The sequence below is a fragment of the Phocaeicola barnesiae DSM 18169 = JCM 13652 genome (assembly GCF_000374585.1).
In the GTDB taxonomy this organism is placed as follows: Bacteria; Bacteroidota; Bacteroidia; order Bacteroidales; family Bacteroidaceae; genus Phocaeicola; species Phocaeicola barnesiae.
Genome location: NZ_KB894643.1, coordinates 26,773 through 142,115, shown reverse-complemented (window position 1 = coordinate 142,115; position 115,343 = coordinate 26,773). Strand labels below are relative to the sequence as shown.

The window sequence follows — 115,343 nt, the reverse complement described above, 5'->3', positions numbered from 1 at the left end:
TTCAGCTCGAATTTATCTATACTTTTTATATCATAGCCTAAATTTTGGTGGGAAACATCCTCCGGATTTCTGTCTTGGCCTGTTTCATAATTCATTGCAACTTGCATTGCGATTTCTTCCACTTCCTCATCACGTGTCATGTGGAAATGTTGTTTGTATTCCATTTGTGTCAGTGGAACGACATAAGCACAGCCTATGATTTCAGGTTCTTTAGGTGATATCTCCATCATTTGTTCCATGTCGGCAATCCGTTCTTCACGTCTTTGCATCAGTTCAGCTTTACGTACCATCTTGTACGATAATTTTTCTTGTAGTTTTACATCGCCCATGAAGACCTTCATCTGCATATCATTGATGGCGATATCCAAGTCCATAATGATCTGGCTGAAAGCTGTTTGCAAATATTCTTTCCGCTTGGCTACATCTTCTTCTACTTTTACTTTGGTTTCCTCGAATAATGGAAGGGTAATATGTTCGAAAGCCCAACCCATTACTTCCTGACTTTGAATGGTAGCAGGTGGAAGTATTTCCTTGGCAAATTGCGATGGAGCATGAAGGTCTAGGAATTTGGCAGGAGAAGTATTGTGATAAGTTCCATCAGCTGTCTGAAAAATGAAACTCAACTGCTCGTTGGCAATGCTATCATCTCCTTTATTAGGACGATTATCGGTAATTTGGTTCTTTACGAAAAATGCAAAGTACTCTTCCGTATCTTCCGGTGAAACCAATATCGTCCCTTTCAGCATTTCTTCTTTGAAGTCTTTACGCACGCAATCTGTCAGAGCGTCGAACAATGCATTACCAGGATTTATGTAATGTACTTTTCCTAAAATAGCGGCTGTATTCTGGTAATCAAGAAATATTTGTTTGTCGAAACAAAATAAGAGTTGATTCAGATTATCGGCAAGTATATTATAGTTTTCTTTTAACTGCTTGCTAAGAATCTCAGGGATGGTTGTAATTTTATAAATTCCTTTCTGTACATTTTCGTAACGTCCTCCTAAATATTTGAATGTCCGTTCAAAGAATAATTGAATGTAGATAGGTTGCAGACGCTTTTCATCAGAGTCTTCTTTTAAAAGTCTGGCATTCTTATAATCTACCGGACTATGGGCAATAGCTTTTTGTTGTGCTTCAATCTGACATTTGAACTCTTTTTCAATCTCTTGGTTGTTTTGAGCCAGGAAGCGATCTAAGTCTGATTCTTTTCCGTCAAATACAGAGGCAATGATTGCTTCCAGACTGACATCTTTCAGCACATCTTGAATGACATCGTAAACGCGGTCATCCCCCATGCTTTCCCGAATGATATCCAGTTTATTGAGTAGTTTGGCTAATACTTGTCCTTCGCGGGTATTGTCTGCTACCAAGTTGAAGACAAGCACATCTTCTTTTTGACCGTAACGATGAATACGTCCCATTCGTTGCTCTAATCTGTTCGGGTTCCAGGGGATATCCCAGTTAATGAGTAGTCGGCAGAACTGCAGATTAATACCTTCACCTGCAGCATCGGTCGCAATCAAAATTTGAGTTTCTGGAGACATAAATTCCCATTGGGCAGCCCGGCGTTCGTCCACCGACAGGCCACCGTGAATGACAGACACTTTATATCCATTATTGGTTAGTCGTTCTTGTAGATAGGTAAGAGTATCTTTATGTTCAGTAAAAATCACCAGTTTCTGTCCATTAATCACTCCTTGGCTTTTAAGTAATTCTTTGAGTTGAATGTACTTCTTTTCTTCTTGATTCTGATTATAAAGGTGGTTGGCAATGTCGTACAGGCGTTTAACTTCTTGTGCTTCATTGGCTATTTCTGCGAGACTTTTGGATGTCGTGAATAATTTAAACTTCTTCGGATCGGAAAGGATGTTATCGAGTGCATCTTTTTCGTCATCTTCCAAATCATCATATTGGTCTATATTGTCTACATCAATCAGTTCTAGTTTCTGACGCTGTTTCCATATGTTAGGATTCTTATTTACTTCATCAACAATACCTTGTAAGGCATTCCAACGTTTGTACAGCGTGTTTTTAATGGCATAAATGGAGCTGACCAAACGGCGTTGCATGACGGCTAATGCTAAACTGACATGAATATTTTTTTCTTCAGTAGCTTCTTCTTTTCGTCTGGTCAGATAGTTAGTCACCTGGTCGTAAAGGTATTTCTCTTCAGGTGTAAGTTGGTAGGAAATGGTCTTTGTAAAACGGTTTTTGTATAATGGATGGCCATTCCAATCTTTCATGTCTTCTTTTAAACGCCGGATGAAGAATTTATTCAACCCTTCTTTACTTAATTCTTTGACTCTGTCGGAAGCTACATCATCTGTAGCAAAAATATCTTCATCCAATAATTGCAGTAACTTTTTAAACGTATCTGTTCTTCCACGATGAGGAGTCGCTGTTAATAAAAGTAAGTGTTCGCATTGTTGCGACAAGACATAAGCTGCCTCATAACGTTTGGATTTGTATGTTTTTTGTCCGTATTCGTATGCTGATAATTTATGGGCTTCATCAAAAATGACCATATCCCAACTTGTATTGCTGACCACAGACAAGATATCTTCACGGCTTATGAAATCAATCGATGTGACGACTTTATTGGCCGTACGGAAAATATTAGGATCTGCTGTAAACAGACTGCGGTTGACTAAGGTAAAAGGTATGTTGAATTTGACTCCCATTTCATCTTCTTGCCATTGTTTAGTCAAGCCACCCGGGGTTACAATCAGAATGCGTTCAATGATACCGCGCATAATCAGCTCTTTCAGTAAAAGTCCTGTCATGATGGTTTTTCCGGCACCTGTATCATCAGCCAAAAGAAAACGAATTTTGGGCTGAGGTAATAAGTATTTGTAAACCGCTTCAACTTGATGAGGAAGAGGGTCGACCACACTGCAGTTAATGGCAAATAATGGGTCAAACTGATAAGCCGAATGGATACGTTCCGCTTCTGCAAACATGACAAACTTCTCTGGATCTCCCTTAAAATTAAATTCGCCTTCTGCAGTCAATACCTCCAAAGACTCAAATTGGGCTTTACTAATTACTTTGGTACTAGTCTTGTGAGTATTTACTCCTGTGTATTTAATGGAATACATATTCCCAAGAGGCTGTAACTTGATGATAGTGACAGGTTCCGTAGGAATTAAGTTCTTGATTATTTGATTTATTTCTATCATTGATTACTTCTTTATTTCTTGATTATTAATAAATTTTTCGTTTCAACATCCAATAAAGAAGCAATTTTATATAGCAATTCTATCCTTGGTTGTCGACGGTTACATACATACGCATTAGTTTGGCTGAAACTTTTACTTGTTTTCTCAGCTAGCCAGATTTGCGTGATTTCCTTTTTTCAAGTATCTCTTTGATACGATTCATGATAAAAGGGAATGTTTATGTATAATTGCAAATATATGAAATATTATGCGATATAAAAAAGACTGTAGAACAATTCCTCGGAACCGTATAGAAATAATTATAGATGATATTTTATATTGTAAAAGAATAAATGAATCTCTTGAACTTCGGATGGTGATTCTGATTCGGAGAACCATATCCTATTGATGTATGACCTAAGTCATATAAACATCTAAGGTATATAGTTCGTCCGGTTCGAATCAGCGTTTCTTCTGATACAGTTTGTCTATCAGGTCATTTCGTCCCATGCGCTTCAGTTCGCTGATGATGTTGCGGCGTTCCTCAGGCTTGTACCAGAAGAAGAACATGCGTTGAGCCAGTTTCTCTTTCTGTGTCTTGGCCGAGAAGACCGGTTCCAGTGTGTAGGGGTGGAATCCCGTGTACCAGGCTTCTGTGGCTACGGTCATCGGGGTAGGGGTGAAGTCCTGAACCTGTTCCAGGTGGAAGTCCAGGTTCTTGGTGATGACTGCCAGTTCGGCCATGTCTTCTTCCGTGCATCCCGGATGGCTGCTGATGAAATAGGGGATAAGCTGCTGGCGCAGGTTCAGTTCCTGGTTCAGCTTGTCGAAGATGCGCTTGAAGCGGTAGAACTGTTCGAAAGGCGGTTTCCGCATCAGGTACAGTACCCGGTCGCTGGTATGTTCGGGGGCCACTTTCAGCCGTCCGCTTACGTGGCGGGTAATCAGTTCGCGTGTGTAGGCCGCCGTACTCTGGTTTACCGCCGCATCCTTGCTTTCGTGCAGCAACAGGTCGTATCGTACCCCACTGCCGATGAAGCTCTTCTTGATACCGGGCAAGGCATCTACGGCATGGTAGATGTCCAGCAACGGACGATGGTCGGTATTCAGGTTCGGGCATACCTTCGGGTGGATGCACGACGGGCGCTTGCAGCGCTTGCAGAGGGTCTCGTCTTTTCCGTGCATGCTGTACATGTTGGCCGACGGTCCTCCCAGGTCACTCAGGTAGCCTTTGAAGTCCGGCATTTCCGTGATGGCTTTTACTTCCTTCAGGATGCTTTCCTTGCTTCGGCTGACGATGAACTTTCCCTGATGGGCCGAGATGGTGCAGAAGGCGCAGCCGCCGAAACAGCCGCGGTGAATGTTCACCGAGAACTTGATCATCTCGTACGCCGGAATACGTTTGTTCTTGTATTTGGGATGAGGCAGGCGTGTGTAGGGCAGGTCGAACGACAGGTCCAGTTCTCCCTGGCTCATCGGCGGATAAGGCGGATTGACTACTACTACCTGTTTGCCGGTCTGCTGATAGATGCGTGCGGCCTGGTACTTGTTCGATTCCTCTTCGATGTGCCGGAAGTTTTCTGCCTGCTTCCGTTTGTCTTTCAGGCAGTCCTCGTGCGAATGAAGCTGCAGGTCGCCTTCCTGAGGCTGGAACTCGTTTGCCAGGCAGAGGTAAGCCGTCTGCGGCAAGTCCTTCGGCAGCTGGTTCGTTTCCTTCAACCGTTGGCACAGGTCTGTAATCGGCTTTTCTCCCATACCGTAGATGAGCAGGTCGGCTCCCGAATCCAGCAGGATGGAAGGGCGTACCTTATCCTGCCAATAGTCGTAATGCGTCAGTCGGCGGAGGGATGCTTCGATGCCTCCCAGTACGACCGGTACGTCGGGGTACAACTGTTTCAGTATCTGGGTATAGACGATGCTCGGATATTCCGGTCGCATGTCGTGACGTCCGTCGGGTGTATAGGCATCTTCGCTGCGCAGGCGCTTGTTGGCGGTGTATTTGTTCACCATGCTGTCCATACAGCCGGCCGATATACCGAAGAAGAGACGGGGACGTCCCAGTTTCTTGAAGTCGCGCAGGTCATCCCGCCAGTTGGGCTGGGGGACAATGGCTACTTTCAGTCCTTGTGATTCCAGCATCCGGCCGATGACGGCGGCACCGAATGAGGGATGGTCTACGTACGCGTCACCACTGAACAGGATGACGTCCAGCTCATCCCATCCTCTCAGTTCCACTTCCTTCTTGGTTGTGGGTAACCAGTCTGTCAGGTTATAGTTTTTCAATCTGTTTTCTGTTGTTAGGGTTATCTTTTATTACTTTTTCTTTTTGGCGTCAAAAAGAAAAAGGTAACAAAAAGAAAAAACGCCGGCTTCCGTTTTGAGGCGGCTACGAATCGGTTCCCGCCGGAAGCGCAGGAACTCGCTTCGCTCAGACAGCCTGCGCTTCTTTTCGTCGGGAACCGTTTCTCCGCTTTTTCGCCTCAAAACTAAGGCCGGAATTTGTTCTGGTATTGTTTTTTTGTTCTGTCTTTCTTCGTTGCCACAGAGTAGACTGATAACCAATAAATGGTCAAACTTGTACTATTCGGGTGGGCCGCCCCCATCCTATGTTTATTCGCTTATGCCATCAATCTAATCCGTGGTTGTAAGATATGCGGAAACTCCGTTTTATGCTTCTTCTTCCGTTTCTTCTTCGATGTTTCCTTTTTCGCGTTCCCACTTGATGTACAGCATGATGAGCTGGTGCAGACCGAAAGCTTTCATGTTGTCGTGATAGATGACGTCCAGGCAAAGGTCCAGCAGGTCCTTGGTATCGCCGTCGATGGAAGTCAGCAGCGAGCGGATGTTCAGTTTCAGCTTGTCCAGTACCGATTCGTCGATGATTCCGGTGCTGTCAATGAGTTGCTGGAAGAGGGCATATTTTTCGATGGTATTCAGATGTTCTTCTGAGATTTGCATGCTTCGTGTACCGGAAGCGTTTGTCTGTATGGTATACATAGTCTTTATTTATTTTAGTTTGCACAGACAAAGTTAGCCGTTTTTCTGGAATATCCTTGTGTTTTGGAGGTTTTATGCTTTGGTGGGGATGAAATTATTTGGTGTTATTTTATTCTCCAATGTATCTATGGTTTTATTTTAACCTTTCATCGTTTGTTGTTACTTGCAAAGTTTAGGAAACATTGAAGTATACAGTTGTTTACCTCTGATTGAACAGAATATTCTAAAGCAATGGCTGATGGTGGTTTTATAATTTTTTAGAATTATTGTTTGGATTTCATTGGCAGGACTCCTATAAATTCTCCAACAATTCGGAATTCATCTGCATTTTCTTCTTCAATGATGATAGGAGAATAATTTGAATTTTTAGGTTGAAGAACAATCTCTTCGTGAGCCCAATTTCCTTCTGGGTCGAAGATTTTTTTACTGGTATACGTTTTTATGGAGTAACTACCCATATAGTCAGAATCGTAATAATTGTGATGTTCTGTGAGTACGACTTTTCCTTGTCGGCTACCTGCCGGATTAGCCCTGAACACACAGTAATCTCCATCCTGGATGAGAGGTTCCATAGAATGTCCTACAGCTTGAACGATGAACATGTTGCGGTTGAGTTTTCCCATACCTTCAACTTTCATCCAGCCACTTTCATCAACCAATTCTCCTTCTCCGAAGTAACCACATGCAGCTCGAATTGAGTATAAAGGTAGAAAGTCAATATATTTCACTTCATCATTCACTTCTGGCTCTATTCTGTTTTCAGGAATTGATTCATACAGAGGCTCTAACTGAGCAGAAAGGTACTCTGCCAGCGGTTTATCACAGCAATAAACGTAACAGCCTTTCATTCCTCGTGTGAGTAATGTACGGTAGGTGTTTTTTATAATCTCATCTGCATCTTGTAAGGCTTTGTATCTATTTTGAGAAAGGAGATGTTTAAATCCTTTCACAGATTGGTCATTGCCAGAACGTTTAGTGACATCTGTAATGATTTGTCCGTTTTCATAACGCATATCAGATCCAATAATTACGCCTACATAATCTAACTCCAATCCTTGGCACGTATGTATACAACCTATTTCTTCGATAGATTTGTTGCCGATAATCCATAAATTTTTATCTGTATTCAGATTCCAGCGTTTTTGGAAATGGAATTCTGGTATGATAATATCGTAACTATTTGGGTCTTTTTTGCTGTTCCAATCCCAGCAATATCCGGCCACAACACGCGCCTTGTTGTTTATTCGGTTTTTTTCTTTGATTGTTTCGAAAAGTTGGTTAGGGTCAGAAAATATCCGAAAATCATAATCCTCCGAAGACAAATGGATATTGGCTGTTTCTCTGATTTTTAAAGCGTTATCTAACCAACTTAAATAACCGTCAGAACCATTGCATCGGAATTGAGAACTTAATTTGGCAGTGTGTACAATTGCTCCACAGGATTCTGCAAATTTTTGTATGGAAGCTTTGGATCCTATATCCTTGATGTGAACTCTTTGGCGATCATCAACAAAGAAAACTGAAAATCTGGAAGCTCTTATAATTTCAAGAATCTGATTCTCTCCCAAATTGCTGTATAGACCGCTTTTCAGATTAAGTCTGTGAGCTTCGTCTACGATTAGTGCTCCAAAAGTATTTTGTGGAGTATCAATGAAACTGCCACTACCTACAAACAAGTTGTTAATGTAGCCTTTTCTGAAACTTCCTGATAGCTTTGCTGTATATACATCGCGTGGGGCTGCATTCTTGGATACATATTGAGCAACTACTCCTTCTTTGGTCAGTTCAACTAGAAGGTTTACAGCAACGACACTTTTTCCCGTGCCTGGCCCACCTTCCACAATAAGAACTTGTTTAGAACCATTGGCTGCTTCTCGTGCTAGACTTAATGCGGTTTCATATACTATTTTCTGGTCATCCAGCAATACGAATTCTCTGTTTCCATGTAACATGGAATTTAATGCATCAGCCAGTTGCTTGGATGGACGCAATTTACCTTTATCTATAAGCCATACAATGTCTTCTTTGGCACCGTATTTGATATGTCTTTTTATAAAATCTTGTAATTTCCTTGCATCTGATTTCAGAAAGAGAGGCGCTTTGTCAATGTACTCTGTATAGCATTGGTGAGAAATAATGTGATCTTCCTGATAGTTATGTAAGAATGCACATGGCAAGAGTTGTATATTTTGTTCACGTACAGTCTCATTATAATTTTGCAACATGTAGGCATACGACCAAGCTTGATAGGAAGGATGTGCTGTCTCACTTTCACCATGCTGAAAGCGTGTTTGTATAATTCCGGATTTTTGAGAAAGTTTTGCCTGTTCCCATTGTTTTAGTTCAATAATGATTATGTTGGAATGTCGGTTGTCATCCACTCCAGAAATAATAAAGTCAATTCGTTTGGACGTGAGTGGTATTTGATATTCAATGGCAATAGATGAACTATCCGGAATTTCCGGAGTGTTGATGACTTTATACATGTGCATCATGGAATTTTTCCATGATAATTTTTCGTTGGGAGAAGTATGCCTTCCTAAATGGAGTAAAAAAGCGTGATCTATGTCATCAGCGATAGTACCGTTGAAGACGTCATGAATGAAACCTTTCTTACTGGCGTGGTATACAATCATAATTCGGTATATTTTTTTGCATTTCCTCTTGACTTGTCAATCGGGTATTTTACTGCGTTTTGGGCTAATTTTGAAAGTATGATTTCTTTTATATCTAGATTATATTTATCAGCAATCAGAAATGCATAGTTCAGTATGTCTGCTAATTCTTCTTTAATCTTATCAACATTTACATCTTCCGGTTGTTTCCAAAGAAATACTTCGTTTAATTCAGAGGCTTCTATTGACAAGGCTAAAGCTAAATCTTTTCCGTTGTGAAATTGATCCCAGTCTCTGTCTTGAGTAAACTGGACAATTTGTTGCATAATTTCTTTTATGTCTGAATTTGATGAATTCATTGTTTTTCTTTTTAATTGACTTAGGCAAAGGTATATGTACTTTTTCTAATTTCAAAATGACTTGGTTTTTTACTTGTTAATATAGATCTTCTACATAATATATTGGGGACAGTGACAGTTGAAAAAACAAACGGACGTTCTGATTAAAACGTCCGTTTGTTTTCAACAGTTCGTCTAATCGTTTTCATTAAAACGTCTAGGCGTTTTTGGAAGCAGATACAGATTCCAAAATCGGTTACTGTATACACATATTTTCTGTATACCCTGATCAATGAAAAAATCGGTACAGTCGCAATATTGCAGGCCGGTAAATAGACCGGTTATATTTTTGACCGCATCCGTTTGAAAGCGTGGCGCTTATATTTCAGTTTCATTCTGATTTTCCTTTCTTTTTCAAGTTGTCCAATATCTTGATAGAGTCAAGATAGTCCTGTTCTACGTCACTGATTGTACGCTGTTTATACTTGCGGTATTCATTCGTAGCATGTTCCATTGCTCTTGCATGTGAAACACTACCGGAATCTTGTAATAGCTGTTCCCCCGACATGGTAAGAATTCTATCCAGGTAGTTAGCCCAATCATTCATGGTCATGGGTTGTTCACGTTCAGCCTGGCGTTCTGCAAAATCCAGGTAACCGGAAACCAATTGTCCCATCGCACGCAGTTCCTTTTCATCCAAATAATTTTTTGCTGTTTTTGCTTCTATCAATGTAGGTTGAGTACCCTTAAAGGTCAACAAGCCCATAAAATCCTTTTCGGCATCGGCACGTTCCACAATCAGCTCGGCTGCCGTATGTCCATGAATGGCATAGTGTATCTTGTTCTGTACTTTCTTGAAGAATTCCTGCGATACAGAGGCTCTGGGGTCATAGTCAATGCTTGTGGCATATATTTCCAATACCTGACGATAAAACACTTTTTCTGTGGCACGGATATCCCGGATGCGTTCCAGCAGTTCTTTCCAGTACCCACCTCCTCCTAACTTTTTCAATCGGTCGTCATCCAGTGTAAAACCTTTAATCATGTATTCTTTCAGCCGTTGGGTGGCCCATTGGCGGAAATGGGTGGCTATACGTGATTTGATTCTGTATCCCAATGAAATGATCATATCCAGGTTATAGAAGGGCAGCTCTCGTTCCACCTGCCTGGTACCTTCGGTACGAACCTGTCGGAAATTCTGACAAGTTGAATTTTCTTCGAGTTCCTTCTCTTCATAAATATGCTTGATATGTTCCACTACATTGGTTCTCGATGTTTGAAATAATTCGGCAATCTGTTGCTGTGTAAGCCACAAGGTTTCATCTTCCAGTCTGACGTCTATTTGGGTTTGTCCGTCGCTGGATGTATAAATAATGACCTTTTTTTCTTCCATATCTCATCAGATAACATTGATATTCTTTATTGCTTTTTTATTCGCTCCAGCCCAACAACTGTTTCAGGGTTTCGAACACATTGATTTTTGTATCGTCACGAGAGAAACGACAGTCACGGAACAATACACGCGACGGTTGTTTGTCAGCCTCGTTTTTACGATATTTTCTGTAAGATCCTCTGTAAAACACGGACACCTGACTGTATGGGAACAGGTGTCCGTGTTAAACGATAGGGTAAAGTTACGGTTTCGAGATTCACCGGATAATCAGCTCGTCCAGATAGACCCGTGAAGGTTGTCCCGGCCGTACATGGTCTGCCGGACAGTTGGACGGGGCTTCGAAGGTGAAACGTATGTAGCGTGCCCGTGCATGGTCTACGTCTATTGTCAGGTTTTCGATGAAGTTTCCTTCGCGGAAGATTTCATCGTCGGTGAAAGTCAGTTTTCCGGCCTCCTTGAAATGAAGGTTGTCGTCAGACAGTTCGACAGTCATTGATTTCGGCTTGTGTACTGCCATGCCGTAATTGGTGATACAGCCTGCCGTACAGCTCCGGATGTCTTCGGGTTGCTGGAGGTCGACAGTTACGCTCATGGCTCCGGTATACCATTCGAAGTCGGTTTGTTTCAGGCTTCCGCGCAGGCCGTTGACCAGTACTTCCATACCTGAGGCTGCGTTTACCAACGGTTTGGCAGTGGCCTTGTTCCATTCAACCGGCAGTATCAGCGTTTTTCCTTGCTGCTCGTTGCCGGCAAAGGTCGCTGCTTTTACCGTGACATTCTCTTTTAGTGTCAGCGCTTGGGTGTAGCGGGGAGAGGTGGCGGTCGGTTCGGTACCGTCCAAGGTATAATGGATGTCTACGTCAGGCCGTTCGCATTCCAGAGTGAGGGTCAGTGCTCCGTTGTCGTTGGGGATAATCCGGTGCTGGATGTTGAACATGGAGCGTGCGTACACTACATCCTTCTGTTCCAGGTGTGCCGTATAGTTGTCCAGCCCTTTCAGGAATACGTTCCAGTCCTTCTGGTTCTTCGGTACCCAGGAGATTTCGGCCAGGGCAGCCAGTCGGGGGAAAACCAGATAGAACACATCCTCCGGTTTGTTACAGAATTCCGTCCACATGCTGGCCTGTACACCCATCAGCAGCTTTTCGTATTCCGGTTTCCATCCTTCCTGTACAGGTTCATAGTCGAAGAGTCCTTTCAGGGTGTTGTTTCCGAAGTAGGTAAGTGGTTCAACCCACTGTGGCCCCTGGTAGCGGATGAGGTATGCCACTCTTGCCGGTGTCATGACAAACCGGTGTCCCTGTTCTGCCGCTTTCAGGGCCGCATTGCCGAATCCCTGCCAGCCGAAGATGATGGCATCTTCCGGCAGTTTGCTGTTGGTCAGTTCGTCCCAACCCATGACTTCCTTGCCTTTGCTGCGTACATAGTCGCTCATGCGCCCCATAAAGTATCCCTGCAGGGATTCCTCGTCTGCCAGGTGTTCCTCTCGGATACGGGCCTGACAGAGCGGACATTTCTTCCAGTTGGTCTTGGTCGCTTCGTCGCCTCCCAGGTGGATATACCGTGACGGGAACAGCGCGATGACTTCATCCAGTACATCCTGCAGGAATTCGTAAGTCTTTTCATTGCCTCCGCAGAAGATGATTTCCGCGTTTTTCCCGCCCAGTCCGGGAATGACACCGATGAAGTCTTTCACTACCGGACAGGCATATTCCGGATAGGAGGCCAGCGCGGCGTTCGAGTGGGCCGGAATGTCTATCTCCGGAATGATTTCTATCTGGCGGTCGGCGGCATACGCGATGATTTCCTTCATGTCTGCCTGGGTATAGTAACCACCTACGGTAGCGGGTTCACCGCGTTTCGGGTTCCGTCGTTCGGGGAAGGGCAGGTGCTGGCGGTCCACTTTCCAGGCACCGACTTCGGTCAGTTTCGGATATTTCTTGATTTCCAGCCGCCAGCCGTTATCGTCCGTAAGGTGCAGGTGCAGGCGGTTCAGCTTCAGCAGGGCCATGCAGTCTATCATCCGAAGCAATTCCTCTTTCGGGAGGAAATAGCGGGATACGTCCAGCATGAATCCCCGGTAGCCGAATCGGGGGGCATCCTTCACGGTCATTTCCGGAACGGTCCATTCTACGGTATCTTGTGCGGTACTGCTTTCGATGGCCGGAGGCAACAGCAGGCGCAGATTCTGTAGTCCATAGAAGAGTCCTTTCGAATCGGAGGCCTTCACCCGGATTTGTCCTGAAGAAACCTGCATTTCGTAGGCGTCTTCCGGGAGATTCTTGTCCAGTTCCAGGCAGACATCGCCTTCTGTCCCTACCTGTACCTTTGGGGTGAATCCGGCAGAACGGGTAAACAGACTGGCGAACAGCCCGGCTACAGGTTTCTGTTCTTCGGTGGGTACGGTGATGACCGTGTTCGGGCCAAAAGTGAATGAACCTGTACCTTTTTCCATGGATAAAGGGGTAGGTACGATGGCTACATCTCTTTGCGTTTTTACGGAACTGCATCCGGATAACCCCAGCATCAGGCTGACTACACAGGCTATCATTTCAGTTTTAGGTAGTATGTTCATATCAGTATTTGGATTATGTGGGTTATAGAAAGGTTTTATTTCGCTTCGAAGAATCCCAGTATCGCCTTCATGATGTGGGCACGTTCGGCAGCTCCCCGGATGCTCTCGAAGGGGAAACCGAGCGCAAAGGTCCGGTAATTGCCCCGATAAGCAGTTCCGGCTGCATAATTTCCGTCGTCGTAGGCGAAGGCTGCGAAGGAGCCACCGGTAGGCAGGAGGCATTCCGGAGTCGGTACAGCGTAGCTTTCCGCATTGGCCGAACGGGGAATGGAGAAGCGGAAGCCTGTACCGGTCAGGCTACCGGAACCTCCGGCCGGAAGACTGCCTCCAGGAGCAAACTTCAGCAGATTACGCAGGTCGGCGCTACTTTCGGAGGTACCGCTGGAAGTGTTCGAAATCAGGTATGAACCGCTGATGAGTATTCTTCCGCCGTGTGCGCAGTAATCAGTCAGTTTCCGGCTGACGGCAGTAGGAATAGACTTGTTGTCGCCTCCGTAAATCAGATCTACCATGAAATATTCGTTCAGTTTTATGGAATTGCTTTCGAAGGCTTCGTCACTGCAGGATACGAACGAGTAGCGTCCGGCAGCCTGAATGGCTTTACCATGGACGAACGGGTAGTCGAAAGTATTTCCGGCTATCAGCATTCCTTCCAGGCTGGCATCGGTATAGCCCAGTCCGTCGGCAGTTTCTTTGCCGGCTTTCGTACGGTCGAAGTTTTGCTGGTAACCGCAGAAGGCCGGTGACTGGATATAAGGGATACCCGGGTGTTGCCGGAGGTCGAATCCCTGTTGGGTTGACGTGTTGACGGTAGCAGGTCCGCAGGTGCGGTCGAAGGCGTTTACCAGAAGGATGGTGCCTTTGCTCCGTTTGGCCTGGTAAGCCGCCAGGATTTCGGAAGGGAAGCTCTCACCGCCGCGGTTGACGGCAGTAACCTTGAAGCTGTACACCAGCCCCGGCTCTACATCTTCTACGGTATAGTTGGGTCGTTTCACATACACGCCGTTGTCCCAGCCACCATAGCCGATGCGGGTGTAGACGATATAGCCTTGTGGGGTAGCGGTAGGCTCCAGGGCGTCCTCTACGGGCAGCCAACTTAGTTCGAAGGTATGCTTTTTTTTGCCTTCGCGGATGGCAAAGTGGTTAACTGGCAATGGTTGTACGGTATAGTCCGTGCCGTGCATATTGGCCAGGTATTTCAGGATGGACTTATAGACGGAGCGGCCTACCGTAAACTGGAAGGTCGGGTCGAAGCCCAGGGTAAGGTCCGCAAAATTCTGGTGGGAGAGGGATTCGATGATGACGGACGGGATGGCGGGCAGGCGGGTTTCGCTGTAGTTCCGGTTCCACAGGCTCCGGCGTGCCCAGGGGATACCGAAACGGGCGCTGATGTCCTGACGCAATCCGGTCAGTACCATGTCTGCCAGGTCGCGTGAAGCGTAGCGGGAGATACCGCTGTTCAGCTTTCCGTCGTTCGTGTCGGTGGTATAGATACCCAGGGTGCCTACCAAAGCATTGTCGTCCTTGTAGCCGGCATCGCTGTGCAGGGCCAGGGCCAGTTCGAACGGTACTTTCAGTCCGGGTTCGGAGGGATTGTATATGGAACCGCCACTCAGGTAGTTGGTCATGAGCGAGCGGGTGTTGATGTCGTCGTTGTAGTCATTGGCTCCGTTGCTCTTGCTGTAGACCGAGTACGGCATGCCTGCCCATTGTGCCCAGTAGCGGGCTCCTTCCAGGTAGCGGGGCAGGCCGCTGGTGCCGTTTCCGCGCACAATGTTGCCCATACCACCGCCGAAACGGACCGCGTCGGCACAGACCACGCCTTTCTGTTTGCTTTCGTTGCTCAATACGACCATGCCGTAGTCATTGGCGCCTTTGTCAAATTCGAAGGTGCCCAGGTAGACCCAGGTACCGCCTCCTATCTGCTGGTTGACTTTGAACTCGGTGACTCCACCGTTGTGGAAGACCAGGTACTTGGCATCGGTTACGCTTTCCGGAAGGGTCTGGTAGCTGACATATACGGCGTAGCGGCCTTTCTCGGGGATATTCGGAATCCATTCGGCAAAGGCTTTTTCCGGTTTGGGTTGTGTCCGGATAAAACGGGCGGTCCCGTCGGTGAACGGATTGTTTCCGTCCCGATAGGTCAGGTATTTTTGGGCGAATCCCGGCTTGTCCGTCGGTTGCCACTTGTCTTTCTTGTAGTTGATTTCCAGATATTTGCTTCCCGGGGTGCAGGTGTTGTTGTCGACGATGACTTCCTGCCGTTGCCAGTCCCTTTCGCGGGGTGTGAACACTACGGCGCCGGCATTCTCCAGCATCGGAATCAGGTAGGGTACTACGATGGATTGGGTAAAGAGGTCTTCGGCGGTTCCGAACAGGCGCGGTCGCTGCCAGACCCATTGCTTCTTGTCGTTCTTGTAATAACGGCCGTGGCTCTGCCAGACGGTCAGGTGACGGTTCTGAAGTCCTCTTGTAATCTCAAAAGGACGGGAAGTGTTGGCTACCCACGGATCTCCTTTGTAGTCGATTTTCCCGTATTGGCGGCTTTTGTCTTCCTTCTTGGAGCGGAAGGCGTTCGGTACCAGGTTCTCGATGGGCTGTCCGTCGGCATAGACGGTCAGGTCGTAATAGTTGACCGGTCCCGGAAGGAGCTGTTTCAGGCTGCGGTAGATGGCGGTAGTGTTTTCTTCAGTGAACGGCTGGTAGCCGAAATTCTTGTTGGCGTATATATCCAGCCGTTTCTTGTTGTGGTCCACGACGAATTTGTCCAGTCTGGATTTTCCGATGTTGGCGTAACTTGTCTCGTAGTTCGTGAAGAATTCCCGGAGTCTGTCTTCAATATTTATCTCGAGGCTCTGTGCCTGCAGGATGCCTATTGCCCAAGACAGGCAGATGAATAGTGTCAAGTAAAGTCGTTTCATGGATGAGTGGATAATGATGATGAAAAGATACGGCCGTTATCACAACTCGGATAACAGCCGTATCTCAGGTCACAGGTCTCCCAGAACAAATTTTTCCGGGTGTTTTCCTTTGAAGTCCTTGAAGTACAGCTTTATTTCCCGCATATCCTTGTCGATGTCTCCTGTAGGGCGAAGGTACTTGGTAGCGGTGATGCATTTCTTCTGATAGTCGATACCGATGAGGACTATCGGAAGTTCAGCTCCTAAAGCAATGTAGTAGAACCCTTTTTTCCAGTCCGGATTGGCCGAGCGTGTCCCCTCCGGGGTAATGGCCAGGTGGAACTCCTCTGCCTGTTTGGCCTTTTCGATGAGCTGGTCTACCATGGAGGTACGTTTGCTCCGGTAGACGGGAATACCTCCCATGGCACGGAAGATAGGTCCCAACGGGAAAAAGAACCATTCCTTCTTCATCAGGAAACCGGACTTTCGTCCGACGGCATTGATGAAGAGCTTTCCTAAAAAGAGGTCCCAGTTACTGGTGTGAGGAGCCGCGCAGATGATGCATTTCTTGAAATCGGGTACAGTGACCTCTTCTTTCCAGCCTAGTATCCGGTGGTAAATGAAGCGGCAGACCGACTGTATCATCCCTTAATCAGCGTTTCTAACTGGTTGCATATTGCCTCTGTACCGTTGTTGAAGTCTTCTCTCAGCTTCTTGTAGAACAGCTTGACACTGCCCGGTTCGGTATGGCTGATGCGTCGCAGCGCTTCTCTGCGTACGTTATGTGCCTGCCGGATGAGCTGGTCGATGGTTTCTCTTGTTCCTTTTTTCTCGAGACCGGTCATGATACACAGTCCGACAGTGAAGTCGGAGATATAATTGATGTCTTTTTTCAAACTTCTTCTACTTGCCATAATCGTTTGTTTTAAAGGTTAATAAAATAGAATTTCGGGTAAAGATACGATTTTTATGGAAATAATCTGCATTTTGTGGCAGATAATCCTTTTCTCTTTTGGTTTATTTGGATTTTGCGGGTGAGAATCGGAAGAATTGTCCGGGAGTATTGAATTTTTATGAGCTTAGGTTTTCATATTTCCGAAAAAAGAACGAAATTTGCATCAGCGAGATTTATTATAACACCTTATATAATTAATTTATCATGACTAAAAGTTCATTACAAATTGCAAGAGCTGCTTATCAGCCGAAACTGCCTAAAGCATTGAAAGGTGCTGTTGTAGCTAAAATGGGTGAAGCTACTCAGTCTGTAGCCGACCAGGAAGCTATCCAGAAATTGTTCCCGAATACCTATGGTATGCCGTTGATTCAGTTCGTAGAAGGCGAAGCTAAGGAATTCGCTCCTATGAATGTGGGTGTCATCTTGTCTGGTGGTCAGGCTCCGGGCGGACACAATGTAATCTCTGGTCTGTTTGACGGTATCAAGAAATTGAACCCGGCTAACAAGCTGTACGGATTCATCCTGGGTCCTGGTGGTTTGGTTGATCACAATTATAAAGAACTGACAGCCGACATCATCGATGAATACCGTAACACTGGTGGTTTCGATATCATCGGTTCTGGCCGTACAAAACTGGAAAAGGAAGACCAGTTCGAAAAAGGTTATGAAATCTTGAAGGAATTGGGCATCAAGGCATTGGTTATCATCGGTGGTGATGACTCTAATACCAACGCCTGCGTATTGGCCGAATACTATGCTGCCAAGAACTACGGTATCCAGGTAATCGGTTGCCCGAAGACAATCGACGGTGACTTGAAGAACGACATGATTGAAACTTCATTCGGTTTCGATACTGCCTGCAAGACTTATTCAGAAGTTATCGGTAACATCGAACGTGACTGTAACTCTGCCCGCAAATACTGGCACTTCATCAAACTGATGGGACGTTCTGCTTCTCACATCGCTTTGGAATGTGCTTTGCAGACTCAGCCGAACGTATGTATCATCTCGGAAGAAGTAGAAGCTAAGAACATGTCTCTGGACGATGTAGTGACTTATATCGCTCAGGTAGTAGCTGATCGTGCTGCTGACGGTAACAACTTCGGTACTGTATTGATTCCGGAAGGTCTGATCGAATTCATCCCGGCTATGAAACGTCTGATTGCCGAACTGAACGACTTCCTGGCTGCAAACGGTGAAGAATTCAACGCTATCCCGGCTAACGAACAGCGTGCATACATCATCAGCAAACTGTCTGCTGAAAACTCAGCTATCTATGCTTCTCTGCCGGAAGGTGTTGCCCGTCAGTTGTCTTTGGACCGTGACCCGCACGGAAACGTACAGGTTTCTCTGATTGAAACTGAAAAGCTGTTGTCTGAAATGGTAGGCAAGAAGTTGGCTGCTTGGAAGAAGGAAGGCAAGTACAACGGTAAGTTCTCTGCTCAGCACCACTTTTTCGGTTACGAAGGACGTTGCGCTGCTCCGTCTAACTTCGATGCTGACTACTGCTACTCTTTGGGTTACACTGCTTCTATGCTGATTGCCAACGGTAAGACTGGTTACATGTCATCTGTACGTAACACAACTGCTCCGGCTGCCGAATGGATTGCTGGTGGTGTGCCTATCACTATGATGATGAACATGGAACGTCGTCACGGCGAAATGAAACCGGTTATCCAGAAAGCACTGGTGAAACTGGACGGTGCTCCGTTCAAGGCTTTCGCTGCTCAGCGTGCTGCTTGGGCAAAGGAAACTGCCTACGTTTATCCGGGTCCTATCCAGTACTTCGGTCCTTCTGAAGTTTGCGACGAACCGACCAAGACCCTGCAGTTGGAACAGGCTAAATAATTGAACAGAAGTTATTTCTTCTGATAACCTGATTTTACAATTCACCACAGATTGCTCCGACAGGGGAAACTCTGTGGTGAATTTCTTTTGAACTCTTGACTCTATAAACCGAACGCTATGGCAAAAGAACCGCCCATCCTGGTGGTAAACAAGACTGATAGACCGACCGCTGCATCCAGACGGAAACGTACTGCTTCTGCCGGTTCTGCTCCTCGCAAGAGCCGGAAACCTTCCGGCAAGAAGAAGCGGAAAGGAGAACGCCGTCTTCCGGGATGGCTCCTGTGGATTCTAGGCGGACTGTCGGCTATCGTTTTCCTTTCGGCATTCTATTACTTCTTTATCCGTCCTTATGCGTATCGTTGGAAACCTTGTTCCGGGCTGAAGGCTTATGGAGTTTGTCTTCCCTACGGTTTCAAGGTACATGGTTTCGATATATCCCATCATCAGGGAAAAATCAACTGGGATGAACTGTCAAAAGCACAATATACCCCTTTCCCGGTTCGTTTCGTATTCATGAAAGCCTCCGAGGGCGGAGATTTCAGTGATACGACTTTTATCCATAACTTTGCCGAGGCCCGTAAACACGGTTTCATCCGGGGAGCTTATCATTTCTATAACCCGAAAACGGATGCCAACCGTCAGGCCGATTTCTTTATCCGCTCAGTGGAGCTGGAACCGGGTGATTTACCTCCTGTGCTCGATATCGAGACCCGGAGTGATGACATGGATAAACTACGCAAGGATTTACTTATCTGGTTGCATCGGATAGAAGCGTTCTATCGGGTGAAGCCTATTCTTTATACCTCTTATAAATACAAGACCCGTTTCCTGAATGATTCGATATTCAATACGTATCCGTATTGGATTGCTCATTATTATGTAGACTCGGTGGAGTATCAGGGACCTTGGAAATTCTGGCAACATACGGATGTGGGTACATTGCCTGGCATTCAGGAACGGGTGGATTTGAATGTGTTCAATGGAACACTGGAGGAATTGCAGCAGATGACGATTCCTGCCAAAGACGAAGAGTAGTTTTTTCCCACTTGTTTTCTCTCTGTTCATTTTGTTAACTGTTTGGCCCGTTTTGTCTGGAAGCTTAAGAGGCAAGTTTACCTGCCGAAGTATCACATTTTATGTAACAGATTCTGGGTTTTCTGTATTTTATTGTGAATAAATACCTATATTTGAAAAATGATTGGTATATCTGTCGTTTGATTGATATATTTTTAGGTATCTTTACTGTAAAAACCGAAATATTTTCGGGCTGTAGAGAAATATAGATAGATTATCCACTAAAATAAAGAACACATGAAAAACGTATCGAATTATGTAGCAGCTTGTATGATGATGGCTTTGCCGCTGACCGGAATGGCACAGCAGTCTTCAGATCGCTATGTGAAACATGTCGTTTTCCCGGAGGGAGCGACTTTAGATGAGAAGGTATCTATGGCAGCTAGGTTGGTACCTACACCACAACAGTTGGAGTGGCAGAAGATGGAATTGACCGCTTTTCTGCATTTTGGTATCAATACCTTTACAGACAGGGAATGGGGCGATGGAACTGAAGATCCGAAACTATTTAATCCTACAAATCTGGATGCGGACCAATGGGTACGTACGTTGAAGGAGGCCGGTTTCCAGATGGTGATTCTGACAGCTAAGCACCATGATGGTTTCTGCTTGTGGCCAAGCCGTTATACCACCCATTCTGTAGCTTCTTCCAACTGGAAGGACGGTAAAGGAGACGTGGTGCGTGAAGTGCGTGATGCCTGTACCAAGTATGGAATGAAGTTCGGTGTATATCTTTCTCCATGGGATCGTAATGCTCCTTGTTACGGAGATTCTCCGAAATATAACCAGTATTTCATTGACCAGCTGACTGAATTGCTGACCAACTATGGCGAAGTGCATGAGGTATGGTTCGACGGGGCCAACGGAGAAGGACCGAACGGAAAGAAACAGGAATATGACTGGGACCGTTTCTATGAAACCATCCAGCGTCTGCAACCAAAGGCAGTAATGGCTATCATGGGCGATGATGTACGTTGGGTTGGTAATGAGAAAGGTTTGGGACGTGAGACTGAGTGGAGTGCTACTGTTCTGACTCCGGGTATCTATGGACGTTCGGAAGTGAATAACAATAAGTTGGGAATTTCTAACATGTCGGCCGACTTAGGAAGCCGTGCCATGCTGGAAAAGGCTAGTGAGTTATTCTGGTATCCGTCGGAAGTAGATGTCTCTATCCGTCCGGGATGGTTCTATCATACCTATGAAGACAGCAAAGTGAAGAGCGTCAAGCAGCTGATGGATATCTATTGCCAATCTGTAGGATATAATTCCGTATTGTTGTTGAATATTCCTCCTGATAGGGAAGGGCGTATCAATGCGGCAGATGCCCAACGTCTGAAAGAATTTGCTGAATTCCGGAAGAAGGCGTTTGCTGACAACCGGGTAGTTGCGGGTGATACTCCGTGGAATACTGCAACTGTTTCCAGTCGTTCGTATGCCTTGAAGCCGGCTTCTACTGTTAACCTGGTGATGGTTCAGGAAGACATCGCTCAGGGACAACGCATCGAGAAATTTACGATAGATGCCTATACTCAAGGGGCATGGAAGACTATGGGTGAAGGTACTACTGTAGGATATAAACGTATGTTACGTTTCCCGGATATACAGGCTGATTCATTGCGCTTGACCATCAATGAATCTCGTCTGGACGGAAATGTCATCCAGCTGGCAGCTTATCATGTTCCGGAAGTGGAGGAAACGGCTACCCAAGGTTCCTGGAATGATTTGGACCGTTCTACTTGGAAATTGGTTAAGGAAAATCCGGTGACGGTTGATTTGGGAAAGACGGTTTCTTTGAAAGCATTCACATACGCTCCGTTGAATGGTGAAACCAAACCGACACTGGCCTTCCGTTACGATTTCTATGTCAGCAAGGACGGTAAGAAATGGAAGAAAGTCATCACAAAAGGTGAATTCAGTAACATTGTGAACAACCCGTTACCGCAGACTAAGCAGCTTCCTGCAACAGAAGAGGCACGTTATATCCGTCTGCAGGCTACGACTGTAGATGGGAAATCGGCTCAGGTGGTATTGGAGGAACTGGGAGTCAGTCTGGCTAAATAAATGGGTATATAACGAACTTTCCATTTTATGAAGAAATATTTCATGATGTTCTTGTGCTGCATAGCCGGTATGCTGCAGACTTTGCAGGCACAGGTCCATTTCGAAGCAGATGTGTTGTATACGGTTTCTCCGGCAGCACATGGAAAGCAGGTTATCGGCTTTACCGAGGGGGCTACATCAGCTTCCTTGGTAAGCCGACAGGCTTCCGACAAGTTACAGCAATGGCGGATTTCGCATCTTTCAGGGAGTTTCCGCCTGGTCAATCCGTTTGAGGATAAATCTCTACATGCCCGTGCGGACAAAGTGTTGGGAGTGACAGAGACCAACGGTTCGGATGAATCACAGCTTTGGCTGGTGAGAAAAATCGGGAAATTCGTACAGCTTGTTCCGGCTAATATGCCGGATTTGATACTACGGTGTACATCTGATGGAAAACTGGTGCTGGCCGACCTCAAAACTGCCGGAAAAAGTGCTGAGACTCATTTCCTGATTCAGAAAAGTGATATGGAACTCCCGGCGGAACTGAAGAATGCGGTGGCAGAACGTCCGAAAGTGTATTGGGAAGATGAAACCCGGTTTGAAGAAAACAAAGAACCGGGACATGCTACTTACATGCCATACGCTTCGGAAAAAGAGATGACGGCCGATGCGAAGTTTTACGCCAAACCTTGGAACGACTCACACAGTTCTTTGCAGTGTTCGCTGAATGGTGACTGGGCTTTCAATCTGGTATCAGAACCTTCACAGCGTCCGGTAGACTTCTATAAAGAAGACTTCGATGTTTCCGGTTGGAAAACCATTCCGGTTCCTTCTAACTGGGAAATGCAGGGGTATGACCATCCTATTTATGCCAACGTGGAATATCCGCACGCCAATACGCCTCCTTACATCAATCCGCGTAAGGGATTCAACGACGGTGGAAAAAATTATGGTATCAATCCGGTGGGTTCGTATGTACGGTTCTTCGATTTGCCGCAAGGATGGGAGAAACAGCGTACATTCATTCACTTCGGTGGTATCTACAGTGCCGCTTTGGTATATCTGAACGGAAAGTATGTAGGCTATTCGCAGGGAGCGAACAATGTAGCCGAGTTTGATCTGACACCCTATTTGCGGACCGGAAAGAACCGGCTGGCTGTGCAGGTATTCCGCTGGAGTGACGGTTCTTACCTGGAATGTCAGGACATGTTCCGTATGAGCGGTATATTCCGCGATGTGTATCTCTATAATGTGCCGACGGTCAGTGTGAGAGACCATTATCTGGTTGCTATACTGGATCCGGCAGTAGGGTATAAGGATGGAATCTTGAATGTTTCGCTTACACTGGATAACCGTGACCGGGAAGAGGGGGTGAAAGAGCTGATTGTAAGGTTACTGGATCCGCAAGGGAATGCCGTGACAGAAAGTATGCAACAGGTTTCTTACCGGTCGGTACAGACACAGTGTGAACTGAATGTTTCTTTTGACCTGAAAAATCTGCAGTTGTGGACGGCCGAGACTCCGACGCTGTATACACTTCATGTGGTACAACGGGAGAACGGTAAGGAGGAGATGGCCTTTTCTACCAAGTACGGATTCCGGGATATTGCTATAAAGAATGCACTGGTCTATATCAACGGGCAACGTGTTTTCTTCAAGGGAACCAACCGGCATGATACACATCCACTGTATGGACGTGCCGTACCGGTGGAATCAATGTTGCGGGATGTGTTGCTGATGAAGCAGAACAACATCAATACCATCCGCACATCGCATTATCCGAATTCGGAACGTATGTATGCGATGTTCGATTATTACGGGCTGTATACGATGGATGAGGCTGACCTGGAAGACCATGCCAACCAGTCCATCAGTGATATGCCTTCCTGGATTCCGTCATTTGTAGACCGGATAGACCGAATGGTACTCCGTGACCGGAATCATCCGAGTGTCATTTTCTGGAGTTTGGGTAATGAGGCCGGTGGCGGAAGTAATTTCCAGGCCTGTTACGATGCCGCCCGCAAACTGGATTCGCGTCCTATCCATTACGAAGGTACCCGCGACGGGAAGCCGTACGGAGGAAACCGTTTCAGTGACCTGTATTCGAAGATGTATCCGGGCATGAAATGGATGGATACGTATGTCAGTTCGTTCGACAAACCGATGTTCATCTGTGAGTATGCTCATGCCATGGGGAATGCCATCGGTAACCTGAAAGAATACTGGAACAGCATCGAGAACAGTACTTCTACTATCGGTGGAGCCATCTGGGACTGGGTAGATCAAGCCATCTATGATCCGCAGGAGATCAAGCAGGGTATTTACCGGCTGCATACCGGATACGATTATCCGGGCCCGCATCAGGGTAATTTCTGTTCGAATGGTATCATTCCTCCAAGTCGTAACGAATCGCCCAAACTGAAAGAGGTGAAGGCGGCGTATCAGTATATAGCCTTCCGGTTAGGGGAAAATGGAGGTAAGTCCGATCAGGTGACTGTTTCTGTGAGAAACAAGTATGCGTTCCTCCCGCTGTCTGATTTCGACCTGCTGTGGCAGGTGGTACAGAACGGCAGTGTGGTTTCTACCGACAGTATGCAACTGGCTACCGTTGTACCGGGAGACTCTGTAGCGTTTACATTGCCGTTGAAGCATGTACGTCTGGACAAGGCTGCCAAGGCCGGTGATGAAATTCTGTTGAATCTCTTTGTCCGTCTGAGAGAGAACCAGCCATGGGCTGAGGCCGGTCATCCGGTGGCTCAGCAGCAGTTCGAACTGGTGAAACGAGGACCGCTTCCGGAACGGAAAGCCGGCAAATCCGGTGGTAAGCTGAAAGTTACCCAGGCTGATGGCAAGCTGACTGTACAGAACGAGGTCTTGACGGCTGTCTTCACTCAGTCAACCGGACAGTTGGATGAGCTTGTATTGAATGGCCGACAAGTCATTGTTCCGGGGCAAGGTTTCCTATATGACAACCACCGTTGGATAGAGAACGATACTTTCCGGAAAACCGAAAACGGTCTGGAAGAGACAGGTACTTGTGAGGTGACCGAAGAAAAAGGTAAGAAGGTGACTGTGTGCACCTCACGCGACGGTTCGTTGTGTGGCACTACGTTGGTCTATACGTTTACAGCCGACGGCGTTGTTACCTTGAAGGCCGATTTCCAGCCTAAGACAGCCGATCTCCGTCGCTGCGGATTGGTCTGCGGAATTGAACCCGGCCTGAATCAAGTGGATTATTATGCCTACGGACCGTGGGAAAACTACAATGACCGGAAAGACGGTTGTATGGTAGGACGTTATTCTGCAACCGTAAAGGACATGGCGGAAGAATATGTGAAACCTCAGTCGATGGGTAACCGGGAAGGATTGCGTAACTTGCGCCTGACCGATGCGTCCGGAAAAGGTATCGAGATAGAAACAGAAGGGAATGTATCTTTCTCCTTGCAGCCATATACCGATGAAGACCTGATGCTGGCCAAGCATACCTGGGAACTTCAGGAGCGTCCATACCTGGTGTTGCACTTGGATGCAGCACTTCGGGGTGTCGGAAATGCCAGCTGTGGAAGCGATGTCGATACATTGCCGATGTACCGCGTTTCTCAGCAGCCGATGAGCTATACCTTGCGTATCACGGCTGTAGAATAAATTGTTATCTGCAAGGTTCCACTTTCAGGAACCTTGCAGATAATCTTAATATGCTTTTGTATTGTCTGTACGGAAGGCTTTCCATTGATTGTTGGGCTGGTTGGGAAGGTGTAACAGACATTGTACCGTAGGGGTTGGCCGGTTTTTGTAGAAGAAGTTAAAAGATTTTTATCCTGCGCGCAAACTGATTACATTCGTCTATGTATGTTTTGCCTTGCCTGTTGTCAGGTTGTTTTGCATGAATAGTCCCATAAAAATGATGTTTTTCGTTGAATTATCCTTTCAATTTTCGTAGATTGTTTTGCTGTATAATAGCTAAATACATATATTTGCCTAGAGTTTTTGTGTGTATGAATTTCAGGAACGTATCAATGCAGAGACTTATGCATACCAAATGTCCAAGAGTGCAAACGCTTTGTTTTTATTCATGGTAGTCTGGCTATTTATATAAACACATTCATAGGCCGTAATGTTCATTCATGCGCTGATTATTTGTTCAAGAACAACTTGAGTAGATTTATCTCTACGGTTCAGAGTGTACTCCCCTTGTCATTATATGCCAGAGAAATTGACTCCTGCCATGTATGGACAGAAAGTCTGTATTGTAGGAGGAACGCTGGAGAATTACGAAGGTTGTCTGCTGGCTGTCGGTATAGAAATCAGTCCTGAATACATCCAGTTATTGTAACTAACATAGTAACACCTATTTTTATTATGCTCGACACATTAAAGAACATAGCAAACTCTTATACTGAGGGGTATGTAACAATGCCATCTATCCTGTGCATTTGTCTATAGAGGCTTTACATAAGGAAGTAGGATTGGTGTATTTCACGAAGATGTATGTGATGGTTTACAAGGGAAAAGGGATGTCTGTCAACAATCGGCTGATAGGTGATTCCTGTTACATGTACAAAGATGAGTTTAAGGAGGGTGATAAGATTGTTGTGAAATCGTATAGGGAATACAGATCTTGTCTATAAAGAGGATCCGGTCCTGTAAGGTCGGTATATGATTTCAAGTAATAAACTGAAGTAAGATGAAAATCTATAGATGTATATTTTTATACCTTTTCGGTATTTGGGGAATTGTCGGGAATATATACGGACAATCCGAGCGTATTGTCTTTACTCCACAATGGACTCCTCAGAGTCAGTTCGCTGGATATTATGTGGCCCAGGCGAAAGGCTTCTATCAGGAGGAAGGACTGGAGGTGGTGTTTGACCATCCGTCGGCCTCATCTTCTGCATTGAACCGGCTGGAAGAAGGAAGCAGCCATATCATCGGTTTACAGCTCATACAGGCCATCAAGTTGATAGGCGATGGAGTACCTCTGGTAAATATTCTGCAGACTTCGCAGCGTAACTCGCTGATGATTGTACCGCGGTACAATGACATCCGTTCGCTGGAGGATTTGCGTGGAAAGAAGGTCGGAGTCTGGAAAGCCGGGTTTTGCGAATTGGCCTATATGTTAGACCGGAGAGAGAAACTGAACATCGAGTGGATTCCTTTCATCAACTATGTAAACCTGTTCGTTTCAGGGGCCATCGATGCGACCGTTGCCATGAGCTTTAATGAGTATCTGCAGATTCTGGCATGCGGCATCCAGCCCCAGCATGTCTTTTATTTTTCGGACTTTGGCTATGATATTCCTGAAGACGGGTTGTATGTTACTGCCGATTACTACCGTACACATCAGAAGGCAGTACAGGCATTTGCAAGGGCTTCGGTGAAGGGATGGAAATGGGCTGCCCAGCATCCGCAGGAAACCCTTGATATTGTGATGCGCCTGGTCCGTAAATACCATGTGGCTACCAATCGCCTGCAACAGCAACGGATGTTGGAGAACGTGCTGGAGTTACAATGCGAACGCCATACTACTACCAGACCTTTCAGACTACAGCCTGAACATGTAGAGAAAGCGTCTGCCTTATTGTTGGACGATGGATATATCCATCGTCCTGTAACTTATCAGGAAATTACCGGTGCCTTATGAAATTCACTGTTACCCGTTCTTTTTCTACCCGGATAAGTATCTATATCCTTCTGGTTACAGGGGCTATTTTATGTGCTACTTTTCTGGTTTTTTACCGTTCTGCGCGTAAACAGGTGCAGATAGAGGCGGAAACCCGTGCTTCTGTCAGTCTGGACAATACCGTTTTACGTATTGATGAAGTATTGCATTCGGTCGAGGTGGCTCTGACCAATAATGCGTGGCAAGTCGACCGGTATATCCATTGCCCGGATTCCATGTTTAGCATTGCGCGCAGGTTATTGGAAAGCAATTCCATCATTATAGGCAGTGCCATTGCTTTCGAACCGGATTATTATCCCGAGAAAGGTCATTTCTTCTCTCCTTATGCTTACCGGAACGGTGACAGTATCGCTTGTAAACAGTTGGGAGTAGAAAGCTATGATTATCATTACATGGATTGGTATCAGATACCTAAACTGCTCGACAGACCTTATTGGAGTGAGCCTTATTTTGATACCGGCGGTGGGGAGAAAATCATGACTACGTACTCTTTACCGCTTCATGACGGCAATGGTAAGTTGTATGCCGTTTTTACGGCCGATTTGTCTTTGGAGTGGCTGGCACAGAAGGTGGGCTCTCTGAAACTGTATCCGGATTCTTACAACCTGGTTATCGGTCGAAGCGGAACGTATCTGGTACATCCTTATCCGGAACGGATTCTTACGGAAACCATCTTTACAGCTACTTATGACATGAAGGATACCACTGTAGTCGGAATCGGTCACCGCATGATAGCCGGTGAAAAGGGATTCGCTACGATACAGAATGATAGCCTTTCCACGTCGTATATCTTTTATGCTCCGGTAGAGCGTACCGGTTGGTCGGTAGCCGTCGCTTGTACGTATGATGATATTTTTGCAGGGGTCGACCGCATCCGTAACCGCATTGTTATCATAGCTGCGGCAGGACTACTGCTCTTGTTGGTCTTTTGCTTGTATACCATCCGCCAACTGGTGCATCCGTTGACCCGTCTGGCTAATTCTATCCGTAACATAGCTCAAGGAGACTTGATGACTCCGCTTCCTCCATTAGGGAAAAGGCACGATGAAATGGGGATGCTTTATGACTCGTTCGGATTTATGCAGCATTCGTTGTCGGAGTACATGAAGGAACTTGCCGCTACGACGGCCAATAAGGAGCGTATCGAAAGCGAACTGCGTATCGCCAGTGAAATCCAGATGGAGATGATTCCCAAGATTTTCCCTCCTTTCCCGGAACGGAAGGACATCGACCTTTTTGCTACGATTCTTCCAGCCAAGGCAGTAGGAGGGGACTTGTACGATTTCTTTGTAGAGAATGATTGTCTGTTCTTTACGGTGGCCGATGTCTCCGGTAAAGGGATACCTGCTTCTTTGCTGATGGTTGTTACCCGCAGTCTTTTCCGTACCATGGCTTCGCACCTGAAGACACCAGCAGCTATCCTGTCTTCGTTGAATGATGCGCTTTCGGAATCCAATGAATCGGGTATGTTTGTAACAATGTTCTTGGGGGTGCTTCACTTGAAGACGGGTGTCCTGGCCTATTGCAATGCCGGTCATAATCCTCCAGTCTTTTTTACGCAACAGGAACAGGCGCATTTCCTTCAGGTTACTCCCAACATTCCGCTCGGATTGTTTCATGGCTTCAGCTATACGGAACAGGAACTGACTCTCAAGGCCGATGCTTCGCTCTTCCTTTATACCGATGGGGTGACCGAGGCAGAGAGCCCCGACAAGCAGCTCTTTTCTGAAGAGCGGTTGCTGAAGGAACTGGACCGTTTGTCCGATGGTACTCCGACTTTTATCGTGAATCAGATGATGGAGGCTATACACAGACATGCGGCAGGAGCCGAGCAGAGTGACGATATTACCATGCTTTGTTTACATTATTTACCTCAATGAATATGAAAGAAATAAAGACTGAATTGATGCTTCAGAATGATATTTCTGAAATTTCCAAGCTCGAGCCTTTCATCGGTAACATCGGTGAAGAACTGGAACTTCCGCCCGATGTAGTTTATAATCTGAATCTGGCGCTTGAAGAGGCTGTATCGAACATTGTGCTTTATGCTTATCCAGGAAAGACCGGGCAGGATATCAGGATACAGGCTCATACTGAAGGGCATAGTCTGTTGCTGACACTGACGGATTCCGGTATTCCTTTTGACCCTACGAAAGTGAAAAGCGCGGATGTAACTCTTCCGGCAGAAGAACGTCCGATTGGTGGACTGGGTATTTTTCTGATAAAGAGTCTGATGACTGAAATGAGGTATCAGTACAAAGAGGGGAAAAATATCCTTACACTCGTGAAGACCATCGGTTAATTTCCCGGGGAGATAAGGGATTGGATTCAAAATGACGGAAAACTAATAATAGACAGTATATGGAAATCAAGATTGAAAACACTGGCGACAGAATTGTCGTATCTCTGATAGGTCGGCTGGATACAATCACGGTCGGCGAGTTGGAACAACAGGTCTTGCCTTTGCTGAAGGCAGGAACGGATATGCTTTTCGACTGTAACGGGTTGGAATACATCAGTAGTTCGGGCTTGCGTCTCATCCTGCTGGCGCATAAGAAACTGAGTGCTTCAGAAGGTCGTCTGGCCTTGTCGAATGTAGCACCGTCTATCAAATCTATTTTTGATATGACTGGGTTTACTTCATTGTTGAACTTTGAATGAAACAGTACTGAGGAGAATCTTGCGAAAGACAGATTCTCCCGGTGATATCCTGTCTGTCGGTTAGGCAGCAACGGATAAGATTCGTCCCGGCTTGGAGCTTTCTTCAGGCCGGGACTAATCTTATATTTCAGGGACATTGATGGGGAAGGTTTGAATCAGCCTTATTCCATCACCAGCTTTACGGCTGCCCAGTTGTGCTTCTCGCGGTGGTGTACAAAGCGCATCCCCAGACTTTCACCTTTTTCGCGGATGGCGGGAATATCTTCTACGTAAAATCCGCTCATATAGATTTCCGAACCGCTGTGCATACAGGCGGCATAAGCGGGGAGGTCGTTCAGCAGAATGTTCCGGTTGATGTTGGCAATGATGACATCAAACGGTTTACGTCCTTCCAGCAGTGAGGCGTCGCCTAGCTCTACGGTGATGTTGTCGATGTGGTTGAGGGCGATGTTGTCGCGTGAATTGTTTACACACCAGTCATCGATGTCGATGGCTGTTACCGGGTCGGCTCCCCGCATGCTGGCCAGAATAGCCAGAATGGATGTTCCACATCCCATGTCGAGTACCGATTTACCTTTCAGGTCGGCATCCAGCAGCTCGCCCAGGATGGAACTGGTGGTTTCATGGTGACCGGTTCCGAAGGCCATCTGCGGATTGATGACAATGTCGTATTCGGCTTTCGGATAGTCTTTGTGGAAGGTACTGTGGATGACGCAACGGTCATCGATGACAATCGGTTGGAAAAAGTTCTTCTCCCATTCCTCGTTCCAGTCTTTGTCTTCCGGTTCTGCCAGGGTGTATGTGATGGCTATGTCCGGTAACGGGAAATCAGCCAGAACCGCCTTCAAAGCCTCTTCATCGAACTGTGACTGTTGGATGTAGGCCTGCATGCCTCCTTCAACGGGGACAAAACTTTCGAAACCGATTTCGGCTGTCAATGCTGCCAGCACATCTGTTACAATTTCTGTGCATGGCCGTGCAGTAAATGTTACTTCAACATATTTCATAGATACAAGGGTTTGATTTCGGAGACAAAGATAATACCTGCCGTTTGTTTTACCCAATTTTCAGGAGCAAAATCCAGCCATGTGGAAAACAAACGTCCGTCTTGGATAAAACGTCCGTTCGTTTGAGTCGGAATCTGCTCGCCTTTTCGTGAAAACGAACGGACGTTTCTATCAAAAGGCGAGCAGGTTTTCATGCGAAGCGAATGTTTGTTCGGACAGTGTGGTTTAGAATTCGTTAACGGATTATATTTCATTATGTTTAGGAATGTGTGTAACATTACTGATATTTACCTGAATGCAGTCTGAAGTCCGGCGGTTTCGGTAAAGGGTGAAATGGAATACTATGATTATAAATTTTTTGGCATGAAGAAGTTAATGTTAGGCCTGCTTTTTTTGCTGGTGGCAGCAGGCGCAGGGGGACAGAATGTAAAGAAGTTTACCGTGTTGCAGTGGAACGTCTGGCAAGAAGGTACGGTCGTTCCGGGCGGTTATGAAGCCATTGTGAACGAGATAGCGCGTCTGGAACCGGATTTCGTGACGTTCAGTGAAGTGCGTAATTACAACGGTACCCGTTTCTGTGACCGTATTGTTTCTTCCCTGAAGGAAAAGGGGAAATGCTATTATTCCTTTTACAGCTATGATTCAGGTCTGTTGAGCAAGTATCCTATCAAGGATTCGTTGACGGTCTTTCCGGAGAAGGATGACCATGGCAGCATCTATAAGCTGGTTGCCGATTTCGAAGGGATAGAGGTGGCTGTGTATACCGCTCATCTGGATTACCAGAACGATGCCTATTACAATGTGCGTGGTTACGACGGCTCTACCTGGAAGGAGATAGATGTGCCGCAGACCGTAAGCGAAGTGCTGGAGGTGAACGACCGTTCGCAGCGTGACGATGCCATCCGGTGTTTTGTAGCCGAGGCTCGGAAAGACCTGGAGGCTGGGAGACTGGTATTGTTGGGAGGCGATTTCAACGAACCTTCCCATCTGGACTGGATTCGGGAAACGAAAGATTTGTATGACCATAACGGGCTGATTGTTCCGTGGACTGTTACATTGATGCTGGATAATGCCGGGTTCATAGACGCTTACCGGGAGTTTTATCCCGATGTCCTGGATTATCCCGGTTTTACGTTCCCGGCAGACAACCCGTTGATACCGACGGAGAAACTGACATGGGCACCGAAATCGGACGAACGGGAGCGTATCGATTATATCTTCTATCATCCGTACCCTGGTCTGGAATTGACTGATGTCGTGATTTTCGGACCGCAGGGAAGCATCCTGAAAAATCAGCGGGTCGAGGAGCAGACATCCGATAAGTTTCTGCCTCCGCTAGGTGTGTGGCCTACCGACCATAAAGGTGTTCTGGCTACCTTCTGTCTGAAATTCTGAGAATGGTGAAATAGGGAAATCCCTACCGGGAAATAGGGAATTTCTACTTGCAGGGTAAAAAAGAGTCGTTACATTTGTAACGTAAATAACTAGGTACAATAACTTCAAACAAGTAAAGTCATGATAAAGAGTAAAGTATTTGCTTCGTTGCTGTTGGCTTGTCTGCCAGGACTCTCAATGGCTCAGAGTGGGGATGACCTCTACTTCGTTCCGAAAAAGGAACAGAAGAAAGAGGTGGTAAAGGTTGTTCCGGAGCAGACTACGACTACAACTGTCCATACGGCTCCGGAAGCGGCAGCTATCGTGGTGAAAGATGTCAAGGGAAATGTACGCGATGTGGATGAATATAACCGTCGGTATACTTCGCGTGAGAATACTTTCTCCATGCAGAATGATACCTTGTACATCGAGGAAAAGCCATACGGTGAACGAGGAGAATGGGTAAACGGTTTTGAAGGCTCTCAAAGTGATTACGAATATGCCATGCGTATCGTACGTTTCCGCAGTCCGGGTTATGCTATTCCGATAAGCAGTCCGCTGTATTGGGATGTGGTGTATGGCGCATTGCCGTCATGGGACTGGAATGTATTCGATGACGGAATGTATGCCTATGTCTTCCCGACTTCTACCAATCCGGTATGGTGGAACTGGCGTTTCTCATGGGGAACATTCGGGCCTCGTTTCGGTTGGAGTTTCGGATATCCTTGGTATTATAATCCTTGGTACAGCGGTTTCTCTCCCTACTGGTACGGTGGTTACTATGCCGGTTATTGGGGTGGCTACTGGGGAGGCTACTGGGGCGGTTATTGGGGTCCCGGATGGTATCCGTATTACGGACATTGGGCTCCTAGTACTTATTATTCCTATAATAATCGTCGTGGAGAAATGGGACTTTCACATTCTAATTATGGTTCTAGTGTACGTCCTTCTGGAAATAGAGGAACTTCTTATCGAAATGTATCTCAAGCATATGACCGCAAGGGACGTACGGGTGGTCGAGTGGTTTCTGGAAGGGAAAATTCAAATGCTTCTGTGAGAAATACTGGGGTAAGAGTAGGAAATCGCAATTCTGCGACATATTCTCGTGAGAGCCAGATTCAAAGAGGTGGATCTACTTATACACGACCAAGTAGTACACGGGTAAATTCTTATCAACGTTCAGATGCTTTCAACCGATTGAACAATAATGGTTCTTCTCGTCAAAATATAAATAGAAACGTGAATACCAATCAGAATAGAAGTAGTTATTCTACGGGTTCTTCTTCACGTAATAGTTTTGGTGGAAGTAGTTATCGTTCTAGTGGAGGCGGTACCAGTCGAGGTAGCATGAGTACTGGCGGTGGAGCACGGCGTAGGTAAATTATAGGATTATTAGATGCTGTTTTATAGACGGGATTTAATGAATAAGTAATATTCTTGAATAGTGTAGATATGAAAAATAGAGTATTGTTAATATTGAGTTTAGCTTCTTGTGTACTGGGCGTTAATGCTCAGACACAATATGAAGCAGCTCGTTTCTCTGAAAATGAATTAAATGGAACCGCCCGCTTTGTTGGTATGGGAGGAGCTATGGGTGCTTTAGGAGCGGATATTTCAGTCATTGGGATAAATCCTGCTGGTATTGGCTTATATCGGAGTCATGATGTTTCAACTTCTTTTGGGTTTAATGCAACTAAAACAGCAAGTGAGTTTGGAGGAACCCAAATGAAAGATAAGAATCTGCGGGCTTCATTTGATCAGATAGGCTTTGTTTACTCGAATAAAATTGGGAATCGAACAACACTCCGTTATGTAAACTTTGGTTTTAATTATCATAAAAGTAAAAACTTCAATCGTTATTTCCAATCTGGAGGTATGCTTGAAGGATTGTCCCAAACGCAGCAAATGGCTAATATGGTGAATGGATCTATTGGCAGCATAAATGAAATGGATAATATTTATAATTATGATGGTAAAACGGGTGTAAACCCATACTCTCCTACAGCTTCAAATTATCCCTATCTTGGTGTGATGGGTATTCGTACTGAATTAGTGGGGGTTGGTACGTTTGAAGATAGTCAAGGGCAGTATCAAGCTCCTATTGGATGGTATGGAGATGCCTCTGGGTATCAAAGTCGTGAAGAAGGTGGCATTCATGAATACGACTTTAATATATCTACCAATATTGAGGATAGAATTTATTTAGGCTTGACTTTAGGTGTGTATGATATTAATTATCATAGCAGTACATATTATACTGAAGACATTTATGATGGTGGTCATAGTGGGTATTATGAATTGAGAAATGATTATCGTGTTGATGGAAGTGGGTTAGATTTGAAGTTTGGAGCTATATTTAGGCCTGTACTTGAATCTCCTTTCCGTTTTGGAGTTGCTATCCATACTCCAATTTGGTATAACTTGACAGAAACTTATGCCTCAGAAATGTATTCTAATTTGGTATATGAAGATGGAAGTACATTTGAGGCGAATGAGTATACACCAGATTATACAGGAGGAAAAACTTTGCGTGATTATCAGTTGAGGACTCCATGGCGTTTTAACTTGAATTTAGGAACTGTCTTTGGGGGAATAATGGCTGTTGGTGCTGAGTATGAGTATGCAGATTATTCTTCTTCGAAGCTTAGATACGCTGATGGGTATGAAATGGCAAATCAAACTAGTTATATTGCTGAAGATTTAAAGGGCGTACATACCATTCGTTTAGGGATGGAAACTTGTATAACTCCTGCATTCAGTCTCCGTGCTGGATATAATTATAGCACTTCTGCCTATAAAGAAACAGCATACAAGGCTTTAGATTACAATGATATGCGTGCTGATACTGAATATAGGAATTCTTTTGGACATCATACTGCTACTGTTGGCTTAGGATATAGATGGAATTATTTTTATGCGGATTTGGCGTATAAATATGATACGAACAAATCTGATTTTTATGCATTTAGTGCAGAGGATTTGAAAGCAACAAAAGTAACAGATGACCGCCATCAGTTACTCCTGACATTGGGAGTTAAGTTCTAGCTCATTGTATATAGTTTTTAAGATAAACCCTGAAGGTGTAGTTGTCCGTTAAGGCTTCTGCACCTTTTTTATTTGCTTTGTTGGTGGCGGTATTCTTTCTTTTTCCAGAAATTGAATCCTGCGTATACACGGAGGCTGCCGAATGAGTTGGTCATCGAGAAATTGTCTTTCCTGTAGTCATAGGTATGGAGTACAAGCGATGCTCCCACGTAATACTTCCCGTTGTTCCAGGTAAGTCCGGCACGGGTTATCAGGTCGAAATTGATATCTTTTACCCACCCCAGCCAGTTGTTTTGGTTATTGGGAAGGGCATCGTCGATACGTGCTTTCTTGTAGGCGATAGCCGGTAATAATGAAAGGTTGAGCAGACAGTTTTTGGCAAATACCCAGTTGTAGCCGTAGCCCACACTCAAGTTATAGTCGTTGTATTTTACTTTCTCAAAAGTCAGTGAAGGACGCAACTGCTCCTGTATCTCGGAAGGCAACATTGTATGGTCGAACGTTATGTTATGTTGCGAATACGAGAATCCCGCCAGAATGGAACCGCAGCTTTTACGTTGGTTGGTAGACTGGCTATAGGCTGCCGGATAGGAGAAGTGTTTGTAGTTGAATATCCAGTACGCATTCAGTCCCTTGATACTGCTCTGCAATCCATTGAATTTGATGCCTTCGTATCGGTTCTGGGTAGGTATGTTGCTGTATGAACTGAGCTTGAAATTGCTTCCGGTTTTCCGGTAATACAAGTCCACTCCGAAACGGGAACTGTACAGGTTGAATACGATTTCCTTTCTGGGAGCTTCGTCTTTGGCCTTTCCCAACAGTTTCTTGATATCGAACGAGAGGCCGAGAAAAATCCAGCGCCATCCGAAGTAAATACCGATTTTTGTATTGGCGGTAGGAGCGAAATTCAAGCTTTGATTACCGTCGTTACCGTTGCTTCCCAGCCGGTAATGCTCGAACCATGTACTCTGTTCAAGCATGAAGGCCAGGTTGTAGAGATTCGGGGAAATATAGGTGGTGTCAATGTCGTTCAGGCTCTTCCCGACTTTGGTCAGTTCCCGCTTGGAAATCTGGTAAGCGCTCCGGACGCCGCTGGCCAACAAATGCAGCGGAGTCCGTTCTTCTGTGACAGGTACCGGCGCAACGGAGAGACTATCCTGTGTTTCCGTTTGTGCATGTATGGAGGTAAGCGGTAACCCTGAGATAGTAACGAATAATCCATATAGAATGCTTCGTCGGTATGCCATAAGAGATGGCTTAAAGTTTGTTTAGGATACGGTCCATGACCCAGTTGGTGGGGGTTGCACTGATGCCGTCACAGGTGCAGATGGCTTTCCCTTGCAGGTGCTCTACTATCGTCTGGATGAGCGGAAGCTGTACGTGTGGCGGATTCGGTGGCAGGATTTCTTCTCTTCCCCGTTCGGTGTGCAGGCCGATAGGTTCGTAGGTGAATACGGAGAAGCAGATCATTCCTTTGTCACCGATGATTTCGATACGGTCTTCTTTGGCCGATTCGTGGGCCACGAAACACCATGAGCCTGAGCCGGGCAGCCCGGATTCGAATTTGAAACAGGCACTGATGGTGTCTTCGGCTTCGTAAAGTCCGCCCCGGTTGCTTTTATATCCTTCGGCTTCGAGGATACAGCCGAACATATCCTGGAGCAAATCCAGCTGATGAGGAGCCAGGTCATAGAAATAGCCGCCTCCTGCAATGTCGGGTTGCACGCGCCAGGGCAGGTTCTTGCTGTTATAGTCCAGGTTACGTGGAGGTTGTGCAAAACGTATCTGTACGTTGATGACATTTCCGATTTCTCCTTCTTCCACCAGTTGGCGTACTTTCTGGAAATACGGTAAATACCGACGGTAGTAAGCCACAAAACAGGGCACTCCGGTTTCCTGTGAAATACGGTTAATGCGGGCACAGTCCTCGTAACTGGCGGCCATCGGTTTTTCGATATAAACCGGTTTCCCGGCTTTCATGGCCATAATGGCAAAAGTTGCGTGTGAAGAGGGAGGGGTAGCGATGTAAATGGCATTTACGTTTTCATCGCCGATAAGCTCTTGGGCATCGGTATACCAGTTCGGTATGTTATGACGGATAGCATACGATTTGACTTTTTCTTCGTCACGGCTCATGACGGCTACTACCTTGGAGCCTTCAATCATATTGAAGGCGGGACCACTTTTTTTCTCGGTGACTTCACCGCAACCGATGAATCCCCACCGTACTTCTTTCAGTTTCATCATCGTTCAGGGATTATTTAGTTGAAATATTTTTTATAGAGTTTCTGATAGCTTTTGGTTTTCAGGTATTGCTCCAACCATACATTCAAGGTATCGCGTAAGTCTGGAGAGTGCTTGCCGATACCCCACGCATAGAATTGCGTAAAGCTGATGCTTTTGCTGATGTCAAGGTTGGGATAATCTTTCACAGAGGCTTTGGCCAGGCTCTCATCGCAGACGGCATAGTCTATCTCGCCTTCAGATACCATGGCTAACAGTTGTTCTGGACCGTATTTGTCGATTTCACGGACATAAATGGTGTCGGCTATCTCGTTGATGAGGTTGTGGATACGGATTAGCGCCGGCGAATGACTGACCAGGTGGAGGGTCTTATGAGCCAGTTCCAGCTGGTTGCCGATGTACAGGCTGTCTTTCCCTTCTTCCTTTTTCCGCTGTACCAATACTTGTTTGCTGAGTAGCAGCGGGTGGGTGAAAAGCAGTGAGTCTTTCAGGCTGCTGGTTACAACGGTACCCGTGGCTATCAGGTCGTAGCGGCCTTCCTGCAATCCTTTTATTCTTTTTTCATAGCTCATTTCGGGGGTGACTTCCAGCTTCAACCCCTTTTCTTGTGCGAATTTCTGGAGGAGTTCCAAATCGAATCCTGTCAGTGTATCTTTCCCTGCATGAAAGCTGAGCCGGTTGTATTCGGTTACCGCACGCAGGGTTCCTGACTCCCGGATTTCGGTGTAATCGCGGGGGGTAAAGGAAGGAGAAACAACTGTAGGTCCTCGATGGGTGTTGACTCCGATCAGAATCGCTACAAGGGCAATACTTCCCAACAAATAATGAAATCTTTTCCGTTTCATGACTTTAATCAAAGAAATTCCAGGAGATTCCGAGCTTCAGGATACGTGGGTTTAACGGATAGTGTGGAGCCAGGAAGTAGCTCTTTTCTCCGGTCCCTTGAATCAGGTTATACATCTGTACAAAGATGCGGGTACGTTTCAGATGCAGGTTGATGTAACCGTTCACAAGCGGATAGCCTCCCAGTTTATAGCGTGTCTCCGGATTCTGTACATAGAATTGTCCGATGGCCGGAGCATAGTCGGGAGCATAGTATTGGGTGAAATAACGTACGTCAGCACCCATCTCGATGTTCAAGACTTTTTTAGCCAGCGCAAACTCCAGATAAAGGTTATGATACAGTACCAGCTCCGGTAGGGGGAGTACGTTATTGTCACTCGATTTCTGGTAAGTCACTTCATTGTCCAGATGCAGGATGCCCAGTTTGAAATCCTGTTTCAGTGTAGCGCTGAATACCTGAATATTATCCGATTGTTGTCTGACTACTACATTGTTCTTATAGGTAGCAGGTGTTGTCTCCGTCGCTTCTGTAGCTATTACAGAGGCATTGTCGAGGTATGTGTAGTTCTTGATGTTTTCTACCCCGGCAGATAATTGGGTTTTCCAACGGTCGATGGTCAGTTTTCCTTGTACGCGGGTTCGCATAATCTTGGAAAGGTCGTTGTTGTCCCACCAATAGTGTTTCGAATGGAAATGGCGGAAATAGAATATCGGCTGTTCATTCTTGATATAGGCGTTTGCATCCAGTCGGACGGTATCATTGAACAGGCGGAAGTTGAGGTCGCCTTTTCCTTCTATCGTGAACTGGCCGATGTCTTCACCTACCAAAGCTATTTCTCCCAATACGTTATAGTGCAACATACGTCCTTGTTCCTTGATGAGTTGTCCTCCTACGGAAAGTACGTTTTCCTTGTAGTCAATCGGCATCCGTGCTTCCGGTTGACCGGGAACGGTGTCTGTCAGTGTAAAACGTCTGTGTTCGAACGTAGCAAAAGCGGTCAGACCGGCTTTGGCCCATTTGTTGAATCCCTCTCTCAATGAAATACCTACAGTATTTTTGATGGACAGGTATTGGGTAACATCCGTCGAATCGGTCCCTAAATAATTGTTGAGAAAATAGTCTTGGTTTTGGGCGTCATCATACGAAATGTATTTTCTGCGGTTGTGGTCAATTTTGATGGTATGGATGAAACTGGTTACAGGGACGAAAACTTTCTTGCTGATGGTATCGTTTTCTTCCTGTACGTCTTCATAGAATCCTAAGTTGTATCGTTGGGTCAGGAACGCATGATAACCCGTATTGTGATTCCAGATATCACTCAAGTTGGTCGGCATGTCGTAGGTATTGTATGATTTCTTGCCTTCGTTCATATCCAATGGGTGGGTTACATAACGGTCATCGGACAGACCACCGTTTTCGGCTACTTTCAGGTTGTCGTTAATGAAGTTAAAGTACATGTTATACTTGTCTCCCTGATAATAGGCGAACAGATTGCCGTTGAACAGGGCTGTGGACTGGTTGGCGTACTTTCCACGGCCATACGTATAGTCGATGTCGAAGCCGAAACCTAAGCGCTTGTTCACATTTACGGCGAAATAGGCCTTAAAACGTTCTTCTCCATATCGTCCGTCGCCTTGTTTGTAATACGTCAGGTTGGTAAAAGGAGATTTGGTGTTGGTATATACTACGTCACTGGCACCTTTTACTGTAAAGTCGTACGGGTCGGTGAAGAACTCTTGTGAAGCACTTTTACGCTCGAAGAATACATGCGAAATACGTGGGGCACCCAAGTTACCCAGATAGGTGTAATGTCCTGTCGGTCCTCCGGTATCGTTGGTGTTCTGGAACGCATGTGTAATGGTATCGATTGGGGTCTCAGTGATGTTTCCCAATCGCTCGTCTACTTTCCAAGAATACAATCCGATGGGAATTGTACTTGCATCGTTTACGGCCGTTGTGTCTATCGGATTCCCGTTCCGGTCGTAACGGTTGGAGTCTGCTCCGGAAGCAGAAGTCCCGAATTGGCTTATCGTGTTCTGTCCGAATGTATGGTTGCACAGAACTATCAGTAGAGTCAGTATAAAAATCTTTCGTATCATGGAAGCAAAGATACAACAATAAACGAGACGAAATGCAGATTGGGAAAAGAATGTTGCAGATTAATGGCTTCAGACGGCCGGTAACCCCTTCACATAGAGGGGATGAGTGTAAAATAAATCCCGACAGGAAAGTTTCCTGCCGGGATGAAAAAGTGAGTTGGAAGTCTGTATCAGATTTCTTTGATGATTTCCATACCGATTTTGATGGCTTCTTCGTTCATCGGAATCAGGTGATGATGGCGTTCCGGTAAAGTCTTGCGCAATGCCTTGACAACGCTTTCAATGGAAACGATGGGACGAATCTTCAAAAGGCCACCTAATACAATCATGTTGAAGGTCTTGGCCATTTTCCGTTCGTTGGCTTCGTCCATGGCATCGATACGGTATATCTTGATGTCTGTCCGGGTAGGCGGATTGATGATACCGTATCCGTCGTATATCAGGACACCTCCTGGCTTGATTTTACTCTCGAATTTAGCCAGTGAAGGTTGGTTCAGGATGATGGCGGTATCGTATTTGCTCAGAATCGGAGAAGAGATGCGTTCATCACTTACGATGACAGTCACATTGGCTGTACCGCCGCGCTGTTCCGGTCCGTATGCTGGCATCCAGGTCACTTCTTTTCCTTCCATCAGTCCGGAATACGCCAGAATCTTACCCATAGACAGGACTCCTTGTCCGCCGAATCCGGCTATAATAATTTCTTCTTTCATACGCTATAGGAGTTAGGTTGCTTATTTGATGTCTGTTGTGTCCTTCAAATCGCCCAACGGGTAGAAAGGAAACATGTTTTCTTCCATCCATTTGTTCGCCTTTTCCGGGGTCATTTTCCATCCGGAGCTACAGGTGGAAACGATTTCTACCAGGCTGGAGCCTTTTTGCTGCATGGAACATTCGAAAGCTTTGCGGATGGCTTTCTTGGCCTTGCGGATAGAAGCTACGTTCTGTACAGACTGACGGGTAACGTAGCAGGTGCCCTGCAGGGTAGCGGCGATTTCGGTCATTTTCAGCGGATATCCGTGGATTTCCGGAATACGTCCGTACGGACAGGTCGCGGTTTTCATGCCCAGTAGGGTGGTAGGGGCCATCTGTCCACCGGTCATACCGTAAATGGCATTGTTGATGAAGATGATGGTGATGTTTTCTCCGCGGTTCAAGGCATGGATGGATTCGGCTGTACCGATACAAGCCAAGTCTCCGTCACCTTGGTAAGTGAATACCAACCGGTCCGGCCACAGACGTTTGATGGCTGATGCCAAGGCAGGAGCACGTCCGTGTGCTGCTTCCTGGCAGTCAATATCCAGGTAGTTGTACATGAATACGGCACATCCTACCGGACTGATACCGATAGCTTTCTCGGTCAGACCCATTTCATCGATGACTTCGGCTATCAGTTTGTGCACCACGCCGTGACTGCATCCCGGACAGTAGTGCATCGAATTATCGTTCATAAGGCGAGGTTTCTGGTATACCAGATTCTCGGGCTTCATGATATCTTCTTTCGTCATAAATTATTTCCTCCTGTTTTAACGTATAAAGAAGCGGAAGACAAATTCCATCATTTTCAGAAAAAGTGAGGCACCACATACATAGAAAAAGAGGGTTTTGTCATCGCCTACCGTAAAATAAAGAATCACGGAAATGAAGGCCCCAATCATGAACAGTACGTTCAGGACGGTTCTTATGCGGTCTATCTGGTCCATGGTTCCGGTTTATTTAATCAGTTTCTCCTTGATGGCTTCGATCACTTCATCCGGATCGGGTACGATTCCTCCCAGACGTCCGAAGTGCTCTACCGGAATCTGACAGTTGACAGCCAGACGGACATCTTCAATCATTTGTCCGCTGTTCAATTCTACGGTGAGGATACCTTTCACTTGTGAAGCACGTTCCTTTAAGGCTTTCGACGGGAACGGCCAAAGGGTAATCGGGCGGAAAAGTCCCACCTTGATACCTTCTTCGCGGGCATGTTCCATGGCTTTCTGTGAAATACGTGCACAGGAACCGAAAGCTACAATCAGGTATTCGGCATCTTCGCAGCACAGTTCTTCGTAACGGCATTCCTTTTCCTGGATTTCTGCGTATTTCTGTTGCAGATGGATGTTACGTTGTTCCATGATGCTCGGATCGAGTTCCAGCGATGTGATGACATTCGGCTTACGTCCTTTCCGGCCGGTAGCGGCCCATGGACATTGTGCAATGATTTCTTCTTCCGTACGGCGCGGACGGGGAGCCGGCAATACTACTTTTTCCATCATCTGTCCAATGACACCGTCTGCCAGAATGATGGCCGGATTTCTGTATTTGAAGGCCAGTTGGAATCCCAGGTCTACAAAGTCTGCCATTTCCTGTACGGAAGCGGGAGCCAATGCTATCAGGTGATAGTCACCGTGTCCGCCGCCTTTGGTTGTCTGGAAATAATCGGCCTGACTGGGCTGGATAGTTCCCAGACCAGGACCTCCACGCATGACATTTACAATCAGACAGGGGAGTTCTGCTCCTGCGATGTACGAAATACCTTCCTGCTTCAGGCTGACACCCGGGCTGGAAGAGGAGGTCATGACCATTTTACCGGTACCTGCACCTCCATATACCATATTAATTGCTGCAACTTCGCTTTCGGCCTGAAGCACCACCATACCGGTAGTCTCCCATGGCTTCTGTTCGGCAAGCGTTTCCAATACTTCAGATTGGGGAGTGATAGGATAACCGAAATAACCGTCTACACCGATACGGATAGCCGTATGGGCAATGGCTTCGTTACCTTTCATTAGAACGACTTCTTCTGCCATAGTTTGTCTATTTATAGCTGTTAAGCATTTGTTTTTATTCTTCACATTTTGCTCTGTACACGGTCAGACATGCATCCGGGCACACAATGGCGCACGATGTACATCCGTTGCACGTATCTTCTACGACCTGCTGTACATAGTTATATCCTTTCTGGTTTACTTTCGGGGTAAGAGCCAATACGTGTAGCGGACAAGCTACTACGCATAAGTTGCAACCTTTGCACCGCTCTGTATTCACTACAACCACACCTTTCATTTTAGCCATAGTCCTTATATTTTCTTTATTGATTAAACATGTCTTTGTTATAAAAATTGAGGATATCCATTACCATCCGGTAGGCTTCTTGAGCGGGGCTTTCAGGGTTCAGGCAGATTGCTTCCTGATAATTGTTGAGTGCATACTGCCAGTTACCTTCCTTGCGGTACGCATTGCCGAGCAGATAATAGGCTTCGGCGGCTGTATCTGGGTCCAAAGAAATTAGTTTATTTAATTGGAGGATAGCTTCTTGAGTATGTCCTTCCTTTATTAAATCTCTGACTGCCTCAAATCTATTGTTCATGGGTATAGGTATCTCGTTTCTATCATTGCAAAGATACTTTTTATTTCATACCAAAATCTTTTTTTTCGGATAAATAGCAATTTAAAAACGAAAATAATTTTTCTTTACATTTATAATGCTTTGTATGACAACTTGTTATCTATAGAATTGTATTGTTTCATTTGAAAACGTTGTTTTTGCAATTATTTGCTGTTTTAGAGAAGCCGACAGGTCTTGAACCGGTAAAGATAGGGAGGCTGTCAGGACAATAAGATAAGGTAAGCTGCTTTTTGTTTTGCATTTGAGTGAATTTATTCTACCTTTGCCGAATTAACGGAATGAAAATGATTGTTAAATAGAGAGAATAACTAACTATCGTGATAGAAAATGAATAAAATTATTTCAAAAGAACATTTTTCAGAGAAGGTTTTCAAACTGGTCATTGAAGCTCCTCTGATTGCCAAATCGCGCAAAGCGGGACATTTCGTTATTGTGCGTGTAGGCGAGAAAGGTGAACGTATGCCGCTCACTATTGCTGCGGCAGACCCTGTTAAGGGAACTATTACATTGGTAGTGCAGGAAGTGGGACTTTCATCTACCCGCTTGTGTGAGTTGAACGAAGGCGATTACATTACTGATGTGGTCGGTCCGTTGGGTAAAGCTACCCATATTGAGAATTTCGGAACGGTAGTTTGTGCCGGTGGGGGTGTAGGTGTAGCTCCGATGCTTCCTATCGTACAGGCGTTGAAGGCTGCCGGTAACCGGGTGATTACCGTATTGGCCGGCCGTACCAAGGACCTGATTATCCTTGAAAAGGAAATGCGTGAAAGTTCGGATGAAGTAATTATCATGACCGATGACGGTTCTTACGGTAAGAAGGGGTTGGTGACAGAAGGTGTCGAAGAGGTAATCAAGCGTGAGAAGGTGGATAAATGTTTTGCCATCGGTCCGGCTATCATGATGAAGTTCGTTTGCCTGCTGACCAAGAAATATGAAATTCCGACTGATGTTTCATTGAATACCATTATGGTGGACGGTACCGGTATGTGTGGTGCTTGCCGTATTACAGTAGGCGGTAAGACTCGTTTCGTATGTGTGGACGGACCGGAGTTCGACGGCCATCAGGTAGATTTCGATGAGATGTTGAAGCGTATGGGAGCTTTCAAGGATATCGAACGTGAAGAGATACATAAACTGGATGAGAAACCGGATACATGCGAGGCTGTCAAGACATCCGATGACCGTAATGCGGCTTGGCGTGAAGAATTGCGCAAGAGCATGAAGGCGAAGGAACGTACGGCCATTCCGCGTGTAAAGATGAATGAACTGGATCCGGAATACCGTTCACACAGCCGTAAGGAAGAAGTGAATCTGGGACTCAACGAGGAACAGGCGTTGACGGAAGCCAAGCGCTGTCTGGACTGTGCCAATCCTTCTTGTATGGAAGGTTGTCCGGTAGGTATCCATATCCCTACTTTCATCAAAAATATCGAACGTGGCGAGTTCCTCGAAGCAGCCAGAGTCTTGAAGCAGACCAGTGCGTTGCCCGCTGTCTGTGGTCGTGTCTGCCCGCAGGAAAAGCAGTGTGAATCGAAATGTATTCACCTGAAGATGGGTCACGAAGCAGTGGCAATCGGGTATCTGGAGCGTTTTGCTGCCGACTACGAACGTGAAAGCGGACAGATTTCTGTTCCGGAAATAGCAGAAAAGAACGGTATCAAGGTAGCTGTTGTAGGTTCAGGTCCTGCAGGACTTTCGTTTGCCGGCGATATGGCTAAATTGGGATATAGCGTGACTGTTTTCGAAGCTTTGCATGAAATCGGTGGTGTATTGAAATATGGTATTCCTGAATTCCGTCTACCCAACAAGATTGTAGATGTAGAAATTGAAAATCTTTCGAAGATGGGCGTGGAGTTTGTGAAGGACTGTATTATCGGAAAGACCATCAGCGTAGACGATTTGAAAGCGGAAGGCTATCAGGGTATTTTCGTTGCGTCGGGTGCCGGTCTGCCTAACTTCATGAACATTCCGGGTGAGAACTCCATCAACATCATGTCTTCCAACGAATATCTGACTCGTGTGAACCTGATGGATGCTGCCAGTGAAGATTCGGATACACCGGTAACTTTCGGTAAGCGTGTGGCTGTCATCGGTGGTGGTAATACAGCGATGGACTCTGTCCGTACTGCCCGCCGTCTGGGCGCTGAAAAGGCGATGATCATCTACCGTCGTTCAGAAGCAGAAATGCCTGCCCGTCTGGAAGAAGTGAAACATGCCAAGGAGGAAGGTATCGAATTCCTGACATTGCACAACCCGATTGAATATATTGCCGATGAGAAAGGTCGCGTAAAACAGGTGGTGTTGCAGAAAATGGAACTGGGTGAGCCTGATGCTTCAGGCCGTCGTAGTCCGGTACCTATTCCGGGAGCTATCGAAACCATTGATATCGATATGGCGATTGTCAGTGTAGGCGTTTCGCCGAATCCGATTGTTCCGCATTCTATCGAAGGGCTGGAATTGGGACGTAAGGGTACGATTGCCGTGAATGATGACATGCAGTCGTCTATTCCGACCATTTATGCCGGTGGTGATATCGTACGTGGTGGTGCTACGGTGATTCTGGCTATGGGCGACGGTCGTCGGGCTGCCGCTGCCATGGACAAGCAGTTGCGTGGATAAAATGCTGGATTGATTTCAGATGTTACTATACAGGGCTGCTTCCTTTTGACGGGAAGTAGCCCTTTTATTTGTGGGTTTGCCTTGTTCCGATGAAGGGGATAAAAAAAGAACCCATGCTTCTGAAGCATAGGTTCTTTTTCTTTCATATTCGTTGATTCTGTTTTTATCTCATCTGAATCCGGAGGATTTCGCCGATATACAAGGTGTAGTTCTTTGATGAATCAGCCGATTGGTTCAGTGTTTTCAGTTCTTCGGCAGTCATCTTCTGGGCAGTGACTTTTTTGCATTCGATGACGATACTTGGTTGTGTTTGTCCTGTCAGATAGAATGAAATAGTATAGTTATCAGAATGTTCCATTACGGTGCTGATTGCGATACGTGACTGGTCTACCAGTGTGTAAGTGACATCTTTGGTAAACAACTTTCCGAAACCTCCCCAGTTTTCTGCTTTCATATCGATTTCTTCATCGTTGGCTGTAACAGTAATTCGTCCGGCTGCGGCCAACTCGCTTAAATTCATAGGGAGTTTGTCTATCGTAACGGTATGCAGTTCTTTTGAAGTATCAGGCTGTGCAATTGGTTGTGCAGGAACCAGTGGAGTGGCTGGTATCTCTTCGCGTACATGCGATGTTCCCAGTGTATTGGCTATTTCTGTAAAGAGCTTATCTTTCAGGTCAATGGTCCCTTTCCGGAATTTTCCGCAGATAGGTGCCAATTTAGTCTGCTTTTTGTTCAAGGCCATTTCATCGGTAATCCATTCTTCTGCATCATACCGTTGTCCTCCATCTCGGTTTTCATCATACCAGTACCGGATGCGTGACATAGTAAGGTCGCATTTCCCGTTTTGTATTTCAAAATACAGTTGATAGTAGATTCGTGTCCGGTCAAGTGATAAGGCACTGGAAGAAAAAACGATGTATTCTTCTCCCATGGCTACAATTTCACCTTTGTCTTGATTGGTATATACTACCCGATGTTGTGGAAGTTTTTCGTTGGGCTTAAAATACTGGTCTGACCAATTTAGAAGTAGATTATACAACTGTTCTTTGGACAGAGATGGAGCTTCCAGTGTCTGTTTGAAGGTGACTTTACCGTCTACCATTGTAATGGCGTTCTTCAGATACTTTGGATCTGTATTATCCTTTTTTTCATTGGCTGTCAATGCCAGTGGGAAGCATAGCAATAGGATGAGTAAAAATTTGTTCATGGCTTTTAGATTAGTTTTTTCTAGGCAAATATAAACTAAAAAAGAGAAGCTTTATGGTAAAACTTCTCTTTTTTATTGCTTGGCCTGTTTATTTTACAGGAATTTTATCAATACGTCTTTGGTGACGTCCTCCTTCAAAATCTGTATTGAAGAATTCGGTCATGATTTTATCTGCCATATCCGTGTCAATATATCGTCCCGGCATAACTAGTACGTTGGCATCGTTATGTAATCTTGACATATGAGCTATTTCCGGTATCCAGCAAAGTGCAGCACGTATACCCTGGTGTTTGTTTAAGGTCATTCCGATGCCTTCGCCGCTTCCACAGATAGCAATTCCCGGATAACATTCTCCGTTTTCTACGGCTACTGCCAACGGGTGTGCATAATCCGGATAATCACAGCTGTCTGTGGTGTATGTGCCGAAATCCTTGTATTCCCATCCTTTAGCTTCCAGCCATTTCTTTACATACTGTTTCAATTCAAATCCTGCATGGTCGGACGCTATTCCTATTATTTTCATTCGAACATTGATTTTACTTGGTTATAGACATTTTCTGCTGTGAATCCCAATTTCTCATCCAGTACTTTGTATGGAGCCGAGAAACCGAAGGATTCCAGTCCCCAGATTTTACCGTGGGTTCCTACGAGCCCCAACAGGTTGATAGGAAGTCCGGCTGTCAGACCGAATTTCTTGATACCGGCCGGAACGACGCTGTCCTGATATTCTCTGCTCTGGTTGCGGAACAGGCCTTCGGAAGGAATTGATACTACACGGGTCTTGATACCGTCTTTCTTCAAGAGTTCGGCACCTGCAACCAGGGTAGAAACTTCAGAACCGTTTGCTACAAGGATGACATCCGGATTTTCCTGAGAACCGGCTACAATATATCCGCCTTTTTCAGCCTGGCTATAGTCGGTTCCTTCAGGCAGCATATTGACATTCTGGCGTGACAGAATCAAGGCGGTAGGAGTATCGGTGTTTTCCATGGCCATCTTCCAGCAGACGGTTGTTTCTTCTACATCGGCCGGACGCAAAACGAGCATTGAGTTCTTTCCGTGATGATTCTTCAGTTTTTCCATCAGTCGGATTTGTGCTTCCTGTTCTACCGGTTCGTGTGTAGGTCCGTCTTCTCCTACGCGGAACGCATCGTGCGACCAGATGAATTTCACCGGAAGTTCCATCAGGGCTGCCATACGGATAGCCGGTTTCATGTAGTCGGAGAATACGAAGAAGGTTCCACATGCAGTGATGACACCGCCGTGTAATGCCATACCGATGCAGCAGCAAGCCATGGTCAATTCCGCAACACCGGCCTGGAAGAATGCACCGCTGAAGTCTCCGTTCGTAAAGGCATGTGTCTTTTTCAGGAATCCGTCGGTCTTGTCCGAATTTGACAAGTCGGCCGATGCGCAGACCATGTTCGGAACCTGTTCTGCCAGGACTCCCAGTACTGTAGCCGATGCGTTACGGGTCGGTTCATTGGCTTTCTGTTGGATGGAAGACCAGTCAATCTTCGGAGCTGCACCGCTGAACCATTCATCCTGCATGGCTGCCTTTTCCGGATTGGCTTCTGCCCAGGCTTTTTCTTCGGCGTAACGGGCTGCTACAATGTCTTTCAGTTCTTCAGCTCGTTTAGTATAGATTTCCTTTACATCGTCAAAGATTGTAAACGGGTCATTCTGGTCTGCTCCCAGATTAATCATCGTGTTCTTGTAAGCTTCAGCGCCTAATGGAGCACCGTGAGTCTTGCAGCTGTGTTCGTATGATGTATTGTCTCCTTTACGTGCTCCCTTACCCATGATGCATTTACCGATAATCAGGGTCGGGCGTTTGTCTTCAGCTTTGGCGGCAGTAAGTGCTTCACGGATTTGGTCACAGTCATTACCGTCTATTTCAATGACTTTCCATCCCCATGCACGGTATTTCATGGCTGTATCTTCTGAAATTACCTCTTTGGTTTCTGTAGAAAGCTGGATGTCATTGGAGTCGAAGAACATGATCAGGTTGTTCAGTCCCAGATGACCTGCTACACGGCCTGCACCCTGAGAGATTTCTTCCTGGATGCCGCCGTCTGAAATATAAGTATAGATAGTTTCTTTGTCGAAGGTAGGGTTACCTGTGCGGGCTGCAAGGAACTTGGCAGCCATGGCGGCACCTACAGCATATACATGTCCTTGTCCGAGCGGGCCTGAGCTGTTTTCGATACCACGCATAACGTCTACTTCCGGATGTCCCGGAGTAGGTGAACCCCATTGGCGCAATTGTTTCAATTCATCGATAGAGAATTTGCCGATCAGAGCCAGCTGTGCGTACAGCATCGGAGCCATGTGTCCCGGATCCAGGAAGAAACGGTCACGGCCTACCCATTTCGGGTTCTGCGGGTCGTACTGCAGGAATTCAGAGTACAGAACGTTGATGAAGTCAGCTCCACCCATGGCACCACCCGGATGTCCTGATTTCGCTTTTTCTACCATTGAAGCAGCCAGAATACGGATATTGTCGGCTGCATGATTCATTGCTTGTTTGCTGTTCATGTTAAGTAAGAATTGGTTTGAATGCAACAAAAGCAGGTCGTCTGCTAGCGTTAGTTTTTAAATTATTGGCAAAATTACTCTTTTATACGTAATTTTCCATATACTTAGCGCTCTTTTCTTGTTTTTTCTCGGTGGGTTTCAATAAAAAAGTAGTGTATATGAGGTTTTCCCGGTTTGTTTTGAAGTTTATTGCGGTATTCCTGAAAATCCTTCCGTATGCAGGGAATATGATGGGGTGGAAGCTTGTAGGGTAGTAGGGGCTGGTAGTTGTATAACAGAAACGGAGAGATACAAATATACCTCTCCGTCAGCTTTTTTCATCCTGAAAACATCATTTCCTTTTTTGTGCACTCTTCAACAGTTCCCGATGGAATTTCATTTCGGCCTTCTGTATCTGATAAATTTTCTTGGCCGAGAGGAATTGTTTGTATTTGCGGGCATATTCCAGTTCCAGCTGGTCGATGGTGATGCGTGTCTGGAGTACGTCTTCTATGATTCTGTCGTATTCAGCTTCTGTAGTACCGGCTTCTTTCCCTTTTCTGAGTTTCTGCCATGCTTCTTTGTTGTAGGAACGTTTCTTGTCTTGCAGTTCGAAATAGAGGGGGAAGAAGTTCTTGGCTTCTTCTGGTGTCAGTCCGGCGCGTTCGGTCAGGAACATCTGTTGCTGTTTCCGGAACTCTTCCTGGCTCATCATCTTTTTCTGTGCCTGTATGGGAGTCATGCAGAAACAGATTATCAGGGTCAAAAAACAAATGATTCTTTTCATGTACATATTTTTATTTATAGATTTCCATATCGGCATCTGTCAGATACTGATACAGGGTATAGTCATCCATCATGGTCTGGTCTACTATCGGGTCGATGTATTCGTCCGGTAAAGTGGAACTGAACAGCTGCAGGCTTGAAGCAGATTCCTCTTGAGTGGTTTCTGTATCGTGCAGGAACAGACGTGCGCCGAACATGAGTCCGCAGAACATGGCAGCCATATACATCCATGGGCGTATGCGGTGCCAGAGTGTCGTTTCCGGAACAGCTTGGATTTCTTTTTCAGGAAGTTGTTCCATGATATTCCGCGTAAAGTTCTCGAAGTATCCTTCCGGAGTCTTGAAAGGATTTTCCTTGCCGCATTTTTCTATCAGATATTTTTCTTCCTTCATACTTCATTGATTTTATTCATTTGACAAAATAACCGGCGAATGGTTTAATCGGTTTCTTCAAAAAAAGCCGCGATTTTTTTGACCGCATGGTGATAGGATGCTTTTAGGGCTCCTACGCTGGTTCCCAGAATCTCGGAGATGTTTTCGTACTTCATTTCCTTGAAATATTTCAGGTTGAAGATGATCCGCTGCTTTTCGGGTAATTGCAGCAGCGCTTTCTGGAATTCCTTCTGGATTTCATCGCCGTCGAAGTAGGGGTCGCTTTCCAGTTTCCCCAAGAGTGTGGTATCTACATCGTCCAGTGAAAGCTGGTTCTGTGCCCGTTGCTTGTTCAGGAAGTTCAGGCATTCGTTCAGGGCAATGCGGTACAGCCAGGTAGAGAGTTTGGCTTCACCGCGGAAGTAATCCAGGTTGCTCCAGGCCTTGATGAACGTATTCTGCAGGATGTCGTTGGCATCTTCGTGCGAAAGTACCATGCGCCGGATTTGCCAGTATAGCTGTTGGCTGTATTGCTTCACCACTTCTTCGAACGCTTTCCGTTGCGTCGTCGGGTCTTGCAGCTGCTGGGTTATTTCGTCTTCGTTATAATTCTCCATGGCATTCTTGTCATTCGTAGCTTTTTCTAAGACTGTTTCGGGTGTCGTGAGGTTTAAGTGGGTTGATGAATTTTAACAACTAGAGTTCTATTTTCAGGTTCTCCTGAGCCAAGGTGGTGTTCGGGAAAACAGCCGAGGCTTCCTCCAGCAGGATGCTTTCGTCCTCGTAACGGGCCGAGTAATGTCCGATGACCAGACGTTTCACTTCCGCGTCCTTCGCTATCTGTGCGGCCTGACTGGCGGTGGAGTGCATGGTCTCTTTGGCACGGGCTGCTTCGGTCTGTGCGAAGGTAGCTTCGTGGAAAAGCAGATCCACTCCTTTTATCTGTTCGATGATGCGTGGCAGATAGGAAGTGTCCGAACAATAGGCGTAGGCACGTGGAGGGTCGGCAGGAGTCGTCAGGCGTCCGTTAGGGATGACGGTTCCGTCCTCGGTCACGAAATCTTCTCCGTTCTTGATGCGGTTTATCAGGTAGACGGGTACTTCGTAGAAATCTATCATATCCCGCAGGATGTGGTTGGGCAGCGGTTTCTCGCGGAACAGAAAGCCGCAGGTAGGGAGTCGGTGTTTCAACGGGATGGTTTCCACCGTGATGGAACGGTCATCGTAGATGATGGTCCGCTCCTTCGGGTCGAACGGATGGAAAACCACTTGGAAAGGCATCCCTTTGCAGAAGAAAGCCAGTTGGGGTTCCATCAGCCGTTGCAGTTCCGGATGGCTGTAGATGTGGAGGTCGGCAGTCCGGTTGGTCATGGCGAAGGTGGAAATCAGTCCGATGAGGCCGAAACAGTGGTCACCGTGCAGATGAGAGATGAAGATATGGTTCAGCCGGCTGAACTTCAACCGTGACCGGCGCAACTGTATCTGTGTGCCCTCTCCGCAATCTATCATGAAGAGTTTCTCACGGATGTTCAGTACCTGCGAGGTAGCCAGATGCCGGGTGGTAGGTAAGGCCGAACCGCATCCCAGAATATGTATATCGAAGTTTCCCATATAGGGCAAAGGTACAAAAAATCTGAAACGGTTGTAACGGTTGCGGAAAGATTGATGGAAAATCTATCGATTTTGCTTTTCGGAAAATGAGGAATTACGTTTTGTCATTTTGATAATCCGGAAGGGTGAGAATCGCGAGTTTCCGGCTCTTGTCTGGGATGACAAGGAAAATGCGGTTCTCAGAAGAAGTGTTGTTGTCGAAAAGATTCTCAAATTTGTTTGTTTCGGTCATTTGGTTGTTGTTTCGTTTGTGTTGATTTGCTTCTGTTATAAGAGGCTTGTTGTCTCTTTCTTTTTGTTGGACTGAAATCTGCCTGTTCTTGTATCAACTGGCATTTGCAGGCCTTGAAAAAGGCGTTTATACAGGCACTTTTTAAGATGACCGGTCATCTTCCTTCACTTTCCTAGGTGTTTTCATCGGTTTGACTAGGCGAAACTATTTTTTATCCTCACGTTTTTGCTGTTTTTCCGGTTTCCGAACAGGCGGTTTTTAAGGGTATTTTGCATATTGGTTGTATGTATATGCGTATTTTCAGACTTTATTGCTTCCAGATTTGAAAGGTAATAGATATGCTCTGTTAGTAAATCGATGAAAATAAGTTTGAAATGATAATTGAATATAGAAAGTGGTGTCATTTTGTTTTTGCGCTGAATAGCTTTACACTATTCAATATCTGGCCAGATTTCCTCAATCATCTTTTGCGTGTTGCTGGTCTAAAGGAAAAGTGTACAGTTAAAGCCTCAATTTCTAATCAGAATAGGTATGTATACAGTAATGATATTTTCGTGGTTGTGTTTTTATGGATTTAAATCATGCAAATTGAAACGTAATAAAAATCACTAATATATGATGATTTATGGCTTATTTTATATTTTTGTAACTTAATGTTGATAATGTATCTGAACATATAAAAACTCTTGTTGCTTGTATAGACGGTGAAGTTGATAGGGAGACGCTACAATCAACATTCGGAATTAGGCATCGGACATATTTTCGTAATACATATCTTAAAACGTCTATGGATGAAGGCTATATAGAGTTTACTTTACCTAATGAGAAGCAAAGTAAGTTGCAAAAATATCGTCTTACGGCAAAAGGTTTGGCATTGAAGGAGAGTTTGAAAAATAGCAAATAACGATTTAGTTAATAAAAATGAACGAAGAAAATAAAATAATCCTATATCAGGACGATAACGAAATAACTCGTGTATCGGTTCGCTTTGCTGACGAAGATTTATGGCTGACACAGAGCCAGCTAGCAGAGATATACCAAACTAGTAAATCAAATGTAAGCGAACATATTAAGCATATATTTGAAGATGGAGAGCTTGATAAAAATGTGGTTGTTCGGAATTTCCGAATAACCACTCAACATGGAGCAATAGAAGGGAAGACACAATCACGAGATGTTGCTCATTACAACCTCGATATGGTCATAGCTTTGGGATATCGTGTCCAGTCTCAAATAGCCACACGTTTCCGGCGTTGGGCGACACAACGTTTGCATGAATATATTCAGAAAGGTTTTGCGATGGATGATGAACGGCTGAAACAGGGAGGAAACCGCTATTTCCGAGAATTATTGCAACGTATCAGGGATATTCGTAGTAGTGAACGAAATTTTTACCAGCAGGTTACGGACATATATGCTACAGCTACGGACTATGATCCTCGCAGTGAAATGACTAAAACTTTTTTCGCCACCGTGCAGAATAAACTGCATTATGCGGTTCATGAGAATACAGCTGCTGAGGTAATATACAACCGTGTTGCCAATGAAAAGCCGTTTGTCGGAATGACCAATTTCAAAGGTAATTACGTAACCAAAGATGATGTAAAAATAGCGAAAAACTATTTGTCAGAAATAGAGTTGCAACGACTGAATCTGTTAGTTTCAGGATTTCTCGATTTTGCAGAATTCCAGGCATTGGAAATGAACCCTATGTCTATGAAGGACTGGATAGAAGCTCTTGACAATCAGATTATAGCTCACAAACGAAAAATCTTGGTCGGCAAAGGCAATATTTCACATAAACAAGCCATAGAAAAAGCTGAAAAGGAATTTGAAATATACCGCAAGCGAGAAATGGATATGCTTGAAAGTGACTTCGACAAAGAGGTTAAAAGATTAAACAAAAAATAAAGTGACTAAAGTTTTGCAAGGTAAACATTCAACCCCGAGAGATAGAGCAGTAGACCCATACAGTCTTTTTTGACACAAAACAACTTTTAATTCAGATTAAATTGATAGCTTTGTTGGATAAACCCCTATTCAGTTATTATGAAAAATAGACATTATCACAAATCATTAATGGTAGGAGCGATATGCGCACTGGCATGCGGCAACCTCTTCGCTCAAGAAACTGAGTTCGATTTATCGTCACAGAGACTGGAAATCCAACAAGTATTGCCTGTTCCCGGAGAGAAGATAGACCACCATGGAATTATTATCAATCCGACTCCTCACGAATTGACCGTCAACGGAAACGGGGTGCTGGATATTACAGACGGAGTGGTCCTGAAGGACAAACAGCATAAGTTTTCGGAGAACCTGGACTTTCTCACATTGGCGAAGAAAGGGGTAAAGCTGACCCTTGACTTTGGAAAGAAAGCCGCACGCAAGCAAGGCATAAAGGAAGTTTCCGGAGCTTATGCCATGCACATTGATAAAGCAGGAATATCCATCGTGGGTTACGATGAACGAGGAGCCTTTTATGGCATCCAGACATTACGCCAGCTTTTGGAAAGTCCCGTTGCTCAGAACGGGGAATTGCCTTATCTGGATATTAACGACTATCCGGACTTGCCCAATCGGGGTGTAGTAGAGGGCTTTTACGGTACACCGTGGTCGCATCAGGTGCGTATGTCGCTGATTGATTTCTATGGGAAATTCAAAATGAATACTTACCTGTACGGTCCCAAAGACGACCCGTATCACAGTTGTCCGAACTGGAGGCTGCCGTATCCCGAAAAAGAGGCTCAAAACATCAGGGAACTGGTGCAGGCCTGCAAACGGAACCGGGTGGATTTTGTATGGGCCATTCATCCGGGACAGGACATCAAATGGAACGAAGAAGACTATCAGAACCTGGTCAACAAATTCAACTGGATGTACGACCTGGGGGTAAGGGATTTCGCCATCTTCTTCGATGATATTTCCGGTGAAGGCACCAATCCGCTGAAACAGACGGAACTCTTGAACCGGCTGACGGATGATTTTGTGAAGGCCAAAGGAGATGTGTCTCCGTTGACTGTCTGTCCTACCGACTATTCCAAGCTTTGGGCAAATCCTACTCCGCAAGGAAGTCTGGCTATTTATGGAAATAGTCTGAATCCGGATATTAAAGTGTTCTGGACTGGAGATGTGGTATGTAGTGACATGACTCCCGAAACCATGGAATGGATAAATTCACGCATCAAAAGACCTGCATATTACTGGTGGAATTATCCGGTAACCGATTATGTCCGTAACTTCATTCTACAGGGGCCTGTATATGGTCTGGATACCTCGCTTACACAAAATGAGGTCTGTGGCGTCATCAGCAATCCCATGGAACACGGTGAGGCATCTAAACTTGCCTTATATGGTGTTGCGGACTATGCATGGAACATCGCCAACTATAACCCTATCGACAACTGGGAAAGAGGATTGGTGGAACTGGCTCCCAAAGCCAAAGATGCTTACCGTACGTTTGCGATACATTCCAGCGATACGGAAAACGGTTACCGTCGCGATGAATCCTGGGAGACCAAGACTTTCCGGATGGCGGATTGGAACGACGATGAGGCCCGGTTGCTCAAAGCTGAATTTGAGAAGGTGGAAAAGGTTCCGGCTGAAATGGAAAAGTCCTGTGAGAATAAGGCCTTGCTACAGGAGCTTCGTCCGTGGCTGATTGAGTTCGGCAAACTGGGTACGAGGGGAAAGCGTGCCATAGAGCTGGCTCAAATCTATCGTGCCGGGAACAATGATGCTGATTTCTGGAGCAAGTATATACAGAACCTGATGAGCAAGGAAGACCGCAAGAATTATGAGGCTCATAAGTCGGGGACGCTGAAATTGCAGCCTTTCTACGAAAACGCAATGGATGACATGGCGCACGGATTCCTGAAAAAGTTACTTGGCACGACACCTAAAGACTATAAAGGAATCGGTTCTTTCGGAAGCTCGGGAACAATCCTTACCAAACTGATGTTCGACAATGATTCGACGACGTTTTATACTTCCGGTATCGGACAAAAGGACGGCGATTGGATTGGAGTGGACTTGAGGGATGTTCGTGATGTAACGGAAGTTTCCATTCTGCAAGGAAGGAACTCTGTGGATGATGTAGACTATTTCGACCATGCGGCTTTGGAATGTTCTGTCGACGGCCGGACATGGGTTCCTCTGATTGGAGAACTGACCAAGCAGTATGTTATCCATTGGCAGGGAGAACCTGTAAAGGCACGTTATGTACGCCTGAAAAGACTTGAATCCGACCGCAAGAACTATGCTTCCGTCCGTACCTTCGATGTCAATCCGGTTCGCATCGATAACTTGGGATTCAAACTGGAGATGGAACAACCGCAACAGGGAGTTTATGCTTTCGATCAGAATCCGGGAACATCCTGCCGAGTGACTCAAAGCCTGTCTTTTGAGGTTCCTCAAGGTGTCAAGGGGTATACGCTTCTGATGGGAGAACTTTCCGCTCCTTTGACGTTCAAACAGTTCGGCAAAAAAGGTGAGCTGGTTTCAGAGACGAGCATTTCTTCCTCCTTCTTTAAAACAGAACTGGCAAACGATGAGGTCAGTAAAGTGACTATTGAAGGAGATGCCGAAATCTTTGAAATTATTGCCCAACCGATGTCCGTCACCGGCGGAAGATGACGAATAGAGGAGCCGCTTCGAGTCCTTCCCGTTGAGTTGATTTTATCCATCCCGCCAGCCTCCTGGAAAATTCAGGAGTTTGGCGGGATTTACAGAAGGGTGTGATACGTAGGAATCAGGAAGCTTCTTCCTGCGTTTCCTTCGCCTTCCGGTATTCTGTAGGAGTCATCTTGTATTCTTCCTTGAAATAGTGGGTGAATATTTTGGGGGAATTGAATCCTACTTTGTAAGCTACTTCGGCTACGGTCATTTGGGTACCTTGCAGGTATTTGACACTTTTCTTCAGCCTTAACAGACGTATGAATTCGCTGGGAGCTTTTCCGGTAATGGACATGAGCTTGTTATACAGGTTGCTCCGGCTCATGCCGACGATGCTGCTGAGCTCTTCCACAGAGAATTGTGGATTTTCGATATTGTCTTCTACCGCTTTGATGGCTTTTTCCATGAAGGATTCGTCCAACGAACTGGAAGTGATGTCACTGGTAGGAATGTCTGCTATTGCAAATTTCCGGTAACATTCTTGCTTCCATTTCAATATCCGGCGCATTCTCAGTTTCAGGATATCCAGGTTGAACGGTTTCTGAATATAATCGTCTGCACCTTCAACGAAGCCTTGTGTAACATGTTCGATGTCGTTTTTGGCCGTCAGCATGATGATAGGGATGTGTGAAATCTTGATGTTGCTTTTCACTGCCCGGCATAATTCGATTCCGTCCATGTTCGGCATCATGACATCCGTAACTATCAGGTCAATGTGTTCCTTCTTCAGAATAGACAATGCGTGCAGGCCGTCGACCGCAGCATAGACCGTATATTCCTTCTTGAGCGAGTCCGTCAGGAAATTCCTTAAATCCTGATAATCTTCTACAACCAGGACTGCTGTCTTTTCCGGACTTTCCGTTTCAGGGAGTTCTTGTGCTTCTTCTGTCAATGGGTTGGCAATGTTTTCATCTTCAGGGCGATCCGTAATCTCTGTTTCCTGCGTAGCGGAAATGATGGGGATGTAGAAGATAAATCGGGTACCGTTCGGCTCGTTGTCTTCCGCATAAATGTCACCGCCATGGGCTTTCAGCAAATCTTTGACGATGTGGAGACCTATTCCGCTGCCATATAATGCCTTGCTGTTGGGTATCTGGAAGAACGGGTCGAAAATCTTCGATTTGTTGGCATCGTCTATCCCTGGTCCGTTGTCTGCAATGCTTGTATAGACCTTATCCTTTTCAGTCCATATTTTGATGGTCACTTTTCCAGGATTTCCGGCATATTTGACCGCATTCGACAACAAGTTCATGAATATCTTATGCATTTTATCCTTGTCGAACATTATCGGGAGGCTGTCAGTCTGTTTTTCGAGTGTTAGTGACAGGTGGTTGGTTTCCGCATAAACCGAAAAGCTCTTGATGATTTCATTGGCGAACTGGACATAATCTCCACAACTTGTTTGGATTTCCGTGTTTTTCTGCATTTCCAGTTTCCTGAAATCCAATATCTGGTTAACCAGGTTCAAAAGTGTCATGGCATTCTTGTAGATGATGTTCAGCATGCCTTTCATTTCATTGTCTTGTTTCAACAGCTCCTCCAACGGGGTGATAATAAGTGACAACGGAGTGCGGAAATCGTGGCTGAGATTGGTGAAAAAGTTGATTCTGATTTCATCGATTTCGTGCTGCTTCTGGGCTTCCAGCTCTATTTCCTTGTATTTCATTCTTCGCTTGTGTTTCTGGTCGTTCAGAAACCATGCGTAAAGAATGATGGCTATGAATATGAGAACATAGAGTGTTATGAACCAGTTGCTTAACCAAATAGGAGGCTCTATGACAATGATGAGTGACGATGGTTGGCTCCATAATCCGTCGGAGTTTGTAGCACGAACTTCCAGGGTATAGGTACCTGTAGCCATGTTGTTGAAAGAAATCTGATTGTCTTTCAACATAGTCCAGTTCTCGTTGGCTTCTTTCAGGCGGAAAGAGAATTGCAGATTGTGCGTTCTGATGTATTCCAGCGTGGAGAATTCCAGACTGAATGTGCTTTGGCTGTTTTTCAGGACAATCTTATCGGTCAGTTCGATATTCTTGTGCAGAATAACGTGTCCGTCGTATAGGGAATCAGCTTCGATGGGCTGATTGAAAACTTTCAATCGGGTAAATATGACCGGCATCGCCCTTCGGCTGCTATGTAGCATATCAGGGTTGGTGCTATAATATCCTCCGTTTCCGCCTATCATGATATTTCCGTTGTGGGCGCGATAGATGGAATTATGTACAAAGTCCGAAGATTGCAGCCCGTCGTTCTTGGAGTAAGGATGGCAGGTGAACTGGTAGCTGTTCCGATGATTATCAGTGGATATCTGGATCTTTGTGATTCCGTCGGTGGTGACTACCCAAATGTTTTGCCGGTTGTCTTCTGTAATGCCTCTTACAAGACTTCCTTTCAGTTTACTGTTGTTGTCATTTATGTAGTAGAGTGTATCAAGTCTGGTGTCAAACACCGTAAGACCTTCTCTTCCACCTATCCAAATGAGTCCTCTGCTGTCTACATAGATGTTGTTCTGGACGGAATCTTTGATAGCTTGTGTATGTTTCTTATTGCTCCGTATGCTGCTTATCTCCTTGGTTCGGGTATCGATAATGTTCATGCCATTACACGTAGCCATATAGACGGATTGTTTCCCATCGAAGTATACAGACATGACATGGGCATTACCCAGTTTGGAATTCTGGGGTAAATAGGTATGGAATTCTGCTTTATCGGGATTATACATGTGCAGGCCGTCATTCAGATTTCCTAACCAGAGGTTACCTTCGCGGTCTTCTGTCATGCTCCAGATGCTATTGTTTATCGGGTTCCGGGGAAAAGTATCCGAAAAAGGGTATTGGTGGAATTTCCCATCCTGATAAAACCCGAATCCGTCCAGGTAAGTTCCTACCCAGATTCTTCCTTTGGAATCACAGTATAGGCATACTATCTTATCGCTGAACGAGTTCCCTTTTTCCTTGCTGAAATGAGTGCTTTCTCCGTTGCGATCTATCCGGTATATGCCTCCTCCATCTGTTCCGTACCACAGGTTGTTGTCTTTATCTTCCGTCAAACAGGAGATGTCGTGCTTGACAGGTTGTACGGTTTTGGTAAACGGTGAGAAATCTTTGTTGTAATAGGATATTCCGTTTCGCATGGTACCTACCCACATGGTATTCTCCTTGTCACAATAGAAACACCATACTTTGTTGCTTCCCAATGAATGTGTGTCGTTGGTTTGCGAAATGTGTCTGTGGGCCTTTTCTTTCTTGTCATAGACGCTGATTCCGTCATATTCCATTCCTATCCAGATCCGGCGGTCGTAATCTTCACAAATGCTGATGACTTTGTTGCTCAACAGGTAGGATATGTGTTGAATGGTTGTGAGTTCCCAGGAGTTTCCGCTTCCTTTGGACAGCAACCAGAGCCCTTGGGTATTTGAACTGTAAATCCAGATATCCAGATCGCTGTCTACGTAGAATTTGTAGTCCAGGTACTTTTCCTTGTCGAACAGTTGGTTCAAGGAAACGTGATAGAAGTTTTTCTTATTGAATGTATCGGTAATGAACAGGTCGTTTTCCGCATCGATATAAAACAAGTAATGCTGTTTGACATACATGAACTTTATATAATCTGGCAGATTTTCTATGGTATAGGTGATGTCATCCTTGAAATTATAGTATTTCATGATGTGTCCGTTGTAGGACCAGAGGTTTTTCTGGTCATCGATGAAGATTTGTTGCGGATACGTGTTGTTATGAAGCTGGTATTTGTCCAATAAAGGCTGGGCATCGATAAACTGGTCTTTTTCTCTGTCGTAAATGAAATAGTGTCCGTATCGGTTTATCCAGATATCACCGTTGTAGTCCATCTGTATCTGCTCGATGGAAGTGGACAGGCTTAAACCGTTTGATGTATTGGGGTATTGTTTGACATTATATCCGTCATACCGGTTGATAGCTGTATTGGTAGAGCACCAAAGGAAACCATTGTTGTCTTTCAGGATACATTTCACTTCATTGTCGGCTAGTCCGTCATGTACGGTCAAGTGTTTGAACATGATATTCTCTTGCGCAGGAACTGCATAAGAGAGTAGAGACAATAAAAGGATAACCAGTGTTCTCATAGTCTTCTCATTGTTAAGAGATGATAATAAACTTAATTCGTACAGCCGCGAAGCGTTGAAAAATTTTTCGTAAAAGTACGTTTTTTTATGGACTTATTTTCCTTTTCCAAGAGAAAAATAGGCTCTGTAGGGGGCTTGAATGTCGAAAAATAGGGTATGAAATGTTGATTGTACATTTCGTGACGTAGTGTAGCACATACCAGTTCCATCTGTTAATTACGTATTCATAATTTTGCACTCGTAAACATTAAATCCTAAAGCCTATGAAGCATGATTGAAGCCAGATTAATATTTGTGCACGCAGATAGAACGTGTGCAAAAGATGTCTTTTTCAAAAAACTTTTGTTTTCCACTTTTAATTTCTGTTTCAGGTAATCAGAATTCATTAATATAATTAATCAAATCTATGAACACAAGTTATAGAAGATCATTGTTCTGTGGGACTTTGTCATTCTGCCTGATAGGTGGAATCCCCCAGATGCAGTCTGTTGCCGCCTCGGAATCTTTGGCGGTGGTACAGCAATCAGAAAAAATATCGGGAGTCGTGAAAGATGCTACCGGGCCGATTATCGGAGCTTCCATTGTAGAAAAAGGAACGACCAACGGTACCATCACCGATCTGGACGGACGTTTTACCCTCGATGTAAAAAAAGGAGCCGTTCTGGTCATCAGTTATGTAGGCTATACTTCTAAGGAAGTGAAAGCTACCAAAGGTGTCATGGACATTACGTTGGAAGAAGACAATCAGGTGTTGAGTGAAGTGGTAGTGACTGCATTGGGTATCAAGAGAGAGCGCAAGGCTTTGGGATACGGTGTTGCCGAAGTGAAGGGTGAAGCGCTGACCAAGGCAAAAGAAACGAATGTCATCAATTCCATGGCAGGGCGCGTTCCGGGTCTGGTAGTCAGCCAGACAGCCAGCGGTCCTTCCGGTTCCACCCGCGTCATTCTTCGTGGTAGTACAGAGATGACCGGAAACAATCAGCCGCTTTACGTGATTGACGGTGTACCTTTGGACAATACAAATTATGGTAGTGCCGGTACGTATGGTGGTTATGATTTGGGTGACGGAATCTCCAGCATCAACCCAGATGACATCGAAAACATCTCTGTCTTGAAAGGTCCTGCGGCATCTGCCTTGTATGGTAGCCGTGCCAGCCACGGTGTCATCCTGATTACCACCAAGAAAGCCGACGGTAAAGAAAAATTCAGTGTGGAATATAACGGTACGCTGACGGTTGATACGCAGTTGTCTAAATGGAACGATATTCAGCAGATTTATGGTATGGGTAGTAACGGTACTTACAGTATCGATGCGGTATCGAACACAAATACCAGTTGGGGACCGAAGGCTGACGGCAGTAACATGCTGAAATATTTTGATGGGGTGGAACGTCCGTATCTGATTATACCGGACAATACGTCGGGCTTTTTCCGTACGGGTCTGACCGCTACCAATACAGCAGTCATCAGTTCAAGTAATGGAAAGACCGGTGTCCGTTTCTCATACACCGATATGCGGAACAAGGATATCGTTCCGAAAACCAACATGAGCCGTAACAATTTCTCATTACGTGCCAATACGTCTTTGGCTAAAGTTGATTTGGATTTCAGTGCGAATTATACCCGTGAAGATGTTAACAACCGTCCGGCGATGGGTGACAGTAAGGCCAACATCGGTAAGAACCTGATGACTCTGGCTACTACTTATGACCAGGAATGGCTGAAGACCTATCAGGATGAGAACGGGGAGTACAGTAACTGGAACGGTATGGACCCGTATAACGTCAATCCTTACTGGGGAGTATATAAGAACAGTAACGTCTCACAGAAAGACCAGTTCCGTCTGAATGGTAAGGCCATTTGGAATATCAATGACCATCTGAAGATTCAGGGTACATTAGGTACTGAAATGAACTGGTTTACTTTCGAAGACTACCAGGCACCGACTACTCCGGGATTTGAAGCCGGTCGTCTGCAGATCAGTTCTTTTGAGAACCGTATGTATAACTTCGAATTGCTGGCCTTGTATAACAATACATGGGGAGATTTTGATTTCAACGCGACTTTGGGAGGCAACCTGTTCAAGGTGGACAATCTGACAACGGTCACTACTGCTCAGGATATGCAGATTCGTGATGTCGTGGCTTTGCTCAGCTTCAATGAAATCAGTGTGGAACAGAATACTTACCGCAAACAGATTAATTCTGTATACGGCGCGGTCAACTTGGGATGGAAACACATGTTGTATTTTGACGCGACTCTACGTGCCGACCAGTCATCCACACTTCCGTTGAACAACAATACTTATGTATATCCTTCTTTCTCGGGTAGCTTTATCTTCTCCGAAATTCTGAACAAGAAGAATATATTGCCTTATGGTAAAATCCGTATGTCGTGGGCACAGGTAGGTAGTGATACGAATCCGTATCAGTTGGGATTGGTATATACCAAATCAAAATATACCTATCCCGGCTATACCATCGGATACATCAACAACAATACAGTACCTAACAAAGACTTGAAACCGACCAGAACCAATTCATTCGAAGTCGGTCTGGAAACAAAGTTCCTGAACAACCGTATCGGTTTGGACTTCACTTACTATTCTCAGGTCAGTCGGGATCAGATTATGGGAATGGCCAGTTCCTGGAGTTCCGGATATAACTATCGTCTGATTAATGCCGGTGAGATTGAAAACAAGGGTATTGAAATCGCTCTTAATACCCGGGTGATACAGACAAAGGACTTCTCTTGGGATTTGAACCTGAACTTCTCGAAAAACCAGAATAAAGTGAAGGAACTGGTGGATGATATGGATATGTTCGAACTTGAGAAAGCTTCATGGCTGGATGTACAGGTGGCTGCCAAGGTGGGCGAGAACTATGGGTCTATCATCGGTCCTGACTTCAAACGCAATGAGAACGGAGATGTACTGATTGACCCGGCTACCGGTTTGCCGATGTACGACAAGAGTGCGCACGTGTTAGGTAATGCTTCCTGGGACTGGACCGGTGGCGTAGTAACGACATTGGCTTACAAGAATCTGTCGCTTTCTGCCGTGTTCGATGTAAAGGTAGGTGCTGACCTTTATTCTATGTCTGCCCGTTCGGCTTATGAATCCGGTAAGAGTCTGGCTACTTTGGAGGGACGTGAAGAATGGTACCGTTCTGAAGAACAGCGTAAAGCTGCCGGTTTGCCTAAAGGCTCTCCGGACTGGACACCGACAGGCGGTTTCGTAGCTCCGGGTGTCATTGATAACGGTGACGGTACTTACCGTGAAAATGATATCTACATCAATCCGGAAGATTATTGGATGAGTGTCTGTAGAAATGCACCTTCCATGTTCATCTATGACAATTCTTATGTGAAATGTCGTGAAATAACCTTGACATACCAGATTCCTAAGAAGATATTCAAAGGTGTCATAGATAACATGACGGTTTCCTTTGTAGCCCGAAACCCGTTCATCCTTTACAAGAACATTCCGAACATTGACCCGGATTCCAACTACAACAATACAACTGGTATGGGATTGGAGTATGGTTCTCTTCCTTCACGCAGAAGTTATGGATTCAATGTTAACATCAAATTCTAATATCAATTATGAAGTACAATAAATCAATTATAGCAATCATGCTTACTGCCTGCACTTCGTTTCTGGGAGCCTGCAGTGACAGTTACCTGGAGGACATGAATACGGACCCTTCCAAAGCAGATGTCATCGACCCGAATGCACAGCTTACTACCGCACAGTTGCAGACCTATGGACGGTTGGATATGGTGGATATCTATAGAAACTACCTTTCTGCATTCAACCAGCAGTTTATGGGTTGCTGGAATACTACTTTCCATGGTGGACGTCATTTTATTGATAACAATATCATGGGATATGGATGGACCTTGGGATATACCGGTGCTGTAGCTAACCTGGTGGATGCCGAATACCGAACCAAGGACGATCCTGCCAAGGTGAATATCAATGCAGCCTTGAATATCTATCGGGTATACATCATGTCTGTCATTACCGACCTGTACGGTGATGTCCCTTATAGCGAGGCCGGCAAAGGTTACTTGGAGAGTCTCTTTACTCCCCGTTATGATGAACAGAAAGATATTTACGATGATTTCTTTAAGGTGCTGGCTGCAGCAGTCGATCAGTTTGACGCTACAAAAGATGAGCTTACCAGTGATGTCATCTATGATGGAGACATTCAGAAGTGGAAGAAATTCGCTAATTCACTCCGTCTGCGTTTTGCCATGAGAATCTCGAATGTAGATCCGGAGAGAGCCCGTCAGGAATTTGAGGCTGCGTTGGCTGCTGACGGTGGAGTTTTTACCAGTTCAGCTGATGATGCGTTGATTCATTACATGGAAATCTCCTATAGCTTCGGTTCTGAATCGTATTCAGACTATCGGGGAAATGCTTATTCCAAAGTCTTGTATGGAAACGACCCGGCTAACAATCCGACTTATCTGTGCTCTACTTTCTTTAACCAGTTGTATGATACCAAGGACCCGCGTACATTCAGAATTGCCCGTTGCTATTATGATGGGCTGATGAGTACCTCCAGTCCCGATAACCGTATTGATCTGACTGAAGAAATGATAGAGAAAGGCATCGAGTTTCAGCCTTGTGTGCCGGGAGCATTTTCTTGGGAACCGTGGCCTACCGGTTATGACAGTGATATCTTGAAGGAAATGGCTGAAACCAATCCTAGTATCGTTTATTCGGTTTCACGTGAAGTTGAGCCTAAATTGGCCACTACTTTCCTGATGAGTGATAATCCCGGAGTTGTCATGACATATTCAGAAGTGATGTTCCTGATGGCTGAAGCTGCTTTGAAAGGGTGGAGCGTAGGTTCGATGTCTGTGGAAGAATATTACAAGACAGGAGTACGGGCTGCCATGACTTTCCTTTCAGATAATTATGATTGTGAAGAAATTACTGATGAAGAATTCGATGAATATTATAGCAATAACCCGATTGGATATACAGATGAGCAGAAAGTTCGTTCTATCAATACACAAGCCTGGATCCTGCATTTCCTGAATCCTGCTGAATGTTGGGCGAACGTGAGACGTTCCGGTTATCCGGTACTGAAGTCTCCGGCTGAATATGGATTCGAACAATATCTGACAGACGGTAAAGATATTCCGGTTCGCTTCTGTTATCCGATTCTGGAATCTTCCTATAACAAGCAAAGTTACGATGAGGCCTTACAAAGAATGGGTGGTCAGGATAGTTGGTATACTCACGTATGGTGGGATTCTGTAAACTAATTTTTAAAAACAATGGGTATGAACAAGATATATTTAAAACTGATGGCTGTACTGATGGTTATGGGTATGGCATGTGTTTCATGTAGCGAGGAGGAACCATTCTCTACAATTACTCCGGATGATTATCCGCAGATTCTGGATCCTGTATTTCCTGATTGGAGTAATGGTGAACCAGCAGTCATTTCACAGATTAGCCGTGATGCAAATTTTAAGATGAAGCTGACAGTAACACCTTCCGATTATACTGAAGTGACTTGGATGATTGATGGTGTAGAAGTACAGAAAGGGGATACTATCAATATTTCCTTGGAAGCCGGGACATATCGTTTGAAAGTGGTGGCTACTACAACTGCAGGTGCTTCTACTTCCAGAGAAGCACAGATTGTGGTCAGTCCGCTTCAAGGTGAGCCTTGGTCGGAAGCTGTAGGGTTGGAACGGATTGTGGCAACAGGGACTACTTCCCGTTTGTATGGGACGAATCTTAGCTTGGTCAAAAGCATTAAAATCGGTGATATGACCGCTGATGTTACTGCATCCGGAAGTTCGGAATTAGGTGATTATATAGAATATGTAGTTCCAACCGATTTGACAGATGGCCAATACCGCATTAGTCTGGTGGATGTGGATGGAAACAGATTCGGCGCAAACCTTTTGACAGTGACAAGTTCTTCGCTTATTACCGGTGGATTTGAACACATCGCTGCAAACAGTGAATGGGTAATGACAGGATTGAATATGGACAAAATCACCAGTCTTGATGTCAATGGTACGGTAGTAACCGATTTCCTTAGAAAGAATGCTACAGAAATAGCGTTTACCTGTCCGGCTATGGCTGATGGAGAATACCTGTTGAAGGGTACTTCCAGCAACGGTCAGGAAGTGAAATTCTATGCTGGTGGTGAACTGGTAACCGAAGTTTCGTTTGCTGTTGTTTCTGAAACGATTCTTTGGGAGGGACACCATTATGTATCGTGGGATTATGAAGATGGCAACCCGAACAAGACATTCAGCTTGATACCGTTGGACGCATTCAACTCCATCATTGCCGGTAGTACCTTGAGTATCTATTATTCTGTGGAACCCGAGGCTGACTATCATCAGATTCGTACTACTACTGTTGCCTGGAATGATTTGCCGGGTACGTCAGTCGTCGAATTCCAGGAAGATGGAATGCTGGAAGTCGTGTTGACGCAAGAAGCACTGGATAAGATTAAGGCCGAAGGAGGATTCTTGTGTGTAGGACATGGTTACTATGTAGATAGAGTATCAGTTAAATAGTTTATATACATTCCGTGGGTATAGTCGGCTTGAATTATATCCACGGATATGTAGTTTATGTACTGCTTTCTTGGAAAAGAAGGTATAAAATCATTTTGTATATGATAAGAAGATTATTTATAATTGTTTCTTTGTTGGTACTTGGGACAGCAAGCTATGCTTCTAACGGAGAATCTTTTGCGATAAGGCGAGGTGTTAATCTGAGCCATTGGTTGTCACAAAGGGTTGAAAACGGTCCAGCCATCAAGGACGGTATGCATGAAATCGATTTCAGAAAGATAGCTCGCGACGGGTTTGACCATGTTCGTCTTCCGATTGATGAGGAAGTGATGTGGAACGAACAGGGACAGAAGAATGAGGAGGCTTTTCATTTTCTTCATCAAGGGATTCGTTGGGCCATGCAGAATGATTTGCGGGTGATTGTAGACCTGCATATCATCAGGTCTCATTATTTCAATGCGGGAAATGAAGGTAAACAGAACCGTTTGTGGAATGATGTCAACGAACAGAATCATTTTTTGGATTTATGGAAAGAGTTGGTGACTGAACTTAAAGTATATCCTACTTCTGCGGTTGCTTACGAAATTATGAATGAGCCTACTGCTCCTGACCACAGTGACTGGAATAAGTTACTGGCCAAAGCTTATCAGGTAATCCGTAGTGTAGAGAAGGACCGGGTTTTGGTTTTGGGCTCTAACATGTGGCAAGGAGTAGGGACATTCCAGTATCTGGAGGTGCCTCAAGGTGATCCGAATATTTTGCTTAGCTGTCATTTTTATGAACCGTTTCTGCTAAGTCACTATAAGGCCGAATGGACTGAATTTGGAAATTATCAGGGGAATGTACATTATCCGGGGTATCTGGTGACCGATGATGAGTTCAATCGTTTATCGGAAACAGACAAGAAACTGGTAGGACGATGGAAGACACCTTGGAATCGCGAAACGTTGGTCTCTTTCTTGATGAAGGCCAAACAGGTGGCTGATGAAAAGGGATTGCACTTGTATTGTGGTGAATTCGGTATGTATGAAAAAGCACCTGTCGCCGATGCGTTGAGATGGTATAAGGATGTCATCAGTGTATTCGATAGCTTGGACATTGCATGGGCTAAATGGGATTACCAAGGCGGGTTCGGTATTTATACAGTCAAGAATCAACCGAAGACGGAACTGATCCAGACCATCCTGTCCGGCAAGAGTAAACCGATTATTGTAGGTGGTGTTCTGGCATACCTGAATGATAATCTTCCGATAGAAGAACGGGTGAAGGATGCTCTAAGTCGGATGACATTGGAAGAAAAGACACGTTTGAGCTATGCTGACGGTCGTTTTAGCACACCGGGGTGTGCGCGGTTGGGAATTCCGGGATTGATGTATTCGGACGGTCCTCATGGCGTACGTGCGGAAATCTGTTGGAACAGTTGGGATTATGCCGGATGGACAAACGACAGTTGTACGGCTTTTCCGGCACTTACGTGTCTGGCTTCTACCTGGAATCCTGTTTTGTCCAAGTCGTATGGAGTTGCCATCGGCGAAGAAGCACTTTTCCGTAACAAGAGTGTACTGTTGGGTCCCGGCGTAAATATTTACCGCACTCCCCTGAACGGACGAAATTTTGAGTATTTGGGTGAAGATCCTTATTTGGCAGCACGTATGTGTGTTCCTTATATTCAAGGAGTACAGGAAAACGGTGTAGCGGCTTGCGTGAAACATTATGCACTGAATAATCAAGAGCTATGGAGAAACCACATCGATGTACAGGTCAGTGACCGGGCGCTGTATGAAATCTATCTCCCGGCTTTCAAGGCTGCTGTCATGGAAGGAAAAACATGGACTATCATGGGAGCCTACAACAAGGTGAGAGGTACACATGCAGCTCATAACAAGTTATTGAACAATGACATCCTAAAAGGTGAGTGGGGATTCGACGGATGTGTAGTGACCGACTGGGGAGCCGCTCATGATACTTATGAAGCTGCCATGTATGGATTGGACCTGGAGCTGGGTACTTATACCAACGGATTGACCTCCAATTCTGATTTGGGTTACAACGATTATTATTTGGGAGATGCTTATCTGCGGATGATCAAAGATGGTAAAATACCGATGGAAGTTGTAGAAGAAAAGGCTGCACGTGTACTTCGGTTGATTTTCAGAACTTCCATGAATCGGAACAAAGGATTTGGAGCCATGGCGAATGAAAACCATGAAGAGACAGCTTATCGGATTGCAACAGAAGGTATTGTATTATTGAAAAATGAGTCTAGGTTTGATAAGAAACCTCTGTTGCCTATTCAGAAGGGAGCGTACAAACGTATCCTTGTCGTAGGTGACAATGCTATACGTAATCTGATGATGGGAGGAGGGTCTTCCGAGCTGAAGCCCAAGAAGGTAATTACCCCATTGGATGCATTGAAGGAGGAATTCGGCGATTGCATTACTTTCTCACAAGGGTACGTCGCAGGTCGGCCGATGTTTGATCGGGCGGATGTCATTCCTCAATCGGTTATCGATTCTCTTTATTCTGCTGCAATCGAAGAGGCCAAACAGGCTGATTTAGTGATTTTCCTGGGTGGATTGAATAAAAACTACCAACAGGATTGTGAAGGAGACGACCGGAAGACTTTCGAACTGCCTTTTGAACAGAACCGGCTCATTAAAGGTATTTTGGATGTCAACCAGAAGATGGTCCTTGTATTGACTAGTGGTAATGCTGTGGATATGCCGTGGATAGAAAAAGTTCCTTCTTTGATTCAGTCTTGGTATTTGGGTTCCATCGGTGGAAAAGCGTTGGCCGATGTATTGATTGGCGAAATTAATCCAAGCGGTAAACTGCCTTTCTCTTATCCGGTAAGATTGGAAGATTGTCCCGCTCATTTTTATGGAGAAATCAGTTATCCTGGAGACAGTATCCGTCAGGAGTATAAGGAAGATATTCTGGTGGGATACCGTTGGTACGATACAAAGAAAATCAAGCCTTTGTTTCCATTCGGTTATGGTTTAAGCTATACCGAATTCCAGTATGGCAAGCCTGTTGTATCAGCTACAGAATTGAAGGCAGGCGAATCTCTTGAAGTGAAAGTAACCGTGAAGAATACGGGCAAGGTAGCCGGTAAGGAAATCGTACAATTGTACATCGGCGATGAAAAATGCAGTGTTTTGCGTCCGGTTAAGGAACTGAAAGACTTTTATAAGGTGGAGCTCCAACCGGGAGAGGAGCAAGAGGTGGCCTTCACTGTAGAACGGGATGATTTGACATTTTTTGATGACGAGCGTCATGAGTGGATAGCAGAACCGGGTCGGTTCAAGATTTATATCGGACGTTCTTCGGAAGATATTGAGGGAACGGCAACGTTCATGTACTGTGATTGATTTTGTATATAGTAAAGAAATAAACGATAAAGACTTATAGTATGAAACAAATAAGAAATGTAGTAGGAGCCTTACTGTTGGGCGCTAATTTTTGTGCTTGTGGTAATGTCGAAAATAAAGTAGCGCCGGCTATTCCTGCTGATCCGGAAATAGAAGCCAATATCCAACAATGGCTGGAACGAATGACTTTGGAAGAGAAAATCGGTCAGATGTGTGAAATCACGATTGATGTCGTAACGGATTTCGGGGCTAGCAAGGAGAAAGGTTTTACCTTGAGTACGGCGATGCTTGATACCGTTATCGGTAAATATAAGGTAGGTTCCCTGTTGAATGTTCCTTTAAGTGTGGCGCAGGAGAAAGAAAAATGGGCAGAGGCCATCAAAATAATTCAGGATGTTTCCATGAAGGAGATTGGAATCCCCTGCATTTATGGAGTAGACCAAATCCATGGAACAACGTATACGTTGGGGGGAACCATGTTTCCCCAAGGTGTCAATATGGGAGCCACTTTCAATCGGGAATTGACACGGAAAGGAGCGGAAGTTTCTGCGTATGAAACCAAGGCCAGTTGTATTCCTTGGACTTACGCGCCGGTTGTTGATTTGGGACGAGACCCGCGTTGGTCGCGTATGTGGGAGAATTATGGAGAGGATTGTTATGTGAATGCTGAAATGGGTAAGGCCGCTGTTTCTGGTTTTCAGGGCAATGATCCGAATCATATCGGAGCATATAATGTAGCTGCCTGTATGAAGCATTATATGGGTTATGGTGTACCTGTATCCGGAAAGGACCGTACTCCTTCTTCCATTTCCCGCAGTGATATGAGGGAAAAGCATTTTGCTCCTTTCCTGGCTGCTGTTCGTAACGGTGCACTTAGTGTAATGGTCAATTCCGGGGTTGACAATGGTTTGCCCTTCCATGCCAACCGGGAGTTTCTGACCGAATGGTTGAAAGAAGACCTTAACTGGGATGGAATGGTAGTAACAGACTGGGCGGACATCAATAATCTGTGTACGCGTGACCATATCGCTGCTACCAAGAAAGAAGCTATCAAAATAGCCATCAATGCCGGTATCGATATGTCCATGGTTCCTTATGAAGTAAGTTTCTGTACGTATCTGAAGGAATTGGTGGAAGAGGGGGAAGTGCCGATGAGCCGTATTGACGATGCGGTAGCTCGTGTCTTGCGCCTGAAGTACCGTCTTGGGTTGTTCGACAATCCGTACTGGGATATCCGGAAATATGATAAGTTCGGTTCCAAAGAGTTTGCCGATATTGCATTGCAGGCTGCAGAGGAGTCGGAAGTCCTGCTTAAAAATGAAGGTGAGGTACTGCCTATTGTAAAAGGTAAACGCATCCTCCTGACCGGTCCGAATGCCAATTCTATGCGGTGTCTGAACGGAGGTTGGTCTTATAGTTGGCAGGGACATTTGGCTGATGAATGTGCGGGTGCATACAACACCATTTATGAATCACTCTGCAACAAATATGGCAAAGAAAACGTTATTTACGAACCGGGAGTAACATACGCATCTTATAAGAACGACAACTGGTGGGAGGAGAATACTCCTGAAATCGGCAAGGCGGTTGCAGCTGCTTCACGTGCCGATGTGATTGTGGCTTGTATCGGTGAAAATTCTTATTGCGAGACTCCGGGTAATCTGACCGATCTGACTCTTTCGGAGAATCAGCGTAATTTGGTCAAAGCATTGGCCAAGACGGGGAAACCGATTGTATTGGTCTTGAACGAAGGGCGTCCGCGACTTATCAATGATATCGAGCCTTTGGCACAAGGAGTTATCAATGTCATGTTGCCGAGCAATTATGGTGGTGACGCCTTGGCTAACCTGATGGCTGGCGATGCTAATTTTAGTGCGAAATTGCCTTTTACTTATCCGAAGTATATCAATGCACTTGCTACTTACGATTATAAACCGTGTGAGAATCTGGGACAAATGGGAGGTAATTACAATTATGATTCAGTCATGGATGTACAGTGGCCGTTCGGTTACGGTTTGAGTTATACTACTTATAAGTACAGTAACCTGAGAGCAAACAAGGCTTTGTTTACCGCTGACGATGAGATTGTAGTGACGGTGGATGTGACCAATACCGGTAAGGTGGCAGGAAAAGAAGCAGTTCTGTTATTTTCCAAAGACCTGGTGGCAAGCAGTACACCGGATAATATCCGTTTGCGTAATTTTGAAAAGATTGCTTTGAATCCGGGTGAAACAAAGACTGTAAAAATGATAATCAACGGTAGTGACCTTGCCTTTGTTGGATATGATGGCAAGTGGCGTCTGGAAGCCGGAGACTTCAAGCTGAAGTGCGGTGACCAGTGGGTTGATTTGAAATGCGCTGAAACAAAAGTTTGGGAAACCCCTAACAAATAAGGAGAAGGAAAAGAACCTGCCGGATGAATCAGATGTATATCGGTTTGTCTGGCAGGGAATCTTTTTTATGTGTTTTCGGTGTGATTATGAATCTATCTCATATCTTTGTATGGTAATTGTATTCGATTCAAATACTTAAATTAAATCTGTTACTTTTGAGTATGAATAAACACCTTTTCCCGCTGCTTTTGATAAGCTGTTTTTGTATATTCCCCCTATATGCCGGAATAGAGAGGTATGCGGATGATATGTTTCCGGATACAGATAATGAAGCCCTTACAGCTGAAAATGCTCGGGTGGCGTCTGATTTTAGAGATACTTCCTTGTCTCCCGAGGAAAGGGCCGAATTATTGTTGAAGGAACTGACGCTTCCGGAAAAGATTTCTTTGATGATGGATGTTTCCAAGCCGGTGGAACGTTTAGGTATCAAACCTTATAACTGGTGGAATGAGGCTCTTCATGGTGTGGCGCGTGCTGGTCTTGCCACTGTTTTTCCTCAGCCCATCGGAATGGCTGCTTCGTTCGATGATTCCCTCGTTTATCAGGTGTTTACTGCCGTTTCTGATGAGGCCCGTGCTAAAAATACCCATTATGTATCGATGGGTAGTCGGGAAAGGTATCAGGGATTGACGATGTGGACTCCTACCGTGAACATTTATCGGGATCCTCGTTGGGGACGTGGTATCGAGACTTATGGTGAAGATCCGTATCTGACCAGCCGGATGGGTGTGCAGGTAGTGAAAGGACTGCAGGGAACGAATGACGGCAAATATGATAAGCTGTATGCGTGTGCCAAACATTTTGCTGTGCACTCCGGACCGGAATGGAACCGGCATTCGTTTGATGTGGAGAATCTGACTCCCCGTGAACTCTATGAAACCTATTTGCCTGCCTTCAAGTCGTTGGTACAAGAGGCCGATGTAAAGGAAGTGATGTGTGCTTATAACCGTTTTGAAGGTGAACCCTGCTGTGGCAATAAGCGTCTGCTTACACAGATTTTGCGGGAGGAATGGGGATTTGACGGCATTGTGTTGAGTGACTGCTGGGCCATCAATGATTTTTTCAGTGAAAACGGACACAAGACTCACAAGGATTCGGCTTCTGCGGCTTCTGCGGCTGTCTTGAGCGGAACTGATCTGGAATGTGGAGCGACTTTCGAATCCTTGACAGAGGCTGCCCGCAAAAATCTGATTGATGAAGAGGCGGTAGACCGTTCCTTGAAACGGCTGTTGAAAGCGCGCTTTGCTTTGGGAGAGATGGATGATCCTGGTGAGGTTTCGTGGACTAAGATTCTGTATTCTGTAGTGGCTTCGCCGGCACACGATTCATTGGCCTTGAAAATGGCGAGAGAATCCATGACACTGTTACTTAACAAGGATGGAATATTGCCGCTGAAACGTGGAGGCTTACAGGTGGCTGTTATGGGACCCAATGCCAAGGACTCGGTGATGATGTGGGGAAACTACAACGGAATGCCTGCCCGGACAGTGACTATTCTGGAGGGAATTCAATCGGCTTTGGGTAAAGGTGACAGACTGATATATGAACAGGGATGTCCGTGGGTAGGAGAGACTTTGTTGGAAAGTGTATTCAGTAAATGTCGCTCTGAAAAGGGGCCTGGGTTTACTGCTCAATATTGGAATAATGTCAATCACGAAGGAGTGGCCGATGTAGAGAATCAGGTGCTTACTCCGTTTAATTTCTGTACGTCAGGAGCAACGGTTTTTGCTCCTGGAGTAAATCTGACAGACTTTTCTGCTACCTACCGTAGCAGTTACATTCCGGAAGTATCCGGTGAAATCGTTTTTGACCTGTATTCGTTCGGTAAAGGCAGGCTGACGGTCAATGGGAAGGAGTTGTTGGCATTCCATAACCACCATGGAGGAAACAGGCAGTCTTGTTCCATGCAGGTAGTGGCCGGAAAGAAATACGATATTACACTGGATTTCGAATATCTACAGAGCGATGCACAGCTTAATTTTGATATGGGATTCAAGCGAAAGGTAGACATAGCCCGGTCTGTGGATGCCGTGAAGGAGGCGGATGTCGTAATTTTTGTCGGTGGTATTTCTCCAAGTCTGGAAGGAGAAGAGATGGGCGTTGACTTGCCTGGCTTCCGGAAAGGAGACCGTTTAAGTATCGAATTGCCGGATGTACAGCGAAAACTACTTGCGGCGTTGCATGATGCCGGGAAGAAAGTGATTCTGGTGAATTGTTCCGGTTCTCCCATTGGACTTGTGCCTGAAACGGTTACCTGTGATGCCATTCTGCAGGCTTGGTATCCCGGACAGCAGGGAGGAACTGCTGTAGCCGATGTATTGTTCGGTGATTATAATCCGGCGGGTCGGCTTCCGGTAACGTTCTATCGGGATGTCAGCCAACTGCCCGATTTTGAAGATTATAGCATGGCGGGGCGGACGTATCGTTTTATGACGGACAAACCACTTTTCCCGTTTGGATATGGTCTGAGTTATACCACTTTCCGGTATGGAACCGTTAAGTTGGATAAGACAACCGTAGCTGATGGAGAAAAGTTACAGGTTACCGTACCTGTTTCGAACGTTGGAAACCGGGATGGAGAAGAAGTTGTTCAGCTTTATCTGCATAAGCAGAACGATGAGCAAGGACCGGTCAAGACGCTTCGTTCCTTCAAGCGGGTATCTATTCCTCAAGGAAAAACGGTCGATGTCCAATTCGAATTGTCAGGCAAGGAATTGGAGTGGTGGGACGACCGGTCGAATACCGTGAAGTTGTCTCCTGGAACTTACAAGTTGGGAGTAGGAGGCAGTTCGGAGGTAGAAATGTATTCGTCATTTACAGTCCTTGAATAGTTTCAGATATTTTTGCTAGAGATTGGTTAGGGTCGGTCAGGTATTTTGTTAAATCCAAAAGCTTTGTGCCGACCCTTTTTTAGTTGAACCGATAAGGTTACAAAAAAAGGAAGTACTGATTATCAGCACTTCCTTCTGGAGCCGAAAGCGGGACTCGAACCCGCGACTTACTCATTACGAATGAGTTACTCTACCAACTGAGTTATTTCGGCAACTCTTTTGAGCATTCCTTTTCAAAAGCGATGCAAATTTACGGCTTTCTTTGAATACACAAAACAAAATCCCTAAAAAAGTGAGAAAAAAATGAAGGAAGGCGGATGGATGAAAAAAAATCGAAACATTGAATCAGAAACTTGTCTTTTCGTTAGATTGTTTTTTCAAAAGTCACTATATTTGCAACCCGAATTGTGATGTGACATAAATTCGTTGGATGAGTAATAGATTGAAAGATTATAAGGAAAAATTCATTGGATATTCGAACGCAGTGTCGGATGGATTTAGTTTCGGGACAAATGGAAATGAAGCTGTCAGTCTGAAGCCGTTTCCCTTTGCTTATTTCTTCTTTTTCATTCAACAGCAGATGGCTTTCACATCGTATTTTTTCTTCCATTGTTTTTCATATCGTTTTTGTTTAGATACTGCGACACCCGGAATTGCTTTTCGGCATATCCGGGCGTTGTTGCATTTATACGGGACAGATAGGTAAGGAAAAATGGAACGGGATAACACGGATACAGATACAAAAAACTTTATAGCTAGATATGGAACCTCTAAAACATGAATGCGGTGTCGCAATGATTCGGTTGCTGAAGCCGTTGGAATATTATCAGGAAAAATATGGTACCTGGATGTACGGGCTGAACAAGCTCTATCTGCTGATGGAAAAGCAGCACAACAGAGGACAGGAAGCCGCGGGGCTGGCGTGTGTGAAGCTGCAGGCCAATCCGGGCGAGGAATACATGTTCCGTGAACGTGGACTCGGTTCGGGTGCCATTACCGAAATATTCAGTACGGTACACAGTTGTTTCAAGGACCTGACACAGGAGCAGCTTCACGATGCCGAATATGCCAAACAGTGTCTGCCGTTTGCCGGCGAACTGTACATGGGGCATTTGCGTTACTCTACTACGGGTAAAAGCGGTATCTCGTATGTGCATCCGTTCCTCCGCCGGAACAACTGGCGGGCCAAGAACCTGGCATTGTGCGGAAATTTCAATCTGACGAATGTCGACGAAATCTTTGCCGATATTACAGCAGACGGTCAGCATCCACGGAAATATGCCGATACTTACATCATGTTGGAACAGGTGGGACACCGTCTGGACAGAGAAGTGGAGCGCCTTTATACCGAATGCAGTGCCGAAGGACTGGTTGGTATGGACATTACGCATGCCATAGAAGACCGGATTGACCTGACTAACGTGCTGAAGACTTCAAGCCCCAAATGGGATGGAGGATATGTCATCTGTGGGTTGACCGGTAGCGGAGAGTGTTTCGCCGTACGCGACCCGTGGGGCATCCGACCGGGATTCTGGTACATGGACGATGAAATCATGGTTTTGGCTTCGGAACGTCCGGTTATCCAGACCGCGCTGAATGTTCCGGCAGACAGCATTCAGGAACTGGAACCGGGACAAGCCATTCTGGTGAACAAGAAAGGGGAGATGCGTCTGGCACAGATCAATGAACCGAAACAGAAGAAGGCCTGTTCGTTCGAACGCATCTATTTCAGCCGGGGTAGCGACATGGACATTTACCAGGAACGCAAGTTGCTGGGAGAGAAACTGGTCGACCCGATTCTGAAGGCTATTGACAACGACGTGGTACATACGGTGTTCTCTTTCATTCCGAATACGGCAGAGGTGGCTTTCTACGGCATGCTGGAAGGTTTTGACAATTATCTGAACCAGCTGAAGATTAAGCGTATCGAAGCATTGGGCCACAAACCGAGCCATAGCGAATTGGAACAGATTCTCTCGCAACGTATCCGGAGTGAGAAGGTGGCTATCAAGGATATCAAGCTCCGTACTTTCATTGCCGAAGGAAATACCCGGAATGACCTGGCTGCCCATGTATATGACATCACTTACGGAAGCTTGATTCCATACGAGGATAACCTGGTCATCATTGATGACAGCATTGTGCGTGGAACTACGTTGAAACAGAGTATCATCAGTATTCTGGACCGTCTGCATCCGAAGAAGATTGTCATCGTGTCTTCCTCTCCGCAAGTGCGTTATCCGGATTATTACGGTATCGATATGGCAAGTATGGAACAGTTCATCGCCTTTAAGGCAGCCGTTGCATTGCTGGTGGATCGGGGCATGGTGGATGTTATCCGCGAAGCCTACCGGAAATCGAAGGAACAGGCAGGACTGCCGAAAGAACAGATGGTGAACTATGTGAAGGAAATCTATGCGCCGTTCACGGACGAAGAGGTTTCCGCCAAGATGGTGGAACTGCTGACACCGGCCGGTACCCAGGCCAAGGTAGAGATTGTCTATCAGACACTGGAAGGCCTGCACGAAGCATGTCCGGCACATGAGGGAGACTGGTACTTCAGCGGCGATTATCCTACTCCGGGGGGTGTGAAACTGGTGAACCAGGCGTTCATCGATTACGTGGAACAGAATTTCAATTTTTAATAGAAACGACAATACATATAAATAAAGGTAATGAGAAATGTAACATTGATCCTCGACGACGGGAGCCGCTTCCATGGCAAGTCGTTCGGCTATGAGAAACCGGTAGCCGGTGAAGTGGTGTTCAACACAGCAATGACCGGCTATCCTGAGAGCTTGACCGACCCTTCGTATGCCGGTCAGCTGATGACGCTGACTTACCCGCTGGTAGGTAACTATGGGGTACCTCCGTTTACTATCGAAGCAAACGGTATACCTACATTCATGGAGAGTGAGAAAATCCATGCCGAAGCGATTATCGTAAGCGATTACAGCGAGAACTACAGCCATTGGAACGCTGTGGAAAGCCTTGCCGAATGGCTGAAGCGTGAACAGATTCCGGGAATCACTGGCATCGACACCCGTGAGCTGACTAAAGTGTTGCGTGAGCACGGGGTGATGATGGGAAAAATCGTATTCGACGACGAGCCGGATAACATTCCGGAGGCTACTTATGCCGGCGTGAATTACGTGGACAAGGTTTCCTGCAAGGAAGTTATCCGTTATAACGAAGGTGAAGGTAAGAAAAAGGTGGTACTGGTAGATTGCGGTGTGAAATCGAACATCATCCGTTGTCTGCTGAAACGTGATGTAGAAGTCATCCGTGTACCTTGGAACTACGATTTCAATGCGTTGGAATTCGATGGTCTCTTCATCTCGAACGGTCCGGGTGACCCTGATACCTGCGATGCTGCCGTACAGAACATCCGTAAGGCCATGCAGAACGAGAAGCTGCCTATCTTCGGTATCTGTATGGGTAACCAGTTGCTTTCCAAAGCCGGAGGCGCTAAAATCTACAAGCTGAAATACGGACACCGCAGCCACAACCAGCCGGTACGTATGGTAGGTACAGAGAAATGTTTCATTACCTCACAGAACCACGGTTATGCGGTAGACAACAATACATTGGGAACCGATTGGGAACCGCTCTTCATCAACATGAACGACGGTTCGAACGAAGGTATCCGTCACAAGAAGAATCCTTGGTTCTCGGCACAGTTCCATCCGGAAGCTGCCAGCGGTCCGACCGATACGGAATTCCTGTTCGATGAATTTGTAAAGTTGCTGTAATCCATTAAAAGAAGAAAGAAATGAAAGAAAATATAAAGAAAGTATTGCTGTTAGGTTCCGGAGCCTTGAAAATCGGTGAAGCCGGTGAATTCGACTATTCAGGTTCGCAGGCCCTGAAGGCGCTGAAGGAAGAAGGTATCGAAACTGTCCTCATCAACCCGAACATCGCGACCGTGCAGACCTCTGAGGGGGTTGCCGACAAGATTTATTTCCTTCCGGTGACTCCGTATTTCGTAGAAAAGGTGATTGCCAAGGAACGTCCGGACGGTGTGCTCCTGTCTTTCGGTGGACAGACGGCATTGAACTGTGGTGTGGCTCTGTATAAGGCAGGTATCTTCGAAAAATATGATACACGCGTGCTGGGTACACCGGTACAGGCCATCATGGATACGGAAGACCGTGAGCTTTTCGTGAAGAAGCTGGATGAAATCAATGTGAAGACAATCAAGAGTGAAGCGGTAGAGAATATCGAGGATGCACGCCGTGCCGCCAAGGAATTGGGTTATCCGGTCATCATCCGTGCCGCATACGCACTGGGAGGTCTGGGCTCTGGTTTCTGCGACAACGAAGAAGAACTGAACGTACTGGCCGAGAAAGCTTTCTCTTTCTCTCCGCAGGTGTTGGTGGAAAAGAGTCTGAAAGGCTGGAAGGAAGTGGAATACGAAGTGGTGCGCGACCGTTTCGACAACTGTATCACCGTATGTAACATGGAAAACTTCGACCCGCTGGGTATCCATACCGGTGAGTCTATCGTTATCGCTCCTTCGCAGACTTTGACTAACAGCGAATATCATAAGCTGCGTGAACTCGCTATCCGCATCATCCGTCACGTAGGTATCATCGGTGAATGTAACGTACAGTATGCTTTCGACCCTGAATCGGAAGATTACCGTGTCATCGAGGTGAATGCCCGTCTGAGCCGTTCTTCAGCCTTGGCTTCCAAGGCTACCGGTTATCCGTTGGCTTTTGTTGCCGCTAAGTTGGGCTTGGGTTACGGTCTGTTCGACCTGAAGAACTCGGTTACCAAGACCACTTCTGCTTTCTTCGAACCTGCGTTGGACTATGTGGTATGTAAGATTCCTCGCTGGGATTTGGGTAAGTTCCACGGCGTAGACCGCGAACTGGGCTCATCCATGAAATCGGTAGGTGAAGTCATGGCCATCGGACGTACCTTTGAAGAAGCTATCCAGAAAGGCTTGCGTATGATTGGTCAGGGCATGCACGGTTTCGTGGAAAACAAGGAACTGCAGATTGCCGATGTCGACAAGGCGTTACGTGAACCGACCGACAAGCGTATCTTCGTTATCTCGAAGGCAATGCGTGCCGGTTATACAGTCGACCAGATTCATGAACTGACGAAGATTGACAAGTGGTTCCTTGACAAGCTGATGAATATCATGCAGACTTCCATGGAACTCCAACAATGGGGAAATAACCATACACAGCTTTCACAGTTGCCGAACGAACTGTTGATGAAGGCGAAACGTCAGGGATTCTCTGACTTCCAGGTAGCCCGTGCCATCGGTTATCAGGGTGATATGGAAGACGGTAGCCTGGCTATCCGTAATCACCGTAAACAGCAGGGCATCGTGCCGGTAGTGAAACAGATTGATACCTTGGCAGCCGAATATCCGGCACAGACCAACTACCTGTACCTGACCTACAGCGGTGTAGCCAACGATGTACATTATCTGGGCGACCATAAATCGATCGTCGTACTCGGTTCGGGCGCTTACCGTATCGGTTCATCGGTAGAATTCGACTGGTGTGGTGTACAGGCCTTGAATACCATCCGTCAGGAAGGTTACCGTTCGGTAATGATTAACTATAACCCGGAAACCGTATCTACCGATTATGATATGTGCGACCGTCTGTATTTCGACGAGTTGACATTCGAACGTGTCATGGATATTCTGGAACTGGAAAATCCGCACGGAGTCATCGTTTCTACCGGTGGACAGATTCCGAATAACCTGGCCATGCGTCTGGACGCACAGCATGTAAACATCCTCGGTACTTCTGCCAAGAGCATTGACAATGCCGAAGACCGTGACAAGTTCTCGGCCATGTTGGACCGCATCGGTGTGGACCAGCCGGAATGGAGCGCATTGACTTCCATGGAAGACATCAATGCCTTCATCGAGAAGGTTGGATTCCCGGTACTGGTACGTCCGTCATACGTGCTTTCAGGAGCTGCCATGAACGTATGTTCCAACCAGGAGGAATTGGAACGCTTCCTGAAACTGGCTGCCAATGTTTCCAAGAAACATCCGGTGGTAGTAAGCCAGTTCATCGAACACGCCAAGGAAGTGGAAATGGATGCTGTTGCCCAGAATGGCGAAATCATCTGTTATGCCATCAGCGAACACATCGAATTTGCAGGTGTACACTCGGGGGATGCGACTATCCAGTTCCCGCCTCAGAAACTGTATGTAGAGACAGTACGTCGTATCAAACGTATTTCCCGTCAGATTGCGAAGGAACTGAACATCTCCGGTCCGTTCAACATCCAGTTCCTGGCCCGTGAGAACGACATCAAGGTTATCGAATGTAACCTGCGTGCCAGCCGTTCGTTCCCGTTCGTCAGCAAGGTGCTGAAACTGAACTTCATCGAACTGGCTACCAAGGTGATGTTGGGCTTGCCGGTAGAAAAACCGGAAAAGAACCTGTTCGATCTGGATTATGTAGGAATCAAAGCCAGCCAGTTCTCGTTCAACCGTCTGCAGAAAGCCGACCCGGTACTGGGGGTAGATATGGCTTCTACCGGTGAGGTTGGCTGTATCGGAGACGATACTTCGTGTGCGGTGCTGAAGGCCATGTTGTCTGTCGGCTATCGTATTCCTGCAAAGAATGTCCTGATGTCTACCGGTACCTTGAAGCAGAAAGTCGATTTGCTGCAGGCTGCCCGTGAACTGAAGGCGAAAGGTTATAACATCTTCGCTACCGGAGGATCGTCGAAGTTCCTGACCGAAAACGGTGTAGAGAATACCCGTGTATACTGGCCGAGTGAAGAAGGTCAGCCACAGGCTCTCGAAATGCTTCATAAGAAAGAAATCGATATGGTGGTGAATATCCCGCGTGACCTGACTGCTACAGAGTTGGAGAACGGATATAAGATCCGCCGTGCGGCTATTGACCTGAATATTCCATTGATTACCAACGGCCGTCTGGCCAGTGCCTTCATCCATGCCTTCTGTACCATGGACATCGAAGACATTGCCATCAAGAGCTGGGATGAATATAAATAATCCGGTTGATTAGGAAATTGTTTAAACGCCGCCTGGAAGAGATGACTTCCGGGCGGCGTTTCTTTATCTGAAAAACGTCCGTTCGTTTCAATCAAAACGAACGGACATTTTCTGTAAAAGGCGAGTTCGTTTTGATTCAAACGAACGTTCGAAATGATACATGGGTTGATGGCTGTGCGGATAACCCTCACGCAGTAGCAGTCAGGCGGATTTCTCGGTTTACTTTATTTTTCTTCTGTTCAGTTCCTGCTGGTATTTTCTGGCATTCGCCAGATGTTGCGTAAAGGTGGCCGCAAAGTTATGAGTACCTGAAAAATCTTCTTTGGCGCACATGTAAAGATAGTCATGGCGGGTATAGTTCAGGACACTTTCGATTCCTTGGATGGAAGGGATGCGGATGGGACCCGGAGGCAATCCTGTATGTTTATACGTATTATAGGGGCTTTCCGTTTCCAGATGAGCATGAAGGATACGTCGTAATCCGAAATCCTGTAAGGCAAATTTTACAGTCGGGTCTGCCTGCAATGGCATTTCGGCATGCAGACGGTTCATGTAGAGACCGGCTACCATCGGTTTTTCAGCATTGTTGGCTGTCTCTTCTTCTACGATGGAGGCTAGTGTCACCACCTCCTCCGGAGTCAGTCCGATACTTTGTGCTTTCGCTTTCCGTTCTTTGTTCCAGAAACGGTCGTGCTCTTTCTGCATCCGTTTGACGAAAGCTTCCGGTGTCATGGTCCAATAGACTTCATAGGTATTGGGGAGGAACAGACAGGGGAGGGTCTCTCTGGTGTAGCCTATCTGGGCGCAATAGGTGCTGTCCATCAGTAACCGGGCCAGACTGGCCGAATCAGTCATCAGTTGGTGGGAGACTGTTCTCAGCAGTTTGCTTACGGTACGAACACTTGGTATGGTCAGGTTGACAGGAGTCTGCGCTCCCGCTTTTAAGCGTCGGTAAGCTGTCAGGGCATTGTCTGCCTGGCCGAACTGATAAGCTCCCGGATGAATCGGGTCCAGTCCTCCTACAGTCACCAGCAGCTTGATGCCTTTCAAGGTGGAGGCATGTAGTTGGGTAGTCAGCTTATGATATACGGAGTCGATGTTGTCATCTGTATCGATATAGAGATAAGTCCCTTTTTCCACTTGGAACGGGCGATTTAAAACAGTTACAATACCGGCAATTCCTGTTACAAGAATTATAAGGATGAAACCTAAAATAAAGAAAATGTATCTTTTTCTCATGTCTGTTTTTGATTGGCTGTGCAAATATACGCCAAATATCTTAAATCCGTTGTGTGAGGTACACAATTGTCCACTGAAATACCGGTCTTTGTCCACCTCCATATCCTTATTTTGACTTATTTTTGTATTAAATACGATATAAACGATAATCTATTTAAATTTAACCAACATGAAAAATGCATTTTTAGGTCTGGCTTTCTGTGCAGTGATGCCTGTATTTGCCCAGCAGAAAGCTGTAGTGAGCATTCACCCGGAACAGGGGAAACAAATTATTCCGAAAGAAATCTATGGACAGTTTGCCGAACATTTGGGAACTTGTATTTATGGCGGTCTGTGGGTTGGAGAGGATTCATCCATTCCGAACGAGAAAGGTTACCGTACTGATGTACTGGAAGCCTTGAAGAAACTGAAGGTTCCTGTATTGCGTTGGCCGGGTGGATGCTTTGCCGATGAATATCATTGGATGGATGGAATCGGTCCAAAAGAGAAACGTCCGCGCATGGTAAACAATAACTGGGGTGGTACGGTAGAGGACAACAGTTTCGGTACCCATGAGTTCCTGAATCTGTGCGAAATATTGGGCTGTGAGCCTTATATCAGCGGTAATGTGGGTAGTGGAACGGTGGAAGAACTGGCCAAGTGGGTGGAATACATGACATCCGAGCAGGGAAGTCCGATGGCCAAACTCCGTAAGGAAAATGGTCGTGAGAAACCGTGGAAAGTAAAATATCTGGGAATCGGAAACGAAAGCTGGGGATGTGGCGGTAATATGTTGCCGGAATATTATGCGGATTTGTACCGCCGCTATCAGACATATTGCCGGAATTATAACGGAAACCAACTGTTCAAGATTGCCAGTGGTGCCAGTGATTACGATTATAATTGGACAGAAGTCCTGATGCAGAAGGCGGCTCCACAAATGTCTGGTATCTCATTGCATTATTATACTGTCATGGGATGGTCAGGAAGTAAAGGCTCTGCTACTCAGTTCTCTGCCGAAGACTATTATTGGACATTGGGTAAATGCCGTGAAATAGAAGATGTTGTGAAACGTCACATGAGCATCATGGACAAATACGACCCGCAGAAACGTATCGGTCTGATGGTGGATGAATGGGGAACCTGGTGGGATGAAGAACCGGGCACTATTCCCGGACACTTGTACCAACAGAACACGTTGCGTGATGCATTTGTTGCTTCATTGACGTTGGATATTTTCCATAAATATACTGACCGTATTAAGATGACCAATATCGCCCAGATTGCGAACGTGCTGCAGTCTATGATTCTGACACAGGGGGATAAGATGTTGCTGACTCCTACCTATCACGTGTTCGAAATGTACAATGTACACCAGGATGCCACTTACCTGCCGTTGGATTTGCAGTGTGACCGTAAGATTGTCCGCGATGACCGTATTTTGCCTTTGGTAAGTGCTACGGCTTCACGCAATCAGGAAGGGGTGATTCATATTTCTTTGTCGAATGTTTCGTTGGACGAGAATGAGGATATTACAATCCATCTCGGTGATGTAAAAGCAAAATCTGTGACAGGACGTATTCTGTCCGCAGATAAAATTGATGCCTACAATACATTCGAACAACCGGATGTAGTCGCTCCGAAGGAATTCAAGGATGCGAAGATTACAAAGGATGGGTTGCAGGTAAAACTGCCGTCAAAATCAATCGTTGTTTTGGAGGTCAAATAACCAGGTGGATTTTCCGAAAGGTAGATAACAGTGAAAAGGCTGTCTCGCAGACAAGGTGTGAGACAGCCTTTTTTCAGTTGGGGTATCTAAGAAGTTTTTTGAGTTACTTTTCGTCATTCTTCCGGATTTCTACCCGACGGATCTTACCGCTGATAGTTTTCGGAAGTTCATCTACGAACTCGATGACACGCGGGTATTTGTACGGAGCCGTTACTTTCTTCACGTGGTTCTGAAGTTCCTTGATGAGGGCATCACCCGCTTTGTCCTTGTAATTCTTGGACAGAACGATGGTGGCCTTGACCACTTGTCCACGGATTTCGTCGGGGACTCCGGTGATGGCACATTCTACGACGGCCGGATGGGTCATCAGTGCGCTTTCCACTTCGAACGGGCCGATGCGGTAACCGGAACTCTTGATGACATCATCGGCACGGCCTACAAACCAAAGGTAGCCGTCTTCATCTTTCCAGGCTACATCGCCTGTGTAATAAACCCCGTCATGCCATGCTTCGCGGGTGCGTTCCGCATCGCGGTAGTATTCCTTGAAAAGACCGAGTGGTTTTCCTTTATCTGTGCGGATGACAATCTGTCCCTGTTCACCGGCTTCAACCGAACGTCCGTCGTTATCGATCAGGTCTACATCATATTGAGGATTCGGGAGTCCCATACTGCCTGGTTTCGGTTCCATCCAAGGCATGGTAGCCACGGTCAGGGTGGTTTCTGTCTGTCCGAAACCTTCCATCAGTTTGATTCCGGTCAGTTTCTTGAACGTCTCGAATACGGCCGGGTTCAACGCTTCACCTGCGATGGTACAGTACTGCAGGTGTGAAAGGTCGTACTTCGTCAGGTCTTCGTGGATGAGGAAGCGGAAGATGGTAGGAGGGGCACAGAGTGAAGTGACATGATAGTCCTGTATCTTCTGGAGGATATCGGCCGGAGTGAATTTCTCGTGGTCGTATACGAATACGTTGGCGCCGGCAATCCATTGTCCATACAGCTTTCCCCATACGGCTTTTCCCCAGCCGGTATCGGCAATGGTCAGATGCAGGCTGTCCGGCTTCAGGTTGTGCCAGATATATCCGGTAACGATGTGTCCCAACGGATAAGTGAAATCGTGTGCAACCATTTTGGGCTCGCCGGTTGTACCGCTGGTGAAATACATCAGTGAGATGTCATCGTTGCTGTTCGGATGTTCGGGCTTGACGAATGGAGCGGCGTTCTCGATTCCTTGATGGAAATCTTCGAAGCCTTCAGGAATTTCCGGGCCTACGCTGACCAGACGCTGTACGCTGGGAGATTCAGGCATGGCAGCCGTGATATGGTCGGTGATGACAGCTTCGCCGGCACAGACAATCATTTTGATATCGGCGGCATTACAGCGGTAAACGATGTCTTTTTTGGTCAGCAGGTGAGTGGCAGGGATAACTACCGCTCCCAGTTTGTGCAGGGCTACGATGCTGAACCAGAATTCATACCGGCGTTTCAGGATAAGCATCACCATGTCACCGTGACCGATGCCCAGACTCTGGAAGTAACTGGCTGTCATGTCGGTATAGCGTTTCATGTCGGCGAATGTGAATTGGCGGTGTTCACCCTTGTCGTTGGTCCAGAGTAAGGCTGGTTTGTCGGGTTGTTCGGCTGCCCAGGCATCGACTACATCGTATCCGAAGTTGAAGTTGTCCGGTACATTTATCTTCAGGTTTTCTATGAAGTCCTGTTGTGAAGTGAAATGGGTCTGTTTTAAAAATCTTTCTAACATAATCTTTGAATTGGAATTGGAATGAATCGAGGTGGGGAAGGGCGATCCGGTCGGAACCGTCTCTTCATCTTTCGTACTTCATTCTTTGTTTACATGATGATGGCCAAGAATCGTACGGTTTTTCCATCGAGCGCTTTCATGCCGTGTGGCAGCTGGGAATTGAAATAGATACTGTCTCCTACATTCAGAGTCAGTTCCTTGCCTCCGATACTCAGCAGCAGTCTTCCTTCTACTACCAGGTTGAATTCCTGTCCTTCGTGGGTATTGTAGTGCATCGGATTGTCGTTGGGTTCAACGGTAACGATGAACGGGTCTGCTTTCCGGTTCTTGAATCCGGCAGCCAGCGACTGGTATTTGTAGGCTTTGGTACGTTCTACGCTGACACCCTTTCCGGCCCGTGTCAGGAAGTAAGTGTTCATCTTGGGCTCTTCTCCGAACATCAGTGCGTCGAGGGCTATGCCGTAGCGACGGGCAATCTGCTGCATCATGCTTACGGAAATATCATATTCGCCCGATTCTGCCTGTTCGTATTCTTTTCGGTCGATACCGCATTCATTTGCTAGTTCTTCTGTCGTCAGTTCCATGGCGTCACGCAGTCCACGCAGACGCTCAGCTATTTGTTTTATTTGTTCGTCCATAGAATGAATGGTTATTAAAAAGTGTTTTTCATGGGTAAAATTATACAATTATTTGGAATCTACTATCAGAATGTGAATTTTTTTTATCCAAATGAGTGGAATTGGATAGGATAGGGGGTTCTATGGGCCGGAAGGATAAGTATGGGTATAAAAAAAGCTGTCTCGCTTGATGCGGACAGCTTTTAGAATTCGTTTTCGAGTCGGATTATGCTTCAGCGAAAGGAACTACAGAAACGTAGCTCTTGTCTTCGCGACCTTTCTTGAAACATACAGTACCGTCTACCAATGCGTAAAGAGTGTGGTCACTACCCATACCTACGTTGTTACCCGGGTTGTGAACTGTTCCTCTTTGACGAACAATGATGTTACCAGCTTTGCAAGCTTCGCCACCGAATATCTTTACGCCTAATCTTTTGCTTTCTGATTCACGGCCGTTCTTAGAACTACCTACACCTTTTTTATGAGCCATTTTCTTCTACGTTTTAAATGATTAAGCAATAACTTGTTTGATAGTCAATTCAGTAAACTGCTGACGGTGACCGTTCAGTTTTCTGTAACCTTTTCTTCTCTTCTTGTGGAATACCAATACCTTGTCACCTTTTACCAAGTGAGAAGCTACTTCGCAAACCACTTTAGCACCTTCTACTATAGGAGCACCTACTGTTACAGTGCCGTTGTTGTCTACCAACAGAACTTTGTCAAATTCAACAGTAGCACCGTTTTCAGCATTCTGGATGTGCTGAACAAACAGTTTCTTGCCTTCTTCAGCTTTGAACTGCTGACCGTTAATTTCTACAATTACGTACATTCTTTTTATGATTAAACGGGTTTCTTCCGTAAGGTGAACCGCTCTCATCCGGTTACTTGTTTACCTCCACGGACTCAAATCGGGTGCAAAGGTACTCTTTTAAAATGAAATAGCCAATATTTTCTGTGAAAATTTTCGATAAAAACAGATAACTTTCCCCTTGTCTTTATAGCACTCCTAAATCTTTAGCTATCCGGCATGCTTCAATTGAATTCTTGACTTGAAGTTTCCCAAGGATTTCCTGTCGATGTCTGTTCACTGTATGGATACTGATGGTAAGTGTTTCGGCTATCTGTTTGCTTGTCCATCCTTGGTGAATCAGGCGTAATACTTGTTTTTCTCTTTCTGAAAGTATCTGTGTGGAATCCTTGTTCTTCAGTTCTATCAGTTGGCCTGTTACAGAATATATAACAGCGCTTTTCCCGGGCATTTCCAGACTCAGTGGTGTATAAAGGCATAAAGCCAGCCACATGGTATTTGGAGCATTTTTAACAGGTATGTAAAATAACCGGTGTAGGGTAGAGTGGTAATGTCCTGCTGCATCTTTTATGCGCAGTTTGTTTATCAGGTAGAAATCTTTCCGTTTGTTTTTAGGCTGGTGCTTTATGAAGTGAAAAAACTTGAGTTCCTGTAGGTTTTTCTGATACAAGTCGTCCGGATGTATCAGCTTGAAGATTCCTTCTTCCCAAATGGAATGTATACAGTCGACTTTTTCCGTTCCTTTCAGTCCCAAGAACTCGGAGAATCCACCATAATAAATATAACTGATATTGGTCTGCATGTCACTTAATACAGAAATGGCATTTTCCATGCAGGCATATCTGTGGGCAATTTCTCTGTATTTGTCCAGTTCTTTAGATGTGTAGGAATGGCCTATGAAGTTTTGTTTCAATAGTTCCTTGTTTAATTTATCGATAATGTCCATGATGAAAAATGGTTATTTATAGTCATTGTATATACTGTCTGAATGCTCTATTTTTGCAAAAGTAATTAAAAATCCGATTGGAATATTGGGTAAACATTCATTATCAAATCATCAAAACAATGAGAAAGTTTATATTGGCAGGCTTGTTTTTTTTAGGTAGTGTACAGTTGGGATGGGCACAATCCTTGGAGAAGATGCAATGGTTCAATGAACCGGAACAATGGGAAATTAAAGAGAATACGCTGATTGTGTCGGTTACCCCACAAAGTGATTATTGGCGGATTTCTCATTATGGGTTTACAGTGGACGATGCTCCTTTCTATTATGCCACTTATGGAGGAGAGTTTGAAGTGAAGGTAAAGGTTTCGGCAGATTACAGGGCACGTTTTGATCAGGCCGGAATAATGCTTCGTATTGATAAGGAGAATTATATCAAGACCGGTATTGAGTTTGTAGATGGTAAGTTCAATCTGAGTACTGTTGTGACTCATCATACTTCCGACTGGAGTGTGATTACTTTGGATAAGCCTGTTCCGTATATTTGGATAAAGGCTGTAAGACGTTTGGATGCCGTAGAGGTTTTCTATTCTTTTGATGACAAGGAATATGTCATGATGCGGAATGCATGGCTACAGGATAATACTCCGGTCATGGTCGGTCTGATGGCTGCTAGTCCCGACGGTGATGGCTTCCAGGCTACCTTCGAACATTTCAAGGTAAAACATTTGCCGGACCAGCGTCGGTTGGAATGGTTGAAGAAAAATCAGGAATAGAATATCTGACTGACGGAAATTATTCCGCCAGCTCATCCAGGGTAGCAGCGATGCATACATGGGGATAAACTGCCAGCTCTTCGCGGGTAGTCATGCCGTGTAGTACTCCTGCAAAGTCTACTCCGGCATTTCGGGCAGTTTCGGCGTCAACCGTACTGTCTCCGATATATAAGGTAGTTGCCTTATTGGCCTGCAGGCGTTCGATGGCAATGTTCAGACCTTCAGGAGACGGTTTGGAACTTTTGACATCTTTTCCACCTACGATGATGTTGAAGAATCCTTCCGGGAATACCTTTCCTACCAGTTCCAGGATACGGTAGCGGTATTTGGTGGAAATGATTCCGATGGTTGCACCTTTGGCCTTCAGGGTATGAAGTACTTTTTCTGTTTCCTGGAACAGCCTGGTGTTTACAGTCATATGCTGGTCCGCTTCCTTCACGTATTCTTTCCGGAATGTCTCCAGTGTATCTGTATCGGTGACTCCTGTCAAGATGGAAAAAGATTCGGGAAGTGTCTTTCCGATAGTCCGCTTGATGGTATGGTCGTCTATGTGGTGGAATCCGTGACGTTCAAGCACATTCCGGAAGCAGATGACGATACCGCGGGAGGAATCGGCCAGGGTGTAGTCAAAATCGAACAGGTAGGTTTGATAGGTCTTCATGAAATTTATTGATATTTTGAAACTGATATATAAAATATCAGGGCGTTTCCGTAGAAGGTTAAACCTTCGGGAAGCGTCCTGATACGTTGTTTGGGTTTATTTTCTAATCCATCTGTGTGTAATTCTTGGCCAGACCTCCTTCACTGGTTTCCTTGTACAGTGACGGCAGGTCGTGTCCTGTCTGTTTCATCACTTCTACCACCTTATCAAACGATACCCGGTGGTGTCCGTCTGTGAAGGCCGAGTAGATGTTGGCATCCAGGGCGCGGGCGGCGGCGTAAGCATTTCGTTCGATACAGGGAATCTGTACCAGTCCGCAAACCGGGTCACAGGTCATACCCAAGTGATGTTCCAGTCCCATTTCAGCGGCATACTCTATTTGGGCAGGGCTTCCACCGAACAGTTGGCTGGCAGCGGCAGACGCCATGGAACAGGCAACTCCCACTTCGGCCTGGCAACCCGCTTCTGCTCCGGAAATGGAAGCGTTATGCTTGACAATGTTTCCTACCAGACCGGCAGTAGCCAAGGCACGGAGTATACGGGCGTCGCTGAACTCACGGCTCCGTTGCAGATGGTAAAGTACGGCCGGTACTACTCCGCAGGCGCCGCAGGTAGGTGCCGTTACAATCTTACCACCAGATGCATTCTCTTCACTTACTGCCAAAGCATAAGAAAAGACCAGTCCGCGTGAGCGCAGTGAATCCTTGTAACCTTTGGCACGTATGTAATAGGAAGAAGCCTTGCGTCGCAAGTTCAATGGGCCGGGCAGTACTCCTTCGGCGTCCAGTCCCCGGTGTACGGCTTCTTTCATGGTAGCCCATACTTCCGACAGATAATCCCAGATTTCGGGGCCTTCACATTGTTCTACATATTCCCAATAGCTTCGTCCGGTATGTTCGCACCAGTACAGAATCTGGCTCATGGTGTTCATCTGATAGACATCCGGAGTAGCGGTACGGTCTTCTCCTTCTTCTGCCAATGCACCGCCTCCTACACTGAAGACTGTCCATTCATCGGTGGTTTTTCCGTTGGCATCTTTTGAGCGGAAGGTCATTCCGTTCGGGTGGAAAGGATAGAAGATATGCGGCTTCCACAGAATTTCTACCGGAGCATGAGGTTGCAGAACGTCCAGGATTGCCACATCCGTCATGTGGCCTTTACCGGTTGCTGCCAGACTGCCGTATAAAGTGACTTCGAAAGAGTGGGCTTCGGGGTGCTTGGCCAGGAAGCGTTCGGCTGCCTTGCGTGGACCCATGGTGTGGCTGCTGGAAGGTCCGGTACCGATTCGGTATAATTCTCTGATTGATTTCATAGATTTTCTGGGTTTGTTTGATGGTTTTGTGGCGTTTCCGCCGTTATCATGCGTCTACGGAGTCTGCCACTGGATGAAGCACATCCAACGGAAGACTCCGTACTGCAAAGTTAGGATTTTTTCTTTCCGAAATATAGGTATGAGCCGATTTTATTTCAAGTCGACCACTGTAATGCCTGCACCTCCGAATTGTACGTGCTCGTCCTGGAAATGAGCCACTCCCGGGACGGTAGCCAGGTATTGCCGGATGAGGGTACGCAGAATACCTGTGCCTGTTCCGTGCAGGATACGTACACGGCTGACTCCTACCAGGATAGCATCGTCTATGAAGTAAGTGACAGCCTGGATGGCTTCATCACCGCGCATACCCCGTACATCGATGTCTTGCTTGAAATTGAGCTTCTTTTCGTACATGTGTTCCTGGGTCTCGCTGCTTACAAAGGTGGCCTTTGTCAAAGACTTGTTCTGCTGAGGAGCCTCTGTACGTTCCAGCTTGTCTAACTTCACATTGGTCTTCATCAGACCGAACATCACGACAGCATTCTTTCCGTTGATTTCCAGTACCTGACCTACGCTGGTTTGCCCTTTGATACGGACGTAGTCGTCTTCTGCGATGGGTTTGATTACCGGAGCAGGCTGGGCAGGAGTTTTCTGTTGTTGGGCTTTCTTCTCTTTCTTGCGCTCCTGCTTTTCGCGCAGTTTATCCATTTTCCGGGCAATCTTTTCTTCCATAGATTGTTTTTCGATGGCGGCTACCTGTTCCTTGAAGTCTGTCAGTTCCTGACGTGCCAGGCGTGTCATCTCCTTTTCAGCCTGCGCCTCCTTGATGGTACGGATGGTATTTTCAATCTTCGCGTTCGATTCCTGAAGCAGTTGTTCGGCCGCTTCTTTGGCTTTTTTCAGAATCTCTTTCCGACTACGTTCCAGCTCTTCCATCTCTTTCTCGTAGCGTGCGATGGTTTCTTCCATCTGTTTTTCCCGTTTGCGGATGTTTTGTCGTTTGGTTTCCCAGTAGCGCTTGTCGCGAACGATGTCTTGCAGGTATTTGTCGCTTTGGATGTATTCGCTGCCGACGATTTCCGAGGCATCGGCTATCACTTCTTCAGGAAGTCCAATCTTACGGGCAATCTCTACCGCAAACGAACTTCCGGGATTTCCTATCTGCAATTGGAAGAGGGCGCGCATCTCGTGGCGGTCGTATAGCATGGCACCGTTTACCACACCTTCGTGTGATTCGGCGAAATGTTTCAGGTTCTGGTAATGGGTCGTGATAACTCCGAATGTTTGTTTCTGGTTGAATCGTTTCAGTACGGCTTCGGCAATGGCACCACCTATCTGCGGTTCTGTTCCTCCACCGAATTCGTCTATCAGAATCAGACTTTTTTCGTTGCACGATTTCATCATTACCTTCATGTTGGTCAGGTGAGACGAGTAGGTACTCAGGTCATCTTCGATACTCTGTTCATCACCTATATCGATAAAAATGTGGCTGAAGATACCCGCATGGCTCCGTTCGTGCATCGGTACCAGCAGTCCACACTGCAACATGAATTGGAGGAGGCCTACTGTTTTCAGACAAACCGATTTACCTCCTGCGTTCGGTCCGGAAATCAGCAGAATACGTTGTTGGGGAGTCAGCTCGATTTCCAACGGCACCACATTCTTGCCATGTTTGGCCAGAGAAAGTTGCAATAACGGATGGATGGCATCAAACCAGTCGAGTACCTGACGGTCCTCGAAAGAAGGCTTGCCGGCCTTGAACTCCAGTCCCAGTAAGGCTTTGGCCCGGATAAAGTCGATTTCAGCCAGAAACTCGTACGACTGAAGCAGGGCCGGTATCTGTGGGCGGATAACTGCCGAGAATTCTGTCAGTATACGGATAATTTCCCGTCGTTCCTCTCCCTCCAGTTCGCGGATACGGTTATTGGCCTCTACCACTTCTGCCGGTTCGATAAAGACTGTCTTCCCGGTTGCCGATTCGTCATGTACGATACCTTTGATTTTACGCTTCATACCCGGTGCTACCGGAATCACCAGACGTCCGTCTCGCATGGTCGGAGTTACATCTTTATCTACATATCCTTCCGACTGGGCAGTACGCAGGATGGCATTCAGGCTGCGCGAAATGCTTCCGGTGGTGGCGCTCAGTTCGCGCCGGATGCGGAGCAGTTCAGCCGAAGCGTTGTCCTTTATCTTACCAAACTTATCCAGTATGTTGTTGATACGGGTAATCAGTTGCGGAAAAACCAGGATGTCGCCTGCCAGTTCTTTCAAGGCAGGGTAGGGGGAGTTCTCCTCCCCGTCAGCATATTCTTCGTCGTCATCGGTTTGTTGCAGGAAACGTACGATGTCTCGGATAGTTTCCAGCGAACGGCGCAAGTCGAATAGTTCCTGTTCGTCCATGTAGAGCCCTTCTACGCGGATACGTTTCAAGGAGGTCCGTACATCGAAGAAGTATTGATCCGGGAAACTGTCTTCTTCCTGGATGATACGGACAAATTCTACTACCTGCTCCAACCGTCGGTTGATGTCGGTATAGTCGTCAGAGAAGGCCATATCGTCTACCCGTTCTTCTCCCAGGGTACTGAGGCATTTGTTTTTCAACAGTTGCCTGATTTGGTCAAATCCGATTTTCTGTTCAAAATTCTGAGGATATATCATGTCTCAAATAACGTTCTCATGTTGGTTTGGACTGCAAAATTACGATAATGGCGAAAAATAATCAAAAAAACGCGCTTGAATGTTTGGCGGTTTAAAAAATAGTCGTACCTTTGCATCGCTTTCGAAAGGAAGTACTTCTGAAAACAGAGGTTTCGGAGAGGTGGCAGAGTGGTCGATTGCGGCGGTCTTGAAAACCGTTGTACTGCGAGGTACCCGGGGTTCGAATCCCTGTCTCTCCGCAATAAAGGGTGTAAATCAAGTAATTACGAGATTTACACCCTTTTTTACACCCAAAAATTAAAGAGAGTCGTTTCATTGAAATCTGTAAGACTGCATAGGCATTACACTTTATTTGAGTAATGAAAACATTTAAGCTCTTGGCTGTAACCTTGCCGAAGGCTTCGTTTATTATATTTCCATACATATTTCTTGTATTGTACTGACAAGTCTTGATACATGAAATCCGTCACATACCGCATGATGTACCTGTATGGATAACGGAATATAGAATTTATTTTCTTGCGTAAAATATTTTCCGAATGTAAAAATCGGCAATAAGTATCCGGTATCGGGCTTTATATTAAGATTGAATCCTGTGAACGTAGTCCAAGGTAATGAGGATATGGGAAAAACATTCTTAGGTGTTTGAGGTTTGGCATCTATATCGGTATTATTTCCATAGAGTTTTATATCCTGGTTATAATTGGATAAAAAGGTATTTAGATCTTTATCCCATTCCGTCCATATATTGGAAAAGGTTTCACATTCTTTATGGAAAACTGTATAACATGGGTGTAGTGTTTCCCATATCCCTACTTCTCCATTCTCGTTTATGTCTGTTCTGAACTCATCATAACAATTTACCGCTTTTGATAAGGCATAAATAAGAAGAGGATAGAGCTTAGTTTTATGTTCTGTCTTGAATCTGATAATTTCCGAAATTTCAATATTAACCGTTACACTGTATGTACAAGGTACCTTATCGAAAAAATGATCAAAATAAGGCTTTCTTGTCCAGTTGTTTCTGTCTATTATCTTAAACATTGTGATAAAAATTATTATAGATCTGTATTTATATAGATTTTTTCAGGGGGTATTGTCCTATGCCCGGCTTACAGTAGCAGCTATTTACCTCTCTCAAATTGAATAAGTTCAATGGGAGCTCCGTTGTGCTCTATCATTGCAACCAATATTCCGTCTGCCGGAGAGTTTACAGGTGTAAGTACAGTCAGTTTCCTTTCCCTGATTTCCTTTTCTATATCCTGAACCTCAAATGCAATATGAGGTACTTTCTGTACGAGAGGATGCATCTGGCAATCTTCTTCAAAACGCATCCATTCTATTCCGAAAGGACTGGTCGGAAATCCTGATACATAAAATTTCAAATGAGGTATATATACTTCACCCTCTTTCTTTTCCGTAGTAGGTATTCCTGTATGATGATATACCCATCCCCACTTTATACACTCGGCAATTTCATGTTCTTTTCTCATGACATTTGGAGTTTCAGTTATATCCCCGGTTTGTTCCTCTCTTTTATGAATACCTGTCTTTTCTGATATGGTATTTGTCAATTCTGCTTTTGTCATTCTATAAACGGTTTAAGTTCGTTGTGCAAATATACGAAAAGTATTTGAGACACTTATGATAATCTGTTGATTATTCGTTATCTTTTCATCGAAAATCCTCTTTTCTGTTGATGATCGTAAAGCCCATCCACCACATTGCCAACCTCTCGCTGAGCTTTTACCTGTTCACGGCTATCCAAGTTACCTTTCTGCTTGGCTGAGAAATACAGGAAATCCTCGGCAGCACGATGCGATTGCTTGTCATTGCCAAAGAGATTGAGGGCACTCTTGATGTCCGATACTTGTTCCGTGTCAAGACGGAACTTGTAACAATCACGGGCAAAACGGATGACACTGTGTACCGCCTTACGGAAGATGTCGCTCGTTTTGAGCAGCAGAAAACTAAGACAACCGATGATATGACTTTGCCATGCAATCTGGTTTTTAAGCCTTGTGGTTTCCTGTGTATGTTCCGTTTCCTTGCGGTTCAGTTCGGACCGGTGCTTGGCCTCCAGTTGCATCAGCTCACGACTATGGTCGTTCTGTATGGTCTGGATTTTATCCTGTAACCGTTCGATGGTTTCCTCGTGCGTGGAAATTTCAGTGCGCAAATCCTCTATTTCATTTTTCAGGGCTTTCGATTTCCCGGTAGCCCAGCCGACAGCGGCGTTCAGAAGCTCGCTTCCTTTTTCCTTGTTCAGTCTGGAGCGTTTCTCGCTGATAGCCCTGTCAAGCTCTTCACTCTGCTGTTCCTTTTCATTTGCCTTTTCGATAAGGGCGTTGGTAATATTTTCCGTTTCCAGCATCTTTTTGTTCGCCATTTCCAGCTGATGTTCCCGGTATTGCCTCGTGGCATCAAGCCGCTTCATTTCCTCCTTCTGCTTCCCAATGATAAAGTCGTTACGTTCCTGATGTTCCTTGCCGGTAACAGCCTTTGACTGCCCACGCTCCATCAGGAGAATGTCGGATGCCAAACTCTGCATTTCCGTCATGTCCTCGTCATTGAGCTTTCGGCTCTTTCCGGTTTCGTGGTTCATCCAGTCGAAAACGACATGAGCATGATAATTTGGCTTGAACCACTTTTCACCGACTTGGAAACTCTCCCTATCCCCGGCTTCGGGTTGTCCACTAAGCCAGTGTCCCTCGTCCTTGTGCAGGAAGATTTGTAGCGGTGTGATGCCCCAGCGTCTTTGACATTCTTCGCCAAACTTGCGCACATCTGCCAGTGTCGTGTCCGGTCTGATGAGCAACACGCCCTCACGGATTGGCGAGCATCCCGCCACCTTGGTAATTTTCCCGTTCCTGCCTTTGCGTTCACGCTCCTTTTCCTGCATTGCTCGTCCGGTCTTTTCCTTGACCATCCGTTTGATGTTTTCATAGTGCGCCTGCAGGTCAGGATTGCCGAAGCCTGGGTTTATCCACTGCTCGTTATTGGAAGTCAGTTCGGGTACGATGTAGATTTGAGACTTGCCGATATTGCGCATATACTCTGCTGTTCTTCGGTTATGGGCCCCGCTTGATGTGACTCTGCAGGGCTTGATGTGTATGCTTGATTTTGTTGCCATATTCTTAAATTTTGATTCGGATTGTTGATAAAATATTCTGTTGTCCACTCATAACCGCACAGGGTTCTTAGGGGTGTAACCCATAAGCGGAGATTGCAAAGAGAGGGTCTGCATTTTGCACTTCTGCAAAAGCCTTTGCTCGGGGTTCTCAGGGGAGAAACGCCCTGAGTGGGTCATTAGGGCAAAGCCCTAATCCCCTCGGGAGAGCCCACAACTACGTAAGCGAAGCGTGTAGTTATAGTGGGCTATAACCGGAAGCTTTTCGGTTTTTTGGATAGCGTATCATTCCTCTTTTTGACAGATTGCGCTTGCTCTTTTCTATCAGCTATTCGTTTCTGTAAATATTCGTTCAGATCTTTACATTCATTGTAGATTTGAGAGGCGTCACGTATATACCGAGTAGCATCATACTCCTTTCGGATTTGCTGTAGGGCTTCCATTCCTGCACGGTCATTGTCAAAGAAACAGTGGATGCGCTCATAGCTTCCCAACGGATAGAGTGCCTTGGGAACATTGGCTACGGAATTAAGAACTATGTAATCCTGCCTGTCGAAATCGGGTGATTGCGGACAGCTTTCCAGCCTTAAGGTAAGAAAGGAAAGGTAATCCATAAATCCCTCAAAAACGTAGCAGGTCTCCCTCGGTTCTCCCGAATGCCTGATGTGTGATATTTCCTTCGGTGCGACACATCCCTTGAAATATCGGTTGCGGATTTCATAACCTCCAGATATATTCGGAAAGGCAATGGCGAAATACCGTTTACCGCTGTGGGTGAAACGGGCTTCCTTACATTCTCTTTTCGCCAGTGCCGTGTTTATCCCTCTTTCCTGTAGGTAGGCAAGCAGGGCAGGAGAAGCCAGCAGCACAATGTCCAACTCCTGAAAACTCGGCTCAGAAAATGGCTGCTTGCCAAAAGAGAAAGACACGGGATGTATGTGTGGTGTCTGTTCCTCGATTTTCTGTAGAAGATAAGGCACATAGTCGGAACAGTAAAGTTCCTGTGCCAGTGCAATGATATTTCCACCTTTACCAATTGCAAAATCATACCATTGGTTGCGCTCTGTATTTACTTTGAACGAGGGTTCTGTCTCTTCCCGTAACGGGGATTTATACCACAGGTTGATACCTTGCTGTTTGACTGGAGAATAGCCCAAACTGTACAGAAAATCCGCTATCCTGATTTGTTTTGCTGTCTGTATATCCATAATAAGATGAGTGTTTGAATAATGGTTGGAATATTTATTCTCTTTTCGCCCGTACCTTTTTATGAAGTACGGTCTGTATAATCACTTCACTTTATTTTCGTATATATAGAATACGGTAATAAAGTGAAGCGGTTTACCATACCCTGCAACCACTTCGCTTAATCCTTAATATATAGACCAGCCGAATAAAGTGAAGTGATTACAGGTTAGACGGTCTAATAGTGAAAGTCCGGCTTGAACGTGTATTTCCTGCCGTTCTCCTGTACTATCATCCGTTTGTTCCGGAGCATGGTGATAAGTGATACCGCCTTTTGATGGTTCAGTTTTACACCTACCGACATATATGACTTGATTAAGGCGGTTTCCAGATCCTTGTAGCCGTATTCCTCTTTCAGTCCGAAAGCCGCTTCCAGTGCTATGCGGTGCTGCTGTTCGCTAATATGTCTGTAAGGGTCAAACTTTTCCTCTTCCGGTCTTCCGGGTTTCTTCGCTTCGGGTCTGTACCCCTCTATGAGTTCAGGCAATGCATTGTCGTTGATACGGAAAGCGAAAGGCTCGAAATCCATTGCACGGATGTGCATGGCTGAAACATTGCTTATATCCCCGTTGCTCTTGTCCTTTTCCACCAGCAGAACGGTTTCCGCCTTGTTGTTCAGTTCCGTACCGATATGACCTCTTGCGTTTTCATCGCCTTTGTTCTGGTGGAGTATCGTATGGATGTGTATCTGCCTGTCATCTGTCCACTGCATCAGTTTGGATATAATGCGTGTCGATTCTCCCGGACTGTTGATGTCATATACCATATCGCGGATGCCGTCTATGATTACAAGCCCTATGTCCGGTGTATTATAGATAGCCTGTTCAACAATCCTGATACGCTGTTCGGGCGTGTATTTCCTCAAAGCGAGAAACTCCAAATGTTCATTGTCCCTGTCATCAAGAAGACCAGCAAGCCGTAAAATACGTTTCATGACTTTCAGACAGTGATAAGGGCTTTGTTCCGTGTCCACATAAAGAATCTTCCTTTTTTCTTCCGGTAGTTCCGCAACATACCGCAGTACCGTACCGTTTTTCAATGCAGCGGCTACGATAGCCGATACATTGAAAGTCTTTTTACTTTTGGCTTTGCCGATAGATGCACTGAAATTGCCCAGTGTACCAATGACCGAACCTTGCACTTTTAGAATCTCAGGTGCTTTCTCGTAGACTTTCGACAGGCTCAGGCGTGAAGCTTGCCAAAGGATTATTGCCTGTTCTGCCGAAATCTCCTTTATTTCTTTCATATAGTCCATAAGCATACCTCCCATTATTTCCGTCCTCCTGTTTTCTTCCCGGCAAGTTCAAGTGCCAATTCTGCATCTACGATAATCTTGCGCCCTATCTGGGTAATCGCCTTGTCTATCTTACCGCTTTTCTTTATGCGGTTGGCAGTGGGCAGACTGCACCCGAACAGTTTGGCTATACCGAGTATTCCGTACACATACTTCTTTTCCGTGTCTGTAACGGGTTGCGGCAATGCTTCGACCTGACCTGAAGCATGTTTACTCAGGAATATGAATTCTTCGCCTGTCATCTGCCAGACGGGTTTTGATAATAATTCTTGGATATCTGTCATCGTCCAATCTATTTAGTCGTTAAACAATCAGCCCTGCGCACTGGCTGTTATTTCTGTTCTCGAACGATGCAAAATTAGATAGGGTTATGAGTGGTAAGGATGGGGACGGTATAAGCCGAATATTATTATATCTTATTGAATATCAGAAAATAAAAATACCACTCAAAAATTATTTCGAGTGGTAAAAGTGGAAATATCGTAAAATAGCAAAATATATCACGCTGCGCAGAAAGAGGTACAAATAAATGATGAAGTCCTGTCCAATTATAGGCGACAGATTAGCAACATGAAAAATGTTGGTTATGTGCATAAGGATGTGACACTAGCTTATATCAATTTTTAGCTTATGGTTTGGGAAAAGGGGTTGTGTCAAAACTCCCTTTTTGAAAGACTAACCCCTGCTACAGCTATCTGTGACAGGGGTAAATCTTTATAATTTGGGTATTATGACACACCGTCCTTTTGTATCTATATTTGTTTTTTTAAACTATTATAGACATTTTTAAGTAAAGAAGAGTCTGAATTTGTAATTTGCATAAATTCAGAAGAAATTTTCTCATTGACAAGAGGCATTGAAATGATAGTGCCATCATAAAAAAAAGCAATATATTTTCCTTTTGACAAATCTGTTGCATTTTCCAGTTTCTTCATACCATTTTTTTTAAGTTTAAAAACGATGATACTGTTTCCTGTATTATCTGTCTCAAGAGATACTTCTGATATGTCCTTAGTAGTCATAAAGGGCTTTTCCGACAACTCTTTGCTTTGATTATCAGAAACATAGTACCATCCATTTTCTCGTTCTTTGTTCTCACATCCTGTGATGAAAAATAGACTTGAAATTAAGGCTAATAAGCCAAAGTGGAATTTCTTTCTCATAATTTGTTGAATTAATAATTGTTACCTATTACCAGATTCTAGATTTGCTTTAATTTAATGCTTTGTTTAGTGGGATTATCTGAATATATGTTCCATTTCCTTGGCGAAATTTTGGTTGCTGTCACTGGGGAAATCTGAAACAGGCTCCTTGTATTTGGATTTGTAGTAGCTGTCGTCAATATCCAGCAGTTTCAGTATTCTGTCTTTCCATTTGTCCCTGTCCTGCTTGGAGAGTTTCTCGCTCATCAGGAATATCAGATAGCATACACGTATTTTCTCTCTCGGTTTTATTTTCAGCTTACAGTTGCAGGGGTGAAGATTCATATTGGCATAGAAATCCGGTGCGGAAATTTCTTCGAACTGTTCTCCTATGCACACCTCATGAATGAGCGAAAGTAATTTCATGCTGAAATATTCCTGTTGTTCTTCTGTTGTTTCCTGCTGACTGATTGGTTTGCCCGGTTCGTCCTGCTGCTTCCCGTCAGGAATGTATTTCTTTAATATATCCAGAAAAAGGCTGCTTTGACGGTATATGTCCGAACAACAGTTCTTCATATATTGGAATGCCTCTGTTCTTGCAGCCTTTTGCTGGTCATAGAGTTTGTTCAGTTTTGCTTTTTCCCTGTCATATTCAGCCTTGCAGCGTTCATATTCTTTTTCTGCCTGTTTTTCCTCTTCGGCTGTATGCTCCCTGTAACCAATGGAATCATACCTGTTGTTGGCTTCATTCAGCGGCTTGCTCAGACTTCTTGTAACATCCAGCTGGGCTTCAATTTCCTGAGAATACCTTTCCATGTGCTGATAGCAAGCACGTTCTATGGCTCTGTCACTTAACGGGCGTATCTCATAAGCCTGTATGCTCTTTTCTATTTCAGTTTTCAGGCTGTTGAGTATCAAGGTGTATTGCTCTTTTTGCCTGTCAAGCACCAGTTCAAGTATGGCGGCTTCAAAGGATTTCATGTCATTATACTCCTGATAGAAATCCGATATGAATTTCTGCCTGTCAAAAGAGAAAGCGTAATTATCTATATAGTCTCTGTATATTCTGTTGAGTTCTCCGTATTGGGGAATCATCGTCTGTATCTTTCCTGCCATATACTTTAATATTAAGGGTTCTTGTCCTTGTCAAGGAATAAGGTCAGTTCTTCTTCCACTTCTTCTATACTCGGTAGGGCAGATTTCAGATTTTCGGGTACTGCCTTGCTCAATTGATAGTCGCTGATACCTATCGGCTGGTCATATCCAGCCAAGGCATATTGTGCCACGACCTCATCCTTACCCCTGCACAGCAAAAGACCGATGGTCTTGTTATCATTTTCTCCCCTCAGTTTATCATCTACAACATTGATATAGAAATTTAACTGCCCTGCATATTCCGGTTTGAATGGTGTTGCTTTCAATTCCACGACAACATAGGCGTGAAGCTTGATATTATATAGAATCAGGTCGGCGAAAAAGTCACTGTCCCCAATCTGGAAATGTTTCTGTCTGGCAACAAAAGCAAAGCCGTTACCCATTTCCAGCAAGTAACGGGTTACATGCTTTACCAACTGTTCTTCTATATCCCTTTCGTCAGCCTTTTCCTTTGCTCCTGCCAAGTCAAAGATATACGGGTCTTTTAACAGATAATTGGCAAGATCGCTTTGAGGTGCCGGAAGTGTGGCAGTGAAGTTGTTTACCTTGTTACTCTTGATTTGTCTGTCATACAGATTGCTTTCAATCTGCATTTTCAGCACATTACTGCTCCACCCCATTTCTACAGATTGTTTCATATACCAATACCTTACACCTAATGGTAGCGGATTATTGAGTATGACCATATGGCTTGCCCAATTTATTCTTGCAATCGGTGACGTCAAGAATAAATCTTCTATATCCTCTATTTTTATTTTATAGATGGTTGCTACTGTTTTTGCTACATTCTGAAATTGCGCAGGAATCTCCTGCGTAATTTCTAAAGATTGATTATCTGTAGATTGTATTTGCGCAGTAAGTTCCTGCGTAAATTGCCCGCTATTAAGTTTAAGGACTTCATTAGTAATGTTTTGAATATTGGGGACAGACAGTATTGAATCTGTTTCAATAAAACTACGAAGTACATTTAACGGATATAAACGGGCAAACTGGCACATATAAGTAAGATTACGCTCCGAATATCCTTTCTTTTCCGGGTAATTGAATCGGATTGCCTGCGCCAACTTCTTGATAATTTTACCACCCCACCCATGCAGGTGTTGGTGGTACAGTATATAATTACCCATTTTCCAGTAATGGAACAACATCTGCGCATTGGCAGCGGTAATCAACCGGACTTGTGCCTGTTCTATTTCCGAACCGACAGCATGGACAAAGGCATCAAAATGACCTTTCTTTATATTATGTTCGTTGTTATTCTCCATATCACTAACTATTACTTAACAAAGATAACTTTAATAAATGATAATCTGTGAAACTGACTGATACTTTTATAGTTGGTTGAACCTGTTCATTGCATTAGCCTTAATATCATCGGCTATGTCAATGTACGGTTTCATTGCCTTGTAGTCGCTGTGTCCCGTCCATTTCATTACAACCTGTGCTGGAATACCGAGAGCCAGCGCATTACAGATGAATGTCCTTCTTCCTGCATGTGTGCTGAGCAATGCGTATTTCGGTGTAACTTCATCTATACGTTCATTTCCTTTGTAGTAGGTTTCACGTATAGGTTCGTTAATTTCTGCCAGTTCTCCCAGTTCCTTCAGGTAATCGTTCATTTTCTGATTACTGATAACGGGCAGTGCCATGTGGTTTTCAAAATGGATGTCCTTGTATTTTTCAAGTATGGCTTTACTGTACTTGTTCAGTTCAATACTCAGACTGTCTGCCGTTTTAACGGTGGTAACTTCTATATGGTCGGACTTAACATCACTTCGCTTTAAGTTACGGACATCCGAATATCGCAGACTGGTGAAGCAACAGAACAGGAAAACATCCCGGACACGTTCCAGATATTGTTTGTCTTTGGGTATTTGATAATCTTTAAGTTTGTTCAGCTCATCCCATGTAAGAAAGATTACCTTCTTGGAAGTGGTTTTCAGTTTAGGTTTGAATGTGTCGTATGCGATATTCTGGTTATATCCCTTTTTGAAACTCCACCGTAAAAACCATTTGAGAAATCCCATTTGCTTGCCGATGGTACTGTTCCTCATATCCTTTTTGTCTCGCAGGAAATTGACATACTCGTTCAAACCGAACTCATCGAAATACTCAAAGGTCACATCTTCCTTGAACTCCTTGAGGTGATTTTTAACGGCTGCAAACTTTTCGTATGTGGATTCAGTCCAGTTATTCTGGTTGCCGCATTCTTTTACAAATTCATCGAACACCTCCCAAAAACTTATTCGTGCTTCTTCCTGCTGTTCTTCGTTGGCATTCTTCATCCGTAGGTTGAACGCATCCTTTAGTTGTTGGGTGGTTGGCATGGTTTCCTGTACCTCAAACTCCTTGAACACATTTTGAATTTCGGTATAGTATTTCAGAAGATCGGCATTGATTTCAGATGCACTTTGCTTTAATTTGTTGGTACACCCGTTCTTCACTCGCTGCTTGTCAGCATCCCACTTGGCTACATCAATGCGGTAACCCGTTGTAAACTCAATGCGCTGGCTTGCGTATATGACACGCATACGGATAGGCACGTTCTCCACGATTGGCACACCGTTCTTCTTCCGGCTTTCCAATGCAAAAATGATGTTTCGTTTGATATTCATAATTGGGTGCGTTTGAAATTCTACACCCAAATATACACCCAATATTTGGAATAGCAAAAGATATTCAGAAAGATTTAGATTTACTATGCATTCCAAATTGTGTGTGATTATCAATGATTTGCAATTTTATGATATTTCTTGAATGTGTAGGTTCGAGAGCCTGTCTCTCCGCTGAAACCTAAGACATTAGGTAGTCAAATTAAGACAAGTCCCGTAAAATCAACGTTTTACGGGACTTTTTCTATTTATCCGGTGGACAACCGAAAGACATTAAAATGCCCACTTCAGACAAAGTTCCGTTACAAAATCGTTACAGGAAAATCGGGAAAATCTTCTGTAACGATTTTCGATGTAAGTCCTTGATTTGTCGCTCATTGACGTTCAAATGTCTGCTTATAACCCAATTATTAATTATTCCTTTGCAGAGGGAAGTCATTACACCCACTGTAACGGAGCTAAATTAAAAAAGGATATGAGTAAGAGTACATTTAAGATTCTGTTCTATCTAAGAAAGAACTATCTGAACAAGGAAGGAAAAGCGGGTATTATGATTCGTCTGTCGCTTAACGGTGAAATTTCTCAATTCAGCTCAAAGCTGGATATAGAACCTGATAAATGGGATACCACATTGGGCAAGGCGAAAGGAAATACACAAAAAGCCCGCCAGTTGAATGAAACATTGGAGGACATCCGTGCTTCGCTGAAAAACCACTACCGGGATATTGAAGTGCATGAGTCATTCGTAACGGTAGAAAAAATACGCAATGCGTTTTTGGGAATAACGGCGAAACAAAGAACACTGCTGGAACTTTTCAAGAAACACAATGAGGATGCAAGAAAACTGGTCGGCATCAGCAAGACTCCTGCCACCCTCGCAAAGTATGACCGCTGCTACCGAAGGCTGGAGGAATTTATGAAAGTGAAATACAATATTTCGGATATATCACTGAAGGAAATCGGCCATATGTTCATTACGGACTTCGAGAACTATCTGAGAACGGAAAGCAAATGCAATGAGAATACTACGGCAAAATTCATGCAGACGTTCAAGATGATTGTAATCATCGCCAAAAATAACGGTTGGATTTATACTGACCCGTTTTCAAATTATAAAATCAGACTGAAACGTGTGGACAGAGGCTATCTGACGGATGCGGAACTGCAAAAGATAATGAAGAAGAAGTTTCCGACTAAAAGACTGGAACAGGTACGGGACGTGTTCCTGTTCTCCTGTTACACGGGATTATCATATGTGGACGTGAAGGAACTGAAGGCAAGCGACATCAGAATCTCGTTTGACGGGAAGCCGTGGATCATGACGCACCGTCATAAGACAGATACTCCGGTAAACGTACCGCTGCTGAAAATACCCCAAGCGATACTCCAGAAATATGAAGGTCAGCTCCCCAAAGGTCAGTTGCTGCCTGTACTGAGCAATCAAAAACTTAATTCTTACTTAAAAGAGATTGCGGATTTGTGCGGTATAAATAAAAATATTACCTTCCACCTGGCACGTCACACGTTTGCTACGACCACTACTCTGGCTAAAGGCGTGCCGATTGAAACGGTGTCGAAAATGCTGGGGCATACGAACATTGAAACGACGCAAATCTATGCCCGCATAACCAATGAGAAGATAAGAAAGGATATGGAGGTCCTTGCAGGAAAACTGGATGCCATGTTATGACCTCCATGCTGAGATTCCATATATAATGTATAAAAGCAACTATTATGGTGAGATTTGGCAATTTTGAAGTGGAATATAACCGCAATGCACCTGATAAGGTGAGCGTAAGGATAGAAACGGACGACAAGGGCGAGGTATGGTTGCCGAAATGCGACATCGCACGGGCGTATGGAGTGTTTGTACAGTCGGTAAATGCCGGACTGAAATCCCTTGCAAAAACCGGTGACTTTGATGAATACCGGGATGTGCGGGTGGAACATTTCACCTATAACGGAAAAAATTGCAGTGTGGACCTCTACAGTCTGGCAACCATCATTGCACTGGGATTCCGCATGAAGGGACTGAAATGCGAGGCATTCAGAAAATGGGCTGCAAGACGGCTGGCAGAATCATTTGAAAAGAAGAAAAGTACGGTGATTCTCTGCATGAGCGGCGAAAAGAGAAACAGCTGGAACTGAAAGTCGCAGGATATGGCGGATATACGTGTCGGGATAGTCTCCCCTGTTCGGGAGGCTGTCCCGACACGTGTTTTATACAAGTTAAAAAATGTAAAACTGTAAATACGCTTATCCGTAAACCGATAATAATGTGTAACTTAAATCCCTCTTAAACCTGTAATTAAAGACGGAAACGGTATGGTGGAAGAATTTGACCTGCTTGAAGAGGTGGAAGTGCAGTTCTGCGATGAGGAATGCACGGAGTCGGTATGGCACGGAGTGAATTACAGCGAGAGCCTGTTCTGCAGGGAGAAACCGAAGTCGGAACTGACGGTAGTCATCAGAGAGGAAGGCATGATGTACTTCCTGACTGCGGACATAAAGGAGTTTGCCGGTCTGTGCCGGAAACACGGGTGGTACATCGTCTCGCACCAGCGGTTCAGCGAGGCGATGGAAATCGGCATGTGCCTGATGGAAGCCGGGAAACATGCGGGATGGTATTCACTGGGCAGGTCGAAGGAATGGAATGCCATGATGAGGGATGTGCTGAACTTTACGTTTGAAAGGGAGAAGAAAATGGATTTCTATCCGTACGAAACGATGTTCAAGGGAGAAGTTCTTATAGACGGATGCAGGTGTCACTACCTGCATGACTATTACCCAACGAAGATTGAAAAGACGAATGCACACCAAAAACGGGTAAGCAACCTGATATTCCGTTTTAAGGAAGGAGGACACTGTGGCGAGCTGGTCGCACGGATACTGGCACTGTGTCTGAAACATGCGGGATTCAACGGAACGAAGGAAGATACGGTACTGATACCTATACCGGCATCGACAAGGGAAAGACAGCGGAAACGCTTTCCGGTGGTGTGCTACTATCTGTCGGAATGGCTGGGCATTACGGACGGTTTCAAGGCCATCTGGATAGAGGAAGACCGAGAGCAGCTGAAAGGAAAGGGAAAGGATAAGGACATACTGCGGAACCTGCAATTCACACGGCGGTATATTAGAGAAAAGAATGTTGTCCTGCTGGATGATGTACTCACGACCGGGGAGAGCTTCAGGCAACTGCAACGAAAGATGAAACAACTGGGGGCATTGTCGGTTATCGGGGTGTTTCTGGGGAAAACAGTATGAAACTTACTATAATGATTATCCGTATATTGTCCGTTGAAACTTGAACACTATGATTGTAAACATATCATGTGAAATGTTTTATATATTATTGAAATTCAGCATATTTATACTGGTAGATATTAAAGTCTCTCAATATGAATATTCTGAATTTCATGAGTAATTTCGAAGATGAATCCTATGTGATCTATTTGAAAGAACAATAGGAACGCTACGGAGTCGTAGGCAAGCATTGCGGTTGTACCGAACATCGTTGAGATGTCCACAAATGCTGTTTTGAGTGTCGGAACACAACATCCGTCAGTTCTTACGTTTAGGTACTATCATTTAGAATAGTAAACTTCCGTTCTACTACTAAATCGTCACCATGTTCCCACTAATGAGTACCGAAATCCTTCTCCACGAAAGAAATCCGTCGTCAGTTGGGGCATAAACGATACCAGCCTGTCTAGAAGATGCTCTGCAAGTTTCGTGATGTCATGGGTAAACATGACGTACTGTATTCCCAGGACGACAGATTGAGCTTGATGACGGATTCTTCACCACGAAACGTCCCGAAAAAGAGAAGGATACTTCACTAAAAAAGGGACGTGACAGTCAGAAGAAGTCCAAATTGGAGGGATATCTGAGGATGTAGGTCTTTCCGGACCTGAATACACAGACAGGCAGCAATGTTGCAAAGAGACACCTTGAATCATCCGTCTAACCGACCACTGATGATTCCACCTCTAGCCATAAGCTCGGGAACATGTATATAGATAGATACGGTAATTTCGGACAAAAAGAACGTGGCAAAGATGCTGCCGTAGGTACATATCGCCATTAGCAATGCTAATGCTAAGAGATTGCTTTTGGGTATGCAGCACCACAGAATCAAATACGAGTATCTACAATATTACCTCAACGAATTCTGATACAAGTTCAACAGAAGATATTTTGGAAAGAAGCTTTTCAACAAAGTCGTCCTATCAGTCATCAGTTACAACGTCTATTGCAAGTCAAGAACATGCAGACGGATAGCATGCGGATAATCATTATATCGTTTGTTCACTGAAAATAAGAATAACTTGTGAAATCATTATATTAACCATCATCTTGTTCCAATTTTATGTATCTTTGCAACGTAAAAGCTTACATATTAATAGATTTTATGAATATTATTATACCAAAAGAGAAAACGCCAAATGGCAAATATACGAAAGAAGCCCAAACAGAAATTAAGAAACAGGTTTTAGTTTTTGTAAGTAAAATTTGTGAGGAATCTGAACGCATGGAATTATCATCTACTAATGATATCAACCTGGTACAAATAACTCCTCACACAATACAACGGGCTGTTAAATATGTGATAGAAGAAAGAGTCGAAAAGAAAAAAGATCCTATTTTTATTGATTACATCTGCCCAGGGATACAAGGATTAATAGCTCTGATTTTGGCAATTATGCCATTCTTTGATTTTCAAAAAAAATGGGCTGCTGTATCATTAGGTGTTGTATATATCATTTTTCTCGTTATTCAAATAACATATAAATCGAAATAAATTATGACAAATAAAATAATAAGCCACGAGGCGGAAATATGGCTTAATGAAGAGTTGGAAAAATACAAATCAGATATTATTTCTCGTGTTCCGTTTACCAACGGAGACCGAGAAATAACTGTACAAGATCTCATTCAAGCAAAATATGCATTGGATAATTACAACTCCATCTACAATATGGTAATTAAGAATATGATAAAGCAACAACGAAAATTTCTATACATAGCTACACTATGTATAATAGTATTCTTAATAAGCATATTGTATTTTATCGTTGGCTATAGTAATACATCTAGGGATATCGAATTCTTAACATTTATCATGACAGTTGCAAGTTTTATTATAGCATTTATGTCAGTAATCATTATCTATAGTATTAAAAATAAGCAACGACAAATACCTGACAAGAAAAAGCTTGTTGATATTTACATGAACAAATGGAATGATTTTGAATGGAACTTAAAGCAACAATACTTCAAAGAAGAAAACAAGCAAGCCTCATCTTTGTTAAGTGTAATGCAATTATATTTAGGGACATTTGATGAAAATTACCCACAAAAGGCTAAAGATTTTTATTATACACTCAATATGCGTAACCGAATTATTCACGGAGAATTAAGTGCTATTAATAATGAAGAATTAAACTACGCCATAAAAATCATCGACAAATTATCATCAGAGCTTAAATTTAAACAAAAAATATAAAACTCTTGATCTCACTATTAAATAAACGTCTATTTTACATGTCTAGTAATATAGACGTTTATTATTCCTCTTTTCACCCAAGTATTCCTTAAAATAATATCACGATAAAAGAAAAAATGGCTACTCCATGATATACTTTTGGCAGCAATTGATATTCCCAAACTAGATACACTAAACAATAGTTGCACGTATATAAGTTGGTTACTTATTCCTAATAAAGCTTCATTTATGAACTTATTTTTAGCTGTAAGTGCCAAATCACCGTTGGTATGCCCACAAACGTTGTTTCGAGTGCCGGAACTGCCACAGCCTCCCATTCCGCTACTGGATTGCCACCATGTTCCTGTTGGTGAGTACCAAGAAATCCTTTTCTACAGAAGAAATCCGCCGTCAGCTGAGGGCATAAATGATAGCAGCCTGTTTGGGGGATGGTCTGCAAGCTTAAAAAGGGGACGTGGCAGTCAGAAAAAGTCCAAAGTGATGGTCATGCTGGAAAGTGTGCCTTAGTAGAGACATCCCTGGAAAGGGAAGTCTTCCAAAGTGGTGGGACATCTGAAGAAGCAAATCATTCCCAATAAAAAAGATAAACTTAAAAAGGAAAGAAGAAAAAGAAATAAAAGATTTGGTTAAGACTCTAAAGATGTAGTTTTGATAAGCGAAGCAATTTAGATAAGATTGTTAATGAATCAGGCGGCTTCATCCGTGCTTTAGTGCCGGATGGAGCCGCTTTTTTTGTGCCCGTATGCGGGGAAAACGGGGATTACGGAAGAAAAATAAGGAAAATCATTCCCTACTATGGAAATACTATGGATTGTGCCTGTGTGGAGTTGCGCACCTTTGCAGCGTAACCAATACGGAAGGATATGGAAATAATAACGATGGACAATGAGGTCGTGAAGACGATGATGGAGAAGATAGACCGCATAGCGGACTATGTTTTCAAGAAAGATAACGTGCCGAAGGAGGAAGCGGAAATCCTGCTGACGAGCGAGGAGGCGGCGGACCTGCTGAAAATCAGCACGAGGACACTGCAACGGATGCGAAAGGACAAGACTATTCCCTACATGATGGTGAGAAGCAAGTGCCGGTACAGACTGACGGATCTGGAGGAATGCGTGAGACGGAAAATCGTACACTGCAATCCCAAGACGCTGGAGGAGTTCAAGCATAACTACCTGATGACAAGAAAGGAGGCGGATGATGGAAGGGATTGGTAAGGATGTGTTCGAGGAATGGATGAAGCGCCTCATGGAACGGATTGACCGGCTGGACAGCATTATATCGGTGCTGATAAACAAGGAAGCGGCGGGCGTGAAGTACATGGACGGAGAACGGCTGTATGACAATCAGGACCTGTGCGAGATGCTGAGAACGAGCAAACGGTCGCTACAGCGGTTCCGCAGCGAATACGGACTGCGTTACCAGAAAATCAGCCGCAAGACCTACTACAAGGAATCGGACGTGCTGGAGTTTATCAGCCGGAACATGGAAGAGGTGACGCTGGACGGCAAAAGGGTGCTGAAAGTGAAGGAAGGAACGGGAAAGAAAGCTCCGGGCAAAACGGCGAAAGGGAAAAAAGGAGGCAGAAGGAATACCGAAACTGACAAACGCACGTGAAACGGAGGCGAAAAGAAAAATCAGTAATGGATGGTGAACCGGATGTAAACGGAAAGCTGAGGGCGAGCCTGATGCAAACCGGGACTGAAAGGTGAACGGGAAACCGGAACGAAAAGATAAACAGACCTGTACGGGAATACCGGCGGGACTATCATCAAACAATAAAAAAAAATCAATCAATGGAACAGAAAAAGAAAAAGCAAGAGGATGTACTGGTCGTCCGCGACGAGAAGACGGGCGAAATCAGTGTGGTTGCCGGACTGGATGCCAGGGGCTATCCCAAGAGGGCACAGGCAAAGGCGGAACACTCGCAGGAGTTTTTGCGCTTTGACCGCCACGGGGATGCGATAGACAATTTCATGAGAAATTTCTACCGCCAGTGTAAGGAGCCGACACGATTCGGTTTCTACAGGGTGGCAGCGGACACGGTGGAAGCTCTGCTTCCGGTTATCAAGGACCTGCTGAAAGACCCTGTGGCGAACGCTGACCTGCTCGCACCGCACAAAGTGGATACATCGGCGTACCAGCAGGCTGAGGAACAGCAGACTACGGAGGAGGCGAAAACAGAAAATGCCGAAACGGAAACTGAGGAACAGCAGGCTGCGGAGGAGATGAAAAGAGAAAATGCCGAAACGGAGACTGAGG

Annotated in this window: 83 protein-coding genes, 2 tRNA genes and 4 pseudogenes (1 of these 89 running past the window's edge); 39 read left to right on the top strand and 50 right to left on the bottom strand. The window is 45.2% G+C overall.

The features are described from left to right. From C510_RS0100595 to C510_RS0100535, 11 genes are all read right to left on the bottom strand, one after another. Positions 1-3,179, bottom strand: partial view of a helicase-related protein gene (locus C510_RS0100595; RefSeq protein WP_018709394.1) — the 5' portion only. It extends 241 nt beyond the left edge of the window; the window shows 3,179 of its 3,420 coding nt (coding positions 1-3,179); it begins with the start codon at positions 3,177-3,179; its stop codon lies beyond the left edge, outside the window. Between the two features lie 441 nt (positions 3,180-3,620). Next, complete coding sequence (locus C510_RS0100590; protein WP_018709393.1) at positions 3,621-5,441, bottom strand: YgiQ family radical SAM protein; 1,821 nt, start codon at positions 5,439-5,441, stop codon at positions 3,621-3,623. 384 nt (positions 5,442-5,825) lie between these two features. After that, entirely contained in the window at positions 5,826-6,155 is a 330-nt protein-coding gene (locus tag C510_RS0100580; RefSeq protein WP_018709391.1) for a hypothetical protein, read from the bottom strand. A gap of 263 nt (positions 6,156-6,418) precedes the next feature. Then, positions 6,419-8,791 carry a DNA/RNA helicase domain-containing protein gene (locus C510_RS0100575; protein WP_018709390.1) on the bottom strand — a complete coding sequence of 791 codons (2,373 nt, stop codon included), beginning with the start codon at positions 8,789-8,791 and terminating at the stop codon, positions 6,419-6,421. After that, the gene (locus tag C510_RS0100570) at positions 8,788-9,129 is read right to left on the bottom strand and encodes a nucleotide pyrophosphohydrolase (protein ID WP_018709389.1); all 342 of its coding nucleotides are present in this window, start codon (positions 9,127-9,129) and stop codon (positions 8,788-8,790) included. The genes C510_RS0100575 and C510_RS0100570 overlap by 4 nt, the downstream gene beginning before the upstream one ends. A 370-nt stretch (positions 9,130-9,499) precedes the next feature. Further along, complete coding sequence (locus tag C510_RS0100560; RefSeq protein WP_018709388.1) at positions 9,500-10,501, bottom strand: virulence RhuM family protein; 1,002 nt, start codon at positions 10,499-10,501, stop codon at positions 9,500-9,502. A 37-nt stretch (positions 10,502-10,538) separates the two neighbouring features. Further along, entirely contained in the window at positions 10,539-10,691 is a 153-nt protein-coding gene (locus C510_RS17460) for a hypothetical protein (protein WP_244870438.1), read from the bottom strand. A gap of 66 nt (positions 10,692-10,757) precedes the next feature. Then, a complete protein-coding gene (locus C510_RS0100550; RefSeq protein WP_025892539.1) occupies positions 10,758-13,052 on the bottom strand; it encodes a beta-N-acetylhexosaminidase in 2,295 nt (764 codons plus the stop codon). Between the two features lie 59 nt (positions 13,053-13,111). Next, the gene (locus tag C510_RS0100545; protein ID WP_026320047.1) at positions 13,112-15,997 is read right to left on the bottom strand and encodes a golvesin C-terminal-like domain-containing protein; all 2,886 of its coding nucleotides are present in this window, start codon (positions 15,995-15,997) and stop codon (positions 13,112-13,114) included. A gap of 69 nt (positions 15,998-16,066) precedes the next feature. Next, positions 16,067-16,621, bottom strand: a complete 555-nt coding sequence (locus tag C510_RS0100540) for a 1-acyl-sn-glycerol-3-phosphate acyltransferase (RefSeq protein ID WP_018709385.1) — start codon at positions 16,619-16,621, stop codon at positions 16,067-16,069. After that, positions 16,618-16,890, bottom strand: coding sequence for a hypothetical protein (locus tag C510_RS0100535; RefSeq protein ID WP_022340119.1), 273 nt, complete (start codon positions 16,888-16,890; stop codon positions 16,618-16,620). Before C510_RS0100535 ends, C510_RS0100540 begins: the two co-directional genes overlap by 4 nt. A 245-nt stretch (positions 16,891-17,135) precedes the next feature. Between C510_RS0100535 and C510_RS0100530 the strand changes: the two genes are divergently transcribed. The 9 genes from C510_RS0100530 (at position 17,136) to C510_RS0100490 (ending at position 30,234) form a co-directional block, all read left to right on the top strand. Further along, entirely contained in the window at positions 17,136-18,779 is a 1,644-nt protein-coding gene (locus C510_RS0100530) for a diphosphate--fructose-6-phosphate 1-phosphotransferase (protein WP_022340120.1), read from the top strand. A gap of 117 nt (positions 18,780-18,896) precedes the next feature. Beyond that, complete coding sequence (locus C510_RS0100525) at positions 18,897-19,814, top strand: glycoside hydrolase family 25 protein (RefSeq protein WP_018709382.1); 918 nt, start codon at positions 18,897-18,899, stop codon at positions 19,812-19,814. A gap of 309 nt (positions 19,815-20,123) precedes the next feature. Further along, a complete protein-coding gene (locus C510_RS0100520; protein ID WP_018709381.1) occupies positions 20,124-21,914 on the top strand; it encodes an alpha-L-fucosidase in 1,791 nt (596 codons plus the stop codon). Positions 21,915-21,941: 27 nt separating this feature from the next. Next, on the top strand, positions 21,942-25,538 hold the full coding sequence (locus tag C510_RS0100515) for a glycoside hydrolase family 2 TIM barrel-domain containing protein (protein WP_018709380.1): 3,597 nt from the start codon (positions 21,942-21,944) through the stop codon (positions 25,536-25,538). A gap of 556 nt (positions 25,539-26,094) precedes the next feature. Next, the gene (locus tag C510_RS17805; RefSeq protein ID WP_261976269.1) at positions 26,095-26,226 is read left to right on the top strand and encodes a hypothetical protein; all 132 of its coding nucleotides are present in this window, start codon (positions 26,095-26,097) and stop codon (positions 26,224-26,226) included. A gap of 351 nt (positions 26,227-26,577) precedes the next feature. After that, a complete protein-coding gene (locus C510_RS0100505) occupies positions 26,578-27,534 on the top strand; it encodes an ABC transporter substrate-binding protein (RefSeq protein WP_018709378.1) in 957 nt (318 codons plus the stop codon). Beyond that, positions 27,531-29,453, top strand: a complete 1,923-nt coding sequence (locus C510_RS0100500) for a SpoIIE family protein phosphatase (RefSeq protein ID WP_018709377.1) — start codon at positions 27,531-27,533, stop codon at positions 29,451-29,453. The genes C510_RS0100505 and C510_RS0100500 overlap by 4 nt, the downstream gene beginning before the upstream one ends. Before the next feature lie 2 nt (positions 29,454-29,455). Continuing rightward, positions 29,456-29,875 carry an ATP-binding protein gene (locus C510_RS0100495; RefSeq protein WP_244870437.1) on the top strand — a complete coding sequence of 140 codons (420 nt, stop codon included), beginning with the start codon at positions 29,456-29,458 and terminating at the stop codon, positions 29,873-29,875. Positions 29,876-29,934: 59 nt separating this feature from the next. Then, positions 29,935-30,234: an STAS domain-containing protein gene (locus C510_RS0100490; RefSeq protein ID WP_018709375.1), complete on the top strand. Its 300-nt coding sequence runs from the start codon at positions 29,935-29,937 to the stop codon at positions 30,232-30,234. Positions 30,235-30,395: 161 nt separating this feature from the next. Here C510_RS0100490 and prmA read toward each other — a convergent pair whose 3' ends face one another. Continuing rightward, positions 30,396-31,241 (bottom strand): 50S ribosomal protein L11 methyltransferase, encoded by an 846-nt coding sequence (prmA, locus tag C510_RS0100485; RefSeq protein ID WP_018709374.1) that lies wholly within the window; start codon positions 31,239-31,241, stop codon positions 30,396-30,398. A gap of 363 nt (positions 31,242-31,604) precedes the next feature. Between prmA and C510_RS0100475 the strand changes: the two genes are divergently transcribed. The 3 genes from C510_RS0100475 (at position 31,605) to C510_RS0100465 (ending at position 35,660) form a co-directional block, all read left to right on the top strand. Then, on the top strand, positions 31,605-32,636 hold the full coding sequence (locus C510_RS0100475) for an endonuclease/exonuclease/phosphatase family protein (RefSeq protein ID WP_025892529.1): 1,032 nt from the start codon (positions 31,605-31,607) through the stop codon (positions 32,634-32,636). A 123-nt stretch (positions 32,637-32,759) separates the two neighbouring features. After that, positions 32,760-33,995, top strand: a complete 1,236-nt coding sequence (locus tag C510_RS0100470) for a hypothetical protein (protein WP_025892527.1) — start codon at positions 32,760-32,762, stop codon at positions 33,993-33,995. Positions 33,996-34,067: 72 nt separating this feature from the next. Further along, the gene (locus C510_RS0100465; RefSeq protein WP_025892526.1) at positions 34,068-35,660 is read left to right on the top strand and encodes a hypothetical protein; all 1,593 of its coding nucleotides are present in this window, start codon (positions 34,068-34,070) and stop codon (positions 35,658-35,660) included. A gap of 68 nt (positions 35,661-35,728) precedes the next feature. On the opposite strand, the gene C510_RS0100460 is transcribed toward C510_RS0100465, so the two are convergent. The 10 genes from C510_RS0100460 to C510_RS0100415 all read right to left on the bottom strand — a co-directional run bounded on the left by C510_RS0100460 (position 35,729) and on the right by C510_RS0100415 (position 44,199). After that, complete coding sequence (locus C510_RS0100460) at positions 35,729-36,907, bottom strand: DUF4421 domain-containing protein (RefSeq protein WP_026320046.1); 1,179 nt, start codon at positions 36,905-36,907, stop codon at positions 35,729-35,731. 10 nt (positions 36,908-36,917) lie between these two features. Further along, positions 36,918-37,907, bottom strand: a complete 990-nt coding sequence (locus tag C510_RS0100455) for a Gfo/Idh/MocA family protein (RefSeq protein WP_018709368.1) — start codon at positions 37,905-37,907, stop codon at positions 36,918-36,920. Positions 37,908-37,921: 14 nt separating this feature from the next. Continuing rightward, a complete protein-coding gene (locus C510_RS0100450; RefSeq protein WP_025892525.1) occupies positions 37,922-38,749 on the bottom strand; it encodes a transporter substrate-binding domain-containing protein in 828 nt (275 codons plus the stop codon). 4 nt (positions 38,750-38,753) lie between these two features. After that, positions 38,754-40,844, bottom strand: a complete 2,091-nt coding sequence (locus tag C510_RS0100445) for a putative porin (RefSeq protein ID WP_025892524.1) — start codon at positions 40,842-40,844, stop codon at positions 38,754-38,756. 173 nt (positions 40,845-41,017) lie between these two features. Beyond that, the gene (locus tag C510_RS0100440) at positions 41,018-41,560 is read right to left on the bottom strand and encodes a 2-oxoacid:ferredoxin oxidoreductase subunit gamma family protein (protein WP_018709365.1); all 543 of its coding nucleotides are present in this window, start codon (positions 41,558-41,560) and stop codon (positions 41,018-41,020) included. A gap of 21 nt (positions 41,561-41,581) precedes the next feature. Next, on the bottom strand, positions 41,582-42,355 hold the full coding sequence (locus C510_RS0100435) for a thiamine pyrophosphate-dependent enzyme (protein WP_018709364.1): 774 nt from the start codon (positions 42,353-42,355) through the stop codon (positions 41,582-41,584). A gap of 18 nt (positions 42,356-42,373) precedes the next feature. Next, entirely contained in the window at positions 42,374-42,550 is a 177-nt protein-coding gene (locus C510_RS17455; RefSeq protein ID WP_018709363.1) for a hypothetical protein, read from the bottom strand. 9 nt (positions 42,551-42,559) lie between these two features. Continuing rightward, entirely contained in the window at positions 42,560-43,639 is a 1,080-nt protein-coding gene (locus tag C510_RS0100425) for a 3-methyl-2-oxobutanoate dehydrogenase subunit VorB (RefSeq protein ID WP_022340135.1), read from the bottom strand. Between the two features lie 34 nt (positions 43,640-43,673). Continuing rightward, the gene (locus C510_RS0100420) at positions 43,674-43,904 is read right to left on the bottom strand and encodes a 4Fe-4S binding protein (RefSeq protein WP_018709361.1); all 231 of its coding nucleotides are present in this window, start codon (positions 43,902-43,904) and stop codon (positions 43,674-43,676) included. 16 nt (positions 43,905-43,920) lie between these two features. Next, positions 43,921-44,199 (bottom strand): tetratricopeptide repeat protein, encoded by a 279-nt coding sequence (locus C510_RS0100415; RefSeq protein WP_018709360.1) that lies wholly within the window; start codon positions 44,197-44,199, stop codon positions 43,921-43,923. A 366-nt stretch (positions 44,200-44,565) separates the two neighbouring features. Here C510_RS0100415 and C510_RS0100410 point away from each other — a divergent pair, with 366 nt between their 5' ends. Next, positions 44,566-46,857, top strand: a complete 2,292-nt coding sequence (locus C510_RS0100410) for a bifunctional dihydroorotate dehydrogenase B NAD binding subunit/NADPH-dependent glutamate synthase (protein ID WP_018709359.1) — start codon at positions 44,566-44,568, stop codon at positions 46,855-46,857. Between the two features lie 163 nt (positions 46,858-47,020). Here C510_RS0100410 and C510_RS0100405 read toward each other — a convergent pair whose 3' ends face one another. The 7 genes from C510_RS0100405 to C510_RS0100370 all read right to left on the bottom strand — a co-directional run bounded on the left by C510_RS0100405 (position 47,021) and on the right by C510_RS0100370 (position 53,349). Beyond that, positions 47,021-48,064, bottom strand: a complete 1,044-nt coding sequence (locus tag C510_RS0100405; protein ID WP_018709358.1) for a DUF4468 domain-containing protein — start codon at positions 48,062-48,064, stop codon at positions 47,021-47,023. 88 nt (positions 48,065-48,152) lie between these two features. Then, a complete protein-coding gene (gene rpiB / locus C510_RS0100400; RefSeq protein WP_018709357.1) occupies positions 48,153-48,587 on the bottom strand; it encodes a ribose 5-phosphate isomerase B in 435 nt (144 codons plus the stop codon). Further along, positions 48,584-50,602, bottom strand: coding sequence for a transketolase family protein (locus C510_RS0100395; RefSeq protein WP_018709356.1), 2,019 nt, complete (start codon positions 50,600-50,602; stop codon positions 48,584-48,586). The genes rpiB and C510_RS0100395 overlap by 4 nt, the downstream gene beginning before the upstream one ends. 331 nt (positions 50,603-50,933) lie before the next feature. Continuing rightward, a complete protein-coding gene (locus C510_RS0100385; protein WP_025892518.1) occupies positions 50,934-51,368 on the bottom strand; it encodes a hypothetical protein in 435 nt (144 codons plus the stop codon). Positions 51,369-51,378: 10 nt separating this feature from the next. Continuing rightward, complete coding sequence (locus C510_RS0100380; RefSeq protein ID WP_018709353.1) at positions 51,379-51,759, bottom strand: hypothetical protein; 381 nt, start codon at positions 51,757-51,759, stop codon at positions 51,379-51,381. 44 nt (positions 51,760-51,803) lie between these two features. Next, a complete protein-coding gene (locus C510_RS0100375; protein WP_018709352.1) occupies positions 51,804-52,355 on the bottom strand; it encodes an RNA polymerase sigma factor in 552 nt (183 codons plus the stop codon). A 79-nt stretch (positions 52,356-52,434) separates the two neighbouring features. Continuing rightward, a complete protein-coding gene (locus C510_RS0100370) occupies positions 52,435-53,349 on the bottom strand; it encodes a ribonuclease Z (RefSeq protein ID WP_018709351.1) in 915 nt (304 codons plus the stop codon). A gap of 908 nt (positions 53,350-54,257) precedes the next feature. On the opposite strand from C510_RS0100370, the gene C510_RS17845 reads away from it, so the two are divergent. From C510_RS17845 to C510_RS0100345, 3 genes are all read left to right on the top strand, one after another. After that, positions 54,258-54,485: a Fic family protein gene (locus tag C510_RS17845; RefSeq protein ID WP_341455143.1), complete on the top strand. Its 228-nt coding sequence runs from the start codon at positions 54,258-54,260 to the stop codon at positions 54,483-54,485. A 17-nt stretch (positions 54,486-54,502) separates the two neighbouring features. Further along, the gene (locus C510_RS0100350) at positions 54,503-55,492 is read left to right on the top strand and encodes a virulence RhuM family protein (protein ID WP_018709347.1); all 990 of its coding nucleotides are present in this window, start codon (positions 54,503-54,505) and stop codon (positions 55,490-55,492) included. A gap of 138 nt (positions 55,493-55,630) precedes the next feature. Beyond that, positions 55,631-58,216 (top strand): glycoside hydrolase family 84 protein, encoded by a 2,586-nt coding sequence (locus C510_RS0100345; protein WP_025892512.1) that lies wholly within the window; start codon positions 55,631-55,633, stop codon positions 58,214-58,216. A gap of 115 nt (positions 58,217-58,331) precedes the next feature. Here the strand turns inward: C510_RS0100345 and C510_RS0100340 are convergent, their stop codons facing one another. Next, a complete protein-coding gene (locus C510_RS0100340) occupies positions 58,332-62,357 on the bottom strand; it encodes a hybrid sensor histidine kinase/response regulator transcription factor (protein ID WP_081621805.1) in 4,026 nt (1,341 codons plus the stop codon). A gap of 406 nt (positions 62,358-62,763) precedes the next feature. Here C510_RS0100340 and C510_RS0100335 point away from each other — a divergent pair, with 406 nt between their 5' ends. The 7 genes and pseudogenes from C510_RS0100335 (at position 62,764) to xyl3A (ending at position 77,510) form a co-directional block, all read left to right on the top strand. Further along, complete coding sequence (locus C510_RS0100335; RefSeq protein WP_025892510.1) at positions 62,764-65,952, top strand: SusC/RagA family TonB-linked outer membrane protein; 3,189 nt, start codon at positions 62,764-62,766, stop codon at positions 65,950-65,952. A gap of 8 nt (positions 65,953-65,960) precedes the next feature. Beyond that, positions 65,961-67,637 (top strand): SusD/RagB family nutrient-binding outer membrane lipoprotein, encoded by a 1,677-nt coding sequence (locus tag C510_RS0100330; protein ID WP_025892508.1) that lies wholly within the window; start codon positions 65,961-65,963, stop codon positions 67,635-67,637. Between the two features lie 18 nt (positions 67,638-67,655). Continuing rightward, on the top strand, positions 67,656-68,915 hold the full coding sequence (locus C510_RS0100325) for a hypothetical protein (RefSeq protein WP_022339049.1): 1,260 nt from the start codon (positions 67,656-67,658) through the stop codon (positions 68,913-68,915). Between the two features lie 101 nt (positions 68,916-69,016). Then, positions 69,017-70,027, top strand: a pseudogene (locus C510_RS17680) (glycoside hydrolase family 5 protein); the annotation flags it as partial. 57 nt (positions 70,028-70,084) lie between these two features. Continuing rightward, complete coding sequence (locus tag C510_RS15905) at positions 70,085-72,286, top strand: glycoside hydrolase family 3 C-terminal domain-containing protein (protein WP_034776265.1); 2,202 nt, start codon at positions 70,085-70,087, stop codon at positions 72,284-72,286. 41 nt (positions 72,287-72,327) lie between these two features. After that, the gene (locus C510_RS0100315) at positions 72,328-74,679 is read left to right on the top strand and encodes a glycoside hydrolase family 3 N-terminal domain-containing protein (RefSeq protein ID WP_018709340.1); all 2,352 of its coding nucleotides are present in this window, start codon (positions 72,328-72,330) and stop codon (positions 74,677-74,679) included. A 248-nt stretch (positions 74,680-74,927) separates the two neighbouring features. Continuing rightward, the gene (xyl3A, locus tag C510_RS0100310) at positions 74,928-77,510 is read left to right on the top strand and encodes a xylan 1,4-beta-xylosidase (RefSeq protein WP_018709339.1); all 2,583 of its coding nucleotides are present in this window, start codon (positions 74,928-74,930) and stop codon (positions 77,508-77,510) included. A gap of 136 nt (positions 77,511-77,646) precedes the next feature. On the opposite strand, the gene C510_RS0100305 is transcribed toward xyl3A, so the two are convergent. Continuing rightward, positions 77,647-77,722, bottom strand: a tRNA-Thr gene (locus C510_RS0100305). 549 nt (positions 77,723-78,271) lie between these two features. Here C510_RS0100305 and C510_RS0100295 point away from each other — a divergent pair. Genes C510_RS0100295 through carB form a run of 3 tightly spaced genes read left to right on the top strand, consistent with a single transcriptional unit; the run spans position 78,272 to position 84,510 of the window. Then, the gene (locus tag C510_RS0100295; protein ID WP_026320043.1) at positions 78,272-80,155 is read left to right on the top strand and encodes an amidophosphoribosyltransferase; all 1,884 of its coding nucleotides are present in this window, start codon (positions 78,272-78,274) and stop codon (positions 80,153-80,155) included. A 30-nt stretch (positions 80,156-80,185) separates the two neighbouring features. Then, positions 80,186-81,262 carry a glutamine-hydrolyzing carbamoyl-phosphate synthase small subunit gene (carA, locus tag C510_RS0100290; protein WP_018709336.1) on the top strand — a complete coding sequence of 359 codons (1,077 nt, stop codon included), beginning with the start codon at positions 80,186-80,188 and terminating at the stop codon, positions 81,260-81,262. A 20-nt stretch (positions 81,263-81,282) separates the two neighbouring features. Further along, entirely contained in the window at positions 81,283-84,510 is a 3,228-nt protein-coding gene (carB, locus tag C510_RS0100285; RefSeq protein ID WP_018709335.1) for a carbamoyl-phosphate synthase (glutamine-hydrolyzing) large subunit, read from the top strand. 219 nt (positions 84,511-84,729) lie between these two features. Here carB and mltG read toward each other — a convergent pair whose 3' ends face one another. Further along, positions 84,730-85,749 (bottom strand): endolytic transglycosylase MltG, encoded by a 1,020-nt coding sequence (mltG, locus tag C510_RS0100280; RefSeq protein WP_025892505.1) that lies wholly within the window; start codon positions 85,747-85,749, stop codon positions 84,730-84,732. A 169-nt stretch (positions 85,750-85,918) separates the two neighbouring features. On the opposite strand from mltG, the gene C510_RS0100275 reads away from it, so the two are divergent. Next, entirely contained in the window at positions 85,919-87,457 is a 1,539-nt protein-coding gene (locus tag C510_RS0100275) for an alpha-N-arabinofuranosidase (RefSeq protein WP_025892504.1), read from the top strand. 103 nt (positions 87,458-87,560) lie between these two features. On the opposite strand, the gene C510_RS0100270 is transcribed toward C510_RS0100275, so the two are convergent. The 5 genes from C510_RS0100270 to C510_RS0100250 form a co-directional block, all read right to left on the bottom strand. Next, positions 87,561-89,216, bottom strand: coding sequence for an AMP-binding protein (locus tag C510_RS0100270; RefSeq protein WP_018709332.1), 1,656 nt, complete (start codon positions 89,214-89,216; stop codon positions 87,561-87,563). 89 nt (positions 89,217-89,305) lie between these two features. After that, positions 89,306-89,854, bottom strand: coding sequence for a helix-turn-helix domain-containing protein (locus tag C510_RS0100265; RefSeq protein ID WP_018709331.1), 549 nt, complete (start codon positions 89,852-89,854; stop codon positions 89,306-89,308). A 205-nt stretch (positions 89,855-90,059) separates the two neighbouring features. Further along, positions 90,060-90,323, bottom strand: coding sequence for a 50S ribosomal protein L27 (gene rpmA, locus C510_RS0100260; protein ID WP_018709330.1), 264 nt, complete (start codon positions 90,321-90,323; stop codon positions 90,060-90,062). A gap of 21 nt (positions 90,324-90,344) precedes the next feature. After that, complete coding sequence (rplU, locus tag C510_RS0100255) at positions 90,345-90,662, bottom strand: 50S ribosomal protein L21 (protein ID WP_018709329.1); 318 nt, start codon at positions 90,660-90,662, stop codon at positions 90,345-90,347. 166 nt (positions 90,663-90,828) lie between these two features. Beyond that, positions 90,829-91,587: a response regulator transcription factor gene (locus C510_RS0100250; protein WP_018709328.1), complete on the bottom strand. Its 759-nt coding sequence runs from the start codon at positions 91,585-91,587 to the stop codon at positions 90,829-90,831. Positions 91,588-91,706: 119 nt separating this feature from the next. On the opposite strand from C510_RS0100250, the gene C510_RS0100245 reads away from it, so the two are divergent. Further along, on the top strand, positions 91,707-92,360 hold the full coding sequence (locus C510_RS0100245; protein WP_025892503.1) for a DUF1349 domain-containing protein: 654 nt from the start codon (positions 91,707-91,709) through the stop codon (positions 92,358-92,360). A 19-nt stretch (positions 92,361-92,379) separates the two neighbouring features. Here C510_RS0100245 and C510_RS0100240 read toward each other — a convergent pair whose 3' ends face one another. The 3 genes from C510_RS0100240 to C510_RS0100230 all read right to left on the bottom strand — a co-directional run bounded on the left by C510_RS0100240 (position 92,380) and on the right by C510_RS0100230 (position 96,994). Next, entirely contained in the window at positions 92,380-93,021 is a 642-nt protein-coding gene (locus C510_RS0100240; protein ID WP_018709326.1) for an HAD family hydrolase, read from the bottom strand. Between the two features lie 103 nt (positions 93,022-93,124). Continuing rightward, positions 93,125-94,333, bottom strand: a complete 1,209-nt coding sequence (locus tag C510_RS0100235) for an L-serine ammonia-lyase (protein ID WP_018709325.1) — start codon at positions 94,331-94,333, stop codon at positions 93,125-93,127. Between the two features lie 150 nt (positions 94,334-94,483). Continuing rightward, entirely contained in the window at positions 94,484-96,994 is a 2,511-nt protein-coding gene (locus C510_RS0100230) for an endonuclease MutS2 (RefSeq protein ID WP_018709324.1), read from the bottom strand. 154 nt (positions 96,995-97,148) lie between these two features. Between C510_RS0100230 and C510_RS0100225 the strand changes: the two genes are divergently transcribed. Next, a tRNA-Ser gene (locus C510_RS0100225) sits at positions 97,149-97,233 on the top strand. A gap of 169 nt (positions 97,234-97,402) precedes the next feature. Here C510_RS0100225 and catA read toward each other — a convergent pair. From catA to C510_RS0100175, 10 genes are all read right to left on the bottom strand, one after another. Next, on the bottom strand, positions 97,403-98,038 hold the full coding sequence (gene catA, locus C510_RS0100220; RefSeq protein WP_018709323.1) for a type A chloramphenicol O-acetyltransferase: 636 nt from the start codon (positions 98,036-98,038) through the stop codon (positions 97,403-97,405). A gap of 80 nt (positions 98,039-98,118) precedes the next feature. Next, a complete protein-coding gene (locus C510_RS0100215; RefSeq protein ID WP_018709322.1) occupies positions 98,119-98,583 on the bottom strand; it encodes a glyoxalase/bleomycin resistance/dioxygenase family protein in 465 nt (154 codons plus the stop codon). A 77-nt stretch (positions 98,584-98,660) separates the two neighbouring features. Continuing rightward, positions 98,661-100,127, bottom strand: a complete 1,467-nt coding sequence (locus tag C510_RS0100210) for a mobilization protein (protein WP_025892502.1) — start codon at positions 100,125-100,127, stop codon at positions 98,661-98,663. Positions 100,128-100,372: 245 nt separating this feature from the next. Beyond that, positions 100,373-101,332: a toprim domain-containing protein gene (locus C510_RS0100205; RefSeq protein ID WP_018709320.1), complete on the bottom strand. Its 960-nt coding sequence runs from the start codon at positions 101,330-101,332 to the stop codon at positions 100,373-100,375. Between the two features lie 215 nt (positions 101,333-101,547). Continuing rightward, positions 101,548-102,624, bottom strand: coding sequence for an AAA family ATPase (locus tag C510_RS0100200; RefSeq protein WP_025892501.1), 1,077 nt, complete (start codon positions 102,622-102,624; stop codon positions 101,548-101,550). A 14-nt stretch (positions 102,625-102,638) separates the two neighbouring features. Next, complete coding sequence (locus C510_RS0100195; protein WP_025892500.1) at positions 102,639-102,947, bottom strand: DUF3853 family protein; 309 nt, start codon at positions 102,945-102,947, stop codon at positions 102,639-102,641. Positions 102,948-103,415: 468 nt separating this feature from the next. After that, positions 103,416-103,826: a SecDF P1 head subdomain-containing protein gene (locus C510_RS0100190; RefSeq protein ID WP_018709317.1), complete on the bottom strand. Its 411-nt coding sequence runs from the start codon at positions 103,824-103,826 to the stop codon at positions 103,416-103,418. A gap of 75 nt (positions 103,827-103,901) precedes the next feature. Further along, positions 103,902-104,921, bottom strand: coding sequence for a hypothetical protein (locus C510_RS0100185; RefSeq protein WP_025892499.1), 1,020 nt, complete (start codon positions 104,919-104,921; stop codon positions 103,902-103,904). An 11-nt stretch (positions 104,922-104,932) separates the two neighbouring features. Further along, positions 104,933-106,225: a PDDEXK nuclease domain-containing protein gene (locus C510_RS0100180; RefSeq protein ID WP_018709315.1), complete on the bottom strand. Its 1,293-nt coding sequence runs from the start codon at positions 106,223-106,225 to the stop codon at positions 104,933-104,935. A 66-nt stretch (positions 106,226-106,291) separates the two neighbouring features. Beyond that, positions 106,292-107,575 carry a site-specific integrase gene (locus C510_RS0100175; protein ID WP_018709314.1) on the bottom strand — a complete coding sequence of 428 codons (1,284 nt, stop codon included), beginning with the start codon at positions 107,573-107,575 and terminating at the stop codon, positions 106,292-106,294. Between the two features lie 472 nt (positions 107,576-108,047). Between C510_RS0100175 and C510_RS0100170 the strand changes: the two genes are divergently transcribed. The 10 genes and pseudogenes from C510_RS0100170 to C510_RS17450 all read left to right on the top strand — a co-directional run. Further along, complete coding sequence (locus tag C510_RS0100170; protein ID WP_013617247.1) at positions 108,048-109,262, top strand: site-specific integrase; 1,215 nt, start codon at positions 108,048-108,050, stop codon at positions 109,260-109,262. A 44-nt stretch (positions 109,263-109,306) separates the two neighbouring features. After that, positions 109,307-109,720, top strand: a complete 414-nt coding sequence (locus tag C510_RS0100165) for a virulence RhuM family protein (protein WP_013617246.1) — start codon at positions 109,307-109,309, stop codon at positions 109,718-109,720. Between the two features lie 177 nt (positions 109,721-109,897). Then, on the top strand, positions 109,898-110,839 hold the full coding sequence (locus C510_RS0100160; protein ID WP_018709313.1) for a ComF family protein: 942 nt from the start codon (positions 109,898-109,900) through the stop codon (positions 110,837-110,839). Positions 110,840-110,973: 134 nt separating this feature from the next. Further along, positions 110,974-111,867, top strand: a pseudogene (locus tag C510_RS17840) (IS1595 family transposase). Between the two features lie 119 nt (positions 111,868-111,986). Beyond that, entirely contained in the window at positions 111,987-112,376 is a 390-nt protein-coding gene (locus tag C510_RS0100150) for a hypothetical protein (protein WP_025892495.1), read from the top strand. 3 nt (positions 112,377-112,379) lie between these two features. Then, positions 112,380-113,081: a DUF1266 domain-containing protein gene (locus tag C510_RS0100145; protein WP_018709310.1), complete on the top strand. Its 702-nt coding sequence runs from the start codon at positions 112,380-112,382 to the stop codon at positions 113,079-113,081. Between the two features lie 259 nt (positions 113,082-113,340). Next, positions 113,341-113,669: pseudogene (locus C510_RS17670) on the top strand (IS1595 family transposase); the annotation flags it as partial. Between the two features lie 275 nt (positions 113,670-113,944). After that, on the top strand, positions 113,945-114,298 hold the full coding sequence (locus tag C510_RS0100135; protein WP_018709308.1) for a helix-turn-helix domain-containing protein: 354 nt from the start codon (positions 113,945-113,947) through the stop codon (positions 114,296-114,298). Beyond that, positions 114,282-114,698, top strand: coding sequence for a helix-turn-helix domain-containing protein (locus tag C510_RS0100130; RefSeq protein ID WP_018709307.1), 417 nt, complete (start codon positions 114,282-114,284; stop codon positions 114,696-114,698). The genes C510_RS0100135 and C510_RS0100130 overlap by 17 nt, the downstream gene beginning before the upstream one ends. A 179-nt stretch (positions 114,699-114,877) precedes the next feature. Further along, positions 114,878-115,343, top strand: a pseudogene (locus C510_RS17450) (hypothetical protein); the annotation flags it as partial.

Bases quoted from the DNA above. Each gene is read 5' to 3' on its own strand.
- C510_RS0100580 (WP_018709391.1), bottom strand. From the start codon at position 6,155: ATGTATACCATACAGACAAACGCTTCCGGTACACGAAGCATGCAAATC.
- C510_RS0100575 (WP_018709390.1), bottom strand. From the start codon at position 8,791: ATGATTGTATACCACGCCAGTAAGAAAGGTTTCATTCATGACGTCTTC.
- C510_RS0100570 (WP_018709389.1), bottom strand. From the start codon at position 9,129: ATGAATTCATCAAATTCAGACATAAAAGAAATTATGCAACAAATTGTC.
- C510_RS0100560 (WP_018709388.1), bottom strand. From the start codon at position 10,501: ATGGAAGAAAAAAAGGTCATTATTTATACATCCAGCGACGGACAAACC.
- C510_RS0100550 (WP_025892539.1), bottom strand. From the start codon at position 13,052: ATGATAGCCTGTGTAGTCAGCCTGATGCTGGGGTTATCCGGATGCAGT.
- C510_RS0100545 (WP_026320047.1), bottom strand. From the start codon at position 15,997: ATGAAACGACTTTACTTGACACTATTCATCTGCCTGTCTTGGGCAATA.
- C510_RS0100540 (WP_018709385.1), bottom strand. From the start codon at position 16,621: ATGATACAGTCGGTCTGCCGCTTCATTTACCACCGGATACTAGGCTGG.
- C510_RS0100535 (WP_022340119.1), bottom strand. From the start codon at position 16,890: ATGGCAAGTAGAAGAAGTTTGAAAAAAGACATCAATTATATCTCCGAC.
- C510_RS0100530 (WP_022340120.1), top strand. From the start codon at position 17,136: ATGACTAAAAGTTCATTACAAATTGCAAGAGCTGCTTATCAGCCGAAA.
- C510_RS0100525 (WP_018709382.1), top strand. From the start codon at position 18,897: ATGGCAAAAGAACCGCCCATCCTGGTGGTAAACAAGACTGATAGACCG.
- C510_RS0100520 (WP_018709381.1), top strand. From the start codon at position 20,124: ATGATGATGGCTTTGCCGCTGACCGGAATGGCACAGCAGTCTTCAGAT.
- C510_RS0100515 (WP_018709380.1), top strand. From the start codon at position 21,942: ATGAAGAAATATTTCATGATGTTCTTGTGCTGCATAGCCGGTATGCTG.
- C510_RS17805 (WP_261976269.1), top strand. From the start codon at position 26,095: ATGCCAGAGAAATTGACTCCTGCCATGTATGGACAGAAAGTCTGTATT.
- C510_RS0100505 (WP_018709378.1), top strand. From the start codon at position 26,578: ATGAAAATCTATAGATGTATATTTTTATACCTTTTCGGTATTTGGGGA.
- C510_RS0100500 (WP_018709377.1), top strand. From the start codon at position 27,531: ATGAAATTCACTGTTACCCGTTCTTTTTCTACCCGGATAAGTATCTAT.
- C510_RS0100495 (WP_244870437.1), top strand. From the start codon at position 29,456: ATGAAAGAAATAAAGACTGAATTGATGCTTCAGAATGATATTTCTGAA.
- C510_RS0100490 (WP_018709375.1), top strand. From the start codon at position 29,935: ATGGAAATCAAGATTGAAAACACTGGCGACAGAATTGTCGTATCTCTG.
- prmA (WP_018709374.1), bottom strand. From the start codon at position 31,241: ATGAAATATGTTGAAGTAACATTTACTGCACGGCCATGCACAGAAATT.
- C510_RS0100475 (WP_025892529.1), top strand. From the start codon at position 31,605: ATGAAGAAGTTAATGTTAGGCCTGCTTTTTTTGCTGGTGGCAGCAGGC.
- C510_RS0100465 (WP_025892526.1), top strand. From the start codon at position 34,068: ATGAAAAATAGAGTATTGTTAATATTGAGTTTAGCTTCTTGTGTACTG.
- C510_RS0100460 (WP_026320046.1), bottom strand. From the start codon at position 36,907: ATGGCATACCGACGAAGCATTCTATATGGATTATTCGTTACTATCTCA.
- C510_RS0100455 (WP_018709368.1), bottom strand. From the start codon at position 37,907: ATGATGAAACTGAAAGAAGTACGGTGGGGATTCATCGGTTGCGGTGAA.
- C510_RS0100450 (WP_025892525.1), bottom strand. From the start codon at position 38,749: ATGAAACGGAAAAGATTTCATTATTTGTTGGGAAGTATTGCCCTTGTA.
- C510_RS0100440 (WP_018709365.1), bottom strand. From the start codon at position 41,560: ATGAAAGAAGAAATTATTATAGCCGGATTCGGCGGACAAGGAGTCCTG.
- C510_RS0100435 (WP_018709364.1), bottom strand. From the start codon at position 42,355: ATGACGAAAGAAGATATCATGAAGCCCGAGAATCTGGTATACCAGAAA.
- C510_RS17455 (WP_018709363.1), bottom strand. From the start codon at position 42,550: ATGGACCAGATAGACCGCATAAGAACCGTCCTGAACGTACTGTTCATG.
- C510_RS0100425 (WP_022340135.1), bottom strand. From the start codon at position 43,639: ATGGCAGAAGAAGTCGTTCTAATGAAAGGTAACGAAGCCATTGCCCAT.
- C510_RS0100420 (WP_018709361.1), bottom strand. From the start codon at position 43,904: ATGGCTAAAATGAAAGGTGTGGTTGTAGTGAATACAGAGCGGTGCAAA.
- C510_RS0100415 (WP_018709360.1), bottom strand. From the start codon at position 44,199: ATGAACAATAGATTTGAGGCAGTCAGAGATTTAATAAAGGAAGGACAT.
- C510_RS0100410 (WP_018709359.1), top strand. From the start codon at position 44,566: ATGAATAAAATTATTTCAAAAGAACATTTTTCAGAGAAGGTTTTCAAA.
- C510_RS0100405 (WP_018709358.1), bottom strand. From the start codon at position 48,064: ATGAACAAATTTTTACTCATCCTATTGCTATGCTTCCCACTGGCATTG.
- rpiB (WP_018709357.1), bottom strand. From the start codon at position 48,587: ATGAAAATAATAGGAATAGCGTCCGACCATGCAGGATTTGAATTGAAA.
- C510_RS0100395 (WP_018709356.1), bottom strand. From the start codon at position 50,602: ATGAACAGCAAACAAGCAATGAATCATGCAGCCGACAATATCCGTATT.
- C510_RS0100385 (WP_025892518.1), bottom strand. From the start codon at position 51,368: ATGAAAAGAATCATTTGTTTTTTGACCCTGATAATCTGTTTCTGCATG.
- C510_RS0100380 (WP_018709353.1), bottom strand. From the start codon at position 51,759: ATGAAGGAAGAAAAATATCTGATAGAAAAATGCGGCAAGGAAAATCCT.
- C510_RS0100375 (WP_018709352.1), bottom strand. From the start codon at position 52,355: ATGGAGAATTATAACGAAGACGAAATAACCCAGCAGCTGCAAGACCCG.
- C510_RS0100370 (WP_018709351.1), bottom strand. From the start codon at position 53,349: ATGGGAAACTTCGATATACATATTCTGGGATGCGGTTCGGCCTTACCT.
- C510_RS0100350 (WP_018709347.1), top strand. From the start codon at position 54,503: ATGAACGAAGAAAATAAAATAATCCTATATCAGGACGATAACGAAATA.
- C510_RS0100345 (WP_025892512.1), top strand. From the start codon at position 55,631: ATGAAAAATAGACATTATCACAAATCATTAATGGTAGGAGCGATATGC.
- C510_RS0100340 (WP_081621805.1), bottom strand. From the start codon at position 62,357: ATGAGAACACTGGTTATCCTTTTATTGTCTCTACTCTCTTATGCAGTT.
- C510_RS0100335 (WP_025892510.1), top strand. From the start codon at position 62,764: ATGAACACAAGTTATAGAAGATCATTGTTCTGTGGGACTTTGTCATTC.
- C510_RS0100330 (WP_025892508.1), top strand. From the start codon at position 65,961: ATGAAGTACAATAAATCAATTATAGCAATCATGCTTACTGCCTGCACT.
- C510_RS0100325 (WP_022339049.1), top strand. From the start codon at position 67,656: ATGAACAAGATATATTTAAAACTGATGGCTGTACTGATGGTTATGGGT.
- C510_RS0100315 (WP_018709340.1), top strand. From the start codon at position 72,328: ATGAAACAAATAAGAAATGTAGTAGGAGCCTTACTGTTGGGCGCTAAT.
- xyl3A (WP_018709339.1), top strand. From the start codon at position 74,928: ATGTTTCCGGATACAGATAATGAAGCCCTTACAGCTGAAAATGCTCGG.
- C510_RS0100295 (WP_026320043.1), top strand. From the start codon at position 78,272: ATGGAACCTCTAAAACATGAATGCGGTGTCGCAATGATTCGGTTGCTG.
- carA (WP_018709336.1), top strand. From the start codon at position 80,186: ATGAGAAATGTAACATTGATCCTCGACGACGGGAGCCGCTTCCATGGC.
- carB (WP_018709335.1), top strand. From the start codon at position 81,283: ATGAAAGAAAATATAAAGAAAGTATTGCTGTTAGGTTCCGGAGCCTTG.
- mltG (WP_025892505.1), bottom strand. From the start codon at position 85,749: ATGAGAAAAAGATACATTTTCTTTATTTTAGGTTTCATCCTTATAATT.
- C510_RS0100275 (WP_025892504.1), top strand. From the start codon at position 85,919: ATGAAAAATGCATTTTTAGGTCTGGCTTTCTGTGCAGTGATGCCTGTA.
- C510_RS0100270 (WP_018709332.1), bottom strand. From the start codon at position 89,216: ATGTTAGAAAGATTTTTAAAACAGACCCATTTCACTTCACAACAGGAC.
- C510_RS0100265 (WP_018709331.1), bottom strand. From the start codon at position 89,854: ATGGACGAACAAATAAAACAAATAGCTGAGCGTCTGCGTGGACTGCGT.
- rpmA (WP_018709330.1), bottom strand. From the start codon at position 90,323: ATGGCTCATAAAAAAGGTGTAGGTAGTTCTAAGAACGGCCGTGAATCA.
- rplU (WP_018709329.1), bottom strand. From the start codon at position 90,662: ATGTACGTAATTGTAGAAATTAACGGTCAGCAGTTCAAAGCTGAAGAA.
- C510_RS0100250 (WP_018709328.1), bottom strand. From the start codon at position 91,587: ATGGACATTATCGATAAATTAAACAAGGAACTATTGAAACAAAACTTC.
- C510_RS0100245 (WP_025892503.1), top strand. From the start codon at position 91,707: ATGAGAAAGTTTATATTGGCAGGCTTGTTTTTTTTAGGTAGTGTACAG.
- C510_RS0100240 (WP_018709326.1), bottom strand. From the start codon at position 93,021: ATGAAGACCTATCAAACCTACCTGTTCGATTTTGACTACACCCTGGCC.
- C510_RS0100235 (WP_018709325.1), bottom strand. From the start codon at position 94,333: ATGAAATCAATCAGAGAATTATACCGAATCGGTACCGGACCTTCCAGC.
- C510_RS0100230 (WP_018709324.1), bottom strand. From the start codon at position 96,994: ATGATATATCCTCAGAATTTTGAACAGAAAATCGGATTTGACCAAATC.
- catA (WP_018709323.1), bottom strand. From the start codon at position 98,038: ATGTTTAAGATAATAGACAGAAACAACTGGACAAGAAAGCCTTATTTT.
- C510_RS0100215 (WP_018709322.1), bottom strand. From the start codon at position 98,583: ATGACAAAAGCAGAATTGACAAATACCATATCAGAAAAGACAGGTATT.
- C510_RS0100210 (WP_025892502.1), bottom strand. From the start codon at position 100,127: ATGGCAACAAAATCAAGCATACACATCAAGCCCTGCAGAGTCACATCA.
- C510_RS0100205 (WP_018709320.1), bottom strand. From the start codon at position 101,332: ATGGATATACAGACAGCAAAACAAATCAGGATAGCGGATTTTCTGTAC.
- C510_RS0100200 (WP_025892501.1), bottom strand. From the start codon at position 102,624: ATGGACTATATGAAAGAAATAAAGGAGATTTCGGCAGAACAGGCAATA.
- C510_RS0100195 (WP_025892500.1), bottom strand. From the start codon at position 102,947: ATGACAGATATCCAAGAATTATTATCAAAACCCGTCTGGCAGATGACA.
- C510_RS0100190 (WP_018709317.1), bottom strand. From the start codon at position 103,826: ATGAGAAAGAAATTCCACTTTGGCTTATTAGCCTTAATTTCAAGTCTA.
- C510_RS0100185 (WP_025892499.1), bottom strand. From the start codon at position 104,921: ATGGCAGGAAAGATACAGACGATGATTCCCCAATACGGAGAACTCAAC.
- C510_RS0100180 (WP_018709315.1), bottom strand. From the start codon at position 106,225: ATGGAGAATAACAACGAACATAATATAAAGAAAGGTCATTTTGATGCC.
- C510_RS0100175 (WP_018709314.1), bottom strand. From the start codon at position 107,575: ATGAATATCAAACGAAACATCATTTTTGCATTGGAAAGCCGGAAGAAG.
- C510_RS0100170 (WP_013617247.1), top strand. From the start codon at position 108,048: ATGAGTAAGAGTACATTTAAGATTCTGTTCTATCTAAGAAAGAACTAT.
- C510_RS0100165 (WP_013617246.1), top strand. From the start codon at position 109,307: ATGGTGAGATTTGGCAATTTTGAAGTGGAATATAACCGCAATGCACCT.
- C510_RS0100160 (WP_018709313.1), top strand. From the start codon at position 109,898: ATGGTGGAAGAATTTGACCTGCTTGAAGAGGTGGAAGTGCAGTTCTGC.
- C510_RS0100150 (WP_025892495.1), top strand. From the start codon at position 111,987: ATGAATATTATTATACCAAAAGAGAAAACGCCAAATGGCAAATATACG.
- C510_RS0100145 (WP_018709310.1), top strand. From the start codon at position 112,380: ATGACAAATAAAATAATAAGCCACGAGGCGGAAATATGGCTTAATGAA.
- C510_RS0100135 (WP_018709308.1), top strand. From the start codon at position 113,945: ATGGAAATAATAACGATGGACAATGAGGTCGTGAAGACGATGATGGAG.
- C510_RS0100130 (WP_018709307.1), top strand. From the start codon at position 114,282: ATGGAAGGGATTGGTAAGGATGTGTTCGAGGAATGGATGAAGCGCCTC.